This is a genomic window from Lysinibacillus sp. IITD104 (assembly GCF_036698265.2).
GTDB lineage: Bacteria > Bacillota > Bacilli > Bacillales_A > Planococcaceae > Lysinibacillus > Lysinibacillus boronitolerans.
On the sequence record NZ_JBAHYH020000001.1, the window covers coordinates 1 to 115,343 of the forward strand.

The 115,343-nt window shown below is 35.8% G+C and carries 107 protein-coding genes, 2 pseudogenes and 1 riboswitch (1 of these 110 running past the window's edge); of the genes and pseudogenes, 72 read left to right on the top strand and 37 right to left on the bottom strand.

Annotated elements, in window-relative coordinates; genetic code table 11:
• Positions 1-354 precede the first annotated feature (354 nt).
• The 7 genes from V1L66_RS00005 to dnaA form a co-directional block, all read right to left on the bottom strand.
• Positions 355-1,437: an HD-GYP domain-containing protein gene (locus V1L66_RS00005; RefSeq protein ID WP_016994937.1), complete on the bottom strand. Its 1,083-nt coding sequence runs from the start codon at positions 1,435-1,437 to the stop codon at positions 355-357.
• Positions 1,438-1,577: 140 nt separating this feature from the next.
• A complete protein-coding gene (gene gyrA / locus V1L66_RS00010; RefSeq protein ID WP_036077952.1) occupies positions 1,578-4,043 on the bottom strand; it encodes a DNA gyrase subunit A in 2,466 nt (821 codons plus the stop codon).
• 25 nt (positions 4,044-4,068) lie between these two features.
• Complete coding sequence (gene gyrB, locus V1L66_RS00015) at positions 4,069-6,003, bottom strand: DNA topoisomerase (ATP-hydrolyzing) subunit B (protein ID WP_052125376.1); 1,935 nt, start codon at positions 6,001-6,003, stop codon at positions 4,069-4,071.
• A 93-nt stretch (positions 6,004-6,096) separates the two neighbouring features.
• Positions 6,097-7,212 carry a DNA replication/repair protein RecF gene (recF, locus tag V1L66_RS00020; RefSeq protein WP_333005379.1) on the bottom strand — a complete coding sequence of 372 codons (1,116 nt, stop codon included), beginning with the start codon at positions 7,210-7,212 and terminating at the stop codon, positions 6,097-6,099.
• Positions 7,213-7,215: 3 nt separating this feature from the next.
• Positions 7,216-7,440, bottom strand: coding sequence for a S4 domain-containing protein YaaA (gene yaaA / locus V1L66_RS00025; protein ID WP_312125086.1), 225 nt, complete (start codon positions 7,438-7,440; stop codon positions 7,216-7,218).
• A gap of 113 nt (positions 7,441-7,553) precedes the next feature.
• Entirely contained in the window at positions 7,554-8,690 is a 1,137-nt protein-coding gene (dnaN, locus tag V1L66_RS00030; protein WP_004233305.1) for a DNA polymerase III subunit beta, read from the bottom strand.
• A gap of 169 nt (positions 8,691-8,859) precedes the next feature.
• Positions 8,860-10,254, bottom strand: coding sequence for a chromosomal replication initiator protein DnaA (dnaA, locus tag V1L66_RS00035; RefSeq protein ID WP_374116321.1), 1,395 nt, complete (start codon positions 10,252-10,254; stop codon positions 8,860-8,862).
• Between the two features lie 535 nt (positions 10,255-10,789).
• On the opposite strand from dnaA, the gene rpmH reads away from it, so the two are divergent.
• The 11 genes from rpmH to V1L66_RS00090 all read left to right on the top strand — a co-directional run bounded on the left by rpmH (position 10,790) and on the right by V1L66_RS00090 (position 21,393).
• A complete protein-coding gene (rpmH, locus tag V1L66_RS00040; protein WP_004233310.1) occupies positions 10,790-10,924 on the top strand; it encodes a 50S ribosomal protein L34 in 135 nt (44 codons plus the stop codon).
• A 100-nt stretch (positions 10,925-11,024) separates the two neighbouring features.
• Positions 11,025-11,369, top strand: a complete 345-nt coding sequence (gene rnpA, locus V1L66_RS00045) for a ribonuclease P protein component (protein ID WP_004233316.1) — start codon at positions 11,025-11,027, stop codon at positions 11,367-11,369.
• Positions 11,370-11,742: 373 nt separating this feature from the next.
• Entirely contained in the window at positions 11,743-12,513 is a 771-nt protein-coding gene (gene yidC / locus V1L66_RS00050) for a membrane protein insertase YidC (RefSeq protein WP_016994934.1), read from the top strand.
• Positions 12,510-13,313, top strand: coding sequence for an RNA-binding cell elongation regulator Jag/EloR (gene jag, locus V1L66_RS00055; RefSeq protein ID WP_016994933.1), 804 nt, complete (start codon positions 12,510-12,512; stop codon positions 13,311-13,313). Before yidC ends, jag begins: the two co-directional genes overlap by 4 nt.
• Positions 13,314-13,558: 245 nt before the next feature.
• Positions 13,559-14,944, top strand: a complete 1,386-nt coding sequence (gene mnmE / locus V1L66_RS00060; RefSeq protein ID WP_016994932.1) for a tRNA uridine-5-carboxymethylaminomethyl(34) synthesis GTPase MnmE — start codon at positions 13,559-13,561, stop codon at positions 14,942-14,944.
• A gap of 27 nt (positions 14,945-14,971) precedes the next feature.
• Positions 14,972-16,864 carry a tRNA uridine-5-carboxymethylaminomethyl(34) synthesis enzyme MnmG gene (mnmG, locus tag V1L66_RS00065; RefSeq protein WP_036077942.1) on the top strand — a complete coding sequence of 631 codons (1,893 nt, stop codon included), beginning with the start codon at positions 14,972-14,974 and terminating at the stop codon, positions 16,862-16,864.
• A gap of 114 nt (positions 16,865-16,978) precedes the next feature.
• Complete coding sequence (rsmG, locus tag V1L66_RS00070) at positions 16,979-17,695, top strand: 16S rRNA (guanine(527)-N(7))-methyltransferase RsmG (RefSeq protein WP_016994930.1); 717 nt, start codon at positions 16,979-16,981, stop codon at positions 17,693-17,695.
• Positions 17,696-17,874: 179 nt separating this feature from the next.
• Positions 17,875-18,774 (top strand): nucleoid occlusion protein, encoded by a 900-nt coding sequence (gene noc / locus V1L66_RS00075; RefSeq protein WP_016994929.1) that lies wholly within the window; start codon positions 17,875-17,877, stop codon positions 18,772-18,774.
• A gap of 224 nt (positions 18,775-18,998) precedes the next feature.
• On the top strand, positions 18,999-19,760 hold the full coding sequence (locus V1L66_RS00080) for a ParA family protein (protein ID WP_016994928.1): 762 nt from the start codon (positions 18,999-19,001) through the stop codon (positions 19,758-19,760).
• Complete coding sequence (locus tag V1L66_RS00085; protein WP_036077940.1) at positions 19,753-20,601, top strand: ParB/RepB/Spo0J family partition protein; 849 nt, start codon at positions 19,753-19,755, stop codon at positions 20,599-20,601. Before V1L66_RS00080 ends, V1L66_RS00085 begins: the two co-directional genes overlap by 8 nt.
• A gap of 78 nt (positions 20,602-20,679) precedes the next feature.
• A complete protein-coding gene (locus tag V1L66_RS00090; RefSeq protein ID WP_036077938.1) occupies positions 20,680-21,393 on the top strand; it encodes a DUF554 domain-containing protein in 714 nt (237 codons plus the stop codon).
• On the opposite strand, the gene yyaC is transcribed toward V1L66_RS00090, so the two are convergent.
• Positions 21,313-21,945, bottom strand: a complete 633-nt coding sequence (gene yyaC / locus V1L66_RS00095; protein WP_016994926.1) for a spore protease YyaC — start codon at positions 21,943-21,945, stop codon at positions 21,313-21,315. The two genes, V1L66_RS00090 and yyaC, sit on opposite strands and share 81 nt — an antisense overlap.
• A gap of 91 nt (positions 21,946-22,036) precedes the next feature.
• Between yyaC and V1L66_RS00100 the strand changes: the two genes are divergently transcribed.
• The 4 genes from V1L66_RS00100 (at position 22,037) to V1L66_RS00115 (ending at position 25,433) form a co-directional block, all read left to right on the top strand.
• Positions 22,037-22,909, top strand: coding sequence for a mechanosensitive ion channel family protein (locus V1L66_RS00100; RefSeq protein ID WP_016994925.1), 873 nt, complete (start codon positions 22,037-22,039; stop codon positions 22,907-22,909).
• Between the two features lies 1 nt (position 22,910).
• Positions 22,911-23,111, top strand: a complete 201-nt coding sequence (locus V1L66_RS00105; RefSeq protein WP_004233342.1) for a DUF951 domain-containing protein — start codon at positions 22,911-22,913, stop codon at positions 23,109-23,111.
• Between the two features lie 96 nt (positions 23,112-23,207).
• Positions 23,208-24,308, top strand: coding sequence for a redox-regulated ATPase YchF (ychF, locus tag V1L66_RS00110; RefSeq protein WP_016994923.1), 1,101 nt, complete (start codon positions 23,208-23,210; stop codon positions 24,306-24,308).
• An 84-nt stretch (positions 24,309-24,392) separates the two neighbouring features.
• The gene (locus tag V1L66_RS00115) at positions 24,393-25,433 is read left to right on the top strand and encodes an acyl-CoA dehydrogenase (RefSeq protein WP_333005367.1); all 1,041 of its coding nucleotides are present in this window, start codon (positions 24,393-24,395) and stop codon (positions 25,431-25,433) included.
• 64 nt (positions 25,434-25,497) lie between these two features.
• On the opposite strand, the gene V1L66_RS00120 is transcribed toward V1L66_RS00115, so the two are convergent.
• Positions 25,498-26,067: a DUF3267 domain-containing protein gene (locus V1L66_RS00120; protein ID WP_333005366.1), complete on the bottom strand. Its 570-nt coding sequence runs from the start codon at positions 26,065-26,067 to the stop codon at positions 25,498-25,500.
• 176 nt (positions 26,068-26,243) lie between these two features.
• Between V1L66_RS00120 and rpsF the strand changes: the two genes are divergently transcribed.
• The 5 genes and pseudogenes from rpsF to rpsR (V1L66_RS00145) all read left to right on the top strand — a co-directional run bounded on the left by rpsF (position 26,244) and on the right by rpsR (V1L66_RS00145) (position 30,274).
• Positions 26,244-26,531 (top strand): 30S ribosomal protein S6, encoded by a 288-nt coding sequence (gene rpsF, locus V1L66_RS00125; protein ID WP_016992320.1) that lies wholly within the window; start codon positions 26,244-26,246, stop codon positions 26,529-26,531.
• Positions 26,532-26,574: 43 nt separating this feature from the next.
• Positions 26,575-26,844 (top strand): annotated as a pseudogene (gene ssb / locus V1L66_RS00130) (single-stranded DNA-binding protein); the annotation flags it as partial.
• 584 nt (positions 26,845-27,428) lie between these two features.
• Complete coding sequence (locus tag V1L66_RS00135) at positions 27,429-29,240, top strand: reverse transcriptase domain-containing protein (RefSeq protein WP_258860847.1); 1,812 nt, start codon at positions 27,429-27,431, stop codon at positions 29,238-29,240.
• A 196-nt stretch (positions 29,241-29,436) separates the two neighbouring features.
• A pseudogene (locus tag V1L66_RS00140) lies at positions 29,437-29,736 on the top strand (single-stranded DNA-binding protein); the annotation flags it as partial.
• Positions 29,737-30,034: 298 nt separating this feature from the next.
• A complete protein-coding gene (gene rpsR, locus V1L66_RS00145; protein WP_188227411.1) occupies positions 30,035-30,274 on the top strand; it encodes a 30S ribosomal protein S18 in 240 nt (79 codons plus the stop codon).
• Between the two features lie 240 nt (positions 30,275-30,514).
• On the opposite strand, the gene V1L66_RS00150 is transcribed toward rpsR (V1L66_RS00145), so the two are convergent.
• The 4 genes from V1L66_RS00150 to V1L66_RS00165 all read right to left on the bottom strand — a co-directional run bounded on the left by V1L66_RS00150 (position 30,515) and on the right by V1L66_RS00165 (position 35,996).
• Complete coding sequence (locus tag V1L66_RS00150; protein WP_333005365.1) at positions 30,515-31,753, bottom strand: IS110 family transposase; 1,239 nt, start codon at positions 31,751-31,753, stop codon at positions 30,515-30,517.
• A gap of 557 nt (positions 31,754-32,310) precedes the next feature.
• Complete coding sequence (locus V1L66_RS00155; protein ID WP_333005364.1) at positions 32,311-33,399, bottom strand: Ger(x)C family spore germination protein; 1,089 nt, start codon at positions 33,397-33,399, stop codon at positions 32,311-32,313.
• Entirely contained in the window at positions 33,386-34,516 is a 1,131-nt protein-coding gene (locus V1L66_RS00160; protein ID WP_333005363.1) for a GerAB/ArcD/ProY family transporter, read from the bottom strand. Before V1L66_RS00160 ends, V1L66_RS00155 begins: the two co-directional genes overlap by 14 nt.
• Positions 34,517-34,520: 4 nt before the next feature.
• Positions 34,521-35,996, bottom strand: coding sequence for a spore germination protein (locus tag V1L66_RS00165; protein WP_333005362.1), 1,476 nt, complete (start codon positions 35,994-35,996; stop codon positions 34,521-34,523).
• Positions 35,997-36,411: 415 nt separating this feature from the next.
• On the opposite strand from V1L66_RS00165, the gene V1L66_RS00170 reads away from it, so the two are divergent.
• The 12 genes from V1L66_RS00170 to V1L66_RS00225 all read left to right on the top strand — a co-directional run bounded on the left by V1L66_RS00170 (position 36,412) and on the right by V1L66_RS00225 (position 49,787).
• Complete coding sequence (locus tag V1L66_RS00170; RefSeq protein ID WP_333005361.1) at positions 36,412-37,503, top strand: tyrosine-type recombinase/integrase; 1,092 nt, start codon at positions 36,412-36,414, stop codon at positions 37,501-37,503.
• A 1-nt stretch (position 37,504) separates the two neighbouring features.
• Positions 37,505-38,914 carry a tyrosine-type recombinase/integrase gene (locus tag V1L66_RS00175; protein ID WP_333005360.1) on the top strand — a complete coding sequence of 470 codons (1,410 nt, stop codon included), beginning with the start codon at positions 37,505-37,507 and terminating at the stop codon, positions 38,912-38,914.
• Positions 38,907-40,538 carry a site-specific integrase gene (locus V1L66_RS00180; protein WP_333005358.1) on the top strand — a complete coding sequence of 544 codons (1,632 nt, stop codon included), beginning with the start codon at positions 38,907-38,909 and terminating at the stop codon, positions 40,536-40,538. Before V1L66_RS00175 ends, V1L66_RS00180 begins: the two co-directional genes overlap by 8 nt.
• On the top strand, positions 40,531-40,986 hold the full coding sequence (locus tag V1L66_RS00185) for a DUF6262 family protein (protein WP_333005357.1): 456 nt from the start codon (positions 40,531-40,533) through the stop codon (positions 40,984-40,986). Before V1L66_RS00180 ends, V1L66_RS00185 begins: the two co-directional genes overlap by 8 nt.
• Before the next feature lie 165 nt (positions 40,987-41,151).
• Positions 41,152-41,388, top strand: coding sequence for a 30S ribosomal protein S18 (gene rpsR, locus V1L66_RS00190; RefSeq protein WP_004233359.1), 237 nt, complete (start codon positions 41,152-41,154; stop codon positions 41,386-41,388).
• Positions 41,389-41,786: 398 nt separating this feature from the next.
• Positions 41,787-42,278, top strand: a complete 492-nt coding sequence (locus tag V1L66_RS00195; protein WP_016992318.1) for an RNA polymerase sigma factor — start codon at positions 41,787-41,789, stop codon at positions 42,276-42,278.
• Positions 42,278-43,030 (top strand): hypothetical protein, encoded by a 753-nt coding sequence (locus V1L66_RS00200; protein WP_333005349.1) that lies wholly within the window; start codon positions 42,278-42,280, stop codon positions 43,028-43,030. Before V1L66_RS00195 ends, V1L66_RS00200 begins: the two co-directional genes overlap by 1 nt.
• 476 nt (positions 43,031-43,506) lie before the next feature.
• Positions 43,507-44,448: a YybS family protein gene (locus V1L66_RS00205; protein ID WP_016992315.1), complete on the top strand. Its 942-nt coding sequence runs from the start codon at positions 43,507-43,509 to the stop codon at positions 44,446-44,448.
• Positions 44,449-44,461: 13 nt separating this feature from the next.
• On the top strand, positions 44,462-46,435 hold the full coding sequence (locus V1L66_RS00210; protein ID WP_016992314.1) for a DHH family phosphoesterase: 1,974 nt from the start codon (positions 44,462-44,464) through the stop codon (positions 46,433-46,435).
• Positions 46,432-46,878 carry a 50S ribosomal protein L9 gene (rplI, locus tag V1L66_RS00215; RefSeq protein WP_016992313.1) on the top strand — a complete coding sequence of 149 codons (447 nt, stop codon included), beginning with the start codon at positions 46,432-46,434 and terminating at the stop codon, positions 46,876-46,878. Before V1L66_RS00210 ends, rplI begins: the two co-directional genes overlap by 4 nt.
• A gap of 13 nt (positions 46,879-46,891) precedes the next feature.
• Entirely contained in the window at positions 46,892-48,253 is a 1,362-nt protein-coding gene (gene dnaB / locus V1L66_RS00220; RefSeq protein ID WP_004233370.1) for a replicative DNA helicase, read from the top strand.
• A gap of 244 nt (positions 48,254-48,497) precedes the next feature.
• Positions 48,498-49,787 (top strand): adenylosuccinate synthase, encoded by a 1,290-nt coding sequence (locus V1L66_RS00225; RefSeq protein WP_312125064.1) that lies wholly within the window; start codon positions 48,498-48,500, stop codon positions 49,785-49,787.
• Positions 49,788-49,831: 44 nt separating this feature from the next.
• Here V1L66_RS00225 and V1L66_RS00230 read toward each other — a convergent pair whose 3' ends face one another.
• Positions 49,832-50,749: a YitT family protein gene (locus tag V1L66_RS00230; RefSeq protein ID WP_036077925.1), complete on the bottom strand. Its 918-nt coding sequence runs from the start codon at positions 50,747-50,749 to the stop codon at positions 49,832-49,834.
• A 327-nt stretch (positions 50,750-51,076) separates the two neighbouring features.
• Here V1L66_RS00230 and V1L66_RS00235 point away from each other — a divergent pair, with 327 nt between their 5' ends.
• From V1L66_RS00235 to V1L66_RS00310, 16 genes are all read left to right on the top strand, one after another.
• Complete coding sequence (locus V1L66_RS00235; RefSeq protein ID WP_016992312.1) at positions 51,077-52,540, top strand: M23 family metallopeptidase; 1,464 nt, start codon at positions 51,077-51,079, stop codon at positions 52,538-52,540.
• 213 nt (positions 52,541-52,753) lie between these two features.
• Positions 52,754-53,467, top strand: coding sequence for a response regulator YycF (gene yycF / locus V1L66_RS00240; protein WP_036077923.1), 714 nt, complete (start codon positions 52,754-52,756; stop codon positions 53,465-53,467).
• Between the two features lie 5 nt (positions 53,468-53,472).
• Positions 53,473-55,338: a cell wall metabolism sensor histidine kinase WalK gene (walK, locus tag V1L66_RS00245; protein ID WP_036077920.1), complete on the top strand. Its 1,866-nt coding sequence runs from the start codon at positions 53,473-53,475 to the stop codon at positions 55,336-55,338.
• Positions 55,335-56,660: a YycH family regulatory protein gene (locus V1L66_RS00250; RefSeq protein WP_036077917.1), complete on the top strand. Its 1,326-nt coding sequence runs from the start codon at positions 55,335-55,337 to the stop codon at positions 56,658-56,660. The genes walK and V1L66_RS00250 overlap by 4 nt, the downstream gene beginning before the upstream one ends.
• Entirely contained in the window at positions 56,647-57,471 is an 825-nt protein-coding gene (locus V1L66_RS00255) for a two-component system regulatory protein YycI (RefSeq protein WP_036077915.1), read from the top strand. Before V1L66_RS00250 ends, V1L66_RS00255 begins: the two co-directional genes overlap by 14 nt.
• Entirely contained in the window at positions 57,471-58,259 is a 789-nt protein-coding gene (locus V1L66_RS00260) for an MBL fold metallo-hydrolase (protein ID WP_016992308.1), read from the top strand. The genes V1L66_RS00255 and V1L66_RS00260 overlap by 1 nt, the downstream gene beginning before the upstream one ends.
• A 167-nt stretch (positions 58,260-58,426) precedes the next feature.
• Complete coding sequence (locus V1L66_RS00265) at positions 58,427-59,722, top strand: trypsin-like peptidase domain-containing protein (RefSeq protein ID WP_312125063.1); 1,296 nt, start codon at positions 58,427-58,429, stop codon at positions 59,720-59,722.
• Between the two features lie 245 nt (positions 59,723-59,967).
• Positions 59,968-60,132 carry a CxxH/CxxC protein gene (locus V1L66_RS00270; protein ID WP_016992306.1) on the top strand — a complete coding sequence of 55 codons (165 nt, stop codon included), beginning with the start codon at positions 59,968-59,970 and terminating at the stop codon, positions 60,130-60,132.
• A gap of 90 nt (positions 60,133-60,222) precedes the next feature.
• Entirely contained in the window at positions 60,223-60,702 is a 480-nt protein-coding gene (rlmH, locus tag V1L66_RS00275) for a 23S rRNA (pseudouridine(1915)-N(3))-methyltransferase RlmH (RefSeq protein WP_016992305.1), read from the top strand.
• Between the two features lie 93 nt (positions 60,703-60,795).
• Positions 60,796-61,686 (top strand): HipA domain-containing protein, encoded by an 891-nt coding sequence (locus V1L66_RS00280; RefSeq protein ID WP_328023988.1) that lies wholly within the window; start codon positions 60,796-60,798, stop codon positions 61,684-61,686.
• Positions 61,683-62,435: an HIRAN domain-containing protein gene (locus V1L66_RS00285; RefSeq protein ID WP_333005339.1), complete on the top strand. Its 753-nt coding sequence runs from the start codon at positions 61,683-61,685 to the stop codon at positions 62,433-62,435. Before V1L66_RS00280 ends, V1L66_RS00285 begins: the two co-directional genes overlap by 4 nt.
• A 250-nt stretch (positions 62,436-62,685) precedes the next feature.
• Positions 62,686-63,000, top strand: a complete 315-nt coding sequence (locus V1L66_RS00290; RefSeq protein WP_333005337.1) for a hypothetical protein — start codon at positions 62,686-62,688, stop codon at positions 62,998-63,000.
• A gap of 69 nt (positions 63,001-63,069) precedes the next feature.
• Positions 63,070-63,498 carry a hypothetical protein gene (locus tag V1L66_RS00295; RefSeq protein ID WP_333005336.1) on the top strand — a complete coding sequence of 143 codons (429 nt, stop codon included), beginning with the start codon at positions 63,070-63,072 and terminating at the stop codon, positions 63,496-63,498.
• Positions 63,499-63,821: 323 nt separating this feature from the next.
• A complete protein-coding gene (locus V1L66_RS00300; RefSeq protein WP_016992288.1) occupies positions 63,822-64,604 on the top strand; it encodes a transporter substrate-binding domain-containing protein in 783 nt (260 codons plus the stop codon).
• Positions 64,605-64,635: 31 nt separating this feature from the next.
• Positions 64,636-65,301: an amino acid ABC transporter permease gene (locus tag V1L66_RS00305; protein WP_016992287.1), complete on the top strand. Its 666-nt coding sequence runs from the start codon at positions 64,636-64,638 to the stop codon at positions 65,299-65,301.
• Positions 65,302-65,328: 27 nt separating this feature from the next.
• Positions 65,329-66,057, top strand: coding sequence for an amino acid ABC transporter ATP-binding protein (locus tag V1L66_RS00310; RefSeq protein WP_164835440.1), 729 nt, complete (start codon positions 65,329-65,331; stop codon positions 66,055-66,057).
• Positions 66,058-66,223: 166 nt separating this feature from the next.
• Here V1L66_RS00310 and V1L66_RS00315 read toward each other — a convergent pair whose 3' ends face one another.
• Both V1L66_RS00315 and V1L66_RS00320 read right to left on the bottom strand, forming a co-directional pair.
• Positions 66,224-67,810 (bottom strand): hypothetical protein, encoded by a 1,587-nt coding sequence (locus V1L66_RS00315; RefSeq protein ID WP_333005331.1) that lies wholly within the window; start codon positions 67,808-67,810, stop codon positions 66,224-66,226.
• Positions 67,811-67,892: 82 nt separating this feature from the next.
• Positions 67,893-70,016: a S8 family serine peptidase gene (locus V1L66_RS00320; protein WP_333005329.1), complete on the bottom strand. Its 2,124-nt coding sequence runs from the start codon at positions 70,014-70,016 to the stop codon at positions 67,893-67,895.
• A 308-nt stretch (positions 70,017-70,324) separates the two neighbouring features.
• Positions 70,325-70,371, top strand: a riboswitch (PreQ1 riboswitch).
• Between the two features lie 127 nt (positions 70,372-70,498).
• On the opposite strand from V1L66_RS00320, the gene queF reads away from it, so the two are divergent.
• From queF to V1L66_RS00345, 5 genes are all read left to right on the top strand, one after another.
• Positions 70,499-70,999: a preQ(1) synthase gene (gene queF, locus V1L66_RS00325; protein WP_036077904.1), complete on the top strand. Its 501-nt coding sequence runs from the start codon at positions 70,499-70,501 to the stop codon at positions 70,997-70,999.
• Between the two features lie 104 nt (positions 71,000-71,103).
• The gene (queC, locus tag V1L66_RS00330; protein WP_016992284.1) at positions 71,104-71,763 is read left to right on the top strand and encodes a 7-cyano-7-deazaguanine synthase QueC; all 660 of its coding nucleotides are present in this window, start codon (positions 71,104-71,106) and stop codon (positions 71,761-71,763) included.
• A gap of 3 nt (positions 71,764-71,766) precedes the next feature.
• Positions 71,767-72,237: a 6-carboxytetrahydropterin synthase QueD gene (gene queD, locus V1L66_RS00335; protein ID WP_016992283.1), complete on the top strand. Its 471-nt coding sequence runs from the start codon at positions 71,767-71,769 to the stop codon at positions 72,235-72,237.
• Positions 72,230-72,958 (top strand): 7-carboxy-7-deazaguanine synthase QueE, encoded by a 729-nt coding sequence (gene queE, locus V1L66_RS00340; protein WP_016992282.1) that lies wholly within the window; start codon positions 72,230-72,232, stop codon positions 72,956-72,958. The genes queD and queE overlap by 8 nt, the downstream gene beginning before the upstream one ends.
• A gap of 46 nt (positions 72,959-73,004) precedes the next feature.
• Positions 73,005-73,544, top strand: coding sequence for a VUT family protein (locus V1L66_RS00345; RefSeq protein WP_016992281.1), 540 nt, complete (start codon positions 73,005-73,007; stop codon positions 73,542-73,544).
• Positions 73,545-73,659: 115 nt separating this feature from the next.
• Here the strand turns inward: V1L66_RS00345 and V1L66_RS00350 are convergent, their stop codons facing one another.
• Both V1L66_RS00350 and V1L66_RS00355 read right to left on the bottom strand, forming a co-directional pair.
• Positions 73,660-74,850 carry an MFS transporter gene (locus tag V1L66_RS00350; RefSeq protein WP_016992280.1) on the bottom strand — a complete coding sequence of 397 codons (1,191 nt, stop codon included), beginning with the start codon at positions 74,848-74,850 and terminating at the stop codon, positions 73,660-73,662.
• Positions 74,851-75,175: 325 nt separating this feature from the next.
• Positions 75,176-76,153 carry a tRNA-dihydrouridine synthase gene (locus tag V1L66_RS00355; RefSeq protein ID WP_016992279.1) on the bottom strand — a complete coding sequence of 326 codons (978 nt, stop codon included), beginning with the start codon at positions 76,151-76,153 and terminating at the stop codon, positions 75,176-75,178.
• Between the two features lie 172 nt (positions 76,154-76,325).
• Here V1L66_RS00355 and V1L66_RS00360 point away from each other — a divergent pair, with 172 nt between their 5' ends.
• The 3 genes from V1L66_RS00360 to V1L66_RS00370 all read left to right on the top strand — a co-directional run bounded on the left by V1L66_RS00360 (position 76,326) and on the right by V1L66_RS00370 (position 81,174).
• Positions 76,326-77,336 carry a GNAT family N-acetyltransferase gene (locus tag V1L66_RS00360; RefSeq protein ID WP_016992278.1) on the top strand — a complete coding sequence of 337 codons (1,011 nt, stop codon included), beginning with the start codon at positions 76,326-76,328 and terminating at the stop codon, positions 77,334-77,336.
• A gap of 130 nt (positions 77,337-77,466) precedes the next feature.
• Positions 77,467-79,335, top strand: a complete 1,869-nt coding sequence (locus V1L66_RS00365) for a leucine-rich repeat domain-containing protein (protein WP_333005324.1) — start codon at positions 77,467-77,469, stop codon at positions 79,333-79,335.
• A 369-nt stretch (positions 79,336-79,704) separates the two neighbouring features.
• Entirely contained in the window at positions 79,705-81,174 is a 1,470-nt protein-coding gene (locus tag V1L66_RS00370; protein ID WP_333005322.1) for a hypothetical protein, read from the top strand.
• A gap of 220 nt (positions 81,175-81,394) precedes the next feature.
• Here V1L66_RS00370 and V1L66_RS00375 read toward each other — a convergent pair whose 3' ends face one another.
• On the bottom strand, positions 81,395-81,841 hold the full coding sequence (locus V1L66_RS00375) for a MarR family winged helix-turn-helix transcriptional regulator (protein WP_269898057.1): 447 nt from the start codon (positions 81,839-81,841) through the stop codon (positions 81,395-81,397).
• A 462-nt stretch (positions 81,842-82,303) separates the two neighbouring features.
• Between V1L66_RS00375 and V1L66_RS00380 the strand changes: the two genes are divergently transcribed.
• Entirely contained in the window at positions 82,304-82,978 is a 675-nt protein-coding gene (locus tag V1L66_RS00380; protein WP_016992275.1) for a peptidylprolyl isomerase, read from the top strand.
• Positions 82,979-83,046: 68 nt separating this feature from the next.
• Here V1L66_RS00380 and V1L66_RS00385 read toward each other — a convergent pair whose 3' ends face one another.
• Positions 83,047-83,379 (bottom strand): BRCT domain-containing protein, encoded by a 333-nt coding sequence (locus V1L66_RS00385; protein ID WP_036077896.1) that lies wholly within the window; start codon positions 83,377-83,379, stop codon positions 83,047-83,049.
• A gap of 111 nt (positions 83,380-83,490) precedes the next feature.
• Here V1L66_RS00385 and V1L66_RS00390 point away from each other — a divergent pair, with 111 nt between their 5' ends.
• A complete protein-coding gene (locus V1L66_RS00390; RefSeq protein ID WP_333005318.1) occupies positions 83,491-85,029 on the top strand; it encodes a histidine kinase N-terminal 7TM domain-containing protein in 1,539 nt (512 codons plus the stop codon).
• Positions 85,030-85,082: 53 nt separating this feature from the next.
• Here the strand turns inward: V1L66_RS00390 and gnd are convergent, their stop codons facing one another.
• Genes gnd through V1L66_RS00410 form a run of 4 tightly spaced genes read right to left on the bottom strand, consistent with a single transcriptional unit; the run spans position 85,083 to position 90,135 of the window.
• A complete protein-coding gene (gnd, locus tag V1L66_RS00395) occupies positions 85,083-86,483 on the bottom strand; it encodes a decarboxylating NADP(+)-dependent phosphogluconate dehydrogenase (protein WP_333005317.1) in 1,401 nt (466 codons plus the stop codon).
• A 24-nt stretch (positions 86,484-86,507) separates the two neighbouring features.
• Positions 86,508-87,854, bottom strand: coding sequence for a GntP family permease (locus V1L66_RS00400; protein WP_312125036.1), 1,347 nt, complete (start codon positions 87,852-87,854; stop codon positions 86,508-86,510).
• Between the two features lie 15 nt (positions 87,855-87,869).
• Complete coding sequence (gene gntK, locus V1L66_RS00405; RefSeq protein WP_312125034.1) at positions 87,870-89,411, bottom strand: gluconokinase; 1,542 nt, start codon at positions 89,409-89,411, stop codon at positions 87,870-87,872.
• Entirely contained in the window at positions 89,404-90,135 is a 732-nt protein-coding gene (locus V1L66_RS00410) for a GntR family transcriptional regulator (RefSeq protein WP_036077885.1), read from the bottom strand. The genes gntK and V1L66_RS00410 overlap by 8 nt, the downstream gene beginning before the upstream one ends.
• A 234-nt stretch (positions 90,136-90,369) precedes the next feature.
• Between V1L66_RS00410 and V1L66_RS00415 the strand changes: the two genes are divergently transcribed.
• Together V1L66_RS00415 and V1L66_RS00420 are read left to right on the top strand one after the other, a co-directional pair.
• Positions 90,370-90,576 carry a hypothetical protein gene (locus V1L66_RS00415; RefSeq protein WP_016992269.1) on the top strand — a complete coding sequence of 69 codons (207 nt, stop codon included), beginning with the start codon at positions 90,370-90,372 and terminating at the stop codon, positions 90,574-90,576.
• 188 nt (positions 90,577-90,764) lie between these two features.
• The gene (locus V1L66_RS00420; RefSeq protein WP_016992268.1) at positions 90,765-91,040 is read left to right on the top strand and encodes a hypothetical protein; all 276 of its coding nucleotides are present in this window, start codon (positions 90,765-90,767) and stop codon (positions 91,038-91,040) included.
• A 59-nt stretch (positions 91,041-91,099) separates the two neighbouring features.
• Here the strand turns inward: V1L66_RS00420 and V1L66_RS00425 are convergent, their stop codons facing one another.
• Entirely contained in the window at positions 91,100-91,591 is a 492-nt protein-coding gene (locus V1L66_RS00425; RefSeq protein WP_312125032.1) for a hypothetical protein, read from the bottom strand.
• 155 nt (positions 91,592-91,746) lie between these two features.
• Between V1L66_RS00425 and V1L66_RS00430 the strand changes: the two genes are divergently transcribed.
• The 7 genes from V1L66_RS00430 to V1L66_RS00460 all read left to right on the top strand — a co-directional run bounded on the left by V1L66_RS00430 (position 91,747) and on the right by V1L66_RS00460 (position 97,566).
• The gene (locus V1L66_RS00430) at positions 91,747-91,896 is read left to right on the top strand and encodes a hypothetical protein (protein ID WP_231595739.1); all 150 of its coding nucleotides are present in this window, start codon (positions 91,747-91,749) and stop codon (positions 91,894-91,896) included.
• Positions 91,897-92,019: 123 nt separating this feature from the next.
• Entirely contained in the window at positions 92,020-92,229 is a 210-nt protein-coding gene (locus V1L66_RS00435) for a hypothetical protein (protein WP_312125027.1), read from the top strand.
• The gene (locus V1L66_RS00440; RefSeq protein ID WP_312125024.1) at positions 92,181-92,576 is read left to right on the top strand and encodes a sigma-70 family RNA polymerase sigma factor; all 396 of its coding nucleotides are present in this window, start codon (positions 92,181-92,183) and stop codon (positions 92,574-92,576) included. Before V1L66_RS00435 ends, V1L66_RS00440 begins: the two co-directional genes overlap by 49 nt.
• Positions 92,573-93,508 (top strand): hypothetical protein, encoded by a 936-nt coding sequence (locus V1L66_RS00445; protein ID WP_333005310.1) that lies wholly within the window; start codon positions 92,573-92,575, stop codon positions 93,506-93,508. The genes V1L66_RS00440 and V1L66_RS00445 overlap by 4 nt, the downstream gene beginning before the upstream one ends.
• A 93-nt stretch (positions 93,509-93,601) precedes the next feature.
• Positions 93,602-94,369, top strand: coding sequence for a nucleotidyltransferase domain-containing protein (locus V1L66_RS00450; RefSeq protein ID WP_258860008.1), 768 nt, complete (start codon positions 93,602-93,604; stop codon positions 94,367-94,369).
• Between the two features lie 389 nt (positions 94,370-94,758).
• Positions 94,759-96,240, top strand: a complete 1,482-nt coding sequence (locus V1L66_RS00455; protein WP_258860007.1) for a malate:quinone oxidoreductase — start codon at positions 94,759-94,761, stop codon at positions 96,238-96,240.
• A gap of 246 nt (positions 96,241-96,486) precedes the next feature.
• The gene (locus V1L66_RS00460; RefSeq protein ID WP_312125018.1) at positions 96,487-97,566 is read left to right on the top strand and encodes an ankyrin repeat domain-containing protein; all 1,080 of its coding nucleotides are present in this window, start codon (positions 96,487-96,489) and stop codon (positions 97,564-97,566) included.
• 93 nt (positions 97,567-97,659) lie between these two features.
• On the opposite strand, the gene V1L66_RS00465 is transcribed toward V1L66_RS00460, so the two are convergent.
• From V1L66_RS00465 to V1L66_RS00485, 5 genes are all read right to left on the bottom strand, one after another.
• Positions 97,660-97,953, bottom strand: coding sequence for a hypothetical protein (locus V1L66_RS00465; RefSeq protein ID WP_333005307.1), 294 nt, complete (start codon positions 97,951-97,953; stop codon positions 97,660-97,662).
• A gap of 117 nt (positions 97,954-98,070) precedes the next feature.
• A complete protein-coding gene (locus V1L66_RS00470; RefSeq protein WP_333005305.1) occupies positions 98,071-98,727 on the bottom strand; it encodes a hypothetical protein in 657 nt (218 codons plus the stop codon).
• Between the two features lie 2 nt (positions 98,728-98,729).
• Positions 98,730-99,137 carry a permease prefix domain 1-containing protein gene (locus V1L66_RS00475; RefSeq protein ID WP_036077859.1) on the bottom strand — a complete coding sequence of 136 codons (408 nt, stop codon included), beginning with the start codon at positions 99,135-99,137 and terminating at the stop codon, positions 98,730-98,732.
• Positions 99,134-99,463 (bottom strand): PadR family transcriptional regulator, encoded by a 330-nt coding sequence (locus tag V1L66_RS00480; RefSeq protein WP_004233468.1) that lies wholly within the window; start codon positions 99,461-99,463, stop codon positions 99,134-99,136. The genes V1L66_RS00475 and V1L66_RS00480 overlap by 4 nt, the downstream gene beginning before the upstream one ends.
• A 184-nt stretch (positions 99,464-99,647) precedes the next feature.
• Positions 99,648-100,838 carry a M14 family metallopeptidase gene (locus tag V1L66_RS00485; RefSeq protein WP_016992254.1) on the bottom strand — a complete coding sequence of 397 codons (1,191 nt, stop codon included), beginning with the start codon at positions 100,836-100,838 and terminating at the stop codon, positions 99,648-99,650.
• Positions 100,839-101,022: 184 nt separating this feature from the next.
• On the opposite strand from V1L66_RS00485, the gene V1L66_RS00490 reads away from it, so the two are divergent.
• Positions 101,023-103,764: an ATP-binding protein gene (locus tag V1L66_RS00490; RefSeq protein WP_333005302.1), complete on the top strand. Its 2,742-nt coding sequence runs from the start codon at positions 101,023-101,025 to the stop codon at positions 103,762-103,764.
• A gap of 5 nt (positions 103,765-103,769) precedes the next feature.
• Positions 103,770-104,624 carry a protein-glutamate O-methyltransferase CheR gene (locus V1L66_RS00495; RefSeq protein ID WP_036077852.1) on the top strand — a complete coding sequence of 285 codons (855 nt, stop codon included), beginning with the start codon at positions 103,770-103,772 and terminating at the stop codon, positions 104,622-104,624.
• A gap of 39 nt (positions 104,625-104,663) precedes the next feature.
• Here V1L66_RS00495 and V1L66_RS00500 read toward each other — a convergent pair whose 3' ends face one another.
• Positions 104,664-105,812 carry a fused response regulator/phosphatase gene (locus V1L66_RS00500; RefSeq protein WP_333005299.1) on the bottom strand — a complete coding sequence of 383 codons (1,149 nt, stop codon included), beginning with the start codon at positions 105,810-105,812 and terminating at the stop codon, positions 104,664-104,666.
• A gap of 151 nt (positions 105,813-105,963) precedes the next feature.
• On the bottom strand, positions 105,964-106,971 hold the full coding sequence (locus V1L66_RS00505; RefSeq protein WP_048395465.1) for an HAAS signaling domain-containing protein: 1,008 nt from the start codon (positions 106,969-106,971) through the stop codon (positions 105,964-105,966).
• 130 nt (positions 106,972-107,101) lie between these two features.
• Here V1L66_RS00505 and eis point away from each other — a divergent pair, with 130 nt between their 5' ends.
• Positions 107,102-108,358 (top strand): GNAT family N-acetyltransferase, encoded by a 1,257-nt coding sequence (gene eis / locus V1L66_RS00510; protein WP_333005296.1) that lies wholly within the window; start codon positions 107,102-107,104, stop codon positions 108,356-108,358.
• A 17-nt stretch (positions 108,359-108,375) separates the two neighbouring features.
• On the opposite strand, the gene psiE is transcribed toward eis, so the two are convergent.
• A complete protein-coding gene (psiE, locus tag V1L66_RS00515) occupies positions 108,376-108,828 on the bottom strand; it encodes a phosphate-starvation-inducible protein PsiE (RefSeq protein WP_054548510.1) in 453 nt (150 codons plus the stop codon).
• A gap of 206 nt (positions 108,829-109,034) precedes the next feature.
• Here psiE and V1L66_RS00520 point away from each other — a divergent pair, with 206 nt between their 5' ends.
• Positions 109,035-109,259 carry a hypothetical protein gene (locus V1L66_RS00520; protein ID WP_016992248.1) on the top strand — a complete coding sequence of 75 codons (225 nt, stop codon included), beginning with the start codon at positions 109,035-109,037 and terminating at the stop codon, positions 109,257-109,259.
• 55 nt (positions 109,260-109,314) lie between these two features.
• Here the strand turns inward: V1L66_RS00520 and V1L66_RS00525 are convergent, their stop codons facing one another.
• Positions 109,315-111,045, bottom strand: a complete 1,731-nt coding sequence (locus tag V1L66_RS00525) for a cache domain-containing protein (protein ID WP_333005293.1) — start codon at positions 111,043-111,045, stop codon at positions 109,315-109,317.
• 223 nt (positions 111,046-111,268) lie between these two features.
• A complete protein-coding gene (gene guaC / locus V1L66_RS00530) occupies positions 111,269-112,252 on the bottom strand; it encodes a GMP reductase (RefSeq protein WP_004233490.1) in 984 nt (327 codons plus the stop codon).
• A 235-nt stretch (positions 112,253-112,487) separates the two neighbouring features.
• On the opposite strand from guaC, the gene V1L66_RS00535 reads away from it, so the two are divergent.
• The gene (locus tag V1L66_RS00535) at positions 112,488-112,907 is read left to right on the top strand and encodes a VOC family protein (protein ID WP_016992246.1); all 420 of its coding nucleotides are present in this window, start codon (positions 112,488-112,490) and stop codon (positions 112,905-112,907) included.
• Positions 112,908-112,969: 62 nt separating this feature from the next.
• Here V1L66_RS00535 and V1L66_RS00540 read toward each other — a convergent pair whose 3' ends face one another.
• Both V1L66_RS00540 and V1L66_RS00545 read right to left on the bottom strand, forming a co-directional pair.
• Entirely contained in the window at positions 112,970-114,919 is a 1,950-nt protein-coding gene (locus V1L66_RS00540; RefSeq protein ID WP_333005290.1) for a methyl-accepting chemotaxis protein, read from the bottom strand.
• A 279-nt stretch (positions 114,920-115,198) separates the two neighbouring features.
• Positions 115,199-115,343, bottom strand: the end of a protein-coding gene (locus tag V1L66_RS00545; RefSeq protein WP_333005288.1) for a methyl-accepting chemotaxis protein. Its footprint extends 1,805 nt past the window's final position; only the last 145 of its 1,950 coding nucleotides appear in the window; its start codon lies off the right edge, out of view; its stop codon occupies positions 115,199-115,201.

Sequence of the window (115,343 nt, forward strand, 5' to 3'; positions counted from 1 at the left end):
CACTAGCAAAGCTAGCTACTAAAAACTTTATTGATTACGTTTTGCTTGTTCAGTTTTCAAGGTTCATGTTCTTTATTTTCGTTGTCACCTCTTGGCGACTCATTTATAATATCAAGATTCTAAAACAAAGTCAACACTTTCTCTAAAAATATTTTAATACAATATCTATAAATGTTTCAAAACACAATTATGGTTAAAATCTCACTATTTAAGTGTTTAATATTGCGAAGTGCTTCTTAAAAAAATATTAAAATGTCACCTATATATAAAAACATAATGTAGCACTTTGCGTAGAGTACATCTCTTACCTGTTTAAAAATAGGCAAACCATATAAATATAGTTTGCCCCTTTATCTATAAATTAGTTATGATACGTGAAATATAGAAACTGCGATTTTTCCCTAAATCAAAAATTTCCCCTGAATGAATTAATTTAATAAGTGGTCGTGTTGGTGCAAATTTATTTACAAACATTACTTCCCCACGTTCTAAATTAGAAAGTTCTACAATTGTTCCTATCGGAAGATCTGCAACAATATCAATTAATGCACGTACTACTTTAATATCAAATTTACCAAACTCAGATTCATTAATCATTTCTATCACTTTAAATGAAGATTGTTTCGTTCTATATACTCGTTCACATGTCATAGCATGAAAAACATCTGCAACAGCAATGATTTGTGCAAATATAGAAATATTGGCGATCTTTTCGTTCTTCGGATACCCACTACCATTTAAACGTTCATGATGTTGGAAGATTGCTTCTTTCATCGTTTCTTTTAAAATGGTCAAATCTTTCACCATATTGTAGCTATAAATCGGATGTTTATAAATCTCATCATATTCTTGCTCTGTTAATGGTGTCTTCTTATCCCTGATACGAGGATGTACTTTAGCCATACCACAATCAGCTAATAAACCACCGATGGCTACTTGAATAGTAGTCCCTCTATCATAGCCAAGTTTTTGAGCAATAACTGAGGCAATCAAACCAGTTGCTACACAATGATGATATAGATAGTCTTTTGGATTTGAATACTCATTTAAATCAAAAATAATAGTACGATCTTCTAACACCAACTCTACTAAAGGTAAAATAATTGTTCTGGCCTTTGCAATATCTACCTTTGCTCCCGCTTCCCAGTTTTTAAATTCTTTTTTAAACTGTTCAACAGAATGATTATAGATTTTCCTAAAAGTCGGAATTTCTTCTATTGTAACTTCGACATCGCTCTCATTCTTTTCTACACGAATATCATTTTCACTTTTGTAAACAGGGACGTTGAAAATATTAAATGCATGAAAAACTTGCAAGTGTACATAAGAAATCATTGTATCTTTGAAAATAATCGGATACTGTGTATTAGCAAATATATCTTCAGAAATTACCTTGCCAACACCTAGCTCTGAAATTGGAACATGTATAGTTTCCACGGATGAACACCTCTCCACTATTTCTTGCTTCAAAATAAGGTATTTCTATTTTATCATGGAATTCAAAATAATTACTTATTTTTCATTATTTACGTAAAAAAACCGATGACGACATTCAAGAATGTCATCATCGGATTAAATTATTCTTCGACTTCCTCTTCGTCTTCTAAAGACTCTTCTGCTTTTTCCACTTTAGCTACAGTTGCAACTAATTCGTCATCTCCTAGTCGAATTAAACGTACACCTTGCGTACTGCGCCCAATTAATGAAATATCATTCACATCCATACGGATAAGCATTCCATTAATAGTTATAAGCATTAGATCCTCAGAACCATCGACAGTTTTTACAGCCACCATTGGACCATTCTTATCTGTAATCTGGATCGTTTTCAGTCCTACTCCACCACGACTTTGTAAACGATAGTCCTCTTCAGAAGTACGTTTACCGTAACCTTTTTCAGTTACTACTAAAATTTCTTGTCCTGGCTCAACAATCTCCATACCAACAACTTCGTCCCCATCACGTAGCTTAATGCCTCGAACACCACCGGCTGTACGGCCCATAGATCGAATGTCGTCTTCTTGGAAACGAACGAGCATACCATCACGTGTACCAATAATCACTTGTTTCTCTCCATCTGTAAGACGTACAGAAATAAGATCATCGTCTTCTCTCAAGCTGATTGCGATTAAACCATTTGTTCGGATGTTAGCAAATTGTGAAACAGGGGTACGTTTTGTAATACCTGTTTTTGTGGTAAAGATAAAGTAAGCATCTTCATCAAACGACGCAACACGAATCATAGCTGTTACTTTTTCGCCTTTTTCTATATTGAGCAAGTTTACGATTGGTAACCCTTTAGCAGTACGACCGAACTCAGGAATTTCATATCCTTTTGCTCTAAATACTTTACCTTTAGACGTGAAGAATAAAATTGTATCGTGGGTAGAAGTATTCATTAGATGCTCTACAAAGTCGTCTTCATTTGTACCCATTCCTTGTACACCACGACCACCACGCTTTTGACTACGATATGTATTCGCAGCTAAACGTTTGATATAGCCATTATGCGTTAAAGTAACAACTGAGTTTTCAACAGGGATTAAATCCTCATCCTCAATCATTTCAATACCACCTGATGTAATCTCAGTACGGCGTGTATCATTAAAACGTTCCTTCAATTCTAAGATTTCAGTACGAATAATATCAACAATTTTCTCTTCATCTGCCAAAATTGCCTTTAATTCAGCTATTAGAACTTGAAGCTCTTGATATTCTGCTTCAATTTTTTCACGCTCTAAGCCACTTAATCGAACGAGGCGCATATCTAAAATAGCTTGAGCCTGACGCTCAGATAAGTTAAAGCGTTCCATCAATTGAGGCTTCGCTTCTTCACCACTACGTGAACCACGAATAATAGCAATTATTTCATCAATATGATCGAGTGCAATTCGTAAGCCCTCTAAAATATGAGCGCGGTCTTCAGCTTTTCGAAGATCGAACTCTGTACGACGACGAATAATTACTTTTTGGTGTTCTAGATAATGGTATAACATTTCCTTTAAGCCTAATACTTTAGGCTGACCATTTACTAAAGACAGCATATTAATGCCGAAGCTCGATTGCATAGCCGTTTGTTTATATAAATTATTTAGTACGACATTAGCATTTGCATCTTTACGAACTTCAATTACTACACGCATACCACGACGGTCTGATTCATCACGTAAGTTTGTGATACCATCTATTTTTTTATCACGTACAAGTTCTGCAATTTTTTCAATGAGCTTTGCCTTATTCACTTGGTAAGGCAATTCATGGATAAGAATAGTTTCCTTACCATTTGCCTTTTGCTCAATTTCTACTTTTGCACGAATAATAATGGAACCTCGACCTGTTTCATAGGCTCTACGAATACCACTACGTCCTAAAATTAATCCTCCAGTAGGAAAATCTGGGCCAGGGATAATTTCCATTAGCTCCTCAGTTGTAATTGCAGGATTTTCAGAAAGTGCTATAACAGCATCAATTGTTTCGCCCAATTGATGTGGGGGAATATTTGTTGCCATACCTACTGCAATCCCTGCAGCACCATTCACTAATAGGTTTGGATAACGACTTGGTAATACAATTGGTTCTTTTTCTGATCCATCATAGTTATCTGTATAGTCAATTGTATCTTTATTAATATCACGGAGCATTTCCATTGCTATTTTAGACATACGTGATTCTGTATAACGCATGGCTGCTGCGCCATCACCATCAACGGAGCCGAAGTTTCCATGACCATCAACAAGCATGTAGCGATAGCTGAAATCTTGTGCCATACGTACCATTGCATCATAGATGGAAGAGTCACCATGTGGATGGTACTTACCCATTACATCCCCAACGATACGTGCTGATTTTTTGTAGGCTTTATCTGCTGTATTCCCTAATTCCTGCATCCCATATAATATACGACGATGAACTGGTTTTAATCCATCACGTACATCAGGTAATGCACGTGACACAATTACACTCATTGCATAATCAAGAAAGGATGTTTCAATTTCTTCTGTTATATTAACTCCTTTAACACCGGAGCGTTCTTGTTCTGACAAAGTGTAGACCTCCTCTCAAGAAAAATTAGATATCTAAATTAGCGTATACGGCATTTTCCTCAATAAATTGACGACGAGGTTCAACTTCATCGCCCATTAAACGTTCAAATGCTTGGTTTGCCTTAATTGCATCATCTAATTCTACTTGTAATAATGTGCGGTACTCAGGATCCATTGTTGTTTCCCAAAGCTGCTCAGCGTTCATTTCACCAAGACCTTTATAACGCTGCACATTTGGTTTTGGCATTTTTGGTAGTCTTTCTAAAATTGCTTTTAATGTCTCTTCATCATAGCAGTATTCAATATGTTTACCTTGTTTCACTTGATAAAGTGGTGGCTGTGCAATATAAATATAGCCTGCTTCTATAAGTGGTCGAAGGAAACGGAAGAAGAATGTTAAAAGTAATGTACGAATATGCGCTCCATCGACATCGGCATCTGTCATAATAATGATTTTATGATAACGAGCTTTTTCTAAATTAAACTCCTCACCAATACCAGTGCCGAATGCTGTAATCATCGCACGGATTTCCGCATTCGATAAAATTTTATCTAGTCGAGCTTTCTCAACGTTAAGAATCTTACCACGTAAAGGCAAAATTGCTTGGAAGTGACGATCACGCCCAGATTTAGCGGAACCGCCGGCAGAATCACCCTCAACAATATAAATTTCACAATCAGCTGGGTTAGTAGAAGAACAATCAGCTAATTTACCCGGTAAGCTAGATACTTCGAGGGCATTTTTACGACGAGTAAATTCACGTGCCTTTTTCGCAGCTACACGCGCACGGGCCGCCATTAAACCTTTTTCTACAACCTTACGAGCAACCGTTGGATTTTCTAACATAAAACGTTCAAAGCCATCTGAGAATAATGAATTGGTAATTTGACTTACTTCTGAGTTCCCTAACTTTGTTTTTGTTTGTCCTTCAAATTGCGGATCTGGATGTTTAACGGAAACTATAGCTGTTAACCCTTCTCGAACATCCTCACCTGTAAGATTAGCGTCAGATTCTTTTAGTAATCCACTTTTTCGTGCATAGTCATTAATAACGCGTGTAAGGGCTGTTTTAAAACCAGACTCATGTGTACCGCCCTCATACGTATTAATGTTATTAGCAAATGAGAAAATATTAGAAGAGAATCCAGCATTATATTGCATGGCAATTTCTACTGTGATGCCATCCTTCTCTCCAAGAACATCAATTGGATCATGGATTGGCTCTTTAGATTGGTTTAAATGCTCCACATAGGAACGAATACCACCTTCATAGTGGTATGTAGTTGAACGAATCTCATCTTCACGTTCATCAGCAATCGTAATCTTAATACCACGATTTAAATAAGCCAATTCTCTAATACGATGAGCTAAAATATCATATTCATAAACAGTTGTTTCTTTAAATATTTCTGGATCAGCTTTAAAACGTGTTGTTGTACCATTGTGATCTGTTTCACCGATAACTGTTAACTCTTGAACTGTTCTTCCACGTTCAAATTTTATTTCATGGATATGACCTTCACGATGAACTTGGACAATTGTTTCAACAGATAGTGCATTTACCACTGATGCCCCAACTCCATGGAGACCACCCGAAACTTTATAGCCTCCACCGCCAAATTTACCACCAGCATGTAAAACAGTCATAATAACTTCAACTGCTGGCTTACCCATTTTTTCTTGAATACTAACCGGAATACCACGACCGTTATCTTCTACACGGATCCAGTTTTCTTTTTCAATTGTTACTTTTATATCTGTACAAAATCCTGCAAGTGCTTCATCGATACTATTATCAACAATTTCCCATACTAAATGGTGAAGCCCTTTAGAGCTAGTTGAACCGATATACATCCCTGGTCTTTTACGTACTGCTTCTAAACCCTCTAATACCTGTATCTGATCGGCCTCATAAGCTTGGTTTTGTAAACCTTCGTTCTCTATAGCCACGGCTTTCATCTACTCCTTCATAACATCATTGTGTGTAAATGAATGAACAGTCAACCGAGCTGACTATTACCATTCTTTTTGTAATCTAAAAAACTACCCTGGCTAACTTCTTTCAATCGCACCTTGTTTCACGTGAAACAGTTGAGCCTGTTCCATCGTTTCATGGTGAATTCCTTCCACACTTGTGGTTGTAACAAAGGTTTGGACTTCACCTTGAATGGTATTTAATAAATGCGATTGGCGATAATCATCGAGTTCCGATAAAACATCATCTAAAAGTAGTATGGGTGTTTCATTTGTTTCTTGTTTAATTAATTCAATTTCAGCAAGCTTTAAAGACAATGCAGTAGTTCGCTGTTGCCCTTGTGAACCATAAGTTTGGACATCATAGCCATTTACTAAAAACTGTAAATCATCACGGTGTGGACCAACTAGTGTCACTCCCCTATCAAATTCACGTTCTCTCGCTTCTATTAATTTTTGATGTAAAGTATTTTCAATTTCACTAGTAGAGTGTTCTTTTTCTATACCAGCTACCGTACGATATTTTATAACCAGTGTTTCCTTACCTTGCGATATCCCTGCGTGTATGGGTTCCGCCCACTCCTGCAATAAATCAATAAATTGAAATCTTTTACGAATAATTTGGGTAGCAGCGTGAATATATTGTTCATTGTAGACCTCATACATCACATCATTTGACAAGGACTTGCCTTGGTTCATTTTTAAAAAATGATTACGTTGTTTTAAAACTTTTTGAAAGGTTAATAAATCATGTAAATAGACAGGCGAAATTTGCCCAATCTCCATATCAATAAAACGTCGGCGTATTTGCGGACTTCCCTTTACAACATTCAAATCCTCTGGTGCAAACATAACGACATTCATTTGACCAATATAATGACTAAGGCGACTTTGCTCTATATGATTTATCTTGCCCTTCTTACCTTTCTTTGTAATCGTAAGTTCGATCGGTAAAATACCGTGCCTTTTTTTAACGGCCCCTTCTATTTTACCATAGTCTGAATCCCAACGTATCAATTCTTTATCGTTCGTTGTGCGATGGGACTTAGCCATTGCTAAAACATAGATGGACTCCATAACATTTGTTTTTCCTTGTGCATTTTCACCAATGAAAACATTAATTTTTGGAGAGAAGTTTATAGCTAAGGCATCATAGTTACGGTAATTTGTAAGTTTTATTTGCTCAATATACATAATTTATTGTCCAGCTGGTCCTATGATTTGAAAACGACCACATCCAGGAATATTTACAACATCTCCGTTACGTAATTTCCGACCTCGACGATCGTCTATTTCTCCATTTACATATACAGCATGTTCTTGTAAAAACCACTTGGCCATTCCACCTGAACTAATGGCATCCGTAATTTTTAAGAGCTGCCCTAACGTGATGAACTCCTCATCAATTTTAATGTCCTGCATAGTGTGTTCCCCTCCGAATACAGACTGTCTATCTCTCTATCATACCTAAAATTACGCCATAAGTAAAAAAAGATAGTCACTATGAGCGACTATCTTAACAGATCTTATGTTCTTTAGTAAGTTCGTACAGGTAAAATTAATTGTAAAATAGCATCATCATGAACGGAACGTAAAATAAACGGTCTCATTGCCCCAGTAAATTGAATAACTACATCTTGTCCATCAATTGCTTTTAATGCTTCCATCATATATTTTGCACTGAATGAGATTTTCAAACCTTCCCCTTCTAATGCTTCCACAGGAATTTCTTCTTGTACTTTACCGATTTCAGGAGAATTAGAAGAAACTTCAACTGCCTGGTTATCTAAAATTTCAAAACGTACAACATTATTTCGATCTCCTCTTGCAACAAGTGAGGCACGGTCAATAGCTTGTAATAAAGATTTTCCGTTAATCGTTACATTTGTTTGATATTCTTCAGGAATTAAACGAGTTGTGTCAGGATAATTTCCTTCCAGTAAGCGAGAGAAGAATAATACATCACCAGTTTTAAATAATACTTGCTGACTTGTAATAACGATTTGTACAAGGTTTGTAGAATCCTCTAATACTTTATTTAATTCATTTAAACTTTTCCCAGGAATAACTACACTATGTTCAACTTCTGGTAAATTTTCCAGTTGCACTTTACGTCTAGCTAAACGATGACTATCTGTTGCAACACAGATTAACGTTTCATTTTTGATCTGCCAGTTTACACCTGTCAACACGGGTCTACTTTCTGAAGTAGCAACAGCAAATACAGTTTCACGAATAATTGTTTTTAAGAGATCAGCTGGAATAGTAAATTTTTGATCTTCTGTAAGCTCTGGTAATAAAGGATATTCTGCTGCATCTGAGCCAATTAAATGGAATTCTGATTTTCCTGAACGAATATGTGTTTGGAAACCAGGTGTTACTTGGATTTCAACATCGTTTGTTGGTAATTTACGTACGATTTCATTAAACATACGTGCTTGTACAACAATTGAACCTGTTTCTGTAATGTGAATAATTTGTTGCCCATCTTCTTCTACTGGAATAAATGTTTGAATTGTTATATCAGCATCACTACCTGTTAAGCGGATACCTTCTTCTGTTACGTCAATTTTAATCCCTGTTAAAATCGGAATAGTTGTTTTTGAACTTACTGCTTTCATGACATCATTTAAACCCTCTAATAAACGGTCACGTAAAATATCAAATTTCATTCGTTTTCCCTCACATATTTATATTATTTATTTATATAAAATAAAAAGATATAGTAATAGGCCCTGTGGATTTGTGGATAAGTATATTTTTATGAATAAAATCAGTCTATCCACATGTAGATAGACTGTGTATAAGTTTGTGTTTAAATCGTTAGTTTGTCCACAGCAATTACTTGCCTAGCATACTACGAATTTGTTTAACATCTTGTTGAAGTTGAGCGTCATTTTTCAACATAGAAGAAATTTTTTCGTGTGCATGGATGACAGTCGTATGGTCGCGACCACCAAATTCTTCGCCAATTTTCGGCAGCGAAAAATCTGTCAATTCGCGTGATAAGTACATAGCGATTTGACGCGGAAAAGCTATTAATTTAGTACGTTTTTTGGCAGCGAAATCTTCCAAACGTATACTAAAATGTTCCCCAACTGCATTTTGAATGTCTAATATTGTCACTGTTCGCGGCTTTGAATTTGGGATGATATCCTTCAATGCCTCGGCAGCTAATGTCGCTGTAATATCCTTGTTTACAAGTGATGAGTAGGCAACGACGCGAATAAGCGCACCTTCAAGCTCCCTAATATTGGAGTCAATCTGGTTCGCAATATAAAGCATTACTTCATTTGGTACCTCTAGACCGTCTGCTTTTGCTTTTTTACGCAAAATAGCGATACGAGTTTCCAAATCGGGTGGCGCAATATCAGTTATTAACCCCCATTCGAAACGTGAGCGGAGCCGATCTTCTAAAGTTGGAATCTCTTTTGGAGGTCGGTCACTTGATATAACAATTTGTTTTGATTCTTCATGTAGAGTATTAAAAGTATGGAAAAATTCTTCTTGAGTTGATTCTTTTCCAGCAAGGAATTGAATATCATCAATTAGCAGTACATCCACATTGCGGTATTTATTGCGAAAATCAAGTGCTTTGTTATCACGAATTGAGTTAATAAATTCATTTGTAAATTTCTCGGATGATAAGTACACCACTTTAGCATTAGGATTATGCTCTAATACATAATGACCAATGGCGTGCATTAAGTGCGTTTTACCTAGCCCTACTCCCCCATAAATAAAGAAGGGATTATATGCCTTCGCAGGTGCTTCAGCTACAGCTAGCGAAGCTGCATGTGCAAAGCGGTTACCAGAGCCAATAACAAACGTATCAAAAGTATATTTCGGGTTTAACATACCTGGTGAAATATCATGATGTTCATTATTTTTTGCTTGGATAATCGGCGCTGGCAAATCAAAATCGTCCGAATCCTGGTTTTTTTGAACAACAAATTTAATAAGCAAGTCTTCGCCTGTTAGCTCCGTTAATATACCTGTAATCAAATGAATATAATGATTTTCAAGCCAGTCTCGAGCAAACGAATTGGGTGCAGCAATTGTCACAGTGGAGCCACTACCATTGTAAGATAGTAGCTTTGTAGACTTTAGCCACGTTTCGAAGCTTGGTTTAGAAATTTTTTGTTCAACTTGAGCCAGGACATTGTTCCATAGTTCTTCTAAATGTTCCAAGCTGCTAATCTCCTTTACAGTGTTCAATACAAAAAAAAATCGCATTTATAGAATTGTAAATACGTTCATTTTATAACTCGTCCACATAATCACAAGTTGTGGATAAAAGTTAACCAAAGGCTGTGATAAAAATTATCCACAGCATATTAACAGTTGTGGATAATTAAAATGTTCGTTTTAGTTTTCAACAAAGTGAAGCACAGTAATCGTATCAGAAAAACAAAGCTATTTCAATAGTTTGTGAAACTTATCCACATAGCTTACAGTTATGCACTTTAGAGTTGTCCACAAGCACTGCTTATGTGAGAAACCTGTAGATAATTGTTGTGGATAAAAAATAATGCAAAAAATACTATACACAACTCTGTGTAAAAAAAACAAGTACTCTGTGGATAAATATTTTTTATGTTTATGAATAAAACATAGATCCGAACACTAGAAAATTGAGATAGAATAAATAGAAAGTTCGACTGTTTAAAAGAAATTTGTGAAATTCATTGACAAAATAACTAGATACTTTATATAATATTCGAGTCTGTATGTTGAAAAATTCAACTCATATCAGGAGGTGTCTATATAAATGAAACGTACTTACCAACCAAAAAAACGTAAGCACAGCAAAGTACACGGTTTCCGCGCACGTATGAGCACGAAAAACGGTCGCAAAGTTCTTGCTGCTCGTCGTCGTAAAGGAAGAAAAGTTTTATCAGCATAAAATAAGTCCACTGAGCCACATCAGTGGTCTTTTTTTTCTTTATTTTTGGTAAACCTAGAAATGAGGATCAAAAGATATTATCTAATAGCAGGTGAAAGAAATGAAAAAACGCCAACGAGTGAAGAAGAATGATGATTTTCAAAAGGTGTTTAAAAAGGGTAAATCTTTCGCTAATCGTCAGTTTGTTGTTTATTTTTTAGTAAAAGAGGGACAAACGGAATTTCGTGTAGGTTTATCAGTTAGTAAGAAGCTTGGCAATGCGGTAACACGCAACCAAGTAAAACGCTATATTCGACAAAGTATTCATGAATTAAAAGATGATCTAAAGCCGAATATGGATTATGTTATTATCGCCAGACATCCGGCGGCCACTATGGATTTTCATGAAGTGAAACAAAGTTTGCAGCATGTACTACGAATCGCAAAGGTAATGAAAAAAGTGTAATGTATGCAACCAAGTGGTGAAATTCCGCCTGTACTGTTAGCAATAGAATAGAAAATATGTGATTTTGTTTACAATTATAAGCAAGGGAATTATACGCACAGGGGTATTTGTAGCGGGAGTTTTCGCTTAAAAATATGTAAAATTCATAACTTAACTTAGGAATAAATGTGTGTAGTTAGAATATTTAGTAGAGTGAATGTTATAGGCATGATAAAATAACTGATAACTTTATCTTCATCGAGGACTCTCAAAAGTGGACTGAAATTAAGATAAGGCTACTGACGGTTAAACGATTATGTGATAGGAAACTGTCAGTACAAAAAGAAGCATATAGAATAAGAAAAAGTGAATAGTAATTGTAGGGGGAAGAAGGTTGAAAAAACAACATTGGGTAATTTTGTCACTAGTAGCAGTAGCCTTACTACTTTCTGGTTGTACAGAATTCAATGAACCAATTTCCAAAGATAGCACAGGCTTCTGGAATGAATTCATTGTTTGGCCGTTGGTATCAGCGATAAAATACTTTGCTGATCTGCTAGGTACGTATGCATGGGGGATCATTGCCGTAACGATTATTATTCGTTTAGCAATCTTGCCGTTGATGATCAAACAAACAAAGAGTTCTAAAAAGATGCAAGAAATTCAACCAAAATTGAAGGAACTGCAAAAGAAGTATGCTTCTAAGGATGCTCAGACACAACAACAATATCAGCAAGAAATGATGAAGTTAATGAGTGAATCTGGAGTAAATCCACTTGCAGGATGTTTACCAGTAATCATTCAAATGCCAATTTTAATTGGTTTCTATCACGCAATAAATCGTATGAATGCTACATCAACATTTGATTTAGGGAATTTCTTTATCTTCCCGTTAGCAGATCCTGCACCAGCATTAGCTATTACAGCAGGCTTAATGCAATTTATCGTTTTACGTACAGGACCAGCAATGGATAATCCTCAAATGAAAATCATGATGTATATTATGCCATTCATGATTATTGGTTTTGGTATGGCCTTACCAGCTGCATTATCACTATATTGGGTAATCGGGAATATTATTTCGATTCTCCAAAACCTGTTTATTTATAAACCTTGGAATAAAGATAAAACACAACCTGCTCAAAATGGAGGGGCTAAAAAGTGAAACAACTTACGCAAATAGGCGCAACAACACAAGAAGCGATCTCATTGGCGTTACAGAAACTTGGCAAAACCCGTGAACAAGTAGATGTTGAAGTTTTACAAGAAGGTAAAAAAGGATTTTTCGGTTTTGGTGCACGTTCTGCAGAGGTACGTGTAACAGTAAAAGAAGTTCAGGTTCCGACAATTGAAGGCGACAGTGCTGAATCGCAGGTAGAAACTCAATTAAATGAACCAATAGTAGTAGATGATGTTGAAACACTAAGTTCACAAGTTTCTGAACAACCAAGTGAAATGGAAGAAGTTCAACAAGTCGTTAAAGGACAAGATGAGGATGCTGACGCATCAAACCCAATTGAAGAGGCAAAGGATTATTTAATTAGTATTGCTGAACAATTGGCTATTCATGATCTTGAGATTGCTACGACACGCGAAGGGAAATATGTATTATTTCAACTGAAAAGTGAAAAAGCTGCACTGCTTATAGGGAAACGAGGTCAAACATTAAATTCCTTACAGCAATTAACGCAACTCGTATTAAATAAAAGCGCAAAGCAGTTCTTAATGGTGAAACTGGATGTAGAAAACTATCGCGAGCGTCGACAAGTAGCTTTAGAATTACTTGCGGATCGAATGGCGGATAAAGCATTACGCTTAAATCAACGTGTGGCATTTGAACCTATGCCGTCTTACGAACGAAAGATAATTCATAATCAATTAGCAAATCGTCTAGATCTTGAAACGTATTCAGAAGGTACAGAGCCTAATCGTTATTTAGTAATTGAACCAGTAAAAAATAATTAGATTGTTTCTTATAATCATACAGACAATATATTTTGAAAGGTCATTTTATCTTTAGGATAAAATGGCCTTTTTTAATGAAACATAGCAAATTTTGTCGAAAATATGATTAGCGAAAAATTGCTTTTATCCACATTTGGAAATGATCCTTACTTTAGATTTTGCTGAAAATATGTTAGTCTAAGGTGTTAGTAAGTATTGGTCGGTTTTGATTATCCACATGTGGATAACGTTGAGGAGGTCATTAAATGGAGTTCGATACAATTGCTGCGATATCCACACCGATGGGTGAAGGTGCCATAGCCATCGTTCGTTTAAGTGGAGACGAGGCTGTGACGATTGCAGATAAAATATTCAAATCACCTGGGGGAAAAAGTTTAACAACAAAAGATTCGCACACTATTCATTATGGACATTTAGTCGATCCTAAAACTAATGAGGTAGTAGAGGAAGTAATGCTATCATTGATGCGTGGCCCCAAAACATTCACGCGTGAGGATGTAGTGGAAATAAACTGTCATGGTGGATTAGTTTCAGTCAAGCGCGTGTTGCAACTTGCTTTAACAAATGGAGCAAGATTAGCTGAGCCAGGTGAATTCACAAAACGTGCCTTTTTAAATGGACGTATTGATTTATCACAGGCTGAAGCAGTAATGGATTTGATAAGAGCTAAAACAGATCGTGCGATGAATGTTGCTTTGGGTCAAATGGATGGAAAATTATCGAGACTTATTGGTGATTTGCGCCAAGCTTTACTAGAGACATTAGCCCAAGTAGAGGTTAATATAGATTATCCAGAGTATGATGATGTAGAAGAAATGACTGTACCTGTATTAGTAGAGAAATGTACATGGGTAAAAAATGAAATTATAAAACTTTTGCAAACATCTTCTCAAGGAAAAATTTTGCGTGAGGGATTATCAACAGTTATTTTAGGTCGTCCGAATGTAGGGAAATCTTCACTTTTAAATAGCTTAGTACAAGAAAATAAGGCCATAGTGACAGATATTGCAGGGACTACTCGTGATATTATAGAGGAGTACGTCAATGTCCGAGGTGTTCCACTTCGTTTAGTGGATACAGCGGGTATTCGGGAAACAGAAGATATTGTTGAACGAATTGGAGTAGAACGCTCGCGGGAAGCTCTTCGTGGAGCTGATTTAATTCTGTTTGTATTAAACTATGCAGATGAGTTAACTGCTGAAGATGAGCGTCTATTCGAAACAATTGAAGCGATGGATTACATCGTCATTATCAATAAAACAGATTTACCGCAAAAAATTGATTTAGCACGTGTCAAGGAATTAGCTGGTGAGCATCGCATTGTAACAACATCTCTGCTACAAGAGGAAGGTATTACAGAGCTAGAAGAAGCCATTGCTGCCCTATTCTTTGAGGGACAAATCGAAGCGGGCGATTTAACATATGTTTCAAATGCAAGACATATTGCCCTTCTGCACCAAGCGCAAGCAACGGTCGAAGATGCAATAGCAGCTGCACAGGGTGGTGTACCAGTCGATATGGTACAAATTGATGTAACAAGAACATGGGAAATACTTGGTGAAATCATTGGTGATACTGTTCAAGAAAGCCTCATCAATCAACTATTTTCTCAGTTCTGTTTAGGAAAATAATTTTCAGAAAGAAAGGACGGTACGAGCATGCCAACAAAATATGAGGCAGGCACGTTTGATGTGATCGTGATTGGCGCAGGTCATGCAGGCTCAGAAGCTGCACATGCCGCAGCTAAAATGGGCGCTAACACATTAATGCTAACAATCAATTTAGATATGATTGCATTTATGCCATGTAATCCATCGATCGGTGGCCCTGCCAAAGGAATCGTCGTACGTGAGATTGACGCTTTAGGTGGCGTCATGGGAAAAGTGATAGATAAAACACATATACAAATGAGAATGTTGAATACAGGAAAAGGTCCGGCAGTACGTGCATTACGTGCACAAGCGGATAAAGTTTTATACCAACAAGAGATGAAACGTGTGTTGGAGGAAACTGAAAACTTAACAATCCATCAAGGAATGGTTGAAGAGCTGATTATTGAGGATGGAGAAGTTAAAGGAGTCATTACACAAATTGGTGCCGTTTACCGTGCTAAAACAGTCGTCGTGACAACAGGTACTTTCCTACGTGGTGAAATTATTATCGGTGATATTAAATATTCAAGTGGACCTAATAACCAGCAACCATCAATTCGCTTAGCTGATAATTTAAAAGAGCTTGGTTTTGATCTAGTTCGATTTAAAACAGGTACACCACCACGTGTGAATAATCGTACAATTAATTATGACAAAACAGAGATTCAACCAGGAGATGATGTTCCACGTGCATTTAGTTTTGAAACAACTGAATTCATCATGGATCAACTACCTTGCTGGTTAACATATACAAGCCCTGAAACACATGAAATAATTGAAGCAAATTTACACCTTTCACCGATGTATTCAGGAATGATTAAAGGAACAGGTCCACGTTACTGCCCATCTATTGAAGATAAAGTAGTGCGTTTTAATGATAAGCCGCGACACCAAATTTTCTTAGAGCCAGAAGGCCGTAATACGCGCGAGGTATATGTTCAAGGTTTGTCAACAAGCCTACCAGAGCATGTTCAAACACGTTTACTAAAATCTATACCTGGCTTAGAGAATGCTGAAATGATGCGTGCTGGTTATGCTATTGAGTACGATTCAATTGTGCCAACACAATTATGGCCAACATTAGAAACCAAACGTATTAAAGGCTTATATACAGCTGGTCAAATTAACGGTACATCTGGCTATGAAGAGGCTGCCGCACAAGGCTTAATGGCGGGAATGAATGCTGCTGCTAATGTACTAGGTAAAGAGGAATTGATTTTAAGCCGTTCGGATGCTTATATTGGCGTTTTAATCGATGACCTAGTGACTAAAGGAACAAATGAGCCATATCGCTTATTAACATCTCGTGCAGAATATCGTTTACTATTACGTCACGATAATGCAGATCTACGTTTAGTAGAGCTAGCTTATAAAATGGGGATGATTCCACAAGAAAGATATGCTAGTTTCAATGAGAAAAAAGAGCTGATTGAAAATGAAATTGCACGTCTTCGTGAAGTCATTATTAAGCCAAATGAAGCGACACAATCTGTTATTCGTTCTGTTGGTGGTAGTGAATTAAAAGACGGTATTCGTGGCGCAGATTTATTGAAACGCCCTGAAATGCATTATGAGTTAATTTCTTCTTTAATTCCTGCAGAAATTGAATTGACGGATGAAGTGAAAGAACAAATTGAAATTCAGCTTAAATATGAAGGCTATATCGAAAAAGCATTGCAGCAGGTAGAGAAACTCCATAAAATGGAAAACAAAAAAATCCCTGAGAATATTGATTATGATGCTATTTCAGGTTTAGCAACAGAAGCGCGTCAAAAATTAAAACAAGTTACACCACTGTCTATTGCGCAAGCCTCTCGTATTTCTGGTGTTAATCCAGCTGATATTTCAATTCTGCTTGTTTATATTGAACAAGGTAAAATTGCGAAAGTAAGCAGCTGATCATTAACAACAGTAAAGTGAATAAGAGGCGGGCATACCATTGTGCCCGCTTCCTATTTTTAAGGCTATACTATTAGTTGGAGTTGTATAGCTAGATAACAAAGGAGACTTTCCATGAACGAACAACAATTTATTGAGGCTCTGAAAGAGAAAGGTATCGAACTTTCTGATATGCAAATTGCTCAATTTAAAAAGTATTTTGAATTACTTGTTGAGTGGAATGAAAAGATGAACTTAACCGCTATAACAGATTTAGAAGGCGTATATTTAAAGCATTTCTTCGATTCAATTAGTCCTTCATTTTACTTTGACTTTTCAAAAGTAGTAACTGTTTGCGATGTTGGGGCAGGAGCTGGTTTTCCAAGTATCCCAATTAAAATCTGCTTCCCACATTTACAAGTTACAATTGTCGACTCATTAAATAAAAGAATTACCTTTTTAAATCATTTAAGTGATGAGTTACAATTAGAGAATATGCATTTTGTACATGCTCGAGCGGAAGAGTTTGGCCAAAATTTAAAATACCGTGAACAATTTGATGTGGTAACGGCACGTGCTGTAGCTCGTTTATCAGTTCTAGCAGAGCTATGCGTACCTTTAGCAAAACAAGATGGATATTTTGTTGCTTTAAAAGCTGCAGCTGGAGCAGAAGAATTAAAGGATGCTAAAAAAGCTTTAACAACTTTAGGTGTTAAACTGAGAGAGGAATTTTCTTTCAAGCTACCTGTTGAAGAAAGTGACCGCATTTTATATATATTTGATAAAATAAAAGGAACACCGAAAAAATATCCGCGTAAGCCAGGTGTACCAAATAAAACACCGATTCAATAATTAGTGTTTCATGTGAAACTTCTCAAAGTGGAAAATATTTTTTCTATTTTGAGCATACATACTAGTTATGGATGGTTCACGCAAAAGACATCTATGAACTATATACATTTAAAGAAATATAATAAATAATAATAGAATGACACAGAGCAAGATAGTTACTTAAAGGTGGTGCCACTTGGATGAAAAGTCCTTTTTCACGTTTTTTTGGAGGCGGCAGTAAAACAGAGCCTATTGTGAAAAATGAAGTAGAACAAGCAGAGGCGGTTCATGCAGCGGAAGAAGTCATAAAGTTGCCTATTGATCAAATTGTACCTAACCGTTTTCAGCCACGTACTATTTTTGATGATGAAAAAATTGAAGAATTATCAAGAACCATTCATACACATGGTGTGATTCAGCCAATTGTTGTACGTAAAACATCAGAAAATCAATATGAAATCATCGCTGGTGAGCGTCGTTATCGAGCGATGAAAAAGCTACAATGGACAGAAGTCCCTGCTATTGTACGTAATTTAACAGATAAGGAAACAGCTTCTATTGCGTTAATAGAGAACTTGCAGCGTGAGGAGTTAACTGCAATTGAAGAAGCGGTAGCCTATCAAAAATTATTAGAGCTTCATGAGCTAACACAGGAAGCTCTTGCCCAAAGACTTGGAAAAGGACAATCCACTGTAGCCAACAAATTACGTTTATTAAGGCTGCCAGATGAAGTACAGCAAGCTATTTTGAAGCGACAAATATCTGAACGACATGCACGTGCATTAATTGCTATTAAAGATCAACCATTGCAATTAGAAATTTTACAGCTAGCAATTGATAATGATTGGAATGTGCGACAGCTAGAGGAGCACATTCAGGGTATATTACATCCTGTAGCTGACGAGCAGGAAGAAACAATCCCAAAAAAAGCGAAGCCAAAACGTAAGGCCATAAGTAAGGATGTGCGTATTGCTTTGAATACCATCAAACAGTCGTTAACGATGGTAACAAAAAGCGGGATTACGGTGAAAACTGAAGAAGAAGATACAGAAGAATACTATCAAATTACAGTGAAAATTCCTAAAAAGAAAAAAGTATAGTAAATTATTTTAGAAAAGTAATATATGGATCAAATTCATCACTGTACAGGGGAGATATCTCAGAAGGTTAATTGAGATGTCTCCTTTTTTGTATATATTCTTAATATTTTATACAACTCTCTTCATTTTTTTTGATAGAATGAAAGTTAGATAGCGGATTAAATAGTGATTTTACAAATGATTTGTCAAAGTAAACTTTGATAGATGAAAGCAGGTGCTTTTAAATGGGTAGAATTATAGCAATCGCCAATCAAAAGGGTGGCGTAGGTAAAACAACAACTTCGGTCAATTTGAGCGCTTGCCTAGCATACTTAGGTAAGAAGGTGCTTTTAATTGATACTGATCCGCAGGGGAATACAACAAGTGGACTTGGTATTAATAAAGGAGAGATACAGGGTTGCATTTATGATGTGCTCATTGATGATGAAGATGTTCAAAATGTCATTCAAAAAACAAAGGTAGAAAATTTATCTATCGTGCCGGCAACAATCTCGCTTGCAGGCGCAGAAATTGAATTGGTTTCCACTATTTCAAGAGAAGTACGTTTAAAACATGCTCTACAAAATGTGAAAGAAGATTTCGATTATATAATTATTGACTGTCCACCATCTTTAGGGCTTTTAACAATCAACGCGTTAACAGCTTCAGATGCGCTCATTATCCCTGTACAATGTGAATATTATGCATTGGAAGGGTTAAGTCAATTATTATCAACAGTTCGCCTCGTTCAAAAGCATTTGAATCAACAGCTTTACATCGATGGCGTTTTATTAACAATGCTAGATGCACGCACAAACTTAGGCTTGCAAGTTATTGATGAAGTGAAAAAATATTTCCAAGATAAAGTATATAAAACAATAATTCCTCGTAATGTGCGATTAAGTGAGGCACCAAGTCATGGTCAACCAATTATCACTTATGACGCAAAATCTAGAGGTGCAGAAGTTTATTTAGAGATGGCGAGGGAAGTGATTAAAAATGGCTAAAGGTCTAGGGAAGGGTATTGGTGCATTATTTCCAGGAGAGTCTTTAGAACACAGTGGGCAAGTGGAAGAAATCCAATTAGATTTAATTGTTGCGAACCCATTTCAGCCTCGTAAAATTTTCGATGAAGAAAGTTTACAAGAATTAGCTGATTCTATTAAAGAACATGGGATTTTGCAGCCAATTGCCGTGCGTAAAAAAGCACGCAAGTTTGAAATTGTTGCGGGAGAGCGTCGTTACAGAGCTTGCCTATTAGCTGGCCTCGAGGTTATTCCTGTCATTATAAAAGAGCTATCAGATGCACAAATGATGGAGCTCGCTATTTTAGAAAACCTCCAACGTGAGGATTTAACTGTAATTGAAGAAGCTGAAGCCTATCAGAGTTTAATGGAAAACTTACATTTAACACAGGAAGAGTTATCGAAGCGATTAGGGAAAAGTAGACCACATATTGCCAATCATGTTCGGCTACTAGCCTTACCAGAAGATGTACGTAAATTGATGAATGATGGAACATTATCGATGGGGCAGGGACGAGCATTACTCGGCTTAAAAAATAAAAGAAGAATATCAGAAGTGGCCAATAAGGTAATAAATCTAGGATTGAATGTACGTCAAGTTGAATTATTAGTGCAAAACTTAAATGAAGAAGTTTCACGTGAAACAATCCCACCTAAGAAAAAAGATATTTTTGTAACTGCAAAGGAGTCACAATTACGAGATTACTTTGGAACAAATGTTCAAATTAAAAAAACAAATAATAAAGGGAAAATTGAAATTGAATTTTATTCTGAAGATGATTTAGAACGTATATTGGAAATATTAAACATACAGGAAGAATAAAATAATATTCCTATAACTTAATCAGAGCGCCAAGCAAACAGGCGCTCTCTATTTTTTAGAGAGAAAGAAGGCTTAAGTGTGGTATTACTAGGAGCATTGATAAATGCTTTGTTAATTATAGCAGGAGCATTAGTAGGGCGGATTTTTAAAAATATCCCTGAATCTATGAAATCTACGGTCCTATCTATTATTGGTTTAGCCGTCACATTATTAGGGATAAAAATGGGCTTTGAAAGTGATAATTTTATTATCTTGGTAGTAAGTTTAGTGGTAGGTACAGTAATAGGTGAGTGGTTAGATTTAGATAAACAAATGAATCGTCTTGGTAAATGGGTAGAGAGTTTATTTCATACGAAACGGGATGACCAAAATCAAATTAGCATAGCAGAGGGCTTTGTCACTGCCTCACTAATTTTTGTTGTAGGATCAATGGCTGTTATTGGGGCACTCGATAGTGGTCTTCGTAATGACCATAATGTCCTCATTACAAAAGGATTAATAGATGGATTTACATCCATTATTTTAGCATCCACATTAGGTATAGGTGTACTGCTATCCGCTGTACCTGTCTTTGTTTATCAAGGATTAATAGCTCTTTTTGCAGGTGTTATAAGTTCCTTTATCCCTGATGCCGCATTACAAATGTTCATTACAGAAATGACGGCAGTTGGCGGGGTTATGATTATGGCAATAGGGTTAAATATTGCGGGCTTAGCTAAGATCAAAGCTGCTAACCTGCTGCCAGGTATCGTCATTGTTGGTATTATGGTGGCTATCTTCTACATTTTTTAGTGAATAACGATGAGCAGCCAGTAATAATGCTCTTGAAAGCTTTTCAGCCATTGCATAAGAAATATGAAGTCTTGTATTTTGTAAAACAAGCATCTCCATAAATCCTCCAATATTGACGATTCCTTTCACGGAAATGTCTCCAATTGGGGGTAATTCTTTTTTTACAGCTTTTCCAGGGAAGATAGGGCCACTTTGAACTGAAATATGACCAACATTTTGCTCACTGCCAAGACAGGCATCAATCGCAATAATGAATGGTTTTGTAGTATGATTGTGTAGCTGTTGCATTGTAGAATCTAAGTTTAGAGCATGTAAAGGGTCTTCTAAGGAACCTACAATTTCATAAGGAAAACTAACAGATTTTTTTAAAAAGCTACCAGTTAATGGCCCAAGTGTATCACCCGTACAACGATCACTGCCAATACAACAAAAAATTAGTCTTTCATGATGAAACGGTATATGTTCTAAAAATAATGTACTTAATTGCCAAACAGCATTTTTACTTTCGTGATGAAGGGAATAAGGTAGTAACAAATTTGGTATAGTATTCATAAAAAAACTCACTTTCTTTTTATTTTTAGAAGTGCTCAATTTTTATGCAGTATACGCAAATTTTTAGCAAGTTATTCAAGAGGTGGTAATGATGGAAAAGAATAAAAAGTTAATGGAGAAATACTGGGACAAGCTCACATCTGAGGAACTTTGGGAGCAAGTGATTGATGCATCTATAGAAATTTTGCTTATTCTATTAGTATCGTGGATAGCTGTAAGATTAGGTAAAAAATTTATTAAAAAAGTGTTTTTAATCCGAATGCGTTCACCATTAAGCCACTCAGAGCGACGTCAACGAACAATTTCAAGATTATTACAAAGCGTGATTTCCTATGTCGTTTATTTCTCTGCAATTATTGGTATTCTTTCTTCCTTAAATATAAAGGTAGCAGGTTTATTAGCGGGTGCAGGAATCGTTGGTTTAGCAATAGGCTTTGGTGCTCAAAGCTTAGTAAAGGATGTTATTACGGGATTCTTTATTATTTTTGAAGACCAGTTTGGTGTAGGAGATTATATAAAAATAAATGCTGCAGAAGGTACGGTTGTAGAAATTGGCTTACGTACAACAAAAATTAATGGTGGTACAGGTGAACAGTTCATTATTCCCAATGGAGCTATAGGCGAGGTCGTCAATTATTCTGTTAACAACTCCAAAATTTTTATAGATTTACAAATGTCCACAGATGCTGATTTTGAAAAAGCAGAAGGGGTTATTAATAAATATTTAGAGACATTACCTAAAATGCATAAAGAATTAATTGCAGCTCCAGTATTTTTAGGTGTACAAAATGTTAAGGGGACAGAAGTAACCATTCGTATAGCCGCTGAAACATTACCGCAGCAACAATATGGAGTAGCACGTACCATACGTCGTGATATTACGAAACTCTTTGAAGAAAATAATATACCAATGGTCTATCCAAAAATGATGTTCTATGGCAAAGATGAGGGGAGAAGTGAGTAAGATGGAAGCAAAAAAATTTGGTTTAAATGATATTGTTGAAATGAAAAAACAACATCCATGCGGTACCAATAAGTGGAAAATTATTCGTATGGGGGCGGATGTACGTATCAAATGCGAAGGATGTCAGCATAGTGTCATGATTCCACGTCGTGAATTTGAGAAAAAAATGAAAAAGGTTTTATTCTCTGCCGATGAGTCGTAAACCAGGCATATTAGACTTTTTCTGAGTGAATCAATATAATAGATAAGGTTATAGAAGAGAAAATTTGAACTGAGTATAGAAAGGTTGTGTCCATTCATGGCATTAACAGCTGGAATCGTTGGTTTACCTAACGTTGGAAAATCAACATTATTTAACGCAATAACAAAAGCGGGTGCATTGGCTGCAAACTATCCATTCGCAACGATCGATCCAAACGTTGGTATAGTTGAAGTACCGGATGCACGTTTAGATAAATTAACAGAATTAGTGGTACCGAAAAAAACTGTGCCAACTGCATTTGAATTTACAGATATCGCTGGAATTGTTAAAGGTGCTTCTAAGGGTGAAGGATTAGGAAATAAGTTCCTAGCTCATATTCGTGAAGTAGATGCAATTTGTCAGGTAGTACGTTGTTTTGTAGACGAAAACATTACTCACGTTTCCGGAGCAGTAGATCCAATTGATGATATTGAAGTGATTAATCTAGAGCTTGCATTAGCTGACTTAGAATCTGTGGATAAACGTCTACAACGCGTTAGCAAAATGGCGAAACAAAAAGATAAAGAGGCTATGATAGAAGAGCCAGTACTTCTAAAAATTAAAGAGCAACTAGAAAACGGTAAACCAGCTCGTGCGGCTGAGCTATCAGATGATGAATTGAAGGTAATTAAAGGTCTTCATTTGCTAACAATTAAACCAATGCTTTATGTAGCAAATGTTTCAGAAGATGAAGTAGCAGATGCTGATAACAACGAATATGTGAAAAAAGTACGTGAGTATGCTTCAGCTGAAGGTGCTCAAGTTATTACTATTTGTGCAAAGATTGAAGAAGAAATTTCTGAGCTTGATGATGAAGAAAAAGCTATGTTCTTAGAAGAATTAGGAATAAAAGAATCTGGTTTAGATCAACTAATTCGTACTTCTTATGATTTATTAGGACTAGCTACTTACTTCACTGCAGGTGTACAAGAGGTACGTGCATGGACGTTCCGTAAAGGAATGAAGGCACCACAATGTGCAGGTATTATTCATACTGACTTCGAGCGCGGCTTTATTCGTGCAGAAACAGTGGCATATGATGATCTTCTAGAGGCAGGTTCTCAAGCAGCAGCTAAGGAAGCTGGTAAAGTACGTCTTGAAGGTAAAGAATATGAAGTACAAGATGGCGATATTATGTTATTCCGCTTTAATGTATAAAAACTAACAAGGGCAATCTAAAATGGTTGCCCTTTTTCGATTGTGTAGTTATCAGAATTTTTAGTGTATGGAGGCGACTTATGAATGAATGCTATGCACATTAAGGAACGTGGTTTAGAGTTTGAACAGCTGGGAATGCTACCACAAGATGTTTTAGATTATATTTATGAACAGCAATTATTCAAATTGTTCACTTCAAGAGATTTAGGTGGTAAGGATTTAGATTTTGTAGAAGGTGTAAAGGTATTCCAGCAGATGTCTGCGCTTGATGGCAATTTCGGATGGCTCATTACTATTGGTACAGGTGGAAACGCATTTATTCCAACATTCAGTAAGAAAGTTTGTGAAAAAATCTACTCTCCTAAAGAAGCGGTTATAGCAGGTAGTGGATATCCAACGGGGATAGCTGTAAAAACAAATGGCGGCTATTATGTAACAGGGCAATGGAAGTATTGTAGTGGCTCTAATTATGCTTCAACATTTACGATGAATTGCTTTATTGAAGAGGATGGTATCAAAACAGATAAAATTATTAGCTGCTCAGTAAATCCACATGATGTTGAGATTTTGAACGATTGGTCTGCAATGGGCTTGAAGGCAACAGCTAGTCATACAATTCGTGTAAACAACGTTTGGGTGCCACAGGAAGCTACTTTTCAATTAGGGATCATTAGAAATGATTATAGTAATTCAGTACATAGCTTTCCATTCACCACCTTTGCGGAGGCTTCCTTTTTAGGGGTTTGTCTTGGGCTTACAGAAAATTTTTTAGAAGAAGCTTTTGCTTTAATGAAGCAACGAAATCATGATGGAAGCAGAACTGAACGAATTGGAGCCTTTCAATTTTTATGGATGCAGCAGCACAAACGTTTCAAGCAATGCGAGGAACAGTTTTATGCAACATTATCTGTCTATTGGCAACAGCATCAAAAGGGTGAACAATTAACAGAAGTGGAATTATCACAATTTACACAAATGGCTAAGGATATAGCAGCTGCTTGCTTAGAAATAGCGAATAATTTAATACGCAATCTCGGTATGGATGCTATTACAGAAACATCAACGATTAATCGTATTTGGAGAAATTTATATACAGCAGCTCAGCATGGATTTTTAACTCCTTAAAATATAAATAGAATCTGTAGTTCATTTTTAATCTACAGATTCTATTTAATTATGTAGTCTTAGTTTATTGATCATCCTTTTCCTGCGATAGATAAACATACAGTTTTGGTAATTTAGGGTCATCCTGAACGATAGCATGACGAGGATATTTCCGTAGCTCTTTATACATAGCAAAATCGCCTACAGCTCCAGCTATTAATACCGCTCCAATCAAGATTAAAACGGTACTGTTAAGATAAAACCCAACGATGGTTGGGAGTACACCAGTCGTCCAGAAGGGCAGTAATAGAGCTTTTTTCATAGCATGGTTGGGAAGAGGACGCTCAGTAGTTGCATAGGCAACACCCTGCTCTAAATTTACACCATATTTCAAAGCTTTAAAGGGGACTCTGCCAAAAATCATAAAACCAATTAAATGAAAAGCCTCGTGTAGGATAATAAAAAATATATACAGTACCACAAATAGTGCTGTGCCACCAATCATGTTCCAAAAAGAAAAATGGAAATCTTTAAAGCAAATATATTGGATGGCAACAAATAATATGACAAGACCACTTGTAATCACAAAATTGTCGATCATTAACTTTTTTAAATCTAATTCGATAACGATTGGCTCCTGATCGTTGGATAACATGAAGGCACTCCTTTCATAGAGAATGAAATATACTGTCATTATATAACGAATTATTAGTTTGTGACTTGAAAGACAAGTACCTATATGTTACAATTCATTGATGTGAGTAATAATTAATTACTTGCTCCTTGCTCCCTTAATTAGGAGAGCCTAAGTCCATAAGGAGGTGTAAACAGATGAGAAAATACGAATTAATGTACATCGTACGTCCGAACATTGAAGACGAAGCGAAGAAAGCTTTAGTTGAACGTTTCAACGAAATGTTAACTTCTAACGGTGCAGAAGTCATCGAATCAAAAGAGTGGGGCAAACGCCGCTTAGCTTATGAAATTCAAGACTTCCGCGAAGGTTACTACCAAATCGTAAAAGTAAACGCTACTTCAGATGCAATCAACGAGTATACACGTCTTGCTAACATCAGCGAAGACATCATTCGCCACATTGCAGTTCGCGAAGAAGCTTAATTATTAATTTTTTACAAAACGCTGAAAAGGAGGTTGTATTCTGATGATAAACCGTGTCGTATTAGTTGGAAGACTAACAAAAGATCCTGAGCTACGTTATACACCGAATGGAGTTGCGTCTACAAGATTTACAGTAGCTGTAAATCGTGCATTCTCAAATCAACAAGGTGAACGCGAAGCTGATTTCATTAGCTGTGTTGCTTGGCGAAAACAGGCTGAAAACCTAGCGAACTTCATGCGAAAAGGAAGTTTAATTGGGGTAGAAGGTCGTATCCAGACAGGCAGTTATGAAGGACAAGACGGTAAGCGAGTAGTGCGCCCATCAGGTGCAATGAATAAAATGCTTGTAGCGTAAGCATACAGGAAATTCACAATGTACGAAAGTACGCCTGTTCGTCAACAACCTTATCCGAGACGGAAACCAAACGGGGAGTGTAGCATGGTTGTAAAGTGATAAGTTGGAAAGTCATCATTCCAAAACTGAATCGCAAGACGAAAGAAGTAGTGTGAACGAGGTTGAAGGCTATACTGCTTGAACACTAATCTGAAGCGGAACAATGCCACCCATGACAAAAGATGGCTGAACATGTCATGTGACGTTCAGTAATACAAATTAGACTCGGTTGTATTACGCTGTGAAGGAACGTCAGCTATATATCATAGATATAAAAGGATGAAAGGTGCAACCGACATCATACGAATCGCTGTATTCATTGTATTTAATGGGGATTACCTAAGTTGGAATGCTCAAAAAAGGGCTATGACAATCTGTGTCTGAATATCCAATACGGTAACGGAGTTCTCGTAGTAGTCCGAGATAGGGAAAGCCTATTACATGGCGAAGGGGAACAGCTTATAAGTTCAATAATAAGAATATGGAAGGGTGCGTGAGGCACTATGAGAAATCCACTTTCGGTATTGGACAGTCTAAACGATAAGGATGAAAAATACGTCTACCATAGATTGTATCGTAACCTATTCAATAGGGAATTTTTCTTAATGGCATATAACAATATATATGCTAAAGAAGGAAACATGACCAAGGGGAGCGATGAAAACACAATAGATGGAATGAGTATGGCAAGAATTGACAAAATCATAGACACTCTAAAAGATGAATCTTACCAACCACAACCAGCAAAAAGAGTCTATATTCCCAAGAAAAATGGGAAGAAAAGACCTTTAGGCATTCCGTCAATTGACGACAAGTTAGTTCAAGAAGTGGTAAGACTAATTTTAGAAAGTATTTATGATAATAAATTCTCTGATAGGTCACATGGTTTCAGACCAAACAGAAGTTGTCACACAGCCCTAAAACAATTCAAAAGCCTTGGAACTGGTGCTAAGTGGTGGATAGAAGGCGATATAGAAGGTTTCTTCGACAATATTGACCATCACACTCTCATAAACATCCTTAGAGAAAAAATCAAGGATGAAAAATTCATCAGACTAATTTATAAATTCTTAAGAGCAGGATACCTTGAAGAATGGAAATATCACAAAACAATTAGTGGAACTCCTCAAGGTGGAATAATCAGTCCTATTCTCGCAAATATCTACTTGGATAAACTCGACAGATACATTGAGGAATACAAACTCAAATTCGACAGAGGAAAACAACGTAGAAAGAACAAAGAATATAAATTAGCAGACCAAAGAGTTTACAGAGCCAGAAAGAAATACGAGGAATTAAAGGACACTCTATCACAAGAGGAAAAGGAACAATGCATCAAAAGGATAAAGGAATTGCGTGCTGAACAATACAGAGTGCCAAATACTGACCCATTTGATGAAAGCTTTAAGAGAATACAATATGTAAGGTACGCAGATGATTTCCTTATAGGGGTAATCGGAAGTAAGCAAGACGCTGAAAATATCAAGCAAGACCTTACAAATTTCTTAAGGGAAAAATTGAACCTAAATCTCTCAGCAGAGAAAACTTTAATTACTCACGCAAGTAATTTTGCTAAATTCCTTGGATATGAAATACGAATAGGAAAAAACGACAACAGAAGTAAGGACGCCAACGGCGTATCAAAGAGAAGATACAATAATGCAGTCAATCTCACAATGCCAAAAGAAGCATGGATAGGAAAATTGTTTGAATTAAAAGCGATTGTCTACACAAAAGACAACACGCAATTCAGAGCAATGCATAGAGCTTCATTACTCAACAATGACGACCTTGAAATTTTACTAACATATAATGCGGAAATCAGAGGTCTGTATAACTACTACAAGTTAGCCAGTGATGTTCATATGTTGAATGATTTTAGATATTGGATGAAATGGAGTATGTTAAAAACATATGCCAATAAATATAAAACCAATGCTAAAGACATTGCAAAAAAATTCAACAAAAACGGAAGATTTGGAATAAGTTATACAAACAAAAAAGGAATAGAAAGAACCATTTATTTCTATGATGACCCATTAGTAAAATCATCCGAAATTGAAAGTTACAAAGTAGATGAAATCCCTAATACTATAAAGTATAAAGGCAGAACAAACCTTATAGATAGGTTAGAAGCAAACAAATGTGAATGGTGTAAAACAAAAGGCGTACCCCTGGAAATACACCACATCAGAAAGCTAAAAGACCTAAAAGGAAAGACAAAATGGGAAAGATTTATGATTGAAAGAAATCGTAAAACAATAGCCCTATGTCATGACTGCCATAATGATTTACACAACGGGAAATTAGACTAAAATGCGTAACTAATAAAGTTTAGAATGGTATAAGTGGAAAGCCGTATACATCGAGAGATGTACGTACGGTTTGGGGGAGAGTTCTTGAAAACCTACTAAAAGACATTAAGACAGTAATTTCAGTTCGTAGAGAGCAATTGACTGTATGAACGGAAAAATAATGGAATTTTAGAAAGGCGTCGGGTTCTTATCCCACTACACAACAGATGTCGTGGCGGATAGCGTACAGTTTTTAGAACCCCGTAATGGTAGCGGTGCTCCTGCTCCTCAATATGGTGGTGGACAAACTTACGGTAATAACCAACCGTCATATGGCGGTGGTCAACCACAACAACAGTTTGGTGGCGCTATGCCAGGGCAGGGTTCCTATGGCGGCGATTCTTATCAGCAAAATCAACCACCTATGAATCAGCCAAATTATACACGTGTAGATGAGGATCCATTTGCTAATAGCAAAGGGCCAATAGAAGTATCTGAGGATGATCTTCCATTTTGAAAACCTTGAAATAAACCAAAGTGTGTAATGTGTAAAAACATTGATATACCAAAGTTTATTTACATTTTCAGTGTGTAATTACTGTCTACTCAACAAACATATAAAAGAAGATTATGCACATCGTTTAATTGATGTGTGTAATCCTTTTTAAAACCTTTATATAGCAATGTTCGGATAATATACCTTAGTGTGTAATCCGGTTGCTGTGTATAGGGGGAATATTAAGAGTTTGATGAGGTAATTCAGATACGTTCTAATACTCGACATCCGATTAAAAAATAGTTAAAGGAGGAAAACGATAATGGCACCACGTCGCGGAGGCCGCAAACGCCGTAAAGTTTGCTACTTCACTTCAAACAACATTACGCACATCGATTACAAAGATGTAGATCTTTTAAAGAAATTCATCTCTGAACGCGGTAAAATCTTACCACGTCGCGTAACAGGTACTTCTGCTAAATACCAACGTAAACTTACTTCTGCAATCAAAGTTTCACGTATTATGGCATTATTACCATTCGTTGCTGAAGATAAATAATATTTATTTATTAATAAAAGCACAACAAGGTTTTCATAACTTTGTTGTGTTTTTTTATGGCTGTTTTCGTATAAATTGTTGCTTTAGGTAAAGAATGTTATTCCACAAAACCAGCTAATAGTTGTCAAGATTTTTCAATAAAAATATTAAAAACTACATGCTATACTAAAAAAGGGTACACCAAATAAGCCTTCCTCTTTAGAATTGGAAGGTTTTGTTTAATGTGTTTAGATATACTTTTTAATCCCCATTTTGGAAGGCTACTTTCCTTTTTAGTAGAGCATAAATCCAATGTAAAAGCTTATTAGCACAAGCAATTATTGCTACTCTAAAAGGTTTTCCTTCTTCGCGTTTTTTATCGTAGAACTCTCTTAATTTCTTATTTCTAGGGAGTATTTCATCACTTGTTTTTTGCTTACGTGCATCTCTTATACCGCATTGTACAGCCATAAACAATGCTTGCCTTAACCTGCTAGAACCTCTTTTGGTTATGCGATTTATGGAAGCAGTAAACCTACCAGAAGAGTAAACGCTAGGATCTATCCCGGCGAATGCCACTAGCTTTTTAGGATGGTTAAACCGCTCTATCTCTCCAATTTCAGAGATGATTGTTGCTGCAATCTTCTCTCCAATACCAGGGATAGACTGGATAATATCATATTCTTCAATTTCTTTAGCGAGGGCATCTATTTCTGCCGCTAACTTTGATAGATGCTCTTGATATTGAAGTACAATATTGATAAACATTTTTAGGTTAAAGATATGGCTCTGGTACAAGTTGTTTTGAAACGGATTACGTAATGCAGCTTCTCTCAATTTCTGAGCTTTTTCTTTTGCCCATTTTTCTGAACGAGTTGTACATAATTCTGCGATTTTATCAGTAAGATCACATTTACTGACATTTAGAACCTCTTCTGAAGTTGGAAAGAGTGATAGAATCTGTAACGAGATTTTTGAATAGAGATTCCCAAAGACACCTCTATATTCAGGAAATACCTGATCTAAAATCGATTGTAGCTGTAATTTCGTTTGTGCAGCTGTGCTTGATATCGTTTCTTGTTGTCTCGTGAGATTACGAAGATTTAAGAGTTGAATTCCTCTTTTTTTGTATGGTTCTAATTCTTCCTTATAATACAACTCACATAGATGATAGGCATCGATGGCATCTGTCTTTACCTTTCGTAAATTTGTACTTCTAGCTCGATGAGAGACAAGTGGGTTAACAATAATATAGACATACTGTTGTTCCTCCAAAAATTGAATGACAGGGATATGATACTGGCCTGTAGATTCTAAAATAACCGAAGGTTGCTTTCCATCAGCCAGTCTCTCAACCTCTTTTAGAAATTCTAATAAACCTCCTAAACCATCTAGAGTATGTTTAACACTAAAGCTCTTACGGTAGGGCTGACTTTTATCCAAAAAAGCTTGAACCTGACTTTCTCCTTTAGAAACATCCAGACCAACGACTGGATTCATATCGAAATCTCCTCCTCTAAGAAAATACTAAATTAGTCGGTAACCCCTAAAGCTGCTTGTAATATCATAGGTTCGCTTGTTAAACGGGATCCTTGTCCCAACCAGCTCGAAACATGTTTATACAAGTAGGGGGTGAACAGTTTTGCGGACGGGATCAAGTCCCACGGGCCAGACGTTCTACCCCGACTACCGTAATAATAAGACCTATAAGAAAATGGTCAACCAGAAAAATCTGGCTAACCTTATATTACGATCGGGCCATATTGTAGAATAAAATTTTTTATGAAATGTTATAAAACGTAGCTTAGGGATCTTTTGATGGTAGTATTTTAATAAAAGATGAGGAGACTTTGTTAAGTTCAAAGACAGCATAGTTAAAGAAGAATTGCAATAAACATAAAAAATCTAATGGGATATATGATTTGTGTAGTGGTGTTATTTACAGCTAAATCTGCTACATGTGTTACAAGTAAACAAAATTCCCTAGAATCCAACGATTCTAGGGCATTTTGTTTACTTTATAAGTTGTCCAATAGGAAAAATTAAAGGTTTTGCCTTTATGAATTTGCATCCGTCAAAGGATCAATATTAATATTGTATTTTATTTTAATATCCATCTTCTCAAACATTTCAATCCATTTTTTTTCTTCCATTGGTTTTGAGAATGGTCTTTTAGTTTGTATGCCTAGCTGTAATGGATCCACTTTCAATTCTTGCATCTTTTTAAACAGTTCATGTGTTTGTTTTTTAAGATGAGATTCGATATCTTTTTTCATATTTTCTAATTCCTTTGGGTCAAATAATTGTTTCTCTCCCCGGTATTCCTCAATCCTAGTGTCCATATTCACGGTATAGGTCATTGTAGAATAGCTGCTATCGATGTCTACTATTATTTTAGATCTAACATGACCCAGTACAACTTCAAATTTTGGAATTGGTAGAACGTCTAGGTAGTGATCGTTGTTTATCAGCTGGAAGATACGATCATCTAAAGATGAAATAGTTTCAACTAGCTTGTCATCTTGAAACAGGGCTGTACCTTCATAGTTGACCCCATCCTCTTCTAATTTGAATACAGGCAAGAAAGGATCTGAATAAGGAGTATAGAGCAAATTTTTAAATTCATGAAGATTAACGACGGTTAATTCTCCTTGGTTTTTTTCCTCATAATGCTTCAGCATCCGGTAAAACGAGTAATCAAAGTTTTCATCTTTGTCCAATTGACTTTCCAAGTATTCATCAAAATTGCCTTTTACGATAACTAAATAGATTCTCGGAGAAATATCCGGATCAGTCAATAATACATTTATAATGGACATAATCCCGTCTCTTCCAAGTTCTTCACTAATTACTAGCATCCGCATTTGTCCGGATTTAATTTCCTGGTAGAAGTTTAAATCGTACTTCTGTACTCCCTCCTTTAATAAGCTGACTTCTTGCGACATAACATTCTTATTTTCTTTACTTAGAGGAGGCAAAATTGTACTGACTTTTAATTTCCCTTTATCCCCCTTACTAATTGCCAAAAAGGTAATGGGAGAAATTTCTTCAATAAGGTTATTTTCGGTAAAAGGGGCACAGCCAGATAAACAAATAGTCATAAAAAGAAGTATTAATCTATTACATATCTTTTTATGTAGACGCATTTTTTTTAATCCCCCTTTTTTTCATTACTAAAACAATAACAAGTGGAACAAGAAAATAGCTTATGCTTCCAGCTATAATTTGAAGATTAAGTAAAAAGTTCTGCTTCTCCTCAGACTTCCAAAATAATTCATTCATAAGAACCATTCCGATAAAGATAAGGGAAACATTGGATAATAAACCTTTTCCACTGGTTGGCTTGCTCATTTTACCAAATGCTATTTTAGATGCTCCATAAAACAATAGTAGAAATAGAGAAACTGCAAAAACTAGGTTAAATAATTCAAAGGAAAGCATGATCATGTCAATTCGTTCAAACACTGGGTTTTGAAAATAACGGGCCATATTAATAATTGGATATTGACTTTTACTTAAATAATTGGAACCGAAATAAAGTAGGGATGCTATAAATAGGAATACATACTCTGCAACGGTGATAGCGTTGCCGTAAGACAAATAGCGAAAGGTTTTATTATTTGTTTTAAGCCATGGCCCCAAAAATACTAGAAATTCTGGACCAGAATAGGAAGACAAAATTAAAAAAAAAGCTTTCCAATTTTCTACTTTCCACTCCATTGGAATAAGTGGATACAAATCACTGAGTTGAGCTATTGGGGGAAAGAAGAAACAAAAGAAAAATGTGATCATCCAAAATGTACAGAAAAAAGAAATCAACACAAAACGAACGGTATGCTCAACGCCCTTACCTGCGACATAAAAACAGAACAACAAAATAAAAAAGACAAGAAAATTTGTATCTGTTGATGGAAGCATAAATGTTTGAACAATTTCGCTGAACCCTAAGGTTATGACGGAAAGTTTAAGTAGAATAAAGAACAACCCGATGAAAGAGAGAAATCGTACCAATTTTTTTCCAAACAATTGGACAAATCCATTATATCCATTGCTAGATAAACGGGTTAAAAGCCACTTCGATAAAAGAAGAAGGTTTAGTTGGGATAATATCCCGATAGCTATAAGCACCCAAATCATATATGGATGGATCAAGATATTTGGCATTATCAGAAAAAAGTAAAGCATTTGGAGGCGATTTACCAACAACATGGCATAGAGCCCATTATAGGTTTCATTCTTTTTAAATAATTGGTAAGTTCCCATCAAGTCATCTCCTAGTTTTATATCTCTTCAGTTTTAGAGGTTTAAGATGCTCTGGACGCTCCAACATCTTGGCTAATGGCCCTCGAATGAATAAGTCTATCCAATCCTTTCTAAAGAAAGGGGAAACTGGTGAAAAATAGGGTTGCTTGATTGAAGACAAGCTATTAAGATGAGCTAAAATAGCAATGATTCCTAGTGCAATCCCAATTATTCCAAGTAAAGAAGAAAAAACAAGAAGCATCAATTGCATTAATGAATTTGCTTTTGTCATAAGGTAGTTGGGGATAAGAAAGGAAGCTATCGTCGAGATCCCAACCATGACAATTAATACGTTGCTAGCGAATCCAGCCTCAACAGCCGCTTGGCCAATCACAATACCACCAATAACCCCAAGTGTTTGACCTGTTTTTGTAGGCATCCTTAAACTTGCTTCTCTTATGATATCAATAAAAATTAACATGATAAACGCTTCCCAAAAAGGAGTGAAAGGAAGCTTGCTCCTTGAGTCGACCAAGACCAGAAGGGTTTGTATAGGAATCATTTGATAGTGATGAGTTGTCAATGCCACATAGAAAGGAATCAATGTGATTGACAGAACAAAACTGGCATATCGGATGATGCGCAAAAAACTGGCAACTACCCATCGATTAATATAGTCCTCGGGTGATTGGAATAAATGGAAAAAAGTAATGGGTGCAACAAGAGCAAATGGTGTATTGTCTACCAGAAGGGTGATCTTTCCTAATCCCAGAGAATAAGCAACTACATCAGGCCGGTCAGTTTGCTGAAACTGAGGAAAAATACTGTTTTGATGTTCCTCCATGAATGCCGCAATCTGAGAGGATTCAAAGAAGAGATCAAAATTAATTTCAGAAATCTTCTCTTTGACTGTTGAAACAAATTCTGGATTAGTCAGCCCCTCTATGTACATTAAAACAACACTTGTCTCACTCATAGAACCGACAGTAAACTTCTCTGCTTTCAGTTCATGTATGGGGAGTCGTCTTCGAATAAGCGTAATATTTTGTTCTACTTGTTCACTAAAGCTGTCCTTTGCTCCGAACAGGATGGTTTCTGTTTCGGAAGTTTCAATGGCACGTCCAATAGGATTTTTTAATGGCACAGCTAACCAAAGGTTTTGCGAAGAATCAAATAACAAAATGGAACCTGAAAACAACTGTTTTTTTGCCTCTATAAAATTAGGAATGTGAATAATTGAGGAATTCGTAATACAATCTTGAATAGACGGTTTGGAACATTTAGTTAAAGGTTTTATAATGCTTTCATTTAATTTTTCTTGATCAATGAGAGTTCGTATGTAAACAAGATGAATTTTTCGAATATCGGAAATGTCAATTTCCACAAATTCTGCATCATCCATTTGAACGAGGATTTTTTTCAGAGCTTCTATCGATAATTCTGATTCAGCTATTGATTCAGTAACAAGCTTACTTTCAATTTGTTTTTTTTTCCAAAACATGTACATCCCATCCCTCTTATTGAGAAAACATCGTACTTAAATACTTTATTCATACACATTATTTGCAATTTAATATTAAAATATACATTAAACGTAGAGGAGCATAACAGGACAAAAAAGTGCATCCAAAGATACAGTTAGCTTTTGACACTTTATAAAAACCTTTAAGGTGAAGAAGGCCTTATCTATTATGGATTGCCGTTTTTCCTCTAGTTGGTACTCAACAATCGGGCGCGATTGTTGAATAAGGACACTTTTCTTTTTTATTAGCAACAATCTTTGAGAAAAGAGCTTTTTTTATGTATGCACATCGATTAATTGATGTGTGTAATCCTTTTTCAAACTTTATATGGTAATGTTCTAGATGGTATAATTTAGTGTGTAATCAGAATGTTGTGTATAGGGGGGATGCTTTTTGAGAATTGAAAGAACTTTAACCTCGTATGTATTAGTTGATTCTAATATGAGGATACTTCCAGAGGTTTTAGATTTTACGAATACATTAGAGAAAAAAGGCTCATCTCCAAATACAATTAAAAGCTATTTGGATGATTTAAAGCTTTATTATATCTGGTTAGAAAAAGAAGGATTAAAATTCTATAATGTTCAGCCATCAGAATTACTTGGTTTTGTGGAGTTTCTAGATGCTAGGAAAGATAAGAAAATATCTCCTGCTAGTTGGAACCGTTATTTAGCAACACTTGGTTCTTTTTATAGACACTTAGAAGTTATTGGTGGATATATTGAAGAGTCTCCTGTTGTAAAGGTAGATAGTAACAACAATAGAAGATATGGATTCTTAAAGCATATAGCTCCTAAATGGGGTAATTTCCAAAATTATTATAAGAGGAAAAACCCTAAAAAAACCAACAAGAAAAGACTATACGACGATAGTGCTTCTAGGTACTACGAGGCGATTAGCTCTTTATATGGTGGTAATGAAGATTTATTAATTAGAAATAAATTAATCTTTAAACTCTTATACGAAACAGGTTTTAGAACATCTGAACTGTTGCATTTAAGAATGGATGACTTTGACTATCCAGATCCGGATAAAAAGGTCGGAAACTTATATCTGATAGAACGGGATAATGAACTAGAAGATAGGCAATTGAAAACAGGAGAACGTACAGTGCCTGTATCTAATGAATTGTTACAAGAGATTGATGATTACATTCTATATCACAGACCTAACAAAACGGGTGTTGAATATATCTTTGTTTCGCATTCAATAAACTACTTAGGGAAACCTATTACGAGACAAACTATAATTAATTTCTTTAGTGAATTAGATGCTGCTGTAGGTATCAAAGGCGTAAAGTTAACAGCACATTCACTGCGACATACTCACGCATCTGAACTACAGGATATGGGCGTCAATATTAACGTTATCAAAGAAAGATTGGGCCACGGCAGCATTGAAACATCAGCTAAATATGCTAAACCATCTGTAAAAACCCTCTCGCTATCCTATGAAAGATTTTTAGCGCAAAGGGGGCAAGAGTAAGGTGGTCACCTATTTAATTGATATCAAAACGGATTATTGGCAAATTGATAGTTCGGGTACAAAATATAATTTCTCCTTTGATTTCATACCCGATGGGTATTTTCGAAAAACAATAAAGGAAATTACTTATAAAATCCTTACTATCGGTAACACAACTGTTGGAACACTACATCGCTATACCTATTCTCTAAAGCATTTTTTCAACTTCCTAGAAGGATTAAAAGTTGAAATAAAGACATTTGAGGATATTAATTACGAACTAGCTGAGCTATTTGTATTCCATTTATTAGAGAATGGAATAGCAGCAAGTACGAGAGCTGTATGTGTAGCAGCCATTAAAAACATTTTAGATTATGGTGTATTTTTTAAAGCTCCAGGTTTCCCAAGGCATACAGTTTTTGATGGAACTGAATTTAGACTGTTACAAACGCAAGATACTCTTAAATCAATGATTATTGAAGATGATGAGCTTGAGAAAATTGATAATATACTCAAACTCCCTTTTGAAGAACAGGGCTTCCCACCTCACGGTAATGAAAAAATAGGTTATTTAATACCGCCTTTAGTTATGATAATAAGGCATACAGGTATTAGGATTTCAGAGGCCTTAAAACTAAAAAAAGATTGTCTTCAATCGGATATTCTAGGGAAAAACCTTTTAGAAGTTATAAGTACAAAGAATTTAACTGAACGTTATATCCCCGTTAACAATAAAGTTAAAGCTGCTGTTCAGTATTTACTAGATGAACAAGAGAAGCGTGGGATAAGCGAGTCAGCAAAAACTTTGTTTTCTTATCGAAATAGAGCAAGCAAAGTGGCTGAATTAAAGCAATCAGATGCTCGAAGTAAGCTAATAATTTGGCTTTCAATGCATCAACTAGATCCAGCAATTACTTTCCATAGATTTAGACACACATTGGGAACAGAATTATTGAACAATGGGATGTCTCCTTTCGAAGTAATGCAATATCTAGGCCACGAATCGATGCATTCGACGAGGTTATACGCTAAAGTCCGAAACGATAAATTAACGGCTGAATATAAGAAGTTAGGTTTTATAGGATTAATCAAGGAGTCCATCCAAGATTTAAAAGATTCCACAGGGGAAAATTTAAATCAACAAACAAAAATGGTTATTCAACTACCAGATGGGGCTTGTGGGAAACCACTTGAAAAAGAAGTTCCTAATTGTAAAAAACCTAATGCTTGTCTATTTTGCCGAAAATTCATTACAACACCGGAGTATTTGACTGTTCACGAAGACCATTTAAAGCGTATAAGAGCTGATAAAGAAAAATATATGGCAGAAGACCTTTTTGGTAATGAGCACATCTTAAACCAAACGGAAAAAGCTTTAGAAACGATCATAAATCGTTTGAAGGCTTTGGAAGGTGGTGAGATTGTTGGCTGAATTAAAACTTCTGATTACTCAGCAAGGACCAATTAAAAATAGCATAGAAGATGATTTCAAAATTGGGAATAACACATTTTCCGACGATCTTTGGGATTTCACAGATGTAATAGCAAAAGACTTTGAACATCTTAAAGGGAGCAAATTAAAACTTAACTTTAGTGAGTTTGCGCCCTACCCTAGAATTCAAAAAGTTATTAAACATTACATTTTAAGTGAGTTAACTCTTGTTTCATTTAATTCAGTTAAGAGAAAGTTATCTGCATTCTCTCACTTACATACTTTTTTAAATCAAAATGAGCATATAAAGTCGTTTAAAGATTTCACTGCAAATGAGTTTAAAGTGTACCTCGATTTCGTGGTAGATTTACCCTTATCAGGCATAACGAAAAAGAAGATGGGTCAAGTAATGAAGGAACTTTTACTAAGAGGTTCTATGCGTGGTTGGGACAGCGTTGTAGATACCGTAGGTATTGAACGTTTGTATGAAGAATTGATTCTTAAAAACAATCAAATTAAAGATGACACAAAATTTGGTATAACAAAGAAAGTTTTACCTGAAAATAAAATAATTAATTCGCTTATCAACACAGCTAATGAACACATATCACAGAATTACGACGAGTTTGAGTCTGATAATTTAGCGACATACAAGTATTCTAAAACAAGGGAATACTTAACAGCGATAAGTATTATTCTTATGACTCAATTAGGCATCAGGTTAAGTGAGTGTTTAACAATTAAATCTGGCTGTTTGAAAGTAATCAACGGCGAATACCAAATCGTCTATAAAACGAGGAAAACCAAAAAAGAGACCATTGAAGTCACTAAACCAGCTAATGAATTAGTCGTGGAGGCGATTCGGAAGCTAGAAGAGTATTCAAAGCCCTTACGGGATGTTTCTGGAATGCCATATTTATTTCTATATTTATCAAGATACAATGACCGAATATCTAAAGAAAAACCAGTCCTTCTAGCTGATCACAGTAATTGGACGCGAGACAATTTAGAGAAATTTATTGAGAAATATAATATTCGGGATGAAAAAGGAAACTACTTAAAATTAACTTCACATTACTTCAGACATATATTTGCGACATACGCTTTAAGAAGTGGTATGAAGCTTCACGATGTAGCAGAAATGTTAAATCACGAGTCAATTATGATGACGGAAACTTATGACCATACAAAAGGTCAGAAGCAAAAAGTGATTGAAAAGATTTTAACTGGCGAAATACCAATTTCATCAACGAACCGAATTGTCTTAGAATCAATTGAAGGCGATGAAAACCCATTTAAAGGCAAGACAGTCGAACAAGTCGAGAAAATGCGTAGAGCATTGAAAATTGAACTCCTACCACACGGATTATGTTTACATCATCCAATGCGGGGCGAACCTTGTGCGCAAGATGGCGTATGTTTAGGATGTAACGAATTTATAGCTTCAGCAGACCACCTGCCGGTGTATGAAAAACGGTTAGAAAAAGTGGAAAAAGAGTTAAGAGATTCCCCTGCCGATAGCGTCTATTCAACAAAACTACACTATCAACAAGGAAAGCTGGTTAAGTACATTAGTGACTTACAGCTAAAAATCGCAATGAAAGAGGTAAATGATAATGACTGAGGGAAAAAAGATGTCGTTAGCCGAATTTAATAGAGCAAAATCTACGATGAAGGTTGAGGAAGCTTTAAAAGCACTTAAAAAGGCTGGCAAGCCTATTTCATTAGCAAGAGTAGCTAAAGAAGCCAACATATCTCGCAAAACACTTTATAATCGTCCAGATTTAAAAGCGATGGTTGAAGAAGCAATATCATTACAAAGTGATTTAAAAGTTCCTGAGATGCCAGCTAAACGCTCTAAAAGACAAAATGGTACATTACAAGCCGAGAGAATCGAAAAGCTAAGAGCTGAAAATAAACAGCTTAAAGAGGATAAAAAATCTTTACTAACCGAAAACGCAAAACTAACAACAGAGAATCAAAATTTTAAGCGACGGATTTATGATCTTGAACGATATATTGAACAGATTCAAGGATCGAAAATTACGCAGCTCAAAAATAAAGATTCGTAAAATGTAAAACCTCTTGGAAATATGAGACTTTATTTACAGATTATACAGTTAGGTGTATAATACTTGAAGAAACACAATAAGGATAAAGATTACACATAGAACGGTAAACATAACTTCCATTCTAATACTTCCAAATGATAAAAAAAGAAAAGGAGGAGACACACTATGGCACCACGTCGCGGAGGCCGCAAACGCCGTAAAGTTTGCTACTTCACTTCAAACAATATTACGCATATCGACTACAAAGATGTAGATTTATTAAAAAAATTCATCTCTGAGCGCGGTAAAATTTTACCACGTCGCGTAACTGGCACAAGTGCAAAGTACCAACGTAAATTAACTTCAGCTATCAAAGTATCTCGTATCATGGGATTACTTCCATTCGTAGCAGAAGATAAATAAAATTTATTTATTAATAAAAGCACAACGAGGTTTTCATAACCTTTGTTGTGCTTTTTTTATTTATACTATTTTCCCGAATATTGTAAAATGGCACTTGGAGATGATATTACAGGGGAACAGTTTCTGCTTGGGTTGAATTTACTTTCAAAGGTAAAATTATTTCAAGCTCACCTATTTGGTGGGCTTGTTTTATTTATGGAGAACGATAGATAGGGCAGAGTATCAACGATAGGTACCGACATTCTTATCTACTATTGCAAACGAATTACACAATTTAATAAGGTTAGATTCTGATATAAGACTATTGGAAAATATTTTTTCAATTTTCTAAAATTATTTTATATAAAATGTCACCAAATGGTATCTTCATGTGTGTTATAAGTGAAAGGAGTTGATGGATGTTGCAACAATTAGTTTGGTCGAACGAACTAGATATAGAACGAATTGTTGATAAATATGGAAATATGCTTTTTAGAATGTGTCTTGTTATTCTATGCAATGAGAATGATGCAGAGGATGTCGTACAAGACACTTTTATTACCTATCTAACTAAATCTCCACCATTTAACGATTCAGAACATGAGAAAGCATGGTTGATTACTATTGCTACAAATCGTTGCAAGAATATGAGAAGGTACAATATTATTCGTAAACATATGGATATCAATGATTTACAACTATATTGTAAGGATGATGAAAACTATGGTTTAATTGAACATCTTATGAGATTGCCAAATAAACATAAGATTGTCTTGTTACTTTATTATGTAGAGGGCTATAAAGTAGATGAAATAGCAAAAATACTTGGCATTACTACTTCAGCAGTTAAAAAGCGATTACAACGTGGAAGAGAGCTTATTCGAGAAAAATATCGAAAGGAGAATGAATGATGAACTTTGATAAGCTTAAAGAAGCTGTTAATACTATTGAAATGCCAAAAACTATGAAAAATCGTGTGAAAAAGAATTGCAATATTATAGAAAAGAAAAAAAATTTTAAAAGGCGGATTTCTGTAGCTTGTGCATTTGGATTCCTATTGTTAATTATGATAGGTATTCCGTTTTTCAATAATAATGGAAACTTTCAAGTCGCAAATTTTACAATCACAGCTTATGCATTGAGTGATGATGGGAATCAGCCAAATACCAAACTTTCATCAGATAAAGCTACTTTTGAATTATCAACTGAAGCTAGAGGTAGTACAACTGATATAACTGGAGATGCAGCTAATTTTATTTTTACAAAGCTTATGTTAAATATAAGTGGAGAACATATCGACTCAATCACTTATACCATTAGTAAAGGCAAGTTTATAGAGGATGTTACACTTACAGCTAAAGAAGAAGCAGACAAAGACTGGTTATTATCAGAAAAGATATTTATGATTGGAAATTCGCCTGGTTCAGATATATACCATGGTACAAAGGAAATTGGAAATACCTATACAGTTAAGTATAATGAACAGGATAAATATAAATATTCTATTGCAATTCCTCATGATGGCAATTTGGTAATAGATGACGATATAATAATCAAAGTAATTGTAAAATATACAGATGGAAGCTCTGAACAACAAGATATTGTTGTAACTCAAGAATCAAATTCTATAAAATCAAATTCTATTTCATTAAAGCTTAATTAAAATAATCGAGATGATAATACTCCTGTACAAAGCTAAACCATCCAAAAATAGTTCATTCTATACTAAATTGGGCATGCCAAATAACCTTTCAAACTTCTATGTTTGGAAAGGTTTAGGCTCTTTAGTTATACTTTTAACTAGGCTAGATCTACCAACGTAAATTAACTTCAGCTATTAAAGTATCTCGTATCATGGGAATACTTCCATTCGTTGCTGAAGATAAATAAGATTGATGACGTTAAGGTAACATACCTTACATCAATTTTGAATACCAGCATATTACGATATTCGTATCGGGTATGCTGGTTTTTTGTTATGGTTAAAAGGGAATTACCAGCTACTTTGGTAAACGCCTGAATTAAAATTGAAAAAATAATGACAATGTACTTAGTGATCTAAGTGATTTTTGTTCAATGCTATGAAAAAATGGTACAATAAAGGGTAGTAAGTTTGACTGAAAAAAAGGAAGGTTTTCAATGCCGAATAATCAAACAAAAGCGCTTGTACAAGGCTCAATGATGGTTGCACTGTTTACAATTTTAATGTTAATTTCTGCATATGTACCATTCATCTTTATAGTAGCTTTATTATTCGCTCCACTACCGATTGCTTGGTATAGCGCAAATTACAAGCGTTCCACATCAATACTCGTAGCAATAGTAGGCTGTATCCTAACCACTATAACGAGTGGAATATCCATGCTGCCATTTGCCTTTATTTTAGGGTTATTAGGTGTCGTTATGGGTAACGCCATTTATTTGAAGAAGAGTAAGCTTTATTTATTTATGTCCACGGGGATTGCTAATCTCATCTCGATGGCAATCGTTTATATTGCCTATGTAAAGCTTTCAGGAATTGACTTCATTAGCATGAGTTTAGAGATGGCACGTAAAAATTATGAGCAATCTAATGAATTTGCGAAGAATGTAACAGGTCAAGTAGCCATAAATCCAGAACAGCTTGAGGCAATGTTTAAAACAATTGAACTGACTATGCCTGCAACGATAACAATTTCAGCATTTTTTGCTGCATTTATTATCATTACAGTAAATTTACCAGCTCTAAAACGACTAGGGGTAGATGTTCCAAAATTTGCTCCGTTCCAAAATATGAGATTACCACGCTCTATTTTATGGTATTACATGATTGTGTTATGCATTAATTTATTCATGCGTCCAGAAGCTGGTTCTACGCTAGATATCATTGTATTAAATATTTCTTATATTTTATGGTTGTTACTCATTCTACAGGGAATATCTTTTATCCATTATTTTATCTCGAGAAAAGGGATGCCAAACGGAGTTAAATGGGTAGCTACTTTGTTAGCGATTCCGCTATCATCGTTTATGATCTTACTCGGTATTGTTGATTTAGGTTTTGACGTACGTTCACTTGTAAAGGGGAAGACTAAAGAATAAGGGGCTGATTGTAATGGGGACTTTTAGAAAACGACCAATTCGCTATCCGCTTTTTGTTCTTTCCATATTTGGAACTGTGACGTTCGTGCTTCTATGTATTTGGAATATCGGGATAGGTATCGGTTATGGTGTAGGTTTTGTTTTACTGATGGCCTACACATGGAAGGTAGAGAAAATAGCTTTTGAGGAAACAGAAAAGCATATTGAATCTATTTCCTTCCGCATGAAAAAAGTAGGAGAAGAGGCATTGCTTGAAATGCCAATTGGAATACTTCTGGTTAATGAGCAATATGAAATCGAATGGTCTAATCCATATATGCAGGGCATTTTAAATATGGAATCATTAGTTGGAGAAGGTATTGTTAATATATCTGATGACATCTATGTATTAATGAAGACCGAGGAAACAAATGAGGCTACGATTACACTACGTGATCGGAAATATCGTGTTTATTATAAAAAAGAGGAACGACTACTGTATTTCTTTGATATAACTGAGCAGATTGCCATAGAAAAGCAATACTATGCAGACCGTACAGTAATTGCGATTTTGTTTGTTGATAATTACGATGAAATCACGCAAGCCATGGACGATCAACCACGTAGTTTAACCAATACAATGGTTACGTCAATTGTCAATGAATGGGCTGCGGAGCATGGTGTGTTTGTCAAACGGATTTCATCCGATCGTTTCTTAGCAGTATTGAATGAATCCATTTTAACGGAGCTAGAAAAGAAAAAATTTGCGATATTAGATACCATTCGTGAAAAAACAGCTCAAAAGAATTTATCGTTAACATTAAGTATTGGGGTAGGAGCTGGATCATCCTCATTAGTGGAGCTTGGCGAGTTGGCACAATCGAGTCTTGATCTTGTATTAGGACGGGGTGGAGACCAAGTGGCGATAAAGCAACCTACTGGTAAACTTAAATTCTATGGTGGAAAAACAAATCCAGTCGAAAAACGTACACGTGTTAGAGCGCGCGTTATTTCACATGCATTACGCGATTTAATTCAGGACAGTGACCAAGTGTTTGTTATGGGACATAAAAATCCTGATATGGACTCCATTGGTGCGTCTGTAGGTGTACGGAAAATGGCACAAATGAATGATGTAAAGGGTTATGTCATTATCAATTTTGATGAATTAAATGGTAGCGTTACACGATTAATGAATGAAATAGAGAGTAAATCAGATTTCTATGAAAATTTCCTTACACCAGAGGAAGCCGCTGGTAAAATGACTGAGAAATCGTTACTCGTTATTGTTGATACACATAAGCCAAATTTAGTAATTGATGCACACCTATTGAAATTGGCTGAAAAGGTGGTTGTAATCGATCATCATCGTCGAAGTGAGGACTTTATCGAAAATCCTACACTCGTTTATATGGAGCCATATGCGTCGTCCACTGCTGAGCTAGTGACAGAGTTACTAGAATATCAGCCGAAGCGTGCAAAAATTAATATGCTAGAAGCTACTGCATTACTAGCAGGTATTATCGTTGATACCAAAAGCTTTACACTTCGAACAGGAGCACGTACATTTGAAGCAGCTTCTTATTTACGAACGAATGGTGCCGATACAGTATTGGTCCAACGTCTCTTGAAGGAGGATGTGGACACCTATATAGAGCGCTCCAAAATTGTCCAAACAGTGAAGTTCGTAAAACCAGGAGTAGCTGTTGCTGTAGGTGAGGAATCAAAAGTGTATGACTCCGTCTTAATTGCGCAAACAGCAGATATTTTATTAACGATGAAGGATGTTAGTGCATCCTTTGTCATTGCACATCGAGCAGATGGAAAAATTGGTATAAGTGCACGATCACTTGGCGAGGTCAATGTACAGCTAATTATGGAGAGGCTTGGCGGCGGTGGACATTTAACGAATGCTGCCTGCCAAATAGATGCTAAATCCATCGATGGTGTGAAAAAACATTTAGAAGAAGCCATAAATGAGGTCTTTGAAGGGAGTTCTGACGTATGAAAGTAGTATTTTTAAAAGACGTTAAAGGAAAAGGAAAAAAAGGTGAAATTAAAAACGTAGCGGATGGCTATGCACAAAATTTCTTAATTAAGAATGGCTATGCAGCGGAAGCAAATGCGCAAGCTTTAAGCCAAATAGAGGGGCAAAAGAAATTAGAGGCTAAAAATGCTGCTGCCGAATTAGCTGAAGCACAAGCATTAAAGGAAAAAGTAGAAGCACTCACAGTTGAGCTAAAAGCAAAATCAGGTGATGGTGGCCGCTTATTTGGCTCAGTATCTACAAAGCAAATTGCTGATGCATTACAAAAAGTGCACGGCATTAAAATTGATAAACGTAAAATGACTTTACCTGAGGGAATTCGTTCACTTGGCTTTACAAATGTTCCTGTAAAACTACATCATGAAGTATCAGCAACGTTAAAAGTACATGTAACGGAAGAATAAGGAGCGACAATCCATGAGTGAACCGATGATGGACCGCGTTCCACCGCATAACCGGGAGGCGGAGCAATCGGTTATCGGTGCTATCTTCCTTGAGCCACAGGCATTAATAACAGCGTCAGAAATTTTATTGGCAGATGATTTTTATTTAAATGCCCATAAGAAAATTTTCGAGACGATGTTGCGCTTGAGTGATCAAGGAAAAGCGATAGATGTTGTAACAGTTACAGAAGAATTATCAGCTAAAAAAGAGATTGAGGACGTTGGCGGGCTTTCTTATTTACTAGAGCTCGCCAATGCTGTCCCTACAGCTGCCAATGTCGCCCATTATGCCAAAATCGTTGAGGAAAAGGCCCTTTTACGTCGATTGATTCGAGTGGCTACGAAAATCGTCGAGGACGGCTATACGAGAGAAGACGAAGTAGAGGCATTATTAGGTGAGGCAGAGAAGAAAATGATGGAGGTTGCCAATCGAAAGAATGCAGGCGACTTTAAGCATGTTAAAGATGTGCTAGTGGAAACTTTCGATAATATTGAGCAACTACAATCACAAAAGGGGGAAGTAACGGGTATCCCGACTGGCTTCCGTGATTTAGATAACATTACAGCTGGCTTTCAACGCAACGACTTAATCATTGTCGCTGCCCGTCCATCTGTAGGGAAAACGGCCTTTGCATTGAATGTTGCACAAAGTGTTGCCGTACAAGCCCGCGAAAATGTTGCAATCTTTTCTTTAGAGATGGGTGCAGAGCAACTGGTCATGCGTATGCTTTGTGCAGAAGGAAATATAGATGCACAAGTTTTACGTACAGGTGCTTTAACTACAGAAGATTGGGGTAAACTAACTATGGCAATGGGTAGTTTATCGAATTCAGGAATTTTTATTGATGATACTCCAGGTGTACGTATCAATGAAATCCGCGCAAAATGCCGTCGTTTAGCCCAGGAGAATGGACTAGGAATGATCTTAATCGATTATTTACAGTTGATTCAGGGGAGTGGCAAGCCAGGAGAAAACCGTCAACAAGAGGTGTCAGAGATTTCACGATCCTTAAAGGGATTAGCCCGTGAATTAAAGGTACCTGTTATCGCGTTATCACAGTTATCTCGTGGTGTTGAGCAACGACAAGATAAACGGCCAATGATGAGTGACTTACGTGAATCGGGAAGTATTGAGCAAGATGCTGATATTGTTGCGTTTTTATACCGTGATGATTATTACGATAAAGAATCCGAGAATAAAAATATGATCGAAATTATCATTGCGAAACAACGTAATGGTCCAACAGGAACCGTTACATTGGCCTTTAAAAAGGAATTCAATAAATTCATTAATGTGGATTGGTCACAAATGCCACCACCACCGCCACGTGATTAGTCATGTTACTCGTCATTCAGATAAGTTGCCTATTCGTAATGAAATAGTACCCTTAGAATGAATTAATCTGAATGTTCGATAATATTCATACCATTCTGTTATTAAACACGAACGTTGAATCAGATTTTTTGATTTTATGTTCGTGTTTTTTCACTATTTTTTATTGACGAGTTGTTTCTATCATTGTTACAATGGTTGAGGCTTAAAAATTGAGATACAAAGGTATCTAACGGAGGTGCTGATTATGACATCAGTAGTAGTTGTAGGAACACAGTGGGGAGACGAAGGAAAAGGTAAAATTACAGATTTCCTTTCGCACAAGGCCGATGCCATCGCTCGTTTTGCCGGTGGAGATAATGCAGGACATACCATTAAAATTGATGGTGAAACTTACAAATTACATTTAATTCCATCCGGGATCTTCTATAAAGAAAAAACTTCAGTAATTGGTAATGGATTAGTTGTGAATCCTAAATCATTAGTAACAGAGCTTAAAGGGTTACAAGAGCGTGGTATTAATACAGATAATCTACGTATTTCTAATCGTGCACATGTGATTTTGCCTTATCATATTAAACAAGATATTGCTGATGAAGAAAGTCGTGGAGACAATAAAATCGGCACAACTTGTAAAGGAATTGGGCCTTGTTATCAAGATAAAGTAGCACGTATTGGGATTCGTATGGCTGACTTACTTGATAAGGAAATCTTTGAGGAAAAACTACGTCATAATTTAGCCATTAAAAATAAATTATTTGAGAAATTCTATGAAGTTGAAGGCGTAACATTCGAAGAAATTTTTGAGGAATACTATGGTTACGGGCAGGAAATTGCTAAGTATGTTACGGACACATCTAAAATTTTGAACGACGTCCTTGATGAAGGCGGTAAAGTGCTATTCGAAGGTGCACAAGGAATTTTACTTGATGTCGATCAAGGTACGTATCCATATGTAACATCTTCAAATCCTGTAGCTGGAGGAGTAGCGATTGGTGCTGGTGTTGGTCCATCACGCGTAACAAGTGTTATTGGTGTATCTAAGGCCTATACATCTCGTGTAGGAGATGGACCATTCCCAACCGAGTTGTTCGATGAAGTAGGTCAACAAATTCGTGAGGTTGGTCGCGAATACGGAACAACAACAGGTCGTCCACGTCGTGTAGGCTGGTTTGACACAGTGGTTGTTCGTCACTCACGCCGTGTAAGTGGCATTACTCATCTTGCTCTTAACTCTATCGATGTTTTATCGGGCTTAGAGGCAGTAAAAATTTGTACAGCATATAACTATAAAGGTGAAACAATTACAGAATATCCAGCAAATCTTCATATTATTGAACAATGTGAGCCGATTTATGAGGAGCTGCCAGGCTGGTCAGAGGATGTAACAAGCTGCAGAACTTTAGAAGAGCTACCTGAAAATGCACGCCGCTATGTGGAGCGTATTAGCGAACTAACGGGCATTCAAATTGCTACTTTCTCTGTTGGACCTGCACGTGAGCAAACAAACGTGTTAGTGGATGTTTGGGAAGCATAATGAAATAAAATAAAAAGGGCGTGCCAAATGCGGCATGCCCTTTTTTAGTGAATATCTTTCTTCTTAAAGCGACCACCTTTTACCTCAGCGATATTACCGATGGCTAGAAATGCATTGTCATCTATTTCAGCGACGATTGTTTTCAATTTAGATTCTTCTAAACGGGTAATAACGGTAAATATTACTTTTTTGTCATTCCCTGTATAAGCTCCTTCTCCGTGAAGGAAAGTAACGCCACGACCAAGTCGATCCATAATAGTTTGTCCAATTTCATCAATGTCATCACTTATGATATAAACAGATTTAGATTCTTCCAAGCCTTGAATAACAATATCAATCATTTTATAGGCAATATAGTAGGCAATGATGGAGTACATGGCTTGCTCCCAATTAAAAATAAATCCTGCCACCGTAAAAATAATGATATTGAAAAACATAATGATTTCTCCAACTGAAAAAGGTGTCTTGCTATTAAATAAAATAGCTAATATTTCAGTTCCATCTAATGAACCTCCATAACGAATGACAATACCAACGCCAACACCTAAAATCATTCCTCCAAAGACTGTTGCCAATAATGTGTCTTCCGTAAATGGATGGATATTATGTAAGGTAAGTGTTGCAAAAGAGAGTACGGTAATACCTAGGCCTGTAGACAGTGCAAAGGTTTTACCAATTTGTTTGTAGCCTAAAAAAATAAAAGGTAAGTTTAAAATGAAGATGAAAATACCAAGGGGTAAATTTAATAGATGAGATGTGATAATGGAAACACCTACGATTCCACCATCCATAATGTGGTTAGGTACTAAAAACAGTTCCAAGCCTAATGCCATTATTATCGCACCTAGCGACACCATAATAATTCTTGCAATAACTTTACGCATGCTACTTTTCTGAGGTCTCAACACTTTAGTTGTGATCTCAGAGGTTTGTGAATCACTCAATTTAATCGCTCCAATCAAATAGTGTACCTTCTATATATATTTTATCGGAATATTAAAAAAGTAAAAAGTATTAAGTCGAAATTCACTTGAAAAATATTGAGAATAGCCTACCAATGATAAATTTTTAAATTGAATTTTAAGAACCAGTATATGAATAAAAATACAGTATTTATAAACTATATAAAATATATTCTATGTAACAAAAAGTAGATAAATAATACATTTACATTACAAAAGAGTGAAATCGTTCAAACGTCATTTTCTTTATGGTACATTATAGGGGTGCAAAAAATCCTTGTGGGTAAATCATCCTACAGTAGGGTAAAGTTGGAAGGGGCTTTATTGATGAATTCGTTTTGGAATAGAAAAGAAGAAAACAATAGATTCACCTACAATTTTTCTTCTTTTAAAAAGGCTTCAATCATTGTTGTTTTAATGACAAGTCTAACGATTAATATGGGATTTGCTAAGGAATATAACAAAGAAAACTTAAATAAAATTTACCACGTTTATGTGGGGAATGAATATATTGGTGCAGTATCTGATGAGAAAGCAATTCAAGAAATAATTGCATCAAAAGAAAAAGTAGCAAGTCAGCAATTCAAAGGTTTATCCATTGATGCTAGCTCAGCTGTTAAAATAATCCCAGAACAAGTATTTACAAATGAAACAAAAGATGCAGAAACATTATCAAAACTTCAGCAATCTTTAGTAGCTAAATCTGATGCCTTTACATTATTAGTAAATCACAAACCAGTAGTATCATTAAAGAATACAGAAGCTTATGAGAAAACTGTTCAAATGTTAAAGTTACAATATGTTTCTCAGCAAGAATTAGATAACTTATCCAAAAACCAACAAGCTAGCAATAATTTACCAGAATTACAAAATGGTGAGTCTCGACTTCTAGATGTTTCATTTAAACAAGGAGTTTCAGGGTTATCACAAAAAGTTACACCAACTGATATATTATCACCTGAGCAAGCCGTAAAGTATTTAATGACAGGCTATGTTGAGCAAGAGACATATAAAATTCAATCAGGAGATGTGTTAGGGTCCGTTGCTAAAAAACATAATTTAACAACAAGCGAACTACTAGCTCTAAATCCTGATATTACAGTGGATACGGTTTTACAAATTGGACAAGAATTAAATGTTACTGTGGCAAAGCCATTTGTGACACTTGAAGTAAAAAAGGAAAAGAAAGTAGCGGATGTCATTCCGTTTAAAAAAGTAATCGAAGAAGATCCTACAATGTATAAAGGTGAAAAGGTCATCAAGCAAGAAGGTGTAGATGGGAAAAAGGAAACAACTTATGTTTTAACATCTGAAAATGGTAAACAGACATCAAAAGTTGCCTTAGAGGAAAAAATCCTTCAACAACCTGTAGATGAAATTGAAGTAGTCGGTACAAAGGTTATTTCTTCACGTGGAACTGGTGAATTTGCATGGCCAGCAGTCGGGGGCTATATTTCAAGTGGTATGGGTGAACGTTGGGGAGCCTTCCATCGTGGTATTGATATCGCTCGACCAAGTAACTATAATATTTTAGCTGCTGATAATGGTGTAGTTGTTGCAGCTGGCACTTCTGGCACCTATGGTAATCGCATAGTGATTAATCACAATAATGGTTTTACAACACTTTATGGACATTTATCTTCAATTAATGTTGAAGTGGGACAAGTAGTAGAAAAGGGTTCTGTGATTGGTATTATGGGTTCCACTGGCAATTCGACAGGTACACATTTGCACTTTGAAGTTGAAAAGAACGGTTCATTAGAAAATCCGTTATCTTATGTAGGCCGATAAACATGTTGAATAGAAGGCAGTCCGAATTATGGACTGTCTTTTTCAATTATTTCCCGAGAAATAATTGTTGAAATACATCGCTTTTTGTCACAGTATTAGATGGATCGAATATCGATTAATGCATAGAATCCGAAAGCATGATAGAGTTAAGAGTAGTGAATTTACAAATACACATTGTTTAAGAATAGATAAGAAGCGAAAGGGAGAGAATGAATGAATAAAACAATTTTAGTTGTTGATGATGAGAAACCAATCGCAGATATTTTGCAATTTAATCTAATAAAAGAAGGCTATAAAGTTATTTGTGCGTATGATGGTGATGAGGCATTAAAGAAAGTAGAGGAAGAGCAACCAGATTTAATGCTTTTAGATATTATGCTGCCAAAGCGTGATGGCATGGAAGTTTGTAGAGAGGTACGAAAAAAATATGATTTCCCCATTATTATGCTAACAGCTAAAGGCTCTGAGATTGATAAAGTATTAGGATTAGAGATGGGTGCAGATGATTATGTCACAAAGCCATTTAGTACACGAGAGCTGATTGCACGTGTGAAGGCCAATATGCGCCGTTTACAAGTAGTCGCTCCAGCAGCAGAAGAAGCTGAGGAAGAGTCGAATGAGATTGTTGTAGGATCGCTTGTTATTCAACCTGATGCTTATTTAGTAATGAAGCGTGATGAGGCAATTGAACTGACACATCGTGAATTTGAGTTACTTCATTATTTAGGGAAACATATTGGACAAGTAATGACACGAGAGCACTTACTACAAACAGTATGGGGCTATGATTATTTTGGTGATGTACGAACTGTTGATGTAACAATTCGCCGTTTACGTGAAAAAATTGAGGATAATCCTAGTCATCCAGCTTGGATTGTCACACGACGTGGTGTAGGTTATTATTTACGAAATCCTGAACAGGAGTAATAGGAATGCAGAAAGTGAGCTTCTTTAAATCCATTCATGTCAAACTAGTGCTGATTTACATTTTATTAATCTTGCTTGCTTTACAAATTATCGGTATCTATTTCGCTCGTGAATTAGAAAGAAATTTGAAGAGCAACTTCCAAGATTCCATTTTTCAGCGAGTTGACCTGATGCAATATAGTCTTCGTGAGGAAATTTTAAAAGAACGCGATGAAAGCATGCCTAAACTAGAGGAAAGCTTAAAATCAATTGTTATGGAGTTTTCTACTGGTTTAAGGGATGTTTCAAATGGTGATATTTTAGAAATTCGTGTCATTGATGATAGACAAAGAATACTTGCAACATCTGAGCTTGAAAATCAGAATTTAATAGGTCAGCGCTCTAATACTGACCTTGTACGTCGAGCAATATCTGCTGAAACACTGTTTGATATTATTAAGCTGGACAATAAAACGAGAAATCGTGTGTGGGTCTTAGCGAATCCCATTCGTGCGGGTGCAGGACCAGACGACGAAATCATTGGTGTACTCTATATTGAAGCCAATATTGAATCTGTTTTTGAACAAATGAATGATATTAATCAGATTTTCCTTGGTGGTACGGCAATGTCCTTGGTCATTACCATCTTCTTAGGTATTCTTGTGGCTCGAACGATTACACAGCCTATTGCTGATATGCGAAAGCAGGCACAGGCAATGGCGAAGGGGAACTATTCTCGCAAGGTACGTGTATATGGTACGGATGAAATCGGACAGCTAGCCATCACCTTTAATCATCTAACCAACCGTTTGCAGGAAGCACAATCGACCACAGAAGCTGAACGTCGAAAGCTAGATTCAGTGCTGAGTAATATGACAGATGGCGTTATTGCAACAGATCGCAAGGGACGTATTATTCTCATCAATGACCCTGCATTGGAATTACTGCATATTTCAAGAGATATTACATTAGGGCGTCCTATCGCCTCTGTATTGGGGATTGATCAGGAATATAGTTTTGAAGACTTAATTCATATGAATGATGCCGTGAATTTAAACTTTAGTACAGCTGATGCGCCCTATATACTTCGCGCTAATTTCTCTGTTATTCAAAAAGAAACGGGCTTTATTAATGGGCTGATTACTGTTTTGCACGATATAACAGAGCAAGAAAAGATTGAAATGGATCGTAGGGAATTTGTATCGAATGTATCACATGAGTTAAGAACGCCATTAACAACAATGCGCAGTTATTTAGAGGCACTTGCAGATGGTGCATGGAAAGACGAAAATATTGCTCCTACGTTTTTAAATGTGACACAAACCGAAACAGAGCGTATGATTCGTCTAGTGAATGATTTATTGCAGCTATCAAGAATGGATAGCTCAGATTACGAGTTGAATAAAGATATTGTTTTATTTAATTCGTTCTTTAATCGCATTATTGACCGATTTGAAATGTCTAAGTCTGACAAGGTACAATTTGAACGTTTATTCCCTGAAACATCCTTTTATGTAGAAATTGATACGGATAAAATCACACAAGTTATTGATAATATCATTTCCAATGCTATTAAATATTCTCCAGATGGCGGCAATATTCGCTTTGGCTTTACTGGACAGGAAGACATGCTGAAGGTCATGATTTCAGATGATGGCATGGGTATTCCTAAAGAAAACGTTGGCCGAATTTTTGATCGCTTCTATCGTGTGGACCGTGCACGCGCTCGCTCTATGGGAGGAACAGGCTTGGGATTAGCTATTGCGCGGGAAATGATTGAAGCGCATGGCGGTAAAATTTGGGCTGAAAGTGAAGAAGGACAGGGTACAACAATTTTCTTCACATTACCATATGATGCAGATGAATTTGGTGAGGCAGGTGAGTGGGAATGAAATATATAGAGCCAGTTAAATCTGTTGTATTATTTCTACTTGTCATGCTGAGCGTGATTTTAACTTTTTTAATTTGGACCTATACACCTGATTATAAATATATTGAAAAAACAGAGGGAGAGGAAATTTTAATTAAGCCGCAAAAGGATATGGAGGATATTATTCGACCGTACAAGGCTATTTTCCGTTCTGAAGAAGAGTTTACAGGCACAGTTTCTAATGCAGCTATGAAAGATATGATGAAAGTGTTTAAAGGCTGGAATGTTTTAGATTTGGTGCCTGTAAACAATAATCTTTCTGCAAACTATGTGAATCAAATTATTGGCGCAGATCATCGAATGACAATCTTTTTTACGGGAGAGATTCCATTTTCAGCTTTTAACACAACTTTTCAGTTCACTGATAAGGAATTACCACAAACAACGTTCAATCGAATGATTATAGATTGGAGTAATTACAATAGCAAAGAATTAATGTTGTATTACATTAGTGGTAATAACCAATCATTATTCCGCTCACGTGTCAGTGTGCCAAACATGAATCAATTTATACAGGAAGTCATTGAGCCTGCAAAAAAATATGAGGTTTTCAAAGAAGTAGAGAGAGAAGGCTATACATCTCTTTATCTGGCGAACAGTAATATTGAATCTGTAAAATATACGTACTTTATTGAGGATATTACACCAGAATTATTTAAAAATGTGTTATTCCCTGATCCAAATATTGTACAGCGGAATGTCGAAAGCGCATCCTCTGAAAAATATACAGATGGTATGTCATTAATGACCTTAGAAACAAATCTTAAATCATTAAACTATGTTTATCCAGCTGCAGAAAGTAGTATTAGAGTCGAGCCATCGAAGCTTTTAAAGGATAGCTTTGAATTTATTAATGAGCATGGAGGATTTACGGCAGATTTCCGCTATGCTTCATCCAATACCAATAAAAATCAAATAGATTATCAAATGTATTTGCAAGGCTTCCCTGTCTATAGCAATCATGTTATTACACGAATGACAACGATTTGGGGAGATAGTCGAATTTTCCATTACAAGCGTCCATACTTCTCATTGGATATGGATATATCTTTAGAGAAAGAAATTAAAGAATTAGCATCTGGCGCAGAGATTGCAGAGAGATTAAAGAACGCTAATAGTATTCCTTTGTCTGAAATTGATGAAATTGTCTTGGGCTATTATTTAACACAAAATCAAGAACAGAATATATTTATATTTGAACCTTGTTGGTTTGTTATTCGTAATGGTACCTGGACTAAACTGACTCCTGAAGTATTAGGAGGTGTTAAAAATGGATTGGAATAGAACAAAATCTATTTTTATATTCGTTTTTTTAATACTGAACATCTTCTTGTATTCACTTTATGTCAATCGCTACAATGAAGCGAAAGATATTGAGGTACCGGGTGAAAGAACGATAGAAGCTCGTTTAAAAGATGATAATATTACGTATGGCACATTACCAAATAATATTGAATCTGCTTCGTATATGACAGCTCAAGTGCATAAATTCACACCAGCCGAATTTAGTAATAGTAATCAGCAAGTTAAATTTAAGGATGATAATAATACGAAGGCCCGTGTTATTTTTATGAGGCCTGTTAAATTACGTAATGTGAGTGATGATGCAAGCTTTACAGATTTTGCCCTGGCAAACATCATTGAAGGTGCATCTTATGCTTTATGGAAAGTAGACCGCGAAGAACGAGTCGCAATTTTTTTCCAAAAGACAAACAATCGAATGTTCTATTATAGCGGTTCATTAAAAATAAAATGGAATGCTAATAACGAAGTAACAATGTATGAACAAACAATGATTGATAACATTGAAGAAATGGAACAGCAGGAAACAGTTATTCCACCACTTCAAATTATTCAAACTTTGTATGCAAAAGGACCGCTCAAACCAGACTCGCGCATTACACAAATGAAACTAGGTTACTCAACGCTTGTTAAATTGACACGTACTCAGGTATTGGTGCCAACATGGGAAGTTCAAGTGAAATTATCTGATGGGACAAAAGAGGAGTACTTTGTGAATGCAGTAGAAGGTAAAGTCATCGAAATCCAGGAGGACAAGCAAGAGAGCGAAGAAGAAGACTGGGGAGTTGAATAATGCGATTTAGTGTTTTAGCAAGTGGCAGTACAGGGAATTCGATTTATGTAGAGAATGACGATCATGCTTTTATCGTCGATGCGGGTCTTAGTGGGAAAAAGATGGAGCAGTTATTTACAAAAATCGACCGTAATATGAAACAGCTCAGTGGTATCTTTGTTACACATGAGCATAGTGATCACATTAAAGGAATTGGTGTACTGGCACGGAAATATAATGTACCAATTTACGCAAACGCCAAAACGTGGCAGGCAATGGACGGGCTAATTGGAGACATTCCTATTGAGCAACGTTTTGAATTTGAAATGGATACAGTGAAGCATTTTGGTTCTTTAGCTGTGGAATCCTTTGCTGTTTCCCACGATGCAGCAGATCCAATGTTCTATACTTTTCATGAAAATGATCGCAAGCTTGTTATTATTACAGATACAGGCTATGTCAGTGATCGTATGAAAGGAATTATTCGAGGCGCTGATTCTTTTGTCTTTGAAAGTAATCATGATGTCAATATGCTGCAAATGGGACGTTATCCTTGGTCTATTAAACGTCGCATTTTAAGTGATGTAGGACATGTGTCTAATGAGGATGCAGCAATTGCAATGAGTGAGGTTGTATTTGATAAGACGACGAATATTTATCTTTCACATTTGAGTAAGGATAATAATATGAAAGAGCTAGCACGTATGAGTGTCGCACAAACCTTACAATCTTGTGGCATCCTTGTTGGTGAGCATGTTCATCTATTTGATACGGATGCAGAAGAACCAACAAAATTGGTGACGGTTTAATCAAAGGCTATTTAGGCAAAACTTGAAGCTGTTCAACGCATAAAAAAAATGCATTGAACAGCTATTTTTATGCCTATTTTATTTGTTTTTCATCTGATTTTAATGTTTGAATCGTAAGATTAGGGTAACAACTAATTAGATAGCACTCAAAGGAAAGGATGACGAACATGAGCTATTTCCAAGATGATGATAAAAACAGTGATTTCCTAAAAAATGATGAAGTACCGAAATCACCTCTTCAAGAAAGACTAGAGCGCGAGGAGCAAGAAATGCAGACTAAGCGCATGAAAAAGAAAGGTGGCGGAGGTAAAGGCGGCTATTTCTTTAGTGGTCTGGTCGGTGTCATTATAGGTGCTTTACTTGTGTGGCTTATGCTACCAGGACTTGTCAATCAAATGCCTGGAACAACAACAAGTAATACAGGAAAAAATAACACAACAATTAATCAGGTAGCTACAGAAGTAACGACAGATGTGACAACAGCAGTTGAAAAAGCCTCACAAGCAGTTGTTGGTATCACAAATATTCAAGAAGTAACAAGCGGAGGCTTTTGGAGCCCACCATCCACAACAACAAAAGAAGCCGGAAGCGGTTCAGGTGTTGTTTATAAAATTGAAGGTGATAAAGCCTTTATCATCACAAATAACCATGTTATTGAAGGGGCAAAGCAGTTAGAGGTCACAATGCCAGACGGAACAAAAGAGCCAGCTCAATTAGTGGGTCACGATGTTTGGACGGACCTTGCAGTTATTTCTATTAACTCTAAAAATGTTAAAACAGTTGCGACATTCGGGAATTCAGATGTATTAAAACAAGGTGAAACAGTGATTGCCATTGGTAACCCACTTGGTTTAGACTTCTATGGTTCTGTGACAACTGGTGTTGTTTCTGGTAAAGACCGTTCTGTACCAGTAGACTTAAATGGCGATGGCACAGAAGATTGGCAACAAGAAGTATTGCAAACAGATGCCGCGATTAACCCAGGGAATAGTGGTGGAGCACTTGTGAACTTAGCTGGAGAATTAGTAGGAATTAACTCCATGAAAATTGCTGAATCCTCAGTGGAAGGTTTAGGGTTCTCTATTCCAATTAATTCAGCTATTCCAATTATCGAGGAACTAGAGAAAAATGGAGAAATGAAACGTCCAACAATGGGAGTTTCACTTGCAGATTTAACAGATGTGCCATCATTCTATCAACAACAAACATTAAAATTACCTGCAGAGGTGACAACAGGTGTTGTTGTAACAGATGTCATGAATAACTCACCAGCCTCAAAAGCAGGGGTTCAACAATACGATGTTATTGTAGAGATGGATGGTCAAAAAATTGAAACAACCATTGATTTACGCAAGCATTTATATAATGACAAAAAAATTGGTGATAAACTAACATTAAAAGTGTACCGTCAAGGTAAATTAGTCGAGCTATCACTAACATTAACAAACGGTAATACATTGTAAAGAAGATGAAAAGCGATGGAGATCTAATCAATCTCCATCGCTTTTTTTATGAGGATGGAGAAAATACTTTTATGAAATATTGTGGATAACTAGAAAATTGTGAATACTAATTCCGCACAGTAAATCGGTAGTAAAAGGCACTTCTTCCATACATGCTATTACTTTGTTACAATAGATTGTGGATAACATAGACTGATTTGTGAATAAGTTTGTGGAAATTTCGGAAAATAAGGAGACATCAAAAAATGGAAAAGTACAGCTGTGAAAGCCATATAGATCACGCTTTAGACATGTTTGTAGCAGAGCAAAAAGTGTTCCCAATTATGGATAAAATCGAAGAGGATAAAAAGTTATCCACAAAGTGTAGCTACTGTGAACAGCCAGCAGAATATATTGTATCAAGTAAATAACTTTACACAATATATAGAGAGTGCTTGTGGATATGTTGATAACTTTTGTGGATAATTTGTTTGTAAATGAATTGTAAAGGTGGATAACGTGTGAATATAACGATTGTATCAGTCGGCAAACTAAAAGAAAAGTACTTAAAAATGGGGATCGATGAGTACGTAAAACGTCTTGGCGGTTATGCAAAAATGGATTTGGTTGAAGTGCCAGACGAAAAGGCACCTGAACAACTAAGTGAAGCTGAAATGGATATCGTCAAGAAAAAAGAGGGCGAACGCATCCTAGCGAAAATCAGTCCGGATGCCTACGTAATCGCCCTAGCCATCAACGGCAAAATGAAAACCTCCGAACAAATGGCTGCCGACATTGAATCCCTCATGACCTACGGCAAAAGCAAAATCGCCTTCGTCATCGGCGGTTCGCTCGGTCTGCATGATGATGTGTTAAAGCGTGCAGATGAGCAACAATCTTTTGGTAAGATGACACTTCCTCACCAGCTCATGAAGCTTGTGCTAGTCGAGCAGATTTACCGTAGTTTTAGGATTATGAAGGGTGAACCTTATCATAAGTAAATGTGGTTTTAAACAATTTATTGGAAATATGCTTTCCGATAAATTGTTTTTTTTATATACTGTGGTTAGCAAAATTTTATGAGAGGTGATTAATTGCGTGATGTAAGTAGTTGGGGATTTTATGGATATGGTGTAGATAGTACACTAGAAAAAATTGAATTATTAGCACCTGAAAGAACACCAAATGAATCAGAGGGGCATAGAAGATACATATTGAAATATCCTAGAATTTTTGAAATTGGAGTTTCTTGGGAAGATATTACAGAGTTAATCGCATCACAAGTAGGGAAGCTTTTGAAGTTGAAAATGATGGACGTAGAAATTGTTCAAAGAGAAGGTAGAAGAGGTGCTCTTTTAAAGAATTTTGTGCCTTATAGGGGACAATTCTTGGAAGGTGGGTCGATTCTTTCAGATTTTGAGGAATATGAAAGCCCTATCTTGTCAGAACTAAAAGGTGAAGATTTAATAAACTTTGGTTTGGATATGATTGAAAAGCTGCCTTTTTGGAAAGATATTAAGAAGGAATTCATTGCAATGAATTTTTTTGATATTTTAATCGGAAATCAAGATAGGCATCCGTTTAATTGGATGATGCTTTATTATGAAGATGGTAAGAAAAGTTTTTCTCCTATATATGATAATGGCGCATCACTTGGCTTTAGGTTTGATGATGAAAAACTAAAAATGTATTTGTCAAATGAAATTCAATTACATAAATATATAAGAAATACGAAAGTTAAAGCTGGGTTATTTGAATACAAACAGGTTAAGGCAAAGGATTTAATTAAAGTATTGAAGAATAGATATAATGAGGAAAGTAGTATTATCATTGCTCAAATTGAAGCTTTTGATTTCTATAAGTATGAAGGGTATATTACCCGAAGTCTATTTTTAACCGAAAAGCAAAAGGAATGGTTAAAGCTAATTATTTCAATTAGACAGGAATATATTTTAAAATGGTATAAAGGGGAGGAAAAGATATGAATAAACATGAATCGCTTTGGTTAGTTTGGCAAAATGTTAATACTCGCTTATTTTATCATGTGGGGACATTATCATTTTACGATAGCCAGTATACATTCCAGTACACATATCGAAGTAATGGTCCTCAAAAAATAAATGACGCTATAAAGAATGGTTACTTATTACATCCTATGTTTCCAGATTTGAAAAAGGAATACAAATCCAAAAACTTATTTGGAGCATTTAAACGTCGATTGCCTTCGGAGATTCGAGTGGATTTTAAAGAAATTTTGAGCGATTTAAGCCTTTCGGAAGGCTACTCTGAAATGGAATTGCTTGAACGGACTCGTGGGAAATTAGGTGGAGATCAATATTCTTTTGAAAAACCATTAAAAATTATTGACGGCATTTTAAAAACTTCATTTTATATTAATGGTATGTCTTATCAAGATTTACCTCAAAATTGGTTTGAAGTTTTAAAGTCAAATAAAAAAGTTATTTTAAAATTAGAACCTGAAAATCCAGTAGACGAAAATGCAATTGCAATTTATACGGGATTTAATATCAAATTAGGGTATGTTCCAAGATTTTATGCATCAGGGATATCTGCTTTAATGAATAATGGAATGTCACCTAAAATTTCTGTTAACTATATAAATGAGTCTAGTACATCAAGTTGGTGGGTTAAATTAGATTTTGAATGTGAAGTACCTGAGATAAATAAAATAAATTTATCTCAAATGGATCCAATCTTCGAATCAGTAGTGTGAACTACTGATTTATAAAGAGCTTGGGACATGACTAAATGGTTCTTTCATAAAGTCGAATAATCTTTAAATTAACAAAAGGCGATAAATCGAAAAACCGAACTATTCCAAAACACTTTGTAAGCGTTTCAATGAATAGTTCGGTTTTTTGTTGGCAGAAACACTTATGTCCCTGCCTCTTTCATTGTTAATAAAAATACAAGACTAATAAAGATTGATATAATTTAGTGCGAGGGAGATGAGAGATTTTATAATGAAAGTAATATTAGCAATTTTTCTTGGTATCATAACTATATTTGTCTTTGCAATATTTACAAATACTATAATGTTATTAAATATATTTCCAGGATTCGTCCAGGGGGATATTGGAAATTGGATAGGATTTTATGGAACACTAATAGGGGGTCTATTAACACTAGCTGGTGTATTTTTAACTCTTCAATTTAATAAAAAACAGATTAATGAACAAGAAACAATCCGAAAGGAAGCAGAAGCGAGAAATAAAAATTTAAATACAATTAAAATTTTATGGGAGATAGAATTAAGTCTCACAACGTTAGTTAAATAGTTAGGTATCCTAGTAGAATATATTGAGGAAAGAATTAATACCATAGATGTTCATGAATATGCTCTATTGGTGAATGGAAAATTAGATAGTAAATTTTATAAAAAAGATATAAAACCTAATTCTGAACAAATAAAAAATATTTTAGGGAAAGTTGGCTATGATTATACATATGAAAAATTTATTCAGATACAAAACCAATTGCTAAAAACAAAAGATCGTTTTGATAATAAAAATTTACAAGTCAAATCTGCAGAAGTAGATTGGGATATTTATGAAAGAATTAATTCTATCGCGAATGAGTTATATGAAATATTCGATACTCAAAAGTGTGTAACAACGATAAATTCTAATCATTTATCGGTTTTTAAATCAGAGTCAGGGCTAATTATAAAAAATTTAAACGGTATGATGGGTATTGGAGCAAAGGTTTCAGGTCTTATATATTCAGTTAGAGAAAAAAGAAATAAGATTGAAAAAAGGTATTTTAATATTTCCTAAACCTCCAGTACACTATTAGTAATTCCAATAGCGATCTATTCATAATTTGTATGTTTTACAAAAACCGCATTTAGCCACATTACGGTGAACGGTATCATAAGTAAGTGTATTTTCTAAGTTTTATACATCCAAAAAGCAGCGTTTTAAGGTAAATAGAAGATTTGAAAGATATATATATTATATAAAAAGTATCAGGCACTATTAAAAGTGCCTGATACTTTTTTGTTTTATTGGGAGTGGATTGGGTATTAACTATCATAAGCAAGTTATATAGCAAGAAAGGATTGTAAGAATAATCGAAAGGGAAAGGAGTTATAGCCAACATGTTGTTGAGTAAAAAGTTTTTATTGGTCTTTAGTACAATCGTAGCCTGCATGTTGTCTGGTTGTGGAGAGAAGCAGAAGCTTGAAGATGGATCTGAACTGATAAATAAAAATCAATTTGTTTTTGCTACTTCTGGTGAATTTAAGCCATTTAGTTATATAAATGACGATCTTACAATGTCGGGCTTTGATATTGAGGTTGGTGAAGCGATTGCAAAGGAAATGGGCCTTGAGCCGGTTCAGAAACGAATCAAGTTCAAGGGGATTGTTGAAGGGGTGAAAACGGGAAGAGCGGATGCAGCAGTTGCAAGTCACACGATTAACCCGCAGCGGAGTAAACATGTTTCTTTCTCTACTCCCTATTATTATTCAGGACCGAAAATTTTCACCAGACCGGATAGTAAAATTAAGACTGTCGAAGATTTAAAGGGAAAGGAAGTAGCCGTTGCAAAAGGATCAACATATGCCGATACAGCTTCCAAGTATACAGACAAAATAAAAACATATGACAGTGATATTACAGCATTAAAGGCGTTGAGTAGTGGGCGTCATGATGCAGTAATTACAGATTTTGTTACAGGAAAAACTGCTGAAAAGGAAGGTTTTAAGATTAAAGGACAGCAATTAATTAATCGCAGTGAACAAGCGATTGTGTTGCCCCAGGATAATCCAAAGCTATTGAAGCGAGTAAATGAATCTTTGGAACAACTTCGGGAAAATGGAACACTGACTCAAATCAGTATCAAATATTTTGGTGAGGACATTACCACAAAACCAGAATAAATCAATACTATAAAAGAAAGGAAGTAGTACTTTGCCAAGCTTTTCGAATTTCTTTCAAATACTAATCGAAACAAAAGGTGTATTCTTTAAAGCTATGCTTTTAACATTAGAGCTGACGGTGGTTTCTATCTTACTTGGAATCATCATCGGACTAGTCTTTGCCTTATTAAAAATTTCTAATATAAAAATTTTAGAACTTATTTCAGATATATATGTCTATTTGGTGCGAGGAACACCACTGATTGTTCAAATATTTATCCTTTACTTCGGAATTAGCGGGATTTTCCTTCTTCCTGATTTTTGGGCTGCTTCACTTGCTCTAGCGCTACATAATGGAGCTTATATTTCTGAAATCCTTCGGGGAGCAATTCAGTCAGTCGATAATGGTCAATTTGAAGCAGGACGCTCTTTGGGGATGACAAAGACACTGACATTAAGAAGGATTATTCTCCCACAGGCATTCCGTAGAGCATTGCCGCCTTTAGGCAATCAATTTATCATAAGTTTAAAAGATTCTTCGTTAGCCGCATTTATCTCCATGAATGAGCTGTTTAATGTGGCGACAACACTTGGGTCGAATAATTTTGATGAAATGACCTACTTACTTATTGTAGCAGTCTACTATTTATTGCTGGTAGCGTTGATGACATTTGTAGTGAATCGAACTGAACTAAAATTAGCAGTTAGCGACAGATAGGAGCTGAAAAGATTGAACACCAAGGAAATGATTAAAATAAGTCAATTGAATAAATCGTTTGGAGACTTACATGTATTGAAAAATATCGACATGACAGTCTACGAGAGCGATGTTGTTTGTCTAATAGGATCGAGCGGGTCAGGGAAAAGCACCCTCCTTCGCTGTTTGAACTTTTTAGAAAGAAAAGATAGTGGCAATATTATAATTGAGGGAAATGAAGTCAATCCTCGGACAGATGACCTTAACAAAATTAGAGAAAAGGTAGGGATGGTATTTCAAAATTTCAACTTATTCCCACACAAAACGGTTTTAGAAAATATTATTGAAGCACCTGTTATGGTAAAGGGTGTGAACAAAGAGAAAGCTATCATCAAAGCAAAACAATTACTGAAAAAAGTAGGTTTGGAGGATAAGTCGGATGTCTATCCTAGTAAATTATCAGGGGGGCAAAAGCAACGGGTGGCGATTGCTAGAGCACTTGCGATGGAACCAGACATTATGCTTTTTGATGAGCCTACATCGGCACTCGATCCCGAGCTTGTGGGAGAGGTTTTAACAACCATGAAAGACTTGGCTGAAGAAGGAATGACAATGGTTGTTGTAACCCACGAAATGGGATTCGCAAAAGAGGTAGCTGATTGGATTGTGTATATGCATGATGGAAAAATTATTGAACGCGGCACACCTGAACAATTTTTCAACCAACCGAAAGAGGAGAGAACACGAGAATTTTTAACTGCAACAATGCTTAAATAAAACTAAAAGGTCCTGAACGGTCTCTCGATTACTAGATAAAGCTTGTACAGAAAAACTGCACTTAGACTAGTTACAGCCAACCTTATCATAAGTAAGTGAAATTTAAATAACAAAAGGAGAAATTGCAAAGCGCAATTTCTCTTTTTGCTGAACTGTACTTATTTAATTATAACTCAACCTCGGTAACTTCATTATTACCGTTGCCATTACCGTTGCCATTACCGTTGCCATTACCGTTACCGTTACCGTTACCGTTACCGTTGCCATTACCATTACCATTACCGTTGCCATTGCCATTACCATTACCGTTGCCGTTGCCGTTGCCATTGCCGTTACCATTACCAGGCTTTTCAACCAACACACCGAATGTTAACGTGTGGTCACCGTATGTTACCGTAATTGTCGTAGTACCTTGACCTTTTCCTTTTACAGCTCCTGCTTTTACAGTAGCTATTTTATCATTTGCTACTTCGTAGGTTGCAAGCGTAGTAACATCTTTTTTTGTTGTTTTACCCTCAAAAGTAGTTACTTCAGTAATCTTAACCGTAACCTCTTTACCTATTCTAGTTTCAACCTGAGCTTGGTCAATTTCTAGTGTTACGATTGGTGTTTCTACAACAGGTGCTTTAACTGTAACATTTACCATAACCTCATGATCACCGTATGAAATAGTAATCGTAGTCGTGCCCTCACCTACAGCAGTTACTAATCCATTTGCTATTGTTGCAACATTTTCATCTCCCACAACATAAGTCGCTTGTGAAGTTACATCTTTCTCTGTTGCTTCACCTTCTGGAGGAGTAGACGTCTCTGTTACTGTAAGTTGTGCAGATTTTCCAACTGTTAGGTCTAGCTCAGTTGGATTGACGGAAAGTGTCACTTTTGGTTCAACTACATCTTTTTCAAATATTAATGCTTCACCAACATTTCCAGCAGCGTCTTCAATTTTTACGGATACAGCATTCGTTTCTGATGTTACTGGGAATGTGAAGCTACCATCTTGATTTAATTCAAAAGGAACTGGCGCTTGTACTTCGCCATTCACAGTCGAAATATAGGAAGCTTTTAATTTATCATTTAAATTGTAGTTTAAACCATATAAATATAACTCTTCATTGTAGTCGATATACTTATCTGTTACCTGTCCTGTAGCGACACCTTCAGCTACTGAACCAGTAATTTCTGGCTTAGTCGTTTTCACGATAATTGGCCCAACATAATCTGAAACTACCCCTGATGCCGCAAGACCAGTAAAGTCAATAGTATAGAGACCATCTGGAATTGTTGTGGCAGGTTCTGTTCCCCATGGTTTGTATTGCCCAGCGATATTCAGCGTATAAGAGCCTTTTCCTAGTGCAGTACCTGCATGTAGATAACCGATGTAGCCATCACCATATTCTCCACCCTGAGGATTCATAATATCCCAAAGCTCGATATAGTTAGTTGTTACATCGCCAGTTAATGTAAATGAAAGTACAGCTGAATCTTTCACGCCATCTCCATTAAAGGATAGATCTGTTTCTGTAATCTTTAAATCTTTAATTTCAGTTACTGCCTCGATTCCAAAGTCAGCTGCGAACGGCAATGAAATTTCTGTAGCACCACCGCTGATGTGAATATACCCCAGTATTTCCGAGCCGTTTGGAGCTGTAGCTTGTGAAGCAGTTAATGTAAGATTTAACACTTGCTCACCAACTAGATTAAATGTTGGCTGGTCGACTGTAACAGTTGCATCACCAAATGATTTTGTCACATCAATTGATACGTTATAATTACCGCCGTTCCCCTTTATATCTTTTACTAAAACTTGTTTCGTTACGGAAATATCCTGGTCTTTAAGTGATTGTGGACCAAAAGTAACAAGTAACTGTCCCTTTTAAGTTTTCTGAAACAGCTCCTGTTCCATCTAAAATTGCACTATCCAATGCATAGGCAAGAATTTCTGGATGTGCTGCAGCATAAGCATTTACACGACCTGCACCTTGAGAGAACACATCGTATTTTGTTTTATCTAAAACCTTTGCTGTATTAGAAAGCGCCACTTTTATGTCGAACGCATTCCAATCAGGATTTGCTTGTTTAAGTAATGCAACAATACCTGTAATATGCGGTGTTGCCATAGAAGTTCCTGTTTTACGATCATATGCCTCTGCATAATCTGCATCAGGGAAATCCTTTTTATACATTGGAATCGTTGACATAATGTTTGTTCCAGGTGCACTTACATCTGGTTTAATGTCAAAGTTTGGTGTAGATGGTCCACGGGAACTTGAATCGTTTACTTCATCTCCCAGTGTCTTTGTGGAAGTAAATTGACTAAAGCTAACTTTTCCAGTTCCACCGGCTAATGCAGCACGAATTGCATTGCCGTCCGTTTGGGACATATCAAATGTTGGTAGAAAAGCAAAGGAATCACCCAGGAATGTACCTGAAATATTAGGTGCATTTGTTCCCCCAGCAAAGTTATGAATAATTGTGGCGACTGCCCCATTTGCCTTTGCATTTGCAATTTTATCAACAAATGCGATACTGCCACGAGAGATCAATGCCACTTTACCTTCTACATCGATTCCCTCATAGTCTTTTACTTCTCCGTTTCCAGGAATAGCGACTAGGTCAAATTCTCCTTGAAGCTGTGTTGCTAAATCCCTTCCAAAAGTTGTTCCCATTAATGGGAGCTGTTTTGTTAAGTTGTAGTCACCAACTGTAACATTCACTTCACCGTTATACATTGTTTCAGGATTTGTTGTGTTACCGACAGCAATGCCTAAACGAGCAGTTGCAGGCGTGCCCATTGTTCCTCGATTTGGGCCAGAGTTCCCTGTTGCAATTACTCCGATTGTTCCAGCCATCATTGCATTATTAATAGCAAATGAACCAGCATCCGTTTCAGAGTTAGCCCCCCCACCAAGAGAAAGGTTGATTATGTCCATTTTTTCTGTTACGGCCGTTTCAATTGCTTTAACAATACCAGATGTAGCCCCACTTCCATATGCACCAAGAACACGGTAAGCATAAAGGTCTACTTTTGGAGCAATTCCTTTAATGCCGAAATTGTTAGCTCCAATTGCTGCAATGGTTCCAGCAACATGGGTACCGTGAGAAGTATAGAACGAGCTTCCTTTTTCATTAAATTCAGGTGTTCCGGCAGGACGCTCAGAAGGCAATGTTTCCGATGCATCGTCATCTGCCCGAGGCTTTGTGTAAGTTGATGAATTTGGAATGAAGTTTTTCCCGCCCTTGTAAATTCCAGCAAACTCGGGGTGATCTGCGTCAATACCAGTATCTAATACTGCCACCTTTATACCTTGTCCTTCAATTCCTTCCTTCCAAAGCTGTTCGATGCCGAGGAAAGAAATACTTGTATTCATTTGAGCCTCTAATTGATCTTCCTTAATAAGTTCTGATGATTTCATTGTATTGTCTTCTGATGCGTAAACAATCGCATCAGGCTCGATTAATGTAATTCCTTCTATTGAAAGCAGCTTCGGGAGGTCATTTGCTTTCACAGTTGCTGCAAAGCCGTTTAAAACAGTATCAAATGTGTAGCCTTGAGTCATTTGAACATTTTTAGTAGCTAATTCTTTTTTTACTTGTGCTTGTTGAGATTTTACATTTGAACGAACTTCATTTGCTCGCGCATTAGAGAACTTTTGGCCTTTCACTTGGCTTATTCCTTGCTCTAGTGCCACAGGCTTTTCAGATAAATGTACGATGACAGCAACTTCTTGATTGCCTGATACATTTTGTAAGCTTTCGTGAAGAGTTGGACCATCTTTAGACAAGCTTAGCTGTTCAGCGATAGCCGCCTTTAGTTGAAGTGTGCTTTCACTTTGACTATCCTGCTTGAATGGTTTCGATTCTTCAGCATTAGCACTCGATAATGGAACCAATAGAAAAAGCACCATAACGAAAGCTATCATACTACTTAAAAACTTCGTAAACTTAAACTTTTTCAAATCTCATTTCTCCCTCCACTCTTAATTATCACACTTTTCAGTTTAGTGCGATAATTCCAATTTATCACAGGTGAGATAATTCGAATATCGGAATATTAAAAAATATCAAAATATTGATAATTAGTATGACTTTGTCAAAAATGAATTAATTCTATTTTCCTAGTAATTTAATAAAAAAGTAGAACTTTTAAATGATAAATGACTTACAGTAATCATCCTTTTTATCATTTAAGAGTTTTGTAAAAAATCTATTTGACGTTCTGTATTATTTTTTGTACGATATGGAAGAAAAGAATGCCCGGACTAAAACGGGAGAGGTTCATAGCTGATACCCTCTATAAAAAACTATGGAAACATGACAAATATGCCATGTCCATATCGGACGTGGCTTTTTTTATGTTTTTACTTATGTTTTAATAGACTGAATTGGTGATGCCTCTCTTGAAAAGTGTTGGGAAACATTTTACAAGGAGGTTTTTTTTATGTCTGGCAGAAGTCATGAAGAAGGATTAAAGGATTTGACCCTATTAGGTAATCAAGGTACAAAGTATTCCTATGATTATGCACCTGAGGTATTAGAGGCAGTGGATAATCTTCATGCTAATCGAGATTATTTTGTTAAGTTTAATTGCCCAGAGTTTACTAGTTTATGTCCGCTTACAAATCAGCCTGATTTTGCTACGATGTACATTTCGTATATTCCAGATAAAAAAATTGTTGAAAGTAAATCACTAAAGTTGTATTTATTCAGTTTTAGAAATCATGGCGATTTCCATGAAGATTGCGTAAATATCATTATGAATGATTTAATTACACTACTTGATCCAAGATATATAGAGGTTTGGGGAAAATTTACTCCACGTGGGGGTATCTCGATTGATCCATGGTGTAACTATGGGAAGCCAGGAACGAAATACGAAGAAATCGCCAATTATCGTTTAATGAACCACGATCTTAATCCAGAAAAAATTGATAATCGATAAATGAAGCAAGAAAGAGGTTTTTAGCTACCCTCTTAAAAAAACTAAGAAGAAAGCAGCACTTTTTCTTAGAGTGCTGTTTTTTCGATATAAGGGAGTCTTTATAGATGAAAAAGGAAAAAGCAATTGTAGTATTTAGTGGAGGTCAGGACAGCACAACTTGTTTGTTCTGGGCAAAAGAACGCTTTGAAGAGATTGAGGCAGTAACTTTTGATTATGGTCAACGGCATCGTCTTGAAATTGAATGTGCAAAGGAGATAGCGAGTGAACTTGGTATCAAGCATCATATACTTGATATGTCACTTCTGAACCAGCTTGCTCCGAATGCATTGACACGACAAGACATAAAGGTGAAGGACGGAGAAAATGGTGAGCTCCCATCGACTTTTGTGCCTGGTCGCAATCTCCTTTTTCTTTCATTTGCGGGCGTTTTAGCGAGCCAAGTAGGAGCGAAGCATATTGTAACAGGTGTTTGTGAAACTGATTTTAGTGGCTATCCGGATTGCCGTGATGTCTTTATTAAATCCTTGAATGTAACATTAAATTTATCGATGGATGATTCCTTTGTGATTGATACTCCGTTGATGTGGCTGAATAAGGCACAGACATGGGAATTAGCTGATCAGCTTGGGGCACTTGAGTTTGTACGAGAAAGAACGTTGACTTGCTATAACGGTGTCATAGCAGATGGCTGTGGTGAATGCCCAGCATGTAAATTGCGAAATAAAGGGCTTGATGAGTATTTAAGTTATAGGAAGGAGTCTTAAGACATGTCAGATTTTAAAATCGTTGAGAGACTCCAGAAAATGGATGTGGATATTCAAAGAAATCAATTGAAATACCATGCAAAGCGTGTCCTCATCAGCAAAGAATTTACCTTCGATGCTGCTCATCATCTGCACCATTATGAGGGGAAATGTAAAAATCTGCACGGTCATACCTATCGAGTTATATTAGGGCTGAGTGGCTACACAGATGAACGTGGTTTGATAATTGATTTTGGCGATATAAAAGAAATATGGAAACGAAAAATAGAGATTCATTTAGATCACCGTTATTTAAATGAAACACTTCCGCCCATGAATACGACAGCAGAGAACATTGTTGTGTGGATATACGAAAAGTTGACTGAGGCCTTGCTTGATGAAGGATATAACGGTGCGCGTGTAGAGTTTATTAAACTTTATGAAACTCCGACAAGCTATGCAGAAACGAGACGGGAGTGGATGGAAGTTGAGTAAAATACCTGTAATTGAAATCTTTGGACCAACAATTCAAGGTGAGGGAATGGTCGTTGGCCAGAAGACAATGTTTGTGAGAACCGCAGGCTGTGATTACTCCTGTTCTTGGTGTGATTCAGCGTTTACGTGGGATGGCAGTGGAAAGCATCTTATTGTCCAAATGACAGCGGAAGAGATTTGGGCTGAGCTCAAGCAGCTGGGAGGCAATGGTTTTTCATTTGTTACGATTTCAGGCGGCAATCCTGCACTCAATCCGAATTTAGCAGAGCTCATTGCCATATTAAAAGAAAATGGCATAAAAATCGGGGTAGAAACACAGGGGAGTAGGTGGCAAAAATGGATGTATGAGATTGATGAACTGACGATTTCACCAAAGCCACCTAGTTCTGGAATGACCACAGACTACTCGGTGCTCTCTTATATCTTCGAAAAACTTAAAGATCGAAACAACAATCACCATGTATCCCTCAAAATAGTCGTTTTTAATCAAGAGGATTACGATTATGCTAAACAAATTCACCATCGATATCCCCTGATTCCTTTTTATCTTCAAGTTGGTAATGATGATCTCGCGACAACTGATAATTCACAATTAATGATGCATTTATTGGATAAATATCATGCGCTGATTGATAGAGTAATAAAGGATGAGGATTTAAGAGATGTTAAAGTACTGCCACAGTTACATGCCCTCGTTTGGGGAAATAAAAGAGGTGTATAGTGAGCCGCTGCAAAAATGTCTTTAAATTTACTTGAGGAGTAAAAGTATGAGAATTTTATTTTATTTATTATCTATTGTCATCGCTAATGTAGTAACGGCAGCATTTGCACCATTACATTTTGGCATGTTTATTGTCCCAATGGGAACGCTTTTAATTGGAGCAACCTTTATTTTTCGGGATCTAGTACAAAATAAATATGGTAGAAAAAAGACGTATTTATTTATTATTACAGCTTTAATTTTATCAGCTGTGGTGTCATTCCTACTGGGTGATACACTTTTGATTGTGGTAGCCTCAGCACTATCATTTGTTGTCGCTGAAACAGCTGATACAGAAATCTATACTCGATTAAAATTACCAATGGCTTGGCGTGTGTTCTACAGTGGCATTGTTGGAGGATTTCTAGATTCTGCAATTTTTGTCGTAATCGGCCTAAGTCCACTTGGTGCCAATATATTGCCATGGGAAGCGGTACCTGCCGCCATTATAGGGCAAATTATTGTGAAGACGATTATTCAAATGGTTGGTGCAATCATTTTAAATAAAGTAGGACCAATGAAAGAAAAACATCTTATTTCAGGATAATTCTTTGAAATAGGCTTCCTTATTATGAAGATAAGTATCAAAAGTAAAAACAGGCCCATTCGCATTATGCGCATGGGTCTGTTTAATTTATATTTTTACTAAAGTACCTATTGTTTTATGCCATTTTCTTTTGTTTATGGTCTAGATGATAACTAAAGAAAGTTAGCAGACTTGCACAGATGGCAACTATACCACCGACCCATGTGACATTCATCAAATTTCCTTGATGATACACAATTCCGCCTAATGCAGACCCAAAAGCGATGCCTACGTTACTTGCCACTGGCATAAGAGAAGCTGCGAGTCCTTTAGCTTCTGGTTTATAAATTTCGGCCAAATCTATTAAATAAAGCTGAGTAGATGTTGTTAAGAGGATGGCCATTAGTGACATTAATCCAATGTTTGCTAGTCCTAAAATAAAATGATTTGTCGTCCAAAATAAAGTTGTCAGTACAATTGCTTGGACGAGAAAAACAAACCGAAGTCGACCAATGGCATTGTGACTGGCGATTTTATTGGCAAGAATGTTGCTGAAAATCGAAAGAAACCCGTAACCGAATAAGATTAGACTTATAGAACTATTTGGTGCACCCATCCCCTTTAAAATAGGAACAAGGTACGTAAAGACTGCATAGGTTGCACCAAACCCGAGAGCAGGAATGAAAAAGGCAATTAAAATTCGTGGCTGGATTAGTAAAGAAAATTGATCGCGTATGGAGCTTCGTACTTGGCTGAGCCGAGTAGGTAAGACAAAAAAAGATGCCGCAAACGCCAACCCTCCGAGAAGAGTGGTTAACATGAATGTGGCATTCCAGCCGTACCATTCGGCGATAACAATTCCAATGGGAACGCCAACTACATTTGCCAGTGTAAAACCACCGAAAACGAATGATATCGCAAGACCGCGTTTGTTAGTCGGCATGGTTTCGCTCGCAACAATCATGGCTAGAGAGATCAATACGCCTGTCACAATCGCTGTCATAACCCGAAGGACAAGGAGCATAATATAGCTCGTTGAAATTACGCACAGAGCATTTAATGCAATGAAGAAACCTATCAAAAACAGCATCCATTTACGCTTTGGAAAATGGCTTGTTGCTGACATCACGAGTGGTGTGGCGATGGCAAATGTAAGAGCGAACGCAGAAACGAGTGTACCTGCTTTTGCATTAGTCATATGAAGGCTTGAAGAAATATCAGTTAAGATCCCGACAATAACAAATTCGCTTGTCCCAAGAACAAATGTTAATAATGCAAGTGTTAAGATAAGTAACCAATGTCGCTTGGATAACTGTGTATGATGCATAAATACCTCTTTCTTAGATGAATGTAACTGTGTTACTTAGTAGACACAATTTAAATATCATAGCATAAAATGTTTTTATGAGAAATTAGATTGGTTTTCCTTATATGCTGTCAGTATTTGTTTCCAAAGATTCCCCTTCAGAAGGATTTTGTAAATAGTACCCGAATTTTCTATTGATATATTTCGTTAACGGCATTTCTTTTAACATGGAATCTTCTAATACGGTAGAAGTTCTGATGGATAAAGGCCCAATAAATGATTACAAGTAAAAGGGAGATTGGCGATAGCCAGTCTCCTCTTTTATGTTGCAACTTATATTAATGGTTTACTCCGTTAGTTTGTCGGCAATATACGTAGCTAATAATTCACGGACTTCATCTGTAGAATTTGCGTTCAGTAATTGAACTCTCAATTGACTAGCTCCTTTGAAGCCACGTACATATATTTTAAAGAAACGTTGTAATGCTTTAAATGAACGTGTTTCGAATTCCTTGGAATAGTGGTCATGCAGATCCAGGTGTAGGTATAGCAAGTTAAGATATTCTTTGGCGCTATGCTCTTTAGGATCCTTTTCAAAGGCAAATGGGTTTGAAAACACGCCGCGACCAATCATTACACCATCAATACCATATTGTTCAACTAGTTGTAGACCTGTTAAACGATCAGGAATATCACCGTTGATTGTCAGTAATGTTTGGGGAGCAACTTCATCACGTAGTTTTTTGATATCTGCAATTAATTCCCAATGTGCAGCAACCTTACTCATTTCTTCCCGTGTACGGAGATGAATAGAAAGATTGGCGATATCCTGTTTTAAAATATGGGTAAGCCACTCACGCCATTCTGCTACATCCGTAAAGCCAAGTCTTGTTTTGACACTAACTGGTAAGCCTCCTGCTTTGGCTGCTTGAATAATATCTGCGGCTAGTTCAGGATGGAGAATTAAGCCAGCGCCTTTACCTCTTTCTGCTACATTATCAACTGGGCAGCCCATATTAATATCAATTCCCTTAAAGCCTAATTCCTTCATACCAATACTCATTTGACGAAAATGTTCAGGGTTGTCCCCCCAAATATGTGCAACAATGGGCTGCTCATCTTCTGTGAAAGCTAAGCGGCTACGTACATTATCTAAGCCATCTGGATGACAATAGCTCGTCGTGTTGGTGAATTCAGTAAAAAACACATCGGGTCGCCCTGCCTCCTGAATGACATGACGAAATACAACATCTGTCACATCCTCCATAGGAGCTAAAATGAAAAACGGCCTTGGTAAATCAAGCCAGAAATTATTTTGATTCATTGATAAATATCCTCTCTTTCCAAAATACTATCTTGCAAAAAGATATCATATTTACTTTATTTCTACATAGTTAATTGGCTTAGCTTAAGGATGGAAATTTCCAACAAAATCCTGTCTTATCTATAATGATAGAATAGGTAATATAAAGTGAAAATTTAGGGGGAGAGTTGAAGTGGGAAAATGTGAGTATAAAACAATCAGTATGAATGATATACCCGCAATGGCTAAGTTACTCATTAATAGACAGAGCTTCGAAGGGGAGGTATATCCATTTTTAAACAACAACTATCTTAATACTGAACATATAACGAATATGCTTGAAAATTTATTTGTTCATAATAATGTCAATGGGGTGGGGGCATTTATTAAAGATGACCTAGTAGGGTATATAATCGGAGTCGTTAAGATTGACACGGTAAGAGGCAGACATATATGGGTACCCTATGAGGGAATGGCAATCAGAAAGGATCAATCCTCTGAGCTTATAAGGAATCTCTATACAGAGGTTTCAGTGGCGTGGCTAGAGCAGGGGTGCTTTATGCATTACACGATAATCCCACTTGGAAATCAGGCTTATTATGATGCCTACCTACGATTAAGCTTTTCTATACAGCAAGTACATGGCGTAATGAACATAGGGGATTACAAACCATTTGAAAATGTATGTAATGCAGAGATTAGGGTTGCTAATAAAATGGATAGTGAAATGATGGGGAAAATGTCTAGGATCATTCAATCGTATCAAAATGCCGCACCTACATTTGAGCCCGTATTCCCTGAAGTTGTCATGAGCATAAAAGCCTCATATAAAAGTATAGTAGAGGATAATGATGATACATGTCTCGTTGCAATAAAGGATGGGCAGGAATTAGGATTTCAAAAATATTACCCTATAAATTCAGATTTGATGACACCTGAGCATGCAATAGAGCTAACGATTGCAGGTACTTACTCTTCTCAAATGGGAAGAGGTGTGGGAAAAGAGCTGATGAATGAAGGCTGTAGAAGGATGAAAGAGGCGGGCTATGAGAATATCATTACAGATTGGAGAATAACGAATCTTGCTGCATCGACTTTTTGGCCTAAGTGCGGTTTTAAGCCAGTAGCCTATAGAATGGTTAGATACATTAACAGTGATATAGCATGGGCAAACTTTAACAACCCGAGTATAGAGTTATTGTAAATTTAGTTAAGTATTTATCTGGCTAGGCACTTCAAATATAGTTTTAGATTGCTTACCTATACTTCGTAAATATTGACATTTATTTTTTAGACAACTAAGCTTAATGGAAAATAGTGCTGGGGGGCTGCCAGTGGAATTTATTAAATTAAATTGTCCAAATTGTAATGGGAAAATTGAATATAAAGAAGAGCAAACATTTAAATGTCCTTTTTGTGATACTGAAATCATGTTGAAAGAGAATAAAGTTTATTATGTAGATCAAACGATTAATAATTATTATGGAACAGCTTCTCCTAATACAATATCCCGTCCAAAAACAAATTTAAAGCTGCTCCTTCTGATACCCATTGTCATGATGTGTGTATTCCTTGGGTATTTCCTTTTAATTAGTAATCAAACAGAGGATGGAAACCGTGAAGAGCTATCTGTTCGGATAATGCCTGAAAGTGAAGTTCTTCTGTTCTTTTTAAAAGATATTTTTGATAAAGGTGGGGCGATGCCAACAAAAGAAGAGATTGCAAGTATTCGATATTTGGCTGCCTACTATTCTGACAATCAATGGTATTTTGATTATAGCTTAGAAGATCCTTTTACAAATAAGGAAGCTAAAATTTCAACTTATATCATTATGGATAAGTTATTAAATACGCAAGAAATTGAACAAAAGGACTTTGAGGCCTTTACTGGATTAACGGTTTTAAAGCTCATGAATGATTATGAAATATCACAAAGTGAAAAAGTAAGCTTTCACCATCTTGAAAACTTAAAAAGTTATACAGGTAGCTTTAATGAATCATTTAGTAAAATCGCAGGATATTTTAGTGATAAGTCAAATGTTAAAGAGCTCTCTATCCAAATTAGAAGTAATGATGAACTTGCTTTATTATTAGAGTTCCCCAATCTTCAATCGCTTGAACTATCTTATGTGGCTGAAGAGGTGACAGATTTCCAGATTCTAAATAAATTATCGCTGAAATCACTGTCCTTAAAATCGATCAATGATTTAAAGTGGCTGTCTACATTCACTGATTTAGAGTCGTTAGCAATAGACATTAGTGAAGCTACAGATTTTAGCCCACTATACGCATTGACTCAATTACAAGAATTAAAACTTACTTCAGTAAGAAATTTAAAAACGATTGATTTTATACAAAACATGCCTAAACTACAATCTTTAGATCTTGAAAACATGAATATAATCAATTTAGATAGACTTAGAAATATGTCATCTTTAACAAAGCTACGTTTAGCTTCTCCTGGTCAAGTGGAGTTGTTGGATATGGTAAACAGTCTAACATCATTGACGGAGTTATCGTTAACTGGTTATCATGGTGATATTTCATCGATTGTAGCGCCCCATTTGAAAAAAGCAGAGCTGAAGAGCTCATTTTTACCAAAGCTAGAGGCACCGGCTTTAAGAGATTTGACGGTTTCTATAAGTGGATCGGATTCGCAATTGAATGGTGCAGAACTACTGAAATACCCACAGCTAGAACAGCTTACAGTCATGGAGTATGGAACTCTTACAGGTATTCGTTCATTAAATGACCTACCTCATTTGCAAACAATCAATTTAAATGAGACCCTCTTTTATGAAACCAATGACTTATTCAATTTGCAGCATGTAAAAATGTTAAACTGTAATGAATGTAATTTTCAGGTGAATAGCAAGCCATTTACGAACAACGTGCTGGAGCATTTAACTTTAAATGATGTTTCCATTCAAATTGGTAATGGGGAATGGGTGCAAGAAGTTGATAAGATCATGCCTTACTTTGCTGGCTTTACAAATTTACGTTCATTCACTTTACAAGATAGTTCACTACAATCGTTAAATTTCTTGGGAAATTGGCAACAAATAGAGGTGCTCCATTTAGAAAATAATGCCATTTCGAATGTGGAACCCTTAGTGAATTTGCCTAACTTAAAAAAACTATATATTTTAGGGAATCAAGTACAAAATCAATCTGTATTAGACAAAGGGATTGAAATTTATTGACGCTATACTTATTTATAAAACGTGAACTAATTAAATTTAGGCTGGTCCTAATTTTTCAAACTTTAATGAATATGTATAGTACAGTAATTAAAACCGTTATCTCAGTACATTTTAAAGATGCAAAATTAAAATTAGTAAAATGTAAAAAAATTCTTTTAGAAACATACTTACAATACAAGCCATTATCTTGGTTTGTACTGTAAGTATATTTTTGTTATATAGCATTTGAAATATTCTGATCATATGACCTTATGGGATTTAAACAATATTTATAAAAAGCTTCAGAAAAAATTGACAATTAGATTATTGTAATTTAAAGTTAAGTAAAGTTAACTAAACTCATTGGTTTGTTGATAGGAGATGATATTATTGAGGCTGTTTGAAGAGATATTAATTGTAGTGCATATTATATGGTTATTTTCTTTTCTTTTTAAATTTGATGTAAAAATAAAATTAATAACTAACATCAGTGCATTTATCGTTTTAATTATTCATTTGGGGTTTGAGGGTTATCGATGGCAAATGGGATTAAGTTATATTTTATTTATTCTTTTAACTGTATTAACAATGAAGATACTCATACAAACGAACAGAAAAAAAGTAAAATCCATGGTTGGGAACGTGAAAAATAAAAGAAAGGTAAGAAAGATTTTATATATCTTATTTATTATCATTTACTCGATTAGTAGCTTTGTGTTAGTAACATTCATGCCTGTTTTTCAACTTCCTAAGCCTACAGGACCTTTTGAAGTAGGCATGAATTCAAGACATCTGAAAGATGAATCCAGGCAGAACTCAGCACAAAAAGTTCGGGAATTAATGATACAGATATGGTATCCGGCAGATGTGGAAAAGGAGGTGAAGGAAACACATTATGAACCCTTCCCATACGAAGAATGGTCAGGAACAATGGAATTCATTTTTTCTACACCGCGCGTTTTATTTGAATATTTAAAGTATGGACAAACTAATAGTATAAAAGATGTAGCTGTAACCAATAAACAAGAAAAATTCCCTGTACTTTTATTTTCACATGGATATGGCAGTACAAGAATGCAAAATTTTTCTCAAATGGAGGAAATGGCGAGCCATGGATATATTGTTGTAAGCGTTGACCATACAAATGATGCAGCTTATACGAAGTTTCCAGATGGAAGAGAAATAATGAATCAGAAAAACGCATATTCTTATTCCTTTAATATTGCAGATGAGAAAGATGTTAAAACTCGATCAACAGACATGAGCTATGTGATTGATCAATTAACTATCATAAATGATAAGGATCCTGTAGATTTATTTACTGGAAAGATAGATATGAACAAAATAGGTATATTTGGTCATTCATATGGAGGTTCAACAGCTGCTCAAGCATTGTTGGATGATAGAAGAATTTCAGCAGGAATCAATATAGATGGTCCATTGCATGAGCCAGTAGCCAGCTCAGGATTTAATCAGCCTTTTATGTTTATTTTAGATGAAAATTATCTTTACATACCTGATGAAGAAATACAATATACGAAGATAACTACAGAAGAATTTCAAAAGTACCATGATAAAATTACAGAGCTTGTTGATTATCACTATAAAGAGGGAATCAGGGGAGATACTTTTATGCTCACTTTTATAGCAGGAGATCATTATTCTTTTACTGATTTCCCTTATCTCTCTCCTTTATTGTCATGGAATATTGATATAGATCATTTTCATGAAGTTATGAATAAGTATATTTTGGCCTTTTTTGATCAATATGTGAAGGGCGAAGCTCCTGATCCATTGCTTAGAAAAGAGATAATAGAAGACCAGTTTTACTATTTCGAAGCTAATATTAAAAATGATTAATAGTTTAAAATTAATATAGTTGTGTAGGAAAACTGTAATATATTTCTTTATACATTATTCGAACATTATAAATTAGGATGAAATATTCAAAGGTATTCTTTATTTCTGAATCCTTTTTTCTGAATATACAATTAAAGTTAAGTTAATCTACCAAAGGCAGTCTTTGCTACACTGTTTTGAAAATGGGTAAGCTTAGAGAGGTAGATAATTTTATTAGTTCTTAATCAATTTGATTTTTATTTCCGACAATTTTATTTAATGTATCAAGAATATTTTTTAACTCTATTAAGCTTGCTTTGGAATAATATTTTTCCACAAGAATTTCATCGATTTTTTTAATAAGCTGATGAAACTCTTTTCCTCTATTTCCAAGATAAATAAAGGTCTCTCTACGGTTTGTTAAATTTTCTTGACGATAAATCATATTCATTTCTTCAAGCTTTGAAATAACTTGGCTAACTGCACTTTTTGAAATATCGAAATGAGTTGCTAAATCTTTTGCAATAACTGGTTCATTTCGAATTATATAACTCATAATAATTTCCTGTTGGGGGGTTAAGTGGAAATTCTGTAATTCTTCGATCTCTTTTGTTTCTTGTAAAACTAACAATTTAAACTGCTCAAATTGTTGATTGATTTTGTCTATTATTATTAAATAATCATGCACAGATTTATCATCCTTCATATATCTATTTAAATCTTTTTAGTTAAGTTAATTTTGCTTAACTAATACATATTTGTCAATTTTAAAGGTATAGATGAATTATAGACAATTGTACATTTAATTAAAGAAACATCTTTTTCATTAAAAAAAATGAAGATTAAAAGAGTATATACGGATTATTAAAAGGGTGTGGACATTTTTAAAGTGTCAGAAATTTATAAGTGATCCATGTGTGAATATCCTAGTAGTGATTTTAAATTTATGAAAAAGAACAATGAACCGAGATTGAATCGAATAATCAGGAAGTATGATACATTAATGTATTTATGTTTCCTCATGACTTCAGATAAAATGGGCGTAGGATTAAAGAACCTATGCCCATTTTTTATAAGTTATTAAGATTTGTCCTACAGTTTGGATAGTTTTATAATGAATTGATGCATAACAAGAGGAGCTGAAAAGGATATGTTTGCACGTAACAAAGGTATGTATTTTATGCTATCACTGCTAGCCATTATGGTTGTTTTGACAGGCTGTGGTACAGCGAAGGATAGTGAGAAAACAGAGAGTAACACGACTAAGGAAACGCAAGAAGCAGTGGATTACGCGTCAAAAGTGAAGGAAAATCCAATTGTGACGATTACGATGAGCAATGATGAAAAAATAGTTATTGAATTGGAGCCTACTGTAGCACCGAATACAGTAGCCAACTTTATTGCTTTGGCGAAAGATGGATTTTACGATGGTCTTATTTTCCACCGTGTTATTCCTGATTTTATGATTCAGGGTGGAGATCCAAAGGGGAACGGTACTGGAGGGCCTGATTATTCAATTGATGGTGAGTTTTCTTCAAATGGATTTGAAAATAATATGAAGCATGAACGTGGTGTTATTTCGATGGCTCGTTCAGATGATCCAAACTCAGCAGGCTCACAATTTTTCATTATGGTAAAGGAAGCATCACATCTTGATGGGGAATATGCTGCTTTTGGCAAGGTAATCGAGGGAATGGAAACAGTTGATGCCATTGTTGGAGCAGAGCGAGATGCTACAAATAAACCACTAGAAGATCAGCAAATGAAAAAGGTAGAGGTGGATACAAAGGGCTTTGATTATCCAGCACCTAAGGTCAATAAATAGTTCATGTGTTAAACACATGAATATTGTTTTAAAAGAGTATGTAAGAAGGACAACCTTACATACTCTTTTTACTTGTCCATTTCCTTTGGTATTGAAATAAGCCATAAAAAATCATCTTCTATTAATATTTGAATATCTTGTCCCTGGTTAATTAGCTGCTCAGCTTTATACTGCTTGGCGCTTATACCGCGACGTTTATCACCAAGAACGACGAAATCCGTTTGCTGTGTAACAGCTCCCTGTAAATACCCTCCATAGGCTTTTACTTGTTTGGCGGCTTCGGATCGTGTCATGGTAGAAAGGGCGCCTGTAAATACAATTTGTTTGTTATAAAAGGGGTGGGTTCGATTTTCTGCTGGATCGGAAAAGAAAATGATTTCTGAGTTATCCTTATTGATCATATTCGTTACTCCTTTAAATTCACTTTTTGATGCAATTTAATCAATAAATAAATCCACAAAATTTTATATGTATGCTACATTAAAATTAAAAATTTAAAGAGGTACATAGACATGAATTCACAATTGACTGCTTTCATTACTCTTAGCTGTACATCAGGTGTACTAAATTTGTATTTATGTTTATACGTATTTCTAAAACGCTACAATTATACAAAAATTGCTCAATTGTTTATTAGTTATACCGGACTAATTGCGGTATATTGTTTTGCCGCTGCTTTTGGTTTAATTGCTACAACATTGAGCGCTATCAAGGTTTGGACAGCCATCCTTTATGTAGGTATGGCTTTTTCAACGCCTCTCGGATTATTGTTTATCATGCAATACTTGGGCTTTCATCTCACAAGGAAAAAGATAATGGCTCTTCTTGCCATTCCTTTTATTAGCTTAATCATGGTTGCTACAAATGATATACACCATTTTCATTATAGAGTATTTGAAATAGATCCTGTATTAGGGGCACCCTATGTGCATCAGGAAATTGGCATATGGTATATCGTTCATGGCATATTTACGTTTGGCTGTATGTTCGTATCTTTTTTATTAGTATTAATCCATTGGAAAGAGACTACTAAGGCCTATCGGCAACAATTGATTGCCTTAATGTGTGGTCAACTTATTCCAATGATAACGGCATTCATCTATTTATTGGGCTTAACACCTCAAGGGGTTGATCCTGTTCCCATGGTATTATGGGCTTCGTCATTTTTGTATTTATGGTCTATTAATTCCTCACGGTTATTTAGGGTGATGCCTGTTGCCAAGGATGCAATATTTCATAGTATCAAGGATGGGGTTATTGTGTTAGATGAATCTGCCCGATTAATAGAATTTAACCAAGCCTGCAGCAAGGTGCTTCCTCAGCTAACCAGATCCATGATTGGTAGGGATATTAGGAAAGCATGGCTTGAAGTAACTGGGCAAACGATGCCATTTACATTAGAAGCAGCGATGAATACACAAGACATCGAGATTGTGCTTTCGCATCATACTTATCAAGTGCGCGTTACAGAGCTGCAACATGTTAATCATGGTAAGGGGCTATTACTTATTTTTACTGATATAACAGAGTTAAAGGGGCTACAAAGACAGTTAGAGCAACTGGCCTTTTATGATGAGCTTACACAAATTTATAATCGTCGAGCTTTTTTTCAACAATGTAATCAGGCTTACAGCGAGGCAAGAGAATCATCATCAGCTTTTACTGTCATTTTAATGGACATCGATCATTTTAAAACCGTCAATGATACGTATGGGCATGCTATCGGCGATCAATTACTAGTTCATGTCGTCAAGGTTTGTCAGAGTGTATTGAAAAAAGGAGAACTGTTTGCCCGATATGGCGGTGAGGAATTTGTTCTCGCACTCAAGGGCTATACATTAATAGAGGGGCAAGCCTTAGCTGATTTGCTTTGTAATAGCGTAGAATCCCAGCCACTTATGACGGCTGAGGGAGCAATTCGAGCTACCATTAGCTGTGGTGTAGCTGAAGGTACACAAGAGACACTGTATCAGCTTTTAAATAATGCGGATAAAGCACTGTATGCGGCAAAACAAGCAGGACGTAATCGAGTACATGCTTATCTAGAATAAAAAAGCTAAAATATACAATCATTGAGGGAATGATGTATATTTTAGCTTTTTACTTACCAATTTGTATGGAAAACACCTTCTGCATCAACTCGTTCATACGTATGTGCACCGAAATAATCGCGTTGTGCCTGTAACATATTTGCATTAGATGAACCTGTTCGATAACTATCGTAATATGTGAGAGAAGCACTTAAGCATGGGAACGCATTTCCTGCTTGGATGCCTTCACAAACTATTTTTCTTAAGCCATTTTGATAGTCCTTCGTCTTTTCTGCAAAGTATGGATCAATTAATAAATTATCTAGTGAAGGTTGCTTTTGATAGGCTTCACTAATAACATTTAAAAATTCCGCTCGAATAATACAACCACTACGGAAAATTAATGCAATATCTTTTAATGGTAAATGCCATTTATAAAGCTCAGATGTCATTTTATATTGTGTAAATCCTTGCGCATAAGCACAGATTTTCCCCATATATAGGGCTTGGCGAACGTATTCAATCCAGACATCCTTCTCTAGATTTTGCTGATTGTAATTTGGTCCAGTTAGTATTGCCTCTGCTCTAATTCGTTCTTCTTTTAATGATGAAATATAACGAGCGAATAAAGCCTCCGTAATAATTGATGTAGGAATACCACTATCTATCGATTGTAGGCTTGTCCATTTCCCAGTCCCTTTTTGACCAGCTTTATCTAGAATCATATCAATTAATGGTAACCCTGTTACCTCATCTTTTTTCCTTAAAATTTCAGCTGTTATTTCAATTAAATAGCTTTTCAATTCGCCTCGATTCCATGTTTCAAAAATAGTAGCAATTTCATCAACGGATAACCCTATATTTTTTCTTAAAAACGTATAGGCTTCCGCAATGAGTTGCATATCCGCATACTCGATTCCATTGTGGACCATTTTGACGAAGTGACCTGCACCCTTAGGACCTATATACGTACAGCATGGTGTATCCTTCACTTTTGCTGCAATCTTTGTCAGTATAGGTGCAACTTTGTCATAGACCTCTTGATCGCCACCAGGCATGATAGATGGCCCTGTCAATGCTCCTACTTCACCACCGGAAATCCCAATTCCTAAATATCCGATTCCTGAAGCTTTAAGTTCATCATATCTACGTTCTGTATCTTTATAGTGAGAATTACCGCCATCCATAATGACATCACCCTTTTCAAGGAAGGGCACTACTGATTGAATAACTGAATCTATGGCATTACCAGCTGTCACCATCAAAAAGATCTTTCTTGGTTTTTCTAAAGCTTGTACAAACTCTTCTATTTCATAGTAGGGAGTAAGCGCTTGTCCTTCGACTTTTTGTAGAAGTTTGTCGGTTAAATCTCGTGTGTAATTATAAACAGCTACATGCTCGCCCTTATTAGCCATGTTTAAAGCGATATTGCTTCCCATAACGCCTAATCCGATAACGCCAATTGTATTTAACATTGTGCTTGCTCCTTTTTAACTTTTTTAAACAAATAAACTTAGTAATAAAATAAATCCTAAACCAGCTACAGATACAATTGTTTCTAGCAAGGTCCATGTAGCAAATGTTTCCTTCATGCTTAATCCAAAATACTCCTTAAACATCCAGAAACCAGCATCATTGACATGTGAAGCAATTAAGCTTCCTGCACCTGTTGCCAGTACGACTAAAGCAAGATTCACATCACTCTGACCTAACATTGGAATGACTAACCCAGCTGTTGTTAAAGCAGCAACTGTAGCTGACCCTAATGAAATACGTAAGATAGCGGCAATAATCCATGCTAGTAAAATTGGCGATAAGGTAGTTCCATGGAAGAGTTCAGCTACATAATCACCGACACCACCATCAATTAATACTTGTTTGAAGGCGCCCCCGCCCCCAATAATTAAGAGCATCATACCGATATGTGAGATTGCTGTCGTACATGATTCCATTACTTGCTTAATAGGGATTTTCCTTGCAATACCCATTGTATAGACGGCAACTAATAGGGAAATTAACATGGATGTACCAGCTTCACCGATGAAGCGGATACCTGCTAAGAAACCATTATCATCAAAGCCAATTGTTTTTTGCAACAGTGTAATAATAGTAGCAAAGGACATTAAAATAACGGGTAATAGTGCAGTGAAAACACTTATTCCAAAACTTGGTGTTTCCTCTAGTTCAAATGTTTTTTGTTCACCTAGAGAGGCAATGTTTCCAGTTTTGTTGAATGATTCAGGCACTAATTTTTTCGCTACTTTTGTAAATAAAGGCCCTGCTAAAATAACAGTTGGAATGGCGATGATAAAGCCATAAAGCAGCACCTCACCAATATTTGCCCCAAATTCACCAGCGATAACGGTTGGTCCTGGGTGTGGTGGCAAAAATCCATGTGTGACAGATAATGCTGCGGTCATTGGAATTCCTAAATATAAAATAGAAACCTTTAATTGTCTTGAAATAGCGAAGACAATTGGAATTAATAGCACAAGACCTACTTCAAAGAAAAGGGCGATACCGATAATAAAGGATGCTGCTACAACTGCCCATTGAATGTTCTTTTCTCCAAATTTATTCACAAGGGTCATGGCAATACGCTGTGCACCCCCAGAATCGGCAATTAATTTTCCTAGCATCGCACCAAGACCAAATATTAATGCCAAGTGGCCTAATGTTCCGCCTAACCCTGCTTCAATCGTTTTTACGATGACATCTAAAGGCATCCCAAGAGCTAATGCCACACCGAATGAAACAATGATTAATGAAATAAACGTATTTAATTTAAAGCCCATTATTAAAATTAACAGCGCAATAATACCAATACCTACAATAACTAATGGCATGTATTCTCCTCCTCTTTAGTCGGGCTTAATTAAGCTCCTTTGATATTGAGCAATTGACGTATAGTCGTCTGCTAATACTCTAGATAAACGAATGAAAATTGGGAGCAGCTGTCTATATTCTTTGGCCGCCTCTTCAATAGGCGTATGTTTATAAGTGTCACCAACCATGTCAGCGACCACGTCAAAGGAATCGATTTTTCCCATAGCATATAAGCCTAAAATACAAGCGCCAAGACAGGAGCTTTCATAGCTTTCAGGAACTACCACTTCGGATTCAAAAATATCCGCCATCATTTGTCTCCAAATCTCAGAGCGTGAAAAACCACCTGTTGCCTGAATACGAGTGACGGGGCTTTCCATGCATTCCAATAATGCTAAATAGACCGTATATAAATTGTAGATAACCCCTTCCAGTGCCGCTCGTATCATATGTTCTTTTTTATGAGACATGGTTAAACCAAAAAATGAACCGCGCACATCTGGATTCCATAAAGGTGCACGTTCACCTGATAAATAAGGATGGAATAGCAGTCCATCAGCACCCGGTCTTACACGTTCCGCAATTTTGGTCAATACTTCATATGGATCAATCCCTAGTCTCTTGGCTGTTTCAATTTCGGATGAAGCAAATTCATCTCGAATCCAGCGAAGCACCATACCGCCATTGTTTACGGGTCCACCAATAACCCAATGATTCTCTGTTAAGGCATAGCAGAAAATTCTACCTTTCACATCAGTTTTAGGCTTATCAATAATAGTGCGAATAGCTCCGCTTGTCCCAATAGTGACAGCAATTTCACCTTCACGAATGGCGTTCACACCTAGATTAGAGAGCACACCATCACTTGCACCAATGACAAAAGGTGTGTGTGGGTCAATACCAATTTGTTTAGCTAAAAGGTCATTACAATTCAAAAATAGTTGAGTTGTTGGTACGAGTGTTGATAATTGTGCTTTTGTAATACCTGCAACAGCTAAAGCTTCTTCGTCCCAATCTAATGTGTGGAGATTCATCATACCCATACACGAAGCTAATGAATAATCGACGACATATTGATCAAAAAACTTTTTAAAAATGTATTCTTTAATACCGATATATTTCTTTGTTTTGCGGGCGATTTCAGGATGTTCATGCACAAGCCAAGTAATTTTGCTTAGTGGTGACATTGGATGAATAGGTGTACCTGTTCTTTTATAAATTTCATGACCATTCCAGTCATCTTTAATTTTATGTGCCCATGCTTCACTACGATTATCAGCCCATGTAATAACGGGTGTTAACGGTAGATCATTTTCGTCTATGGCGATTACACTATGCATAGCACTACTAAAGGACACAAATAATAATAATTTATCTGAATGGACTTTCATAATGTTAGAAATGGCTTGCAGTACAGCTTGAAAGATTTCTTCTGGATTTTGTTCTGCTGTCGAAATATCCGGTGTATATAATGGATACCCGATATTTTCTTGTTGAATAACCTTCCCATGTTCACTAAATAACACTGCTTTTGTGCTAGTAGTCCCTATATCAACACCTAACATATAGTTAGTCATTTTGTGGCTCAACCCCTTTAGATAGCATTTGCTGTGACCGCCATAAATCTTCTACTTTGCCTTGAACATCATCAAAATTTTCATGAAGGGATTTAATCATGAGCTCTCGGTCTTTTGCTCTAATAGCATCAATATATAGTTCGTGATTTTTCACAATGCGAGTAAAATCCTCATATTTTTCTTTGAAGCGCATACGCATAGATAGCAAAATCAAGCCTTCCATTACTGGCTTTAAATTATTCCAAATCATGGTGATATAGGAATGCCCAATAGAGCGAATAATAGTCTCGTGGAACATAACATCCTGATAGGAAAATTCATCCGCATCATTGTATTTAATGGCAACTTTCATCATTTCTAACGTTTTGCTAAGCTCCAGTGCTAAGTTTGTTGTATCCATTTTAATCAGACGTTCAAACACGAATGTTTCAATTAGCAAGCGAACATCATAAATTTCCTCTATTTCTTTTTCTGATAAACCAATGACAACAGCACCCATTTTTTCTAATCGAATGATATTTTCAGAAGCTAAAATTCTTAAGGCTTCACGAATGGGTGAACGACTTACTTCAAAATCAGCTGCTAGTTTGTTTTCCGAAAGAATGGTACCGCTTTCAATTAAACCTGAAATAATACGCATTCTAAGTTCATATGCTACGCGATCACCTGTTGAAGCCTTAGAAAGCCACTTTTGTGGATATAAATAATCATTATATTCGCTCATACTATCACCTTTTTATTTGAGTATACTTGTATACAAGTATTATAGTCAGAAAGAAAATAAGATTGCAAGCGACTTACTAACAATCAAAAATTGAAAAAGCCTCAACTTTATACTTAGCTAAATAAAATAATTAATGCACATTCTTTTTTCCTCCTTGGACAAACTTTAGAATGAAAAGTTTATAAAACATATACAAGGTTTTAAAGCTTTTCAAATAATCGATGAAGGATGGTTATGTCAAATATGAATACAAATCGTAACAAATCAAATGATACGAAAAGTGCAAATAAAACAAATCAACAGCGTCAGACACTTCATCGTGAGGAGTTTGGTACTGAATTTGAGCTTGATTCATCTTCAGCACAAATCAATAACTTTGCTGAAACACAAGGAAAAACAGATATCAAGCAACCAGTCAGTGAGAGGACTGCATGGCACTAATTTATATTTGACAACTATTCATTACATTGAGAGGAGGACTAAGGCATGAGCCTTAGTTCTTTGATTATAGCCTGGGAAATATTGTGTTTAGCAACTTCACGTTATTTTCTTCCATACATATTTTCAAAGCATTTCTTAATACTACATCTAGAACAATGAAAACTTTTTTATGAAGGGAGATATATACATTGGCTAAGCACTCCGATACAAGTTGGAAGCAGGACCATCCTAGCACATTGTTTAGTAACTCTGTGCAAAAGGCGGATCGACTATTAAAGCATGCAAAGTCACATCCAGAGGAAATAGCAATAGAACATGCATTTAATCAGATTAAGCATGCTGAAAATGCACGTTTCAATGCAGAACAATATGGTGAACATTTGGATACTGTTCAGCAAAATAAAGAAAATCTAGAGCAAATTAAACAACAATTACATGAAATGAAAAATGATATGAATAAATAATAACAGTCAACAACGGCTTAAATTCACGTAGTGAGGCTTAAGCCGTTGTTTTGATTAAATTAACACCAAACAATGATTTCATAGGGAGTGGTTTGAGCAGGAATACTCCTAGTGGTAGGGCCATAAACAACAATGAGGTTTCGATTGGCAGGACTATTGGAAAAAGGCTGCCCATTTTTAAGTGAAATAATCGTTGTAGGAGAAAGGTTTAATTGTAATTGTCCATCACTACTCAGTAATTGTTGATTAAAGAAATCTACCTTTACATTTTGATAATTGCTTTCTTTGACAATAATTAAAGCACGATATTGTGGTGGGTAAATCATTGGAACAGGCGCATCTCCATCATAATATCCTGTTACCCATTCACCAGTTGTTACAATTTCACGATTAACAAAATAGGTGGAGGGAGAAATAATAAAATTGACGACCCTTCCAGCACCATCTTCTAAGGTCATCATTTTATAACAACCGTTCTTATCTCCGTTTTGCCCAACAGGAAAATCACTGATCTGAGTAATGACACCTCGAAAAGATTTAAAATTGACCATAGCCATTCCCTTCTTACATATTTCTCGTTTTTAGCGTATCATTTTAATTTATGTAGCATTGTAAAATAAGGTGACAGACAATTAATAGGATGCTATTTGATAGCAATCAACTTATACTTAACATGCTTACTATTATGTCAGAGGAGTGGCAGCTATTGAATTGGATTTCTAAAAATAAGAAAATCTTTCTATTGTTAATTTTCGTTGTTATTGTCGTCGCTGGTATACTGGATATTAAATATGAAGGATTATTCTTTCAGCTATTACCTACATCAATACAAACATTTTTATCTAATTTATTTTGAAATGTGGAGAACCGTACCTAAAGAGTGCGGTTTTTTCATTAGCAGAATTTTTGCCACAACATGCAACCAATTGTTTGGATTATCTACTTTATAAGTAAGAGTACATAAAAGGAGAAAATGCAAATGGACGATGAAAAAATAGTTGCTTTATATATACAACGCTCACAGCAGGCTATTTTGGAAACAAGAAAAAAATATGGAGCATACTGTAGAGTAATAGCAAGAAGAATCTTGGCAAATTTGAGGGATGTTGAAGAATGTGAAAATGATGCCTACCTAGCTGCATGGAACACAATCCCTCCACAAATACCAAGAAAACTATCTATTTTTTAGGGAGAATCATACGAAATATTGCACTTGATAAACATAGCTATAATACAGCCCAAAAAAGAAATAATGAGTTTGAGGTCATTCTCACAGAGCTGGAAGAATGTCTAGCTTCTTCTCATACGGTAGAAACATCCTATGAAGCGGGTGAACTTGCTCAATACATTAGCCAATTTTTATATACCTTAGATGAACAATCTAGAAATATATTTATTCAGCGATATTGGTACTCCTATTCAATAAAAGATATTTCCTTACACTTTCAAATGAGTAGTAGTAAAGTAAAGTCGAATTTATTTAGGACACGTAATAAACTAAGATTTTATTTGAAAAGCGAGGGGTTATATATATGAAAAAAGAGGAGTTATATCGTGAAATTGGATTTATAGAGGAAGAATTAATTGAAGTAGCCAACTATGGAGAAAAGAAAAAAAGTTTTTCTAAAAAATGGCTCGCTGTGGTAATAGGTATGATGATCGTAAGCTCAATTTCTACTGCCACAATAGCAGCAGCTTACTATAAACATCAAAATAATGAGCTTTATATTCGTTATTTATCAACAGAGGATATGGAATTAATGTCAGCTACACAATATGATGCAGATAAATTTCTAAAAGCTCTAGATAGTGACAAAGAGGAGTATATCTATATTGCCATAAATAGACTAGTAGAGAGCTATAATGATGAAAAGTTGAGAAATAAGGCGTTAAAGGCTATTCAGCCATTTATACAAAGTGATAACGAAAAAATTGCAAATGCGGCTATTTTTGCAGTAGATATTTTATCAGGGAGCTTTGAAAGTCAGGATGTATATAAATTAGCAGATGGGAGCGTCTTCTTTACTTTATTCAATAATTATTCTGATTACGGCAGTCAAAATGTTCTTTGGCGGATAAAAGACGATGTGCTAGAGGCATATTCTAGCTTCTCCAGTCCATCAATGTATATAAAAGAAATTATCCCTTCACCTGATCATAAATTAATTGCTATTGTTACGAATTCTAATAAAAGTGAATTTGTTGAAGTCATCAATGTGGAAGAGCGAATGGTAAGCCCAGAGTTAGTAGAATCTTCAAGGGTTAAATATGGTGCTGAGCAAGGGATGGATACTTGGATTCGAACAGATCATGAAAACTATAGCTATGTGGATCATCTTAGATGGAAGGGTGATGCTACAATAGAATTTGAAGCTAGTCTCTCCTATGATGATACGGCGATTATTAAAAATGTAGTAGTAACTTATGAAGTTAGCCAAAAGAAATTAACTGTTAAAGAAATTAAATAAGAAGTAGATAAAAAACAGAAAATGTATTAAAGGTTTTCTGTTTTTTCAATAGTATTGTAGAAATAAATCAATTAAAAAGGGAGTGAACGATCAATGGCAAAATGGAAAATAGCCTTAGAAATATTCCTGAAAGAATGGCAAGATAAAGAGGAAGTTGTAGGAGCACTCGTATGTGGGAGCTATATTACTGGAAATCCATCCAAGCGCTCTGATATCGATGTCCATATTATTTTGGCGGATAATGTGGGGTGGAGGGAAAGAGGGAATCGTGTTATTGATGGTTTTTTAATTGAATACTTTGCAAATCCACCAAGTCAAATTCGTGGGTATTTCCAAGATGATTTTAAAAAAAGAAGAACCATGTCGATGGTCCAATTTAAAACAGGTAGAATTATATTTGATTATACTGGAATAGTAAAAGATTTAAAATTTGAAGCAGGGGAATGGCTAAAAGAAAAATATAACACAATGAATAAAACGGTCTTAGAATTAAAAAAATATGAATTATGGGATGCACTAGATAATTTAAAGGATTGTTATGAGCATGATAGAATGGACTTTTCCTTTACCTACCATAACTCATTAGCCAATTTATTTTTGGCATACTGTCAGTTTTTAAATCTAGAAACGATACCCTTTTATCAAATCTATGCCTATCTTGAAGATCCAATTTACCTACAAAAATATAGTAAGTCAGCATTTCCAGATGAGGACTTTAGAGAAATTTTTATGAGAGCAATGCAAGAGGACAATGCTGAAAAAATGATGGCGTTATATGAAGCAGTAGTGGAGTATGTGTTCATACAAATGGGCGGTTTTCATATAGATGGCTGGCATATAAAATCCCCAATCGATAGTTAATCTTTGGGGAAAGGAAAGTTAGTTCAAATACAAGACGAGCTTCATATTTGTATGTTATTATACAGATATAATAATAAAAAGAACCTATTTTTTATGAAAATGTCAACCATTTTTAGGCCGATTATTCCAATAAGCTTAAATAATTCAAATTTTATCTAGAACAAAAAGTCATTTTTTTGCTTGAATTATGATTGGAAAGGCTCGAAAAAAGCTGATAACTCTCATATAAATAGTTGATATTTTATTCTTGAACTAATTGTGATAAACTGCAATAAGGTAATAATTGATACAGAAATGGTGTGCTCCGAGGTTGCTCCATGGCTACAGTACTTCTAAAGCGGGAGTGCTTACATCCTTTCTGCAAATCTTAATATATAAGGAAGGTAAAAATGAGTAACAGACAAATTAAATCAGATGTTATCTTAATTGGTGCCGGAATCATGAGTGCAACTTTGGGAACATTACTCAAAGAATTAGCACCAGATTGGAAAATTACAGTGTTTGAAAAGCTTGAAAAAGCGGGCGAAGAAAGTTCTCACGAATTAAACAATGCGGGAACTGGACATGCTGCATTATGTGAGCTGAACTACACATCAGAGAAAAAAGACGGATCAATCGATATCAAAAAAGCGATTAATGTTAATGAACAGTTCCATGTTTCAAGACAGTTTTGGTCGTATCTTGTAAACAATAAGCTGATCAATAATCCACAAGACTTCATTATGCCTTTACCACATATGAGTTTAGTACAGGGGAAAGAAAATGTTGAGTTTCTAAAGAAACGTCATGAAACGATGACAAAAAATCCTTTATTTGAAGGAATGGAATTTTCTAATGACCCTGAAACTCTAAAAAAATGGATTCCACTTATCATGGAAAATCGTCCTGCAGGTGAAGACATTGCTGCAACGAAAATTGACACTGGTACAGATGTTAACTTTGGTGCTTTAACACGTATGTTAATTGATCACTTAAAAGCAAAAGATGTAGATGTTAACTACAATCATAGTGTTGAAAGTTTAAAACAAGCTAGTGATGGTACATGGGAAGTACGCGTGCACGATTTAGACGGCTGTAAAATGGAATATCATTCAGCAAAATTTGTCTTCCTTGGAGCTGGTGGAGGAAGCCTAGAATTACTACAAAAATCTGGTATTCCTGAAGGAAAACATATTGGTGGATTCCCAATTAGTGGTCTATTCTTACAATGTAATAATCCAGAAGTAGCTGAAAAGCATCATGCAAAAGTGTATGGAAAAGCAAAAGTTGGTGCTCCACCAATGTCAGTACCGCATCTTGATACACGTTATATTGATAATAAAAAATCACTACTATTTGGACCATTCGCAGGTTTTTCACCTAAGTTCTTAAAAACAGGCTCAAATATGGATTTATTTGCTTCTGTAAAACCGCATAATATCACAACTTTATTAGCTGCGGGCGTGAAAGAGATGGGCTTAACAAAGTATTTAATTCAACAGCTTATGCTTTCAAAAGAACAACGTATGGAAGAGTTACGTGAGTTCATTCCAAATGCAAAAAGTGATGATTGGGATATTATCGTAGCTGGTCAACGTGTACAAGTAATTAAAGATACAGAAGCTGGTGGTAAAGGAACACTTCAATTCGGTACAGAAGTTGTAAGTGCTTCTGATGGCTCGATTGCAGCTTTACTAGGAGCTTCACCAGGTGCATCTACGGCTGTACATGTTATGCTTGAGGTTCTTAATAAATGTTTCCCTCAACATATCAAGGAGTGGGAACCGAAAATTAAAGAAATGATTCCATCTTATGGTCTATCATTAGCAGAAAACCCTGAGCTTCTAAAAGAAATAAATGCAACAACAGATAAAGCACTTGGCTTAAAATAAAAATAAGTCATGGTAAGCGTTTAAGAAAGAGCTCTCAATCTATTCTGATTGAGAGCTCTTTTTAATTTGAATAAATTCTTTCCTGGGAAATTTTAAATCCAATTGCCTTCTTTTTAATAAAAGAACCAACAAATTTAATATAAATCTTGCCCTGTATTTTATAACACTATAGCTCTATGTACCATTGTTATATAAACGGTAGTTTTCTATACTTTGTATAAAAATAAGAAGGGAGCAAATCTATAGATGATTAAGCTACAAGGTATTGGAACATTTCCAGAACTACCAGAGCTTGCAATGTATATCTATACTGGTAATGTCAATGCTTTGCAGGCTGCGAGGGATAAAGGCTGGAATATTGAAGAAAAGATATGTTTAAGTCAGCATACATCATTAAGCCCGTTGGATTTAGCATTGATTACACAAAGATTTGATGTAGTAAAATTATTAGTTGAAGATGGGGTCAATTTAAATGTTGAAAAAAATCCTGCATTTTTAAGAGCTGTTCGATATTGTAATGAGGAAATAGTACGTTACCTTGTTGAACAAGGAGCGAAATTAGATGGCTATAATCAAGTTGGATCTGGGGCCTATTCTCAGGCTTACTTTGGCAATAAAAGAAATATCCCTCTTATTCAAGAACTTGGGCTTGATATAAAGCAGCATGGAGGTGCTGTATTGCGTCAGGCTGTGTCGAATTTCGACATGAAAACAGTCACTTTTTTACTTGATCACGGAGTAGATATTAATTACCAACAGCCTGATATGGTCTATCCCTATGGAGCAACTCCATTAACAGTTGCAGCACGAATGGGTAATATAGCTATGGTGAAATATTTGATTGAACGAGGGGCAAATCTCACTTTAGCAGAGAAAGATGGTGAGAGAGCTTATACAATTGCAGTACGTATGAAAAATAGGGAACTAGCAAATTATTTAAAGGCTCTAGAACCTATAGAACTTCATACTATTGAAAACAAAAAAGAGAGATTGAAAAAATACAAGTTACCAGATGAATTGGTTAATTTTCTGACAGGAGATCGATTGCATCTAGAGCTTGCACCAAATGATTACAACATTCACTATATCGATTTTTTCCAACTAACCGATACAATTGAGATGAAGCTAGGTCATAGAAAGCTCCTCCTTCTTTCCGCAAATATCGACAATTACTCTGATTTGCATATAGCCTGGAACCCAAAAGGAGAGGGCCAAATAGGGTGCTATGATGTGGAGCATGAGGAGTATACTAATTTATGTAGTTTTAAAGAATTTATTGCTAGACCTGAAATATACCTTATCCGTTTTCTTGAAGGAGAGCTTTAGCGATACTTATTAAATGAGCTTCCTGCTATTCAATTTAAAAGTCGATGAGAGTAAGCATATTCTATCCAGAAAATATGCTTACTTTTTATTGCTCTATATACGAATAATTGACAAACAAAAAACAATAGAACGTTTAATATATGTGGCACAAAAGAACAACAGTAGTGCGACTAACAGGGCAAAGGGGATGCTAAACATAACAGGAAGGTCTACGCCATACCAAATACCCATTTTAATTTGATCGACTCCAAATGTTCGTAGAAAGCCAGCGAGTTTTTGTGATAACGCTTCTCCTTCAGATAAAAGATCAACAAACATTTTCGATTTCTGCTGTATTTCTAGCATTTCTTTCATAATAATTTCTACATTGTCTAGGTTTTCTGCCATATAATCACGTCCGCTAAAATATTTAATAATTAAATTATATAGCAATTAAATGAATGGTACCAAGTGTAGAATTATTTTATTAAATGAATTTTTTATTGTTTTACATACTAAACCTTCTTACATGCGTTTCGCAAAGGTAGCATGATACATTCTTCTTTTATACACATAAAAATACATACTTAGAGGCCACCATAGTGTAATAAAAATAGGGTAGATCGCCCATATAACGCTTGGTGAAGAAACAACATTTACGGTAATGAAAAAGATACTAATTAGTATCGTAGCTGTAACGGAGAATGCTACAAAGGTTTTTCGTTGCGCGTGATATAAAGCTAGAGGCCACCATATCACTAAAAAGGCAGGATAGATTGCCCAAGGGTATTGAGGAGATACAATTATATTCAGTATAGTGTAATAGATGATTGTAGAAGCACACCCAATTAGTGCTGTTTTTAACGTTTTAGCCTTTTCATCTAAATACATAAGGATGGGCCACCAGATAATTGGATAAATAGCGTAGACAAACCATAAATGATTGGGTGCGTAAATATAATTTTCAATTATTAGAAACGCAATAATCAAGGCACTACAAACAATGGAGTATTGTTTATACAATTTTTTAGCCATAAAGAATAAAGTAATGGGCCAAAGTAGTAGCAATAAGCATGGATATACAAACCACATTGTTTGAGGAGATGTCGTATAATTAACAATTCCTAAAAAAACCATTGTCATCAAGCTCCCTGCTATAGAAAAGTTAATAAAGTTCCTCATGTTCATTCACCCCATTTCTTACGGGACCACACAAAGTACATTGATAAAGGCCACCAAAGTATTGCGAAAATCGGATAGATCGCCCAAATAGTGTGTGGTGTGTAATAAAGATTAATAAAAATAAAAAATGCAATGATTAAGGCACTACCCCAAATCGAGAACTCTAAGTTTAATTTGGCCATGTTTTTCTTTGCTGGCTCTTTAACACCCAATTCGTGCTTTAAGTCTTCAATATCTCCGAATTCTACGATGGCTTTATTAATGGCATCCTCTTGTTCTTTACCTTGGTCCATCAAGTAAAATACCTTTTCTTCAAGATTTTCAATGATTTCTTGTTTAACCATTTCCGTTTCGTTATTTCGAGGAATGTCTTTAAAAAGCTCATCAATATGGTTTTTTATTCTTTTCATTCTAAGCCCTCCATAAATAAATCGATTATTTCCTTTACTTCCGACCATTCTTTCACTAGCTCATTTAAATAGGCCTTACCTAATGAGGTAATACGGTAATACTTTCTTTTGCCTCCATGTGAGACATCTCCATAATAGGCTTCAATAATTTCCTTTTTTTCGAGACGTTGAAAAACAGCATACAAAGTTGCTTCCTTTATTTGAAACCGATTGTTTGTACGGAGACTTATTTCCTGAGAAATTTCGTAGCCATAACGGTCTTTTTCTGAAATTAACCGTAAAATAATCGAATCCAAATGTCCTCGGATAATATCACTGCGAACCATAAGTCACCTACTTTATTTTATTGCTCTATCTGTCAGAGTAATAATAGCAAACATTACTCTACCTGTCAAAGTAATTTATTCCCCTTTTTTTACAATGATGATGAGACCTTCCTATAAAAAAAACTCCATTCGCTAAAAAGCCCATAAGGACAATTTCTTAGCGAATGGAGTTCGTCTATTCTTTTTACATATACAATGCAGCAAGGAAAATCCCTAAAGACTCCTCGTAAATGTCATCGAACTGACTGATTGGCAAAGGATTTGTACCACTTCCTAATTCAACGGTGAAGCCTGGTCTACGCCAATCCTGAATAAACCAATCCTTATAACCAGCATAGCTTCCAGCAGATTGAATGGGCTCATAGCCACTTACTCTACTAAATTCATTTACAAGAACCTCTGATTCGGGGGGCTCTAGATTTTCAAAGCCCCAATAGATAACGCGTCCCTGTGTATGAAAGGCTAATACTCTTGAAAAATCACGTTGCTTGGTCAAATCAGCCATTGCAATGGCTTCAGGTTCTGATAATGGTCTTTCCCCACCATAATCTCTTGGCCCTGGGGTTTTTGGATTACGGGCACTTTCAAGCTCCCATTTGGCAGGGAATTGGTCATTTAAATCAATTCCATGAATGTTTGCTTTCCAGCCAGAAAAATCAGCGCTATCATTATTCCATGCAATTAGTTGATTTCTTAATGCTTCATCATTTGGTGGGCCTTGTATTACTAAATCTACTCCATCAGGATTTACCATAGGTACAATAGAAAGGAATGTTTGCTGATAAAGAGAAAATGGAGAAATTCCACGAATACTACTTTGATTGGTGAGGGCGAGCAAATAGTCATTTAAAAATGTTAGAATAATAGGTGTAGTAATCCATTCGTTCGCATGGAAGGAGCCATTATAGTGTACACGTTTTGCACCATGGCCAATTGACAGCTCAGGTAGCTCTTTCCCTAAAACGGAGTTGCCAATGTTAGAGCTATGAAGAAAAGGATATGCGTCAAGGAGCTTTCTGAGATCGTTCATCATATGGGTATACGTGTAATTTTGCTTACCTTCAACTAAACGCCATGTGATACGTTGGGGTATGCGAATCATTTGACCGATTTGTAATCGATTTGGATTGAGATCAGGATTAACAAGCAATAGGGCGACTAAGGGAAGGTTTCGGCTCTGGGCAATCTGCCAAAAAGAATCTCCTTGTTTAATTTGATAGTTGTTGGTCACAAAACCAGGTATACGGACCCGTTGTCCAACTCTTAAAAATTGGGGATTTATATTTTCATTAGAATCTAAAATGAGTTGAAGAGGAATTTTAAATACCTCACTGAATTGCCAAAGTGAATTTCCTGGCCTTACGATAATATCCACATGTTTTCTCTCCTTAATTCGAAATGGTTCAATATAAAATGTATATGAAAAATGCATAGACTTATTAATACAAAATCAGCAAAATTTCTTTATTAAGAATCTAAAAGACAATAAAATGAGTTATTTTTAGATGTATACTAGTAATAATATTAAAGTAAAAGAAAGGTAAGGGTAGGAAAACCAAATGTTAAATAGATTAAAAATGGGTATACGCTCAAAGATTACATTAGGTTATATCGTAATCATTCTTTGCTTACTTGCGACGGTTGTCATATTAAATAATCAAATTACATCTTTGCAAAAGGAAAGAAATTTTATTATTAAGTATGATTCTAATGTTCTAACTTTAACGAATGAAATTGAAAAATATATATTGGATATGGAATCGAGTCAGCGTGCTTTCATCATTACAGGTAAGCAAAGTTATCTGGAACCCTATGATAATGCAGCTGAAAATTGGAAAATAGATTTTAATGAGCTCTATCAGCAAATGGAAGGTAAACCAACTCAGCAGGACAAATTAAAGGAGATAGAGGAAACAATTGAACATTGGATTGCAACTTCAGGCGAACCAACTATTCAACTTAAAAAGGATAATAATGTAGAAGCATTAAATGATTTTTTTAGAGTAGATAATGGTCGTCAGGATATGGAGAAAATGCGCAAATTATTTGATTCATTCCGCGCCACTGAAAATGCTTATACACAGGCGAAGGTAAGACAGTTAGACAAGCAAAATAGTAGATTAACAAGTGCTTTATTTGGGATCTTAATTTTAGTTTCTACAATAGCCATTGCCATTGCAAGTGGCATATCCCGTTCCATTGTAAAAACGATAACGGAAGTAACACAAACAATTCAAGAAATAGCAGCTACTAAAGGTGATTTCAAGAGAAGAATCCACGTCAATACAAACGATGAAGTGAATGAACTTGCTAATGCAACCAATATACTCTTAGAGTCAGTCGAAAAGAGAGAATGGCTACAAAGCAATGTTGCTGAAATCGTGACAAATTATCAAGGTATTTCGGCCATTACCAAATTGGCGGAGACCTTCCTATCAGAAGTCGCACAGAAAACCCAAGCATCCCTTGGCGCATTTTATGTTCGGGAAGTAACAGAGAACCAAGTACAGTTTGTGAAAAAGGCTGCTTTTGCTGATACGGATGATTGTGTTGGTATGGAGAGTTTCAAAATAGGACAAGGGTTAATCGGTCAATGTGCATTAGAAAAGAGAGTACTATTCTATGATAATATTCCGCGAGATTATCGTTTAATCAAAACTGGATTAGGTGAAATTAAACCACAAAATATTTTATTGATTCCTGTCATTTTTGAAAATGAAGTCATAGCGGTTGTTGAAATAGCGACAATGGCTAAGTTCAGTAAGTTACAGCAAGAATTAGTGAGACAGGTCACTGAAACCTTTGGGCTAACAGTGAATAGCGTTTTAGGGCGTATGGAAATTGTTCGTCTATTGAATGAATCGAGAGCAATGACTGAGGAATTACAGGTTCAATCAGAAGAGCTTCAGACACAATCTGAGGAATTACAAATGCAGACGGAAGAGCTGACAATGATTAATGAGCAGCTTGAAGAGCGCACGAAGGAGGCAGAGTCAAAATCAAGAGAGCTAGAGAAAGCGAAGAAGGAATTAGAAGAAAGTGCAGAGCAGCTTATCCTTAACTCCAATTACAAATCCGAATTTTTAGCGAATATGTCACATGAATTAAGAACACCTTTGAATAGCATACTAATCCTATCGGAGATGCTAGCAGAAAATAGCCAGCACAACCTAACCGACGAGGAAGCAGAGTTTGCTAAGGTTATTCATTCCTCTGGAGAGGACTTACTTGCTCTAATCAATGACATATTAGATTTATCTAAAGTTGAGGCAGGGAAGCTTGATATTATTTTTAATGAAGTGAATATGAGCGAAGTACCTGTGCAAATTGAACATACCTTTGCACCAGTTGCGATGAAAAAAAACTTAGCATTCCATATTTCAAAGGCAGATCATGTAGTGGATGTATTCTATACGGATGAGAAGAGATTCCAGCAAATCTTAAAGAATTTATTATCGAATGCCTTTAAATTTACTGAGCAGGGATCTGTCACATTAGATATTAACCAGCTTGCACCACAACAACTAACAAACAATATGCAGGATATAAGTACGGATTGGTTAGAAATTACTGTTTCAGATACAGGAATAGGTATTCCAAAAGACAAACACCAGCTGATTTTTGAATCATTCCAGCAAGCAGATGGAGCTACGGTCCGAAAATATGGTGGAACAGGTCTAGGCCTTTCTATTTGTAAGGAATTTGCAAAATTACTTGGTGGCTGGATTACATTACAAAGTACTGAAGGACAAGGTAGTAGCTTTACGTTAACGCTTCCAAGCCTACCAAATGGAATTGAAGAGGAGCATTGCCAAAAGCTTGCCATGAACGAAGTGGCTGTTACGACGGTGGAAGAGGAACAAATAAAAGAGCAGCCATTAGCAATGGAAGAAGCCCTTCAACATGAGGTTGAGGTGTTTCAAGGGAAAAATATTTTAATAGTTGATGATGATAACCGTAATATTTATGCGTTGAAAACGGCATTAGAAAAAAGAGGCATGCACATTCTAGTTGCCAAAGATGGGCTAGAATGTTTAGAGGTCTTGCAGGCTAATCCAGATATCGATCTTGTTCTAATGGATATAATGATGCCTAATATGGATGGCTATGAAGCGATGACTATTATTCGTCAGCAAATGAAACGTATCGATTTGCCAATCATTGCATTGACTGCTAAAGCGATGAAAAATGATCGTGATAAATCACTGCAGGCTGGTGCATCTGATTATATTAGTAAGCCATTGAATTTAGATCAATTAATATCCGTTTTAAGAGTATGGTTGGTTTCTAAGGGGAGTTAATGAACATGGAACAATTTCAGCCTTTGGAGCAAAATATACAATTAAATAAGCAGACAAATTTAGAAATAGATTTGTTACTTGAGGCTATTTATCGTTTATCAGGCTATGATTTTCGCCAATACAATCGTTCTTCCATTTCGCGTAGAATCTACAATAGGATGGGGATAAATAACATCCCAACGATTTCACGTGTACAAGAAAAGGTCATACATGATAAAGAATTTTTAGAGCAGATATTGAATGATTTTTCGATAAATGTAACGGAGATGTTCCGTAACCCTAGTTTTTTTAAGGCTTTTCGTGAAACAGTCATTCCGGTTTTACGAGAATATCCGGAAATCCGTATTTGGCATGCAGGGTGTGCCACAGGTGAAGAAGTATATTCTATGGCCATCTTGCTTCAGGAAGAGGGGCTTATAGAGAGGTCTGTTATTTATGCCACGGATATGAACGAGCAAGTATTAGAAAAAGCTAAGAAGGGAGCCTTTCCAATTCATAAGATGCAGGCATATACAAAAAACTATATGCTTGCTGGAGGTGCCCATGCATTTTCAGAATACTATCAAACAGATTATCAATATGCTTACTTCCATCCAACATTATTGAAAAATATTATTTTTGCTCAACATAATTTAGTAACAGATCATTCATTTAATGAATTTCATGTTGTCCTATGCAGAAATGTCCTTATTTATTTTTCGCCTAAGTTGCAGAGCCAGGTACATCAATTATTTTATGAAAGTTTAAGTGACGAAGGTTTTTTATGCTTAGGGGATAAAGAAACATTACGATTTGAAGAGGTTATTTCAAAATATAGGGAAATTGCTGGTAACGAAAGAATTTACCAGAAAATATATTAACGAGTAAGAGGCTATCTTTAACTGATAGCCTCTGCTTTTTTATATAGTATTAGAACTAGCTTGAATCATTAAAACACACATATCATCAGGCTGATTTTCTTGTTTATCCTTAGGCAATAGGTTATCGATTAGGCATTGCGAATAATCCCACTTAGAGGATGTTAGCGTTTGCAAATGCTTTTCTGATTCTAGTTCACAAGGCCCCATCGCCTCTAATACACCGTCAGTAAATAACACAATTTGAATATCATGCTCATATTGAATACATTGCTTTTTCACTTTAATTTCATCAAAGAAGCCGACTGCACAGCTACCCTGATCTAATGGAATACATGTTTTTTCATCGATTAGTGCATATCCAGGAGGATGGCCAGCATTTATGTACTCGACTGTTTTTTGCTCTGTGTCAATGATTAAATAAATCGCTGTAAAGTAATAAAGATTATTCTCTTTCCCATCTTGCAATAGGGTCATATAACGGTTCAGTTCTTGAATGACAAGTTCAGGCTCGACCAATTGCTTAACCGCCTCTCTTAGAACAGAGGAGATAAACATACAGACCAGCGCTGCAGATATACCGTGACCCATCATATCCAATAATATTATGGCATAACGATGATCGTCTATTTTGTACCAGTAATACATATCCCCTGCTAAATTAGAGGATGGTAAATATGAAACTTCAATACGGATGTCCTTCTCATTTAACGGTGGGCTAAGAAGACTCCTTTGTACATGGGTAGCTAAATCAAGTTCATATTGTATTTTCTTTTCATGCTGTGTGTGCCAGTCTAATTCCGCCTTTAAACGTAAGGCAACACGCATTCTGGCAAGCAACTCTGTTTTATTAATTGGTTTAGTAATATAATCTACGCCACCAATGTCTAGGGCTTCTGCCAGTTTGTTTTTATCCTCGAGTGCTGTAACAAAAATGATTTGAATATCTTTCAATCTCTCATTTTGCTTAATGCGTTTGCAGGCCTCAATACCATCTACTTCCGGCATCATAATATCTAACAAAATTAAATCTACTGAATTTCCTGTCGGATTGGGTGCATCTAATTGTAAATAATCAAATAGCTCATAAGCAGATGAAAGAGAAACACAGTTATCATAACCTGCATTTTTTAGTATTTTCTCAATGACAAATAAATTGACTTGATTGTCATCTACTAGAAGAATGGTCATAGTACTTTCCCCTTACTCTGATTGAATTGTGCAGATTATTTTTCACATATATAAAATACTTTCAACTTTATCATTATACAAAACATCAGAGAATAAAGGTATTTTGGCGATTTGAATGTATGGTTTACTAGGTATATGAAGTAGAAGGGCGTTATATTTTAGCTTTTTTAAATCCTTGGTAGATATCAAATACATTTGCTAAAACAGCAATAACCATACTGACAAGTAGGATTTTATCAATAGTGAAGGCAACTTTAGCTGAGGTTGTTTCTGTAATAGCCGCAATATAAGGTATAGAGGCGCTGTGAATAAAATCTTGGTGTATCGCTATTAAAATAAACACAATTGTTCCTACACTTTGAAGTAGTGCATTAGTGATGGCGATAGGCATTGTCCACTGTCCTGCACGCCATTTTAATAAGGTTAAAGTTAGACTTAGGATAATACATAGTAAGACCATGGGAACAAACGATTGTAAAGTATTTTGATTAAAGATAGGCATAACAAATTTCAAGCTGCCGTTGTCATTCGTTGTATAAATACCTAAAAGACGATAGGCATTCCAGTAAACAAAAGAAAAAATAAGTATTCCTAAAAGGCTAAAAATCGTATCACTTATAGGAATGATTTTATCTTTGGGAATCTTTTTAATTTGTATTAAATCATCAGGTGACCATGGCTTGGTATCTCTCAGAAAAGGGATCGAAAGCTTTTCAGCCCCAGAACGGTCCTTAATGATAAAAATAACCGTAACCCAAAACAAAACGTGAAATAACACAGCAATAATTGCAACAATCATCCCTACAAATGCTGTAATAATGGTTGTGAGAAGTGCTTCTTCTCCAGAATAGAGAACCATCTTCTCTATTATTTGAACAATGATCGTAATAAGAATTGCCCAAGGAATAATTAGCTTGATGGTTCTTGTATATTGTTCAAAATTCTTTGGACCAATTAAAAAGTGGGGAGTATCCTGATAGCGTGCAGCAACTTCTGAAGGGCTTCCAAGCTTCCTAATTACTTCCTTCACCTCAGATTCTGTATATTGCTCTGGCAACATATCCTCAATAGTAGCCTTTAGTTCAACCTTGATTATCTCACGTTTATTTTTATGTAGCCTTTTAGTCACTTCGTGAATATATGAATCAATTAAAGTCATACATTTTCCTCCTTTAATCATTTTCAGTACTCATTAATTGGTCGTGGTAATATATGTTATTATGGGGTATAAAAATTAATATGAAAAATTCGTGAACAACATGCAACAATTTGAAAATGGAGGGGACATGATGAGGGTTGTAGAGAAATTATTAAAAGAGCAAGATTTTGTAGCCTTTGTGAATATTGTTGTAGGAGCGTATCCAGGAAGATTGAATGGAACACAAACAACAAAAGAACAGCTGAAAAAGCTCTTTATGCAAAATCAGAGCAATGATGAATCTCTTCATTATTACGGACTTTGGGAAAAGGACAAACTCATTGGTGGTATGCGACTACATGACTTTCAAATGAATCTGTTCTCTAAAATGCTACCAATTGGTGGGGTAGGACTTGTTGCAGTTGATTTATTACATAAAAAAGAGAAGGCTGCAAAAGAATTAATCCAACATTTCTTTAACATCTTTTTAGAAAAAAATATTCATTTTTTGGCCTTGTATCCGTTTAGACCAGATTTTTATAAAAAAATGGGTTTTGGCTATGGACCGAAAATCTATCAATACTTGGTAGAGCCTTCAAGCTTCCCGAAAGGACCAACCAAAAAGCACCTTAAATATTTGACAGTTGAAGATCAACAACAGCTAGTAGATTGCTACAACAGGGTAGTAGCAAAAAAACATGGGATGTTTCTTAAAACACAATCGGAACTATCTTTTATTTTTAATAATCCAGATAACTATGTGATTGCAATGGAACAGGAAGGTACAGTTCAGGGCTATATTGCCTTTTCTTTTAATAAACAAAGCGATAGTAATTTTATGCTAAATAATTTGGTCATTAAGGAGTGGATCTATGAAACTCCGGAGGCTTTGTTAGAGCTTAGTACATTTTTAAACAGTCAAGCAGATCAAGTAAACCGAATCGAATGGAATACACAAGAAGAAAATGTCCATTTCTTTTTAGAGGATGTAAGAAATGGCACAAATCATTTAATTCCAAGTGTCTATCACGCAAGTGCCGTGTCAGGAATTGGTCTAATGTACCGTATAATTAATGTGAAGGGCTTTTTTGATGAGCTACTAACACGCAATTTTAACGGTGTCACTTTGACCTTTAAATTGAATGTTATGGATTCGTTACTGGCAAAAAATAATCAGCAACTTATTGTTGAGGCTGTTAACGGTACAATTAAAATGCTAGAAAGTGATAGCTATGATGTTGAAGTAACGATAGATGTAGCTGAGCTTTCATCACTAGTAATGGGCGTAGTAACGGTCCAAGAGCTATTTATGCTGAGTCGAATACAGATTAGTGATAATCAGTATTTACAGGCTTTACAGCAATTCTTCTATGTGTTTGAAAAGCCCACATGTATATCTGCATTTTAGAATGGGCGTGAGGGCTTTTAATCTTTTTTAATGAGAATGGAAGAACGTGTTGGCCTTTCAAGTGGCGTTATATTAATAATAAAGTAGCTTATGATTAGTATTAGGATAATTAATGAATAAATTAACGTATTTAGAGGATGATCATGCTCCACAATAATTAGTCGAATCATTGCTGTGATACCTATATAGATAAAATATCGAAGTGGAAAATGGTAATCCTCCTTAAAATATTTAATGATCATTGTGATGAATTCGAAATATAAAAAGAAAATAAGAATATTGGCAAGGAATAGTTTATAATCACCATCTTCCTTAGCGAATAGTAATATTTTAAGAAATTCAATTAGCTCCTTAAATAATAAAAAGCAGAGAATCAGTGCTAATAGTACAAGGCAAACATTGAGAAAGAGCTGTAGAGATTTTGGCACAGCTTTAATGAGCTGTAAATAAGTCGTATTTTTTTGCTTCATCCAATTCCTCCAATCGGTTTTGTAAATACATCATCATATGGTCGAGTAGTAGTGTATTATGATATAAATATAACAATTTGTCGTAAATCTTTTCTTATTATTTTGTAAAGTTTTGGTATATTTTAATGAAAGAAAGTTTTCAAAATAATTTAGTGGTATGCTAAAATAGATGTGCATGAATATAAAATATAAAAGGGGTTTTTAAAATGGCAAAATCTGCAAAAACTGATGCGAAAATTACACCAGAACGTTTAGAAGAAGCGTTAAATGTTCGTGATCGACTTATTATCGAGCTACTGGTACAAGTACTTGATGAAAAGCTAGTAATTGAGCGTCCTGTATTACGTGAACGTCTAGGGAACCTTGTAGATCTTGCAGATCACGATGCAGAGCTTAAGGAAACAATCCACGCAGTAATTAACAAACTATAATGTAAAAGAGGAATGCTACGGATATGCGTAGCATTCTTTTTTATATAGTATTTTATCATGTAAAGCGTTCTACCAAGTCGTACATGCGCTCTGCCTCTGTATGAAGCTCCATAGAGGAGTGCATGATAGATGTCACCGCTGACTTTTGTTCGTCAATAGAAGCGTTAATTTGTTCGGTAGCTGCGGCAGATTGTGTAGCGACACTTGCTATTTCATTGATGGCGTTCATCACGACTATTCGATTTTCCGCCATGTCATTCATTCCTTTGTCTAAAGAAACAAGGTGCTTTGTAATGCCATGAATGGAGTCTGCTAGGAAAGTAAAGGCTCCCTTTACTTCCGTAATCGACATTGCCTGATTTTGTGACAGTTGGAGCGTGTGTATCATTTTTGAATCTGAATTAGCGGTATCGACCTCAATACGCTGTAATAGGTTTCTAACCCGATTAGTAGCTTCATTCGTATCCTCAGATAAATGACGGACTTCCTCAGCTACGACAGCAAACCCTTTGCCATGTTCACCTGCACGGGCTGCTTCAATACTTGCATTTAGCGCTAATAGATTTGTTTGTTCAGAAATGGATGTAATTGTTTGTACGACTTGATGAATTTCTTTCATTTGGCTCGTCAAACTTGAGAAAGTTGTTCTTAATTCCTCAATCACTTGCGTAAACTCACTTGAATTTTGTAGTAATACATCTACTTTTTGTCTACCGTTTTCTTGTGATTGATTAATGATATTCATATTTTCTGTAATCTCACTATATTTATCTGTAGCATTTGAGATAAGTGAGGACAGTGTTTCTACTTTACTAATGGCCATTTCTGCTTCCTCAGCTTGTACTACAGCTCCCTTAGATATATCATTGATGGCTTGATGAATTTCATCAGCAGAAGCAGTCGTCTCCTCAGTAATGGCACTCAGCATCTCTGAAGAAACGCGCATTTGGGACGCACTATCCTTTGTATTGTTGACCATTTCGTGTAAGCTATGTTTCATATTATTCACGTTACTAGCTAGTATACCTAGTTCATCTTCTGTAGTAACAGGTATGTCATCACCAGTTAGCTTGCCTTTAGCAATATCAGATGTAATGACCATAATTTTTCGTATATAGGTTGTCATTCGTCCAGAGAAGAACCAGAAGAGTGATACACCAATAATCGTTGCAAGGATGGTCATGCCTAGTGTGTAGTATAAAACGTTATTCGTACCTGCATTAAAGTCCATTTCGTATGTACCAGCTGCTATAATCCAGCCCCAATGCTTGTCCTTTTCTACATACGTTATCTTAGGCGCAACGATTTCAGGATTTGAGGGAAGGGCCCAATCATAACGTACATATCCTCCTCCAGCATTTGCTGCTTCAATCATTTCTCGTACAAAATAGCGCCCATCCTCTGTTTGTAAATCTGAAATATTTTGTCCTTCTAGGGATGGATGAGTTTCAACCATACCACTATCTTGGAAAGCATAGAAATAAAAATTATCTCCATATTTAACAGGATTATCAATGGATCTTTTGTTATCTTCAATTTTATTACCAACGATCTGTGTTCTAGCACTTTCCTGAGCTTCTTCTAGCGTTAATTTCCCATTTTGAACTTGAGTATCTAACTGTGCAATTAGTTCAAGTATGCCAAGTGTGCCATTTTTAAGACTATCTCGACCTACCTGATCGAGTTCTCCTTTCACCACAATATAATTGACTGCCCCAACTAGTCCTGTTGATAGTAGAATAACTATAATGGCAAGACTAACAAGTTTATTACGTACTGATTTCATTGGATACAACCCCCGTTCCTTCATTACTTCAATATAGTTCTATTATAATATATAGTTTTTTAATAAAATAGAAAATTCTGAAAATAAATACCGTATTTTAGAGCATTTTTTGAATAAGTAAGAGAAATAGTTCCTAAAAAAATCGCCCCAATCAAGAGTAAACAGTAACAGTCAGCTCTTAATTGGGGTGATATTGAATCTTGATTTAGTGGGTTTACACCGATTAGTATACTTTGTCTCCGTTGAAAATAGAGTTTTTCACGATTACATAATCAACATTGCGAATAGCCTCTAGCTTTGTGCCACCAGCATAAGAAATAGATGACTGTAAATCTTGTTGCATCTCGATTAACGTATCTTTGATGCTACCTTTATGTTCAACGTACATTTTCTTACCTTCGACGTTTTTACGTTCACCTTTTTGGAATTCAGAAGCAGAGCCGAAGTATTCCTTCACTGTTCTACCCTCGATTTCGATTGTTTCACCAGGTGACTCTTCATGACCAGCGAATAATGAACCGATCATTACCATTGAAGCACCAAAACGTACAGATTTAGCGATATCTCCATGTGTACGAATGCCACCATCAGCAATAATTGGTTTTGTAGCAGCCTTTGCACACCAACGTAGTGCAGCTAGTTGCCAGCCGCCAGTACCAAAACCTGTTTTGATTTTAGTAATACATACTTTACCTGGTCCAATCCCAACTTTTGTTGCATCTGCGCCAGCATTCTCAAGCTCACGCACCGCTTCAGGTGTTCCTACATTACCTGCGATAACAAAGCTTTTTGGTAAATGCTTTTTAATATGCTGAATCATACGAATAACAGCATTTGAATGACCATGTGCAATATCAATTGTAATAAAATCAGGTACCAAATTAGCAGCTGCTAATTCTTCAATAAATGTATATTCCTCTTCTTTTACACCAACGCTAATAGAAGCAATTAAGCCATTTCCTTGCATTTCTAGAATAAAGTTTCGACGAGTTTCTGGTTGGAAACGGTGCATGATGTAAAAGTAACCGTTTTCAGCAAGTTTCTTTGCAAGATTTTCATCGATAATTGTTTGCATATTTGCAGGTACTACTGGAAGTTTAAAAGTGTGACCACCTAAAGTAACAGAAGTATCACATTCTGAACGACTTTCTACAATACATTTTGCGGGAATTAGTTGAATATCCTCATAGTCAAATACGTTATCCATTATATACACTCCTAAAATACGAATATTTTTTAAGATTTAATTTAAATTGTTCGCCATTTGGTAATTTACATGATTTTTGAGTAAATGTCAAAGCTTTTGTGAAAATAAATAAAAAATTTAAAAAGAAAGGAGACAACTTACTTTGAAGATGAAATATTCTAGTTATAATTTGTGTTATGTTTTGTAATCCATGTACAATAGAATTGTTTCAAAAAATGACAAAGGAGTGTTGAAAATGGCAGTAGAGGTTTATTTGAATTTTAATGGAAATTGTCGAGAGGCAGTTGCGTTTTACGAAGACGTTTTTAATACGGACAAGGCTGAAATTATGACGTTTGGAGAGACACCACAAAATCCAGACTACCCATTACCAGAAGAAGCAAAAGATCTTGTCATGCATACACGACTTATAGTATTCGGTAGTAGAATTATGTTCTCAGATACATTTCCAGGCATGCCATTTTCCACAGGGAACAATGTCACATTAGCTGTTGTATCCGATGATGAAGAGCAAATGCGTCAAGCATTTGATAAGCTTAAAGAAGGTGGTAACGTGAGAATGGAGCTTCAAGAAACATTTTGGAGCAAATGTTATGGCTCACTTACAGATAAATTTGGCGTTGAATGGCAATTTAGCCATGAGGTAAATGAATAAAAATATAGCATGATAAAAGCACGATGATAGGGCTAAACCCAAGTATCATCGTGCTTTCTTATTTAGTAATTAAAACGATCAACATAGCCTTGTAATTCATCTGCCATATCAAGTAATGTTTTAGCAGAAGTTGCGATTTCCTGCATGGAAGATAATGTTTGTTCCGTTGAAGCGGCAACCTCTTCAGATGCAGCTGCGTTTAGCTTTGCATGGTCTGACAGTTCAATAGCAGTTGCGGATACCTCCTCAACAACGGCAGACATTTCCTGTGCTGAAGCTGATATATCCTCCATTTTTGGAGCAATTTCTCGAAGACTTCCAACGATACTTGTAAATTTCTTTTTCGTATCCTCAGATAGCTGTAATCCTTCTTGAACGTCTGCAGAAGCTTTTGTCATCGTTTGTACAGATTTAGCTGTATCTTGTTGTATGCCTGTAATCAGAGTAGAAATTTGCTCTGCTGATTGATGAGATTGCTCCGCTAATTTACGGACTTCATCGGCTACAACTGCAAAGCCTTTACCATGTTCACCAGCTCGTGCTGCTTCAATAGCAGCATTCAGAGCAAGAAGGTTTGTTTGGTCTGAAATAGCGCTAATAATTTCTATAATGGAGCCAATTTCTTTTGTACGATCAAATAGCGATTTAATCATCGTATCGGATTGAGTCACAGAATCATGAATGGATACCATTTGATTAACCGTGTGCTCAACAGATTGACTACCTTCTTCCGCTAATTGGATGGCCTGGCTGGATAGGTCTGAAACTTGTAGGGCACTATCAGCTACCTCTACAACACCCTTTGCAATCTCCTCAATAGAAACGGCATTTTGATCGATTCCTGTTGTTTGTTTTTCCGTACTAATCGCTACCTGTTGCATAGCCTCTGTCACTTGCTCAGATGCAGCGATATTTTGCTCAGCATTTGCTGAAAGACCTTGTGCTGAGGTTTGAACATGTTGTGAGCTTTGATCGACATTGCGGATCAGCCTTTTTAAGCTAACTTTCATTGAGACAAATGCTTCAGCAAGCTGTCCTATTTCATCTTTCGTATGAATATCAATATACTCTGTCAAATCACCTTCACTAATTTTCAGAGCACTTTGCTGTAGTTGTTTAATCGGGTTAACAATAGATTTAATCATTGAGAGCATAAAGATAATACCTACAATAATAGAAATACCAATAATGAGTAATGTAATAGTAAAGGTTGAGGTAGCAGCGTTAGTAGCCTCTGCAATGAACATTGTACCGATTATCTTCCAGCCTGTGATTTCATTTGTTTCAAAGCGTAAATGACGGTCACCTTCAGTAATAATACCTTCCTGTTTTTCGTAAACTTTTGAAACATATTCTTCTGTTGCCTCTGTGCCGCTTTCCTTATCCTTTTGAGCAATATATAGCTTATTATTATCTAATAGAGAGGCAAAGCCCGTTTCTCCGATACGTGTTTGATCTGTCAATGCACTTAGAAGAGAGATATTTAAATCTAAGGCAATAACTCCAGAATTATCAGGAAGAGCTTGCATGACTGTCACAACAATGTTATTTGTAGATTGTGAGATATACGGAGAAGTGATGGATACATGCCCTTTATTATCAATGGCTTCTTTATACCAAGGACGTTTCCGAGGATCATAATCACTTGCATAGTCATGGACAGGTTCATCAATGATTCGCCCATCGGCAGTCCCTATATATACTAGTTCCACTTCTGGGTGTGTATTTACATATTCCTGAAAAAGACCTTTTAATTCAGCTTTTTTATCATCTTGTAAATAAGACTGATTTATTTTCTTGGCAAAATATTCGATGTCGTGAACTTTAGGAGCAATTGTATTGGTAATATTACTATTAAGCATACGCACACTTTCCTTGGCGCTTGCTTGCTGCTCTTCTAGTATTTGATTTTTGGTACTTTTAAAGGAGGTATACCCGATTAAAAGTGCGGGAATGAGAAGTATGACTAAAAATGCAAAGATGAGTTTCTTTCTTAAACTAATTCGTTTCATATGGTATTCCTCCTTAAACGACATTATTGAAGTTTAATACAACTAACTACGTGATTGGTTTTATTACATTAGTAGTCTCCTAAGTCGTTCAAATGTTTAATCTGATTCTAAGAGGAAAATGAATAATAATCAACACAATTTTCTGAAAAATCTGGAAAATAAAGTTATGCAACGCTATTATTTGTAGAAAAATATTTTATTTTGTAATTTCCTATCTTTTTGGAATAGAAAAAATCTGAGTTCAATACTATCTTGAACTCAGATCTAGCAGTTAAATAATTAATAATTAAAATGATTGACATAACCCTGCAATTCATCCGCCATATCAAGTAGGGTTTTGGCAGACGAAGCCATATCCTGCATAGAAGATAAAGTTTGTTCCGTGGAAGCGGCAACTTCTTCCGTAGCAGCAGCATTTAATTTT

Bases quoted from the DNA above. Each gene is read 5' to 3' on its own strand.
- gyrB (WP_052125376.1), bottom strand. From the start codon at position 6,003: ATGAAAGCCGTGGCTATAGAGAACGAAGGTTTACAAAACCAAGCTTAT.
- recF (WP_333005379.1), bottom strand. From the start codon at position 7,212: ATGTATATTGAGCAAATAAAACTTACAAATTACCGTAACTATGATGCC.
- yaaA (WP_312125086.1), bottom strand. From the start codon at position 7,440: ATGCAGGACATTAAAATTGATGAGGAGTTCATCACGTTAGGGCAGCTC.
- dnaN (WP_004233305.1), bottom strand. From the start codon at position 8,690: ATGAAATTTGATATTTTACGTGACCGTTTATTAGAGGGTTTAAATGAT.
- dnaA (WP_374116321.1), bottom strand. From the start codon at position 10,254: ATGCGATTTTTTTTTGTATTGAACACTGTAAAGGAGATTAGCAGCTTG.
- rpmH (WP_004233310.1), top strand. From the start codon at position 10,790: ATGAAACGTACTTACCAACCAAAAAAACGTAAGCACAGCAAAGTACAC.
- rnpA (WP_004233316.1), top strand. From the start codon at position 11,025: ATGAAAAAACGCCAACGAGTGAAGAAGAATGATGATTTTCAAAAGGTG.
- mnmE (WP_016994932.1), top strand. From the start codon at position 13,559: ATGGAGTTCGATACAATTGCTGCGATATCCACACCGATGGGTGAAGGT.
- mnmG (WP_036077942.1), top strand. From the start codon at position 14,972: ATGCCAACAAAATATGAGGCAGGCACGTTTGATGTGATCGTGATTGGC.
- rsmG (WP_016994930.1), top strand. From the start codon at position 16,979: ATGAACGAACAACAATTTATTGAGGCTCTGAAAGAGAAAGGTATCGAA.
- noc (WP_016994929.1), top strand. From the start codon at position 17,875: ATGAAAAGTCCTTTTTCACGTTTTTTTGGAGGCGGCAGTAAAACAGAG.
- V1L66_RS00080 (WP_016994928.1), top strand. From the start codon at position 18,999: ATGGGTAGAATTATAGCAATCGCCAATCAAAAGGGTGGCGTAGGTAAA.
- V1L66_RS00085 (WP_036077940.1), top strand. From the start codon at position 19,753: ATGGCTAAAGGTCTAGGGAAGGGTATTGGTGCATTATTTCCAGGAGAG.
- yyaC (WP_016994926.1), bottom strand. From the start codon at position 21,945: ATGAATACTATACCAAATTTGTTACTACCTTATTCCCTTCATCACGAA.
- V1L66_RS00100 (WP_016994925.1), top strand. From the start codon at position 22,037: ATGGAAAAGAATAAAAAGTTAATGGAGAAATACTGGGACAAGCTCACA.
- V1L66_RS00105 (WP_004233342.1), top strand. From the start codon at position 22,911: ATGGAAGCAAAAAAATTTGGTTTAAATGATATTGTTGAAATGAAAAAA.
- ychF (WP_016994923.1), top strand. From the start codon at position 23,208: ATGGCATTAACAGCTGGAATCGTTGGTTTACCTAACGTTGGAAAATCA.
- V1L66_RS00115 (WP_333005367.1), top strand. From the start codon at position 24,393: ATGAATGCTATGCACATTAAGGAACGTGGTTTAGAGTTTGAACAGCTG.
- V1L66_RS00120 (WP_333005366.1), bottom strand. From the start codon at position 26,067: ATGTTATCCAACGATCAGGAGCCAATCGTTATCGAATTAGATTTAAAA.
- rpsF (WP_016992320.1), top strand. From the start codon at position 26,244: ATGAGAAAATACGAATTAATGTACATCGTACGTCCGAACATTGAAGAC.
- V1L66_RS00135 (WP_258860847.1), top strand. From the start codon at position 27,429: ATGAGAAATCCACTTTCGGTATTGGACAGTCTAAACGATAAGGATGAA.
- V1L66_RS00150 (WP_333005365.1), bottom strand. From the start codon at position 31,753: ATGAATCCAGTCGTTGGTCTGGATGTTTCTAAAGGAGAAAGTCAGGTT.
- V1L66_RS00155 (WP_333005364.1), bottom strand. From the start codon at position 33,399: ATGCGTCTACATAAAAAGATATGTAATAGATTAATACTTCTTTTTATG.
- V1L66_RS00160 (WP_333005363.1), bottom strand. From the start codon at position 34,516: ATGGGAACTTACCAATTATTTAAAAAGAATGAAACCTATAATGGGCTC.
- V1L66_RS00165 (WP_333005362.1), bottom strand. From the start codon at position 35,996: ATGTTTTGGAAAAAAAAACAAATTGAAAGTAAGCTTGTTACTGAATCA.
- V1L66_RS00185 (WP_333005357.1), top strand. From the start codon at position 40,531: ATGACTGAGGGAAAAAAGATGTCGTTAGCCGAATTTAATAGAGCAAAA.
- rpsR (WP_004233359.1), top strand. From the start codon at position 41,152: ATGGCACCACGTCGCGGAGGCCGCAAACGCCGTAAAGTTTGCTACTTC.
- V1L66_RS00195 (WP_016992318.1), top strand. From the start codon at position 41,787: ATGTTGCAACAATTAGTTTGGTCGAACGAACTAGATATAGAACGAATT.
- V1L66_RS00200 (WP_333005349.1), top strand. From the start codon at position 42,278: ATGAACTTTGATAAGCTTAAAGAAGCTGTTAATACTATTGAAATGCCA.
- V1L66_RS00205 (WP_016992315.1), top strand. From the start codon at position 43,507: ATGCCGAATAATCAAACAAAAGCGCTTGTACAAGGCTCAATGATGGTT.
- V1L66_RS00210 (WP_016992314.1), top strand. From the start codon at position 44,462: ATGGGGACTTTTAGAAAACGACCAATTCGCTATCCGCTTTTTGTTCTT.
- rplI (WP_016992313.1), top strand. From the start codon at position 46,432: ATGAAAGTAGTATTTTTAAAAGACGTTAAAGGAAAAGGAAAAAAAGGT.
- dnaB (WP_004233370.1), top strand. From the start codon at position 46,892: ATGAGTGAACCGATGATGGACCGCGTTCCACCGCATAACCGGGAGGCG.
- V1L66_RS00225 (WP_312125064.1), top strand. From the start codon at position 48,498: ATGACATCAGTAGTAGTTGTAGGAACACAGTGGGGAGACGAAGGAAAA.
- V1L66_RS00235 (WP_016992312.1), top strand. From the start codon at position 51,077: ATGAATTCGTTTTGGAATAGAAAAGAAGAAAACAATAGATTCACCTAC.
- yycF (WP_036077923.1), top strand. From the start codon at position 52,754: ATGAATAAAACAATTTTAGTTGTTGATGATGAGAAACCAATCGCAGAT.
- walK (WP_036077920.1), top strand. From the start codon at position 53,473: ATGCAGAAAGTGAGCTTCTTTAAATCCATTCATGTCAAACTAGTGCTG.
- V1L66_RS00250 (WP_036077917.1), top strand. From the start codon at position 55,335: ATGAAATATATAGAGCCAGTTAAATCTGTTGTATTATTTCTACTTGTC.
- V1L66_RS00255 (WP_036077915.1), top strand. From the start codon at position 56,647: ATGGATTGGAATAGAACAAAATCTATTTTTATATTCGTTTTTTTAATA.
- V1L66_RS00260 (WP_016992308.1), top strand. From the start codon at position 57,471: ATGCGATTTAGTGTTTTAGCAAGTGGCAGTACAGGGAATTCGATTTAT.
- V1L66_RS00265 (WP_312125063.1), top strand. From the start codon at position 58,427: ATGAGCTATTTCCAAGATGATGATAAAAACAGTGATTTCCTAAAAAAT.
- V1L66_RS00270 (WP_016992306.1), top strand. From the start codon at position 59,968: ATGGAAAAGTACAGCTGTGAAAGCCATATAGATCACGCTTTAGACATG.
- V1L66_RS00285 (WP_333005339.1), top strand. From the start codon at position 61,683: ATGAATAAACATGAATCGCTTTGGTTAGTTTGGCAAAATGTTAATACT.
- V1L66_RS00290 (WP_333005337.1), top strand. From the start codon at position 62,686: ATGAAAGTAATATTAGCAATTTTTCTTGGTATCATAACTATATTTGTC.
- V1L66_RS00300 (WP_016992288.1), top strand. From the start codon at position 63,822: ATGTTGTTGAGTAAAAAGTTTTTATTGGTCTTTAGTACAATCGTAGCC.
- V1L66_RS00310 (WP_164835440.1), top strand. From the start codon at position 65,329: ATGATTAAAATAAGTCAATTGAATAAATCGTTTGGAGACTTACATGTA.
- queF (WP_036077904.1), top strand. From the start codon at position 70,499: ATGTCTGGCAGAAGTCATGAAGAAGGATTAAAGGATTTGACCCTATTA.
- queC (WP_016992284.1), top strand. From the start codon at position 71,104: ATGAAAAAGGAAAAAGCAATTGTAGTATTTAGTGGAGGTCAGGACAGC.
- queD (WP_016992283.1), top strand. From the start codon at position 71,767: ATGTCAGATTTTAAAATCGTTGAGAGACTCCAGAAAATGGATGTGGAT.
- V1L66_RS00345 (WP_016992281.1), top strand. From the start codon at position 73,005: ATGAGAATTTTATTTTATTTATTATCTATTGTCATCGCTAATGTAGTA.
- V1L66_RS00350 (WP_016992280.1), bottom strand. From the start codon at position 74,850: ATGCATCATACACAGTTATCCAAGCGACATTGGTTACTTATCTTAACA.
- V1L66_RS00355 (WP_016992279.1), bottom strand. From the start codon at position 76,153: ATGAATCAAAATAATTTCTGGCTTGATTTACCAAGGCCGTTTTTCATT.
- V1L66_RS00380 (WP_016992275.1), top strand. From the start codon at position 82,304: ATGTTTGCACGTAACAAAGGTATGTATTTTATGCTATCACTGCTAGCC.
- V1L66_RS00385 (WP_036077896.1), bottom strand. From the start codon at position 83,379: ATGATCAATAAGGATAACTCAGAAATCATTTTCTTTTCCGATCCAGCA.
- V1L66_RS00390 (WP_333005318.1), top strand. From the start codon at position 83,491: ATGAATTCACAATTGACTGCTTTCATTACTCTTAGCTGTACATCAGGT.
- gnd (WP_333005317.1), bottom strand. From the start codon at position 86,483: ATGTTAAATACAATTGGCGTTATCGGATTAGGCGTTATGGGAAGCAAT.
- V1L66_RS00400 (WP_312125036.1), bottom strand. From the start codon at position 87,854: ATGCCATTAGTTATTGTAGGTATTGGTATTATTGCGCTGTTAATTTTA.
- gntK (WP_312125034.1), bottom strand. From the start codon at position 89,411: ATGACTAACTATATGTTAGGTGTTGATATAGGGACTACTAGCACAAAA.
- V1L66_RS00410 (WP_036077885.1), bottom strand. From the start codon at position 90,135: ATGAGCGAATATAATGATTATTTATATCCACAAAAGTGGCTTTCTAAG.
- V1L66_RS00415 (WP_016992269.1), top strand. From the start codon at position 90,370: ATGTCAAATATGAATACAAATCGTAACAAATCAAATGATACGAAAAGT.
- V1L66_RS00425 (WP_312125032.1), bottom strand. From the start codon at position 91,591: ATGGTCAATTTTAAATCTTTTCGAGGTGTCATTACTCAGATCAGTGAT.
- V1L66_RS00435 (WP_312125027.1), top strand. From the start codon at position 92,020: ATGGACGATGAAAAAATAGTTGCTTTATATATACAACGCTCACAGCAG.
- V1L66_RS00440 (WP_312125024.1), top strand. From the start codon at position 92,181: ATGGAACACAATCCCTCCACAAATACCAAGAAAACTATCTATTTTTTA.
- V1L66_RS00445 (WP_333005310.1), top strand. From the start codon at position 92,573: ATGAAAAAAGAGGAGTTATATCGTGAAATTGGATTTATAGAGGAAGAA.
- V1L66_RS00450 (WP_258860008.1), top strand. From the start codon at position 93,602: ATGGCAAAATGGAAAATAGCCTTAGAAATATTCCTGAAAGAATGGCAA.
- V1L66_RS00455 (WP_258860007.1), top strand. From the start codon at position 94,759: ATGAGTAACAGACAAATTAAATCAGATGTTATCTTAATTGGTGCCGGA.
- V1L66_RS00460 (WP_312125018.1), top strand. From the start codon at position 96,487: ATGATTAAGCTACAAGGTATTGGAACATTTCCAGAACTACCAGAGCTT.
- V1L66_RS00465 (WP_333005307.1), bottom strand. From the start codon at position 97,953: ATGGCAGAAAACCTAGACAATGTAGAAATTATTATGAAAGAAATGCTA.
- V1L66_RS00470 (WP_333005305.1), bottom strand. From the start codon at position 98,727: ATGAGGAACTTTATTAACTTTTCTATAGCAGGGAGCTTGATGACAATG.
- V1L66_RS00475 (WP_036077859.1), bottom strand. From the start codon at position 99,137: ATGAAAAGAATAAAAAACCATATTGATGAGCTTTTTAAAGACATTCCT.
- V1L66_RS00480 (WP_004233468.1), bottom strand. From the start codon at position 99,463: ATGGTTCGCAGTGATATTATCCGAGGACATTTGGATTCGATTATTTTA.
- V1L66_RS00490 (WP_333005302.1), top strand. From the start codon at position 101,023: ATGTTAAATAGATTAAAAATGGGTATACGCTCAAAGATTACATTAGGT.
- V1L66_RS00495 (WP_036077852.1), top strand. From the start codon at position 103,770: ATGGAACAATTTCAGCCTTTGGAGCAAAATATACAATTAAATAAGCAG.
- V1L66_RS00500 (WP_333005299.1), bottom strand. From the start codon at position 105,812: ATGACCATTCTTCTAGTAGATGACAATCAAGTCAATTTATTTGTCATT.
- V1L66_RS00505 (WP_048395465.1), bottom strand. From the start codon at position 106,971: ATGACTTTAATTGATTCATATATTCACGAAGTGACTAAAAGGCTACAT.
- eis (WP_333005296.1), top strand. From the start codon at position 107,102: ATGAGGGTTGTAGAGAAATTATTAAAAGAGCAAGATTTTGTAGCCTTT.
- psiE (WP_054548510.1), bottom strand. From the start codon at position 108,828: ATGAAGCAAAAAAATACGACTTATTTACAGCTCATTAAAGCTGTGCCA.
- V1L66_RS00520 (WP_016992248.1), top strand. From the start codon at position 109,035: ATGGCAAAATCTGCAAAAACTGATGCGAAAATTACACCAGAACGTTTA.
- V1L66_RS00525 (WP_333005293.1), bottom strand. From the start codon at position 111,045: ATGAAATCAGTACGTAATAAACTTGTTAGTCTTGCCATTATAGTTATT.
- guaC (WP_004233490.1), bottom strand. From the start codon at position 112,252: ATGGATAACGTATTTGACTATGAGGATATTCAACTAATTCCCGCAAAA.
- V1L66_RS00535 (WP_016992246.1), top strand. From the start codon at position 112,488: ATGGCAGTAGAGGTTTATTTGAATTTTAATGGAAATTGTCGAGAGGCA.
- V1L66_RS00540 (WP_333005290.1), bottom strand. From the start codon at position 114,919: ATGAAACGAATTAGTTTAAGAAAGAAACTCATCTTTGCATTTTTAGTC.